This is a genomic window from Streptomyces roseifaciens (assembly GCF_001445655.1).
Classification (GTDB): Bacteria; Actinomycetota; Actinomycetes; order Streptomycetales; family Streptomycetaceae; genus Streptomyces; species Streptomyces aureoversilis.
In genome coordinates, this window is the sequence record NZ_LNBE01000003.1 from 1556831 (window position 1) to 1670418 (window position 113588).

The following is a 113588-nucleotide window of genomic DNA, read 5'->3' on the forward strand; positions in this document are numbered from 1 at the left end:
AGATGCCGCGCCCGGTGCAGTAGTCCCAGACCGTGTCGATCACGTGCTCCGCCCGGGCGGCCGTGGCGGAGGCGTGGATCTTCCAGCCCTGCCCGGGCAGCCGGGCCTCCGGCCGGTGGATGTTCACCCAGCCGCCGCGCTCGGCACGCTGCCAGCCCGGAGGCGGAGGGCCGGCCGCGCGGGCGAAGCGGTCGGCGGCGTCCTCGATGCGGTCGAGCGTCTCGACGAAGTAGGGGTCCGCGACGAGATGACCCTGAGCGAGCATGGTGACCTTCCCTTGCGGACTCCGGCGGGTCCCGGACTTCTGCGGGACCTTGTGACGACCTGCCGGCCGCGGGCAGCCCACGGCCGGCAGTCCTTACGGGCAACGACGCGTCAGGCGACGCCGCGAGCGCTCTCGTAGCTGTTGGCGCAGGGCCACGCGGAAGGGGTCTCCTCCTCCAGCTCCTGCAGTTCCAGGACCTCCGACATGTGCTTCACCTCCTCTCGGGGCGGTGCATCGTGTGGATCCGGCACACCCGTGCACGGGCTGTCAGCCCATGCCGAGGGTGCTGTGGGAGCTGTTGGCGCAGGGCCACTGGGAGGGGGTCTCCTCCTCCAGCTCCTGCAGGTCCAAGATCTCCGACATCCGAATCACCTCCGCTCTTCGGCTCGTCGGGCCGGCGGCCGCGGGTCGAGGTACGGCAGGGCGGGGCCGCTGCCCTCGAACGCGGATCCCAGAGCGAGCAGTACGCCTGCCGAACCGGTGGCGAGGTCCGCCGAAAGCCGCAGCATCCGGAAGCCCGGGAACGCGAGGTGCCCGCGGTAGGAGTGCGCGTACCAGGCCAGGCGGCGGATCTGGGTGAGGACCGCGGGCTCGTCCCCGGCCCCGCCCCTCCCTCCGCTCCCGGCCCTCTCCCCGCTCCCGGGAAGAGGGCCGTCCAGCGCCGCGAGCGTGGCGATCGCGCCCGCCCGTCCCCGCAGCAGCCCGGAGTTGCGCACGTAGAGGGCCCGGCAGGTGTGCCGGACGGCGGCGAGCGTCGCGGCCCTCTCACCCCCGGGCCGGTGCCTGAGCAGGCCCTGCAGGGGGAACGCGAGCCCGCTGCTCCCGCCGTGCAGGTACGGCAGGTGATGGGTGCCGTCGAAGAGGGTGAGGGCGCCGTCGCCCTGGACGGTGCACCGGTCGGCGTCGAGGCCCACCGCGCGGTCGGCGAGATCGAGGTGACGCGTCTTCCCGGTCTCCTCGTACAGGTGCAGGAAGAGCAGGGCGATGCCCGCCGCGCCGTGCAGGAGGCCGCAGGGCGGGGGGACGCCGCGCCGGGCTGCGAGCGGACCGGCCGTGACGAGCGCGGCCGGCTCCTCGGCGGTACGCAAGGCGCTTTCGTGCAACGCCGCGTCCCCGGTGGCCCGCGCGAACCGCAGCAGGTTCAGGGCGATGCCCGCCTTGCCGCCCGCCAGGTCGGGGCGGACCGCCTGCGCGTCGAGCGGGCGGCAGCGGGCGAGGACTTCGAGGGCCTGCTCGCGGTGGCCGAGCAGGTCGAGGGTCAGGGCGACGCCGTGCAGCCCGTCGTACAGGCCCGGCCGGGGTGCGGGGTCGCGCTCGGCGGCGGTCACGAGCCACGCGACGTACTCGGCCGGCACCTGCGCGCCCACCCGGTGCAGGGCGTAGAGGACCCCGGCCGCGCCGTAGTCGAACGCGTAGCCGCCCAGGGAGTCCGGGCCGGTCGGCGTGCAGGGGAAGAGCCGGTCCTCGCGCTCCGGCGTGGCCATGGCGTGGATGCCGGCGACCAGGGAGTCCCGGACGGCCGGCCAGTCGGGGCGCTCCGCGGCGAGCATCCCGGCGTGGTCCTCCGAGGCCGCGTCGTCCCCGCGTAACGGACCGGTGCCGCGTACCGGTCCGGCGCTGTGGGGCGGCAGGCCGGGCCGCAGCCCGGTCAGCAGTCCGTCCCCGAAACGCGCGGGCAGCGGGTACAGCTCGTCCACGGCCGCGGTGAGGACGCGCAGCGTCGCCGGGCTGCGGTACGGGACGGGCAGCAGGAGCCACAGCCGCAGGGCGTCGAGGAGGAAGGCCGTCGCGTCCGCGCCCCGCAGGCCGGGCGGCGCCGTGAACCCTTCCTCGCCCAGCGCCGACGGCCTGTCGTCGGCGAGGTCCGTGGCGGTCTCGAAGTCGACGAGGACGACGCGCCCGTCGGCGCGGAGCAGGATGTTCTTCGGGTTGAGCTCGCCGAGGCGCAGGCCCCGGGTGTGGAGGGCGCGCAGGGCTCCGCCGATCCCGTCCACGGTCTTCAAGGCCCAGGCGGCGTACCCGGGTGCCTCTTTGGCGGCCCGTTCGTCCGAGGTCAGAGGGAATCCGGCGGCCGCGGCTTCGGCCAGCGTGCGGCCCTCGACGTGCTCCACTGCGAGGAAGTGGTGCCCGGCGTGGACGTGGTGGCCGAGGGCGCGGGGCACGCAGTCCAGGCCTGCCAGCCGCGCGAGGACGGCGCGCTCGTGGGTGAGACGGGTGACGGCGTCGTCGCCGCGCAGGTCCAGTCCGGCGTGGGGCCGTGCCTCCCGCAGGACGACCGTGGCGCCGGTGACGCTGTCGGTCGCCAGGTACGTGCCGCCGCCGTTGGTGATGTTCAGGGCCTTCCGCACCCGGTAGGGGAAGGGGCCGTCGGGGGCGGTGTGCAGGGCCGCCAGGTCCGGGCCGAGGATCCCGGGCAGGGGAACCCAGTCCGGGCAGCGGAAGACCGGGCGGCGGTTCTCGGGGACGAGGCTCCCGTCGGGGCGCTGCAGCGCGGGGACCAAGGCGGGCTCGTCGCCGGGACCGTAGGCCCGGCCGTCGCCGAGGGCCTGGGGACATCGGCGGGCTCCGGAAGAGCCGTAGCGGACGTAGAGGGGGCCGGACCGGTGGCGCAGACCGCCCAGGACGTACGGGCCCGGCAGCGTCTCCAGCAAGGTGGTGAGCTCCGTGAGCGCAGCGGCGAGCGCGGCCTCGTCGGCGGGGTGGAGCGTCATCAGGTCGGCGCCGGTGAGGCGGTCCGCGTGTTCGTCGCCCAGCGCCCGGGCGGCGGGCACGCTGCGGACGACGTCGAAGGGCATGTCGTGGCGCAGGCAGAAGCCACGGACGATCTCCGCCGCCCGCGCGAGGCGGGGCAGCGTCACGGACACGTGGATCCGCCATCCCTGCGCGGGCGGTTCCACCGCCCGCGGCCGCAGGGTCACCCACCAGCCCGCGTCCGTACGCTCCCAGCCCTTCGGCGGTGTGCGGCGAGCGGCGGGCAGCCATTCCGCCGAGTCGTCGAGCCGCTCGGGTGATTCGAAGAAGTCCGGATCCGCCCGGTAGAAGCGGTCGTAGTCCTTGAGTTTCATCACGGCGGCCCCTCCGTTCGGTAGCGGTGAGGAATTCCATCGGGCGTGGAGGCGGAATCGGGGATACGCCGGGGCGAATCCCGTCCGGGGTATCTCGTACGCGCAGCTGTCAAACAACACCGGCTATTGCGCAACGGCGGTGAATTCCGGGGGATTCGTACGGACCGAGCGCCGGCGGATCCGCGCCAGGTCCTCCGGGGAACCGAAGCGGAGGTCCATCCGCCGGACGGCCTCCGCCCAGGTCTGCATGGAGTGCACCGAGGAGAGGGTCTCCACGACGAAGGGATCCTTCAGCCGGTCCAGCGTGCGCTCCCACAGCAGCGCCGCGGGCTCTTCGAGGAGGCTGCCGACCGTCCCTTCGTAGACCGGGATCCCGCGCACCCTGCCGTCCGGCTCCACCTGCATCACCGGGGTGTCGACGCGGCGCGCCACCCGCTCGGGGGTCATGGCGAGGTTGAAGTTGTCCGTGGTGAAGACCGACACCGAAGCGGGGGCGAGCTCGCGCAGCCGGGCCAGCTGTTCCGCGCTGGTCAGCCGGGCCACCTGGGCGTCGTCGAGGAGTTCGCGGCGGCAGAATTCCCGGCGGCTGGCGAGCCCTTCGGGGACGGCCGAATTGAAGGCCAGGGTGCGCAGCCGGGGGAACCGGTGGGCGATGTCGGCGGCGAAGTCCTCCAGCTGACCGAAATTGCTGCGGATCACCACGCAGTCGATGCCGAAGACCAGCCGTTTCCGCCCCGTCGCCAGGCGCTCCTCCGCCACCTCGTCCAGCAGCGCCAGCGCGGCCATGACGCGGTCGAAGGAGCCGGCCCGGCCCCGGATGCGGTCGTGGACCTCGGGCGTCGCTCCGTCGAGGCTGACGACGACCTCGTCGAAGTGGTCGGCGAGGCGCCCGGCGAGCGCCCGGTTCATCACCCAGCCGCTGGTGTTGACGGACATCCTCACGCCTGCGTCGCGCAGCCGCGCCGCCACCTCGAAGACGCCCTGGACGATGAGTGGTTCGCCGCCGGACAGGGCGACGACCCGCGGCCCGAGCGGGACGAGGGCGTCGGCGACCCGGAGCATGTCCGGCGGGCTCAGCTGCCGGGACGGGCGGCGGCCCGACTCCGAGTAGCAGTGCGAGCAGCGCAGGGGGCAGGCGTAGGTGGTGTCCCAGACGATCACTTCGGGACCGGACTCGGGGCCGGACTCAGGACCGGACTCGGTACCGGACTCGGAACCGGAGGAACGACTCATGGCAGCCACCCGTTCTCGAAGAACTCGAGGAACCCGAAGAAACCGAAGAAACCGAAAGGCCCGCGGCGGGCCGGCAGACCGGGCCCGGGCGCCCCGGAGGGCGCGCCGTCCCGGGTCCGGTCTCCCCCGTACCGCTTCCCTGATGCGATGCCCCGAGTCTGCCGGGCGCCGCCTTTCCGGGGCACCCGGGGGCCCTCCAAAGCGCATGGAGGTTAACCGCCATGCACGTCGGGGGATTTCTTCTCTGGACTGCCGTCGGGACGGCCCACGATAATGTCCTTCGTGGCAGCAGCCAGAAGCAGGGGGATGCGCGTCATCGCCGTATGCGGCGGACTGTGCATGCTCTGGGCAACGCTCGTCGGGACGACCCAGCTGCAGAACAGGTATACGCTGCCGTGGATCCTGGGTTCCGTTCTCCCGTGCTATTTCGCCGGCTTGTTCATTTGGTGGCACGCACCGTCAAGTCCGGTCGCAAGGCGCCTCTTGCTGATCGGTACCTGGCTTTCGGTGACCATTGCGATTCGTTACAGCACCACACTTCTGATCCGGGCCTTCGGCTGGAACCTCCGCCCGCGGCCCTACGCCCTCCTCCTGCCCGCGGACTACGGCCTCCAGGTCCTCAGCCAGACCTGCGACCTGACCGTCAGCATCCTCCTCGTCCGGCTGCTCGCCCTGCTGCCCGACGGCTCCTTCCTCTTCCCCTACGAGCGCCGGATCCTGCGCGCCCTGTGGGGTCTGCTGGCCCTGCCCCTCCTGCTGCCCCTGACCGGGATGTCGCAGCTCGCCGTCCACTACGTCGTCTTCTACTACCCCGAGGCCTGGATGCCGGGCCTGGGCGCCGTCCTCCTCGTCGTGCGCTGCCTGCGCGCCCACGGCGCCGGCCGCCCGGACGTCGCCGCCCTGCTGCCCTTCGCCGTGCCCGGCGCGGCACTCCTGCTGTTCCGGGCCGCTTCCCGGCTCTTCCGCTCCTGGCAGGGCGAGCAGGGCGTGCTCTACTTCGTCGGCGCCGTCCTCGGCGCGCTGCCCTACGTGTCCGTGTCCCTCGTCATCGTCTACGCCGCCTTCCGCCACCGCCTCCTCGGCGTCGACCTCGTGCTCCGCCGCTCGGCCGTCTACGGATCCCTGTGGCTCATCATCAACAGCTGGTACCTCGGCATGGCCCTCACCCTCGGGCTCACCGCGGGCCAGTACTTCCCCGTCGGCCTGTCCCTGCTCGTCGCCGTCGTCGCCACGGCCCTCTTCCAGCCCCTGCGCGCCCGCCTCAACGCCCTCGCCGAGCGCCGCGTCTTCGGCAAGCGCCTCAGCCGGTTCGAGCTCCTCGTCCAGTTCGGCACCACCCTGGAGCATGCCTACGACCTCGACCGGCTCGCACCGCAGCTCGCCAACGGCCTGCGCGAGGGCCTGAACCTGCAGTGGGTCGCCGTCCGGCTCGGCGGCGACGGACTGCCCGTGTCCGCGGCCGAGGCCGGGGAACGGCCCCCAGGCACCGCGCCCCTCGGGGAGTTCCCCCTCCTGTACGGCGAGGACGTCCTGGGCCTCATCGAATACGGCCCCAAGGCCGAAGGCCGCTGCACCCCCGAGGACCACGACATCGGCGAGACCCTCGCCCGCTCCGCCGCCCTGGCCGTGCACAACATGCGCCTCGCCGCCGAGCTGTGCGCCCGCGTCGAGGAGGTGCAGCGGCAGGCCGCCGAGCTCGACGCCTCACGCGCCCGCATCGTCCATGCCCAGGACACCGAGCGCCGCCGCATCGAACGCCGGCTCCACGACGGCATCCAGCAGGAACTCGTCGCCCTCGTCGCCAAACTGGCCCTCGCCCGCAACCGCCTGCACCGCGGCGGCGACATCGACGCCGCCCTGACCGAGGTGCAGGACGACGCCTACCGCGTCATCGACGGGCTGCGCGAACTCGCCCACGGCATCCACCCGCCGATCCTCACCGACCAGGGCCTCGTGGCCGCCGTGACCTCCTGCGCCCGCCGGATGCCCCTCCCCGTCACCGTCCACAGCGAGGAGTCGCTGGGCGGGGTGCGCTTCGCCCTCGACGTCGAGGAGTCCGCCTTCTACCTGGTCTCCGAGGCGCTCACCAACGTGCTCAAGCACGCCGGAGCCACCCACGTCACCATCCGCATCGCCCGCAGCGGCGGCCGGCTCCTGGTGGAGGTCCGCGACGACGGCGCCGGATTCCCCACCGAGACCACCCGCGGATCCGGGCTCACCGGCATGCGCGACCGCATCGAGGCCGTGGGCGGCGAGCTCACGATCACCAGCGGCACCGGTACGGGCACCACCATCCGTGCGCGGCTCGTGGAGCGAGTGAGGGAGGAGACCCGTGCCTGACCCCCTGCGCGTCGTCATCGCCGAGGACCACTACCTGGTGCGCGAAGGCACCCGGCGGCTGCTGGAGGACACCGGACAGGCCGACGTCGTCGCCGCGGTCGGCACGGCCGTCGAGCTCCTCGACGCCGTCGAGCGCTTCCGCCCCGACGTCGTCATCGCCGACATCCGCATGCCGCCCGGCCACCACACCGAGGGCATCACCGCCGCGCACGCCATCCGCGCGGGCCACCCCGGCATCGGCGTCGTCGTGCTCTCCCAGCACGCCAACGAGAACTACGCCTTCGACCTCTTCCGCTGCGGCACCGACGGCCTCGCCTACCTCCTCAAGGAGCGCATCGGCGAGGTCGACGAACTGCTGCGCGCCCTGCGCGAGGTGGTCGCCGGGCGCTCCGTGGTCGACCCCCGCATCGTGGAGGTGCTGATGGGCAGCCACGCCCGCACCGCCGACGCACCGCTGTCGAGGCTCACCCGCAGGGAGCTCGACGTCCTGCGGCACATGGCGGAGGGCAAGACCAACCGGGCGATCGCCGAGTCGCTGCGGCTGTCGGAGTCGACCATCGAGAAGCACGTCAACTCCACCTTCGCCAAGCTGGGCCTCGCCGAAATACCGCAACTGCACCGGCGCGTCAGCGCCGTCCTGGCCTATCTCCGGCACGCGCCGCACGGGCCGCACGGATCGCATGGATCGCACGCGCCGCACAACTGACATTCGTTGTCGGGATCCTGACAAGAAGCGGCATGCGGTGGCACGCTCGTTCCTGCCCCACGGTTCCCCCGCAGGCACAGCCCCTCACCGCCGCTGCCCGAAGAAGGTGCCGCCATGCCCCTCGGAAAGTCCCTCGGAAAGTCCCTCGGAAAGTCCCTCGGAAGGACCTGCAGAAAGCCCCTCGCTCGCGCTCTGGCTCTCCCGGCCGCCGCCGTCCTCCTCGTGTCCGGACTGCAGGCCGGCTCCGCGAGCGCCCGCTCCGCCGGCGACCCGGCCACCGGCACCGGCTGCAGCAGCTACGGCACCGTCACGCTCGACACCACCCGCAACACCACCACGGGCCTGTACGAGCTCGACGACCCCAGGCGCGGCAACCACAGGACGTACGACATGAAGGGCGCGACCAGCGGCAACGGCACGCTGTTCACCGACGCCGACAACGTCTGGTGCGAGGGCGGCCGCCAGTCCGCCGGCGTCGACGCCCACTATGTCCAGGCCGTCGTCTGGGACTACTACCTGGGCACGCACGGCCGCAAGGGCGTCCACGGCGACGGCCGCGGCACCTGCAGCCGCGTCCACTACGGGAACAACTACGCCAACGCCTTCTGGGACTCCGGCAGCGGCTGCATGACGTACGGCGACGGCGCCGGGAACGGGCGGACCGTCATCACCATCGAGACCGGCGCGCACGAGATGACCCACGGCGTCACGGCGGCGACCGCCAACCTGACCTACAGCGGCGAGTCCGGCGGCCTCAACGAGGCGACCAGCACCATCTTCGCCGCGGCCGCCGAGTTCTTCGCGAACAACCCGGCGGACCCGGGCGACTACCTCACCGGCGAGCGCACCGACGTCTCCGGGACCACCGCGACCGGCTGGATGGACAAGCCCTCGAAGGACGGCCGGTCCAAGGACTACTGGTACCCGGGCATCGGTGGCATCGACGTCCACTACTCCAGCGGCCCCGCCAACCACTTCTTCTACCTGCTCGCCGAGGGCAGCGGGCCCAAGGTCGTCAACGGCGTCCCCTACGACAGCCCCACCTACGACGGCAAGCCCGTGAAGGGCATCGGCCGGTCCGCCGCCGAGAGGATCTGGTACCGCGCGCTCACCACCCGCATGACCTCGAACACCGACTACGCGGCGGCCCGCGGCGCGACCCTGCGCGCCGCAGCCGATCTCCACGGCGCGAGCAGCAACGAGTACGCGACGGTCGCCGCCGCCTGGGCGGCGGTCAACGTCAAGTAGAAGAACGTCGAGCAAGGGGCCGCTCCGCGTCAAGCAAGAGCCCTCCACGACCACTCCGTTGCGTTATAAGATCATTACTTTACGTCCGGGGCGGTCGGGGAGGGGCGGAGCACTCATGGGCGCGGGGGGATCGGCGTGGAAGCGGGCGCAGGAGGCCCGGCGGTACGAACGCGAGCTGCGCGAGCAACTCAGGGCGGCCCAGTGGGAGGTCCGCAACTGGGAAGCCGCGAGCGAGGGTGAACGCAAGGTCGCCGCGAAGCTGCAGGTCCTCACCCGGCGCGGGTGGCGCCTGCTGCTCGACCGGCGCTGGCCCGGCACCCGCTCGGCCAACGTCGACATGCTGCTCGTCGGCCCCGGGGGCGTCTTCGTCATCGACGTCAAGAACTGGCGACACGCCCCCGAGGCGGCCGACGGACACCTGACGGCCGGCGGGCGCACGTACGACCGCGAGGTCGAGAAGCTGCTCAAGGTGACCCGGCTGGCGGAGAACGCCGTCTCCGCGCGGAACCTGTCACCCGTGGCCGTCCAGCCGCTGATGGTCTTCGCCGGCCGGTCCGTGAACGCCCGGCTCGGCACCGTACGGCTGCTGGGGGAGCGGGACGTGACACCGGCGCTCGTCGCCGAACGGCTGCGGCTGCGCCCGTCCGAGGTGAAGACCGTCGCCGACCACCTGGAGCAGGTGTTCCGCGACTACGAGGACACCTCGGCCCGCACCGGGCCCGCAGCGCCGGCGGTGTCGGCAGCGCCCTCCGCGGCCGGGCCCGGCGACGCGCCCTTCGACGACGCGCTCTTCGACGCGGAGGGGATACGGAACGCGGCCGTGGAAGCCGCCCGCAGCGCCCCGATCGAACAGTGGATGACGTTCCTCCACCCCGACCAGCTCGCCCTCGTCCGCCGCAACTGGTCCGGCCCCGCGCGCGTCAGCGGCCCGGCCGGCACCGGCAAGACCGTCGTCGCCCTGCACCGCGCCGCGTACGTCGCCCGGCGCACGACCGGCCGCGTCCTCTACGTGACCTTCGCCAACAACCTGCCCCGCGTGCAGAGCACCTTCCTCAGGACGATGGCCCCGGCCGTCGCCGACCGGGTCGACTTCAGCAGCCTGCACGCGTGGGCCGGGCAGTTCCTCCGCGACAGGGACGTCGCCGGCCGGCTCGACCCCGACAAGGCCGTGGACGCCTTCAGCCGGGCCTGGCGGAGCCACGGCCGCGGCACCGTCCTCGAAACCCTCGACCCGGTACCCCGGTACTGGCAGGAGGAGATCGACTACGTCATCAAGGGCCGGGGGATCACGGCCTTCGAGCAGTACGCGACGCTGCGGCGCGTACGCCGCCGCACCAACCTGCGCCGGACCCACCGCGAGGCCGTGTGGGCGCTGTACGAGGCGTACGAGCGCAACCGCACCGCCAAGGGCGTGCACGACTTCAACGACATCCTCGCCCTCGCGCTCGACGAGGCCCTCGCGCACCCCGGCGCCACCCCGTACACCTCGGTCATCGTCGACGAGGTGCAGGACCTCACCCTCGTCGGCGTACGCCTCCTGCACGCGCTCGTCGGTGACGCGGCCAACGGCCTGCTGCTCGTCGGGGACGGGCAGCAGGCCGTCTACCCGGGCGGGTTCCGCCTCTCCGACGCGGGCATCGACGTGCGCGGCGACCGCGGGCAGGTGCTGCGCAAGAACTACCGCAACGCCAAGGAGATCCTCGACGCCGCGCTCGCCGTCGTCGCCGACGACTCCTTCGACGACATCGACGGCACCCCCACGGCCGGGCGCCGCGACGTCGACCTGGCCTACGGCGACGGCCGGGTCACCAGGTGCACCGCGGCGACCCGGGCCGAGCTCGACGAGGCCCTCCTCGCCGCCCTGCACGCCCTCGGCCCCGGGGCCTGGCCCGACTCGGCGGTGCTCTGCCGCACCGGAACCGAGCGGGAGCACTACCGGCGGCTGCTCACCCGGGCCGGCATACCTGCGATCACCCTGGAGCAGTACGACGGCCGCCCGGTGCCCGGCGTGAAGCTGGGCAGCTACCACCGGGCCAAGGGGCTGGAGTTCAAGCACGTGCACCTGCCCGACCACGACGCCCCGGCCACGGCCGGGGCGGGCGACGGCACCGACGACGGCGTCGCCCGCGAGCGCCGCGAACTCCACCGCAGCCAGCTCTTCGTCGCGATGACGAGGGCGCGGGACACGCTGTGGCTGGGCTCGGTGACGCGGCCCTGAGGCGGCGGCCGGCGGGTCAGCGCCCCCAGCGCAGCCCGGGCGTCTGCACGGGCGCGTCCCACAGCCGCAGCAGCTCCTCGTCCACCTGGCAGAGCGTCACCGACGCCCCGGCCATGTCGAGCGAGGTGACGTAGTTGCCGACGAGCGTCCGCGCCACCGGCACGTCGCGCTCGCGCAGCACGCGGTGCACCTCGGCGGTGAAGCCGTACAGCTCCAGCAGCGGCGTTCCTCCGGCCCCGTTCACCAGCGCCAGCACCGGGCCGGTCGGCTGCAGGTCGGCCAGTACGGCGTCCACGGCGAAGTCCGCGATCTCGCCCGACGTCATCATCGCCCGCCGCTCCCGCCCCGGCTCGCCGTGGATCCCCACGCCGAGCTCCAGCTCACCGGCGGGCAGGTCGAAGGTGGGACTGCCCTTGGCGGGAGTGGTGCACGAGGCCAGGGCCACCCCGAAACTGCGCGACGCCTCGTTCACCCGCCGCGCGATCGCCTCCACCTGCTCCAGCGACGCACCCTCCTCGGCGGCCGCACCGGCGATCTTCTCCACGAAGAGCGTGGCACCGGTACCGCGCCGCCCGGCGGTGTACAGGCTGTCGGTGACGGCGACATCGTCGTTGACGAGCACGCTCGCCACCTGGATGCCCTCGTCCTCGGCCAGCTCCGCGGCCATGTTGAAGTTGAGGACGTCACCCGTGTAGTTCTTCACGATGAACAACACACCCTTGCCGCTGTCCACGGCAGCGGCGGCCCGCACCATCTGATCGGGCACCGGCGAGGTGAACACCTCCCCGGGACAAGCAGCATCCAGCATCCCGGCCCCCACGAACCCCCCGTGCAACGGCTCGTGCCCGGACCCGCCCCCGGACACGAGCGCCACCTTCCCGGCCACGGGCGCGTCCCGTCGCACGACGATGCGCCGCTCGACATCGACACTGAGCTCGGGATGCGCGGCGGCCATACCGCGGAGGGCATCGGGGACGACGGACTCGGGGACGTTGATCAACATTTTCACAGGAGGCTCCTTCAGCGATGGTGTCATGCTGACTTACTGACGGCATGTCATTGTGACGCTGCCGTCCCTCGGCCCGGTCGCATTGCGTTCATCAGGCGCAGGCGGCCCCCAGACGGGCGGCGGTCCGGAAGGCGTCGCCGCGCCAGCCGTTCCGGTACGGGTGGCTCGGACGGTCGTTGCGCGTCTCCCGGAAGGACGCCAGCACCTCCGCGGCCTCGTCGAGGGTGTGCTCCTCGCGGCCGAGGAGTTCACGGACGGCGACGAGCGCCTGGATGCAGTGCAGCGAGCGCGCGGCGAGCCACTCCTCGACGGCCGCCATGCCGCCCGCCTCGTGCTCGCCCCGGAGGATGTCCGTGGTGAGGTCGAAGGCCGCGGCCAGCTGCGCGTAGGTGCCGTCCTCCTCCGGGTGGAACCCCGGGGCGAGGGCGACGATCAGGCGCGTCAGCCAGCCCTCCCCGTCCTCGGCGAGGGCCGCGTGGTCCTTGGCGAACTCGTCCCAGTCGGCCTCGGTCGCGTGGTAGAGGATGTCGCCGAGGCCGGCGGGCTCGCCCGCCTCCGCCAGCACCCGCTCCAGGAGCGGGTACGGGACACGGACGTGCTCCGCGAGCAGCACGGCGTCGTAGAGGTCCTTGGCCTCGGGGTGCATGTCCGTCACCAGCCACAGGAGCTTCCATACGAGCGAGAGCTCCGGGCTCGCCGCCGGCATAGGCACCCCGGGGAGCACCTCGGTCCGTACGGGCGGGGCGGGCAGGGTCTCGTTGAAGACGAAGTCGAGCTGGACCGTGCCGGGCGGCACACCGTCCGCGACGGCCGTCCAGGGCAGGACGAGGCGGCGGCCCGGCACCCGGTCGTACGTCCAGATCTCGTCGCTCACCGCGCCCGCCGCGTCGATCCGCACCGGGCTCCCGGCCTCCCGCGAGCGCTCCTCGGCGGCCCGGGCGATCTCCTCCAGCATCGTGTCGGTGCGGGCGTCGCCGAGCTGCCAGGTGCCGGGCACGACGACGAAGTCCAGGTCTCCGGGCTCCCGGGCGGCGTCCCCGAACCACGCCTTGAGCAGCACGCTCCCGCGCAGCACCAGGTGCTCCGCCCACGAGGAGCCCGCGACCGCCGCGAGGGTGAGGTCGAGGGCGCGGCGCCGGGCGGTGTACCAGGCGCCGCCCGCTCCCGGGTCGGTGAACTCGGGCTCGCTCAGCCGCATGCCCAGGGCGTGGTGGTTGGCCGCCGGGTCGTACACCGGATGCTGGACCACCCCTTCGCCCGGGACCGGGCGGAGCGTCGGGGGAAGGTCCCGCTCCGCCCGGGTCCCCTCGTCCGGCGGCAGCTGGGGGACGACCACTTCGGCGTCCCACGGTCCGTACCGGAAACGCTCCCACGGTGTCGTCGTCATGCGCCCGTCCCCTGTCCGTCGTTGTCGGTGCCGCCGGTGCCGTCCGTCTCGTCGATCCAGCCCGCGTCGAGCGACTCGTCGCTGTCGTGGACGACGAACTCCCGCTCCTCGGAGACGAGGGTGTGCCCGCCGGCCCGCACGGCCGCCACCAGGGCGTCCAGCCGGGCCCCGGCCGTCCGGCGGCCGACCGCGCGGCAGCGCTGGGTGACGAACCGCTCGGCGCGGCCGTCGGCGCGCACCCGGCGGGCGTTGCGAGACAAGTGCGCGCGGTGGGCGGCGGCGAGGCCGGCCAGCGCCACGAGGTCCGTACCGGGGGTGAGCAGCAGCTTGAGGTGGTGCTCGAAGTAGTAGCGCGCCCCGAGGGCCGCCGCCTCCGCGTCGGTCTCCGGGACCCCGTCGGCCCACGGGGCCGCCTCGATCTTCGTCCGTACGACCGTGAACCCGGCGCCGTCCAGCCCCCGGGCCGCGCCGTCCACCGTCCCCCGCACTTCCGGCAGCGCACCGGACTGGCGCAGGGTGAGCATCGGCTGGCTGGGGGTGCGGCCGCGGTCCAGCAGGATGTCGGTGAACTTCATCCCGTGGGCCGCCGCGTGCCGCTGGAGGGCCCGGTCGTCCCCGGCGGTCGCGGCGGGGCGGACGGTCAGATGGGCCTCGAAGTCACCGGCGAAGGCCGGTATCGGGGCGGGTGCGGGTGCGGTGGTGCTCGGTATCACCGGCACATGATCGCAGGTCGGCGGGGGCGGGCTCCCGGAATTTCACCGCCGCCCGCCCACGCGAGCGGCGGACCCGGCGCCCGCCACCTCTCAGGACCGGTCCGGCCCGGTCAGCCGGCGCATGACGGCGAGGGGCAACGCCGGGTTGCGGGCGGCTCCGGCCGCGGTCCCGCTGTCCTCCAGCATCCGGGCCGGCGCCCGTGCGGGCAGCCTCGGGCACCGGACAGCCGCCCGCCACACGGCCTCGAGGTCGTCCCTCCCGGGCTTGTTCCGGTGCATCGCTGGCGCTTCGATCCGTCGGCCGACACGGAGCGCCCGCAAGGAGACGATCCGGGAAGCGAGCTTGAGAAGCTGCTCTACGGAATGGTGTGCCGCCTTCGCTGAGTCGGGCCCCGTCGTCCGGGTCAGGCCCCGTCGTCCTGCGAGCGGTCGGCGGCCGTCGGCCTGCTGGTCGTCAGCCAGGACTGTGCGGGTCCGGCGGGATGCGTGGTGTCCACGGTGAGGTGGAGCCGGGTGCCGCCTTCGCGGCCGGCCGGGTAGCTGCGTTGCTCGGTGGAGTCGAAGCAGTGCCGGAGGACTTCCGCGACACGGCGGGCGGTCTCGGGGGACGCGGCGACGACGCGAACGTCGGCGCACCCCACCGGCGGCACCGGATTCGCCGGTGTGGGGGTGGGTGTGGGTGCCGGGCGTGCGGACGTCATCGTCACCGCCCCCGGCCGGAGAAGAACCGGGGTCGCCGGCGCTCCCCGTGCGGTTGCTCGCGGCGGATGCGGGCGAGGAGAGGTCCGGCGGGGTCGACCGGCGACCGGGGGCGGTTGCGGCTGCTGCCGTCGCGCCACGGCAGGACGCCGCTGTAGCGGAAGCTCGCGATCCTTTCGTCGTGCTGGGCGTTGAGCCGGTGGATCAGGCGGGCTCCGACGGCGATCACGATGAGGATCACGGCCAGGGTGACGGCAGCCTCCACGGTTCTCACATCCCTCGGGCGGAGAGGGAGGCTCCGACCGGGCTTCCGGCCGGTGACGGCGCGGTCCCGCCGTCCGTCTCCCACCTCTCTACGCTGTCCTGTGCATCCACCGCGTCGTCCACCGCTGGTGCGGGGAGTTCGCGGGAGAGGCCGCGCGAGCGGGGCCACCAGGCGCCGTCCAGCAGGACCGGCGTCGTTCCCGGTGTCGGGGACAGGCGGGCGGGTGGCGAAGGGGCACGCTCGTCAGCGGCCGTACGGTCGATGGTCACGGTCATGATGCCGACCTGCCCCCGGGCTCGTCGTCGACTGCCCGGCACGATGGCTCGCCGGGAACGACACCTGCTTGGAAGCCGGTGTACGAAGTGCTCCCGGTCTTCCCACCCTACTCCGGTCGGCGCTTCCGAGAGCATCTGCGACCAGGCGTTTCTCCGGGGAGTGCGGGCGTGTACCCGGCCCGGTCGGCGAGCCTGCCGCCGGGCCCGCGGAGTACGGTGGGGATATCGCGAGCGCTTCGCCCGGTCACTGCGACGCACCCCGGACGACGAATGGATGCGCCGAATTCCCGGAGACAGGCGAGCACACCATGGCCGATCCCGACACCCCACGCCTTCACAGGCTGCTGCCGGACGCAATTCACCAAGCCGTGAAACCCGGGACGGCGCTCCTGCGCCTGGAGACCACGCAGGAGCGCGGAGGAATCCTGGACGGCGCGTGGTGGCCGCGCTCCCGCGACATCGGCGCCGAGCTTCCCGGCCTGATCACCGCCCTCACCGAGCACCTCGGCCCCATCACGCGCGTCGGTCTGGACACGAGCGCCTGGGAGGAGCTCCCCGCACGGCTGACCGTCGACGACCAGGTCGTCCACCTCGATTCCTTTCCCGTCGGTGACGACACGGTCCTCATCACCCGGGGCGACAACGATCACTTCGCCCTGCTGGTGGTCCCGCCCGAAGCGACACCCGACGCGGCACAGGCCGCCATGGCCAGAGCCGTACGGGCCGACAACGTCACCCAAGCCGAGCAGATCCTCATCGACACCGGCAGCACCCCGCAGACCTGAAAGTCAGGGCAGCGCGTGGCGCGGGGTCCGAAGTGCCCCCGCCGCCCGGCACGGCTCAAGGGCCGTTCCGTGCAGCCCTGTTCGTGACGTGCGGGCAGGACTAGGCTGCGCGGTGAGGCCCCAGCCCTCGGCAGCATCGAGATGTGATCCGCTCCGAGGAGGCACGTGGTGCCCGTAGAGCGCACGACCGTCCCCGCCCCCGCAGAAGTTCCCCGAGGGGCAGGCGGGCGAGTGTCCGCTTCGCACTGGCACTCCCCGCCCTCCGGCGGCCCACGGGACCGCGTGCTCGTGGTCCGTGGAAGGCTGGACCTCTCCGGGGTCCCGAGGCTGCGCGAGCGCCTCCTGCACGTGTCCCACAGGCCCGGAAGCCGGCTGGTCCTCGACCTGTCCGGCGTCACCTCCTGTGATGCCCTGGGCCTCGGGCTGCTCGTCGCCACCGCCCGCTGCGCCCGGTACTCCGGCGGCGACCTCTGCCTCGTCGCACCGTGCCCCGCCGTCGCCCGGGCGCTGAAGGCCAGCGGGCTGAGCAGGATCCTCCCGGTCTTTCCCGGCTTCGACGGGCAGCCCGGCGCCGGGACGGACGGCCGCCCCGACCTGCGCCTGGGCGGTCACGGGCAGGAGAGCGGCCGCATCAGCGGCGTTCGCGCCACCAGGCCACCGTCGCCTTGATCTGCTCGTCGAGCGGTGTGGCCCGTACCGTGAATCCGGCTTCGTACGCGCTCGAGTCCACCACGAACGGGCGGTCGAACTGGTAGCGGATCTCTTTCAGTTCGCGGAGGAGCGGGGAGAAGAGGGACGCGACGCCCAGCACCGCCGGTGAGAGCCCGCGCACCACGACCGGGCCCGATCCCGCCTGGGCGGCCAGGCGGGCGGTCATCTCGCGGGTGGACAGGGCGGGTTCCGTCGGGGCGTGCCAGGCCTTTCCCCAGGCCCGTTCCTCGCTCGCGACCTCGGCCAGGGCCCGGGCCACATCGGGCAGATAGGTCCAGCTGTGCGGGGCGTCCGGGTCCCCGAGGACGGAGACCGGCTTGCCGCGCAGCAGGCGGGGCACGACCCGCGCGGCCAGGTGCCCGCCGTCGGTCACGCCGGGGCCGAAGAAGTCCGAGGCCCGCACCTCGACCGCCTTGATGCGGCCCTGCTCGTGCAGGGTCCGGGCCTGCTCCCAGACGGCGGCGCGCGCCTTCCCCTTGGGGCCGGTCGCGGCGAGCGGCAGCTGCTCGGTCAGGGGACCCGCCACCGGGCCGTAGCCGTAGAGGTTGCCCAGCAGGACCAGGACCGCCCCGGTGGCCTCGGCCGCCGCGCAGAGCGACGAGGCCAGCGGTGGCCAGTCGCCCGCCCAGCGGTGGTACGGCGGCGCGGCACAGCCGAAGACGGCGCTCGCGCCCTGCGCCGCCTCGGCCAGCCGCTCGCCGTCCGTGGCGTCGAGCGCGACGTGCTCGATGCCGGGTTCCGGGCTCCGCCCCGACTTGGTGACGACCCGTACCGCATGGCCCTGCCCGGCCAGCAGCCGGGCTGTGGCCGCCCCGGCGGGCCCGAATCCCACGACTACATAAAGACTCACATGCGCACACTAGCGCGAGTGCATGCGTCTACCGGTTGGTGAACTCCGGCGGGCGCTTGTCCACGAAGGCGGCCATGCCCTCCTTCTGGTCCGCGGTCGCGAAGACCGCGTGGAACAGCCGGCGTTCGAAGCGGACGCCCTCGGCGAGCGTGGTCTCGAAGGCCCGGTTGACGGCTTCCTTGGCCATCATCGCGACGGGAGCCGACATGCCCGCCACGGTCTCGGCGACCGCCAGCGCTTCGGAGAGGAGCTCGCCGGCGGGCACGACCCTCGACACGAGGCCGGCGCGCTCGGCCTCGTCGGCGTCCATGGTGCGGCCGGTCAGGCACAGCTCCATGGCCTTGGCCTTGCCGACGGCGCGGGTCAGCCGCTGCGAGCCGCCGATGCCCGGGATGACGCCGAGCTTGATCTCCGGCTGGCCGAAGACCGCGGTGTCGGCGGCGAGCAGGATGTCGCACAGCATCGCCAGCTCGCAGCCGCCGCCGAGGGCGTAGCCGGAGACGGCTGCAACGGTGGGGGTACGGAGCTGTGCGAGCCGGTCCCAGGCGGTGAACCAGTCGCTGAGGTACATGTCCATGTAGCTCTGCGGGCGCATCTCCTTGATGTCGGCGCCCGCGGCGAAGGCCTTCTCGGAGCCGGTGAGGACGATGCAGCCCACGTCCGGGTCGCGGTCGAGGGCCTCGGTCGCGGCCACGACCTCGTTCATCACCTGCAGATTGAGGGCGTTGAGGGCCTTCGGGCGGTTGAGGGTGAGGAGGGCGGTGCGGCCTTTGCGTTCGACCAGGACGGTCTCGTAGGAGTGGTCGGTGGTGTTGGTCATTCCGGGGTTCCGTTCTGCGTCATGGACGGTTCCGAGCGGCGGCGTATCGCTCGCACGATTCCGGAGAAGTCCTGGCCCTCTCCCTCGCCCTCCGCGAATTCCGCGTACGTCCGTGCTGCCCGCAGGCCCAGCTCCGCGTCGACGCCGCCCGCGCGGGCCGCGTTCGCCGCGAGCCCGAGGTCCTTCGCCATCAGCGGGGCGGCGAACCCGGGCGCGTAGTCGCGATTGGCAGGGCTGCCCGGGACCGGGCCCGGCACGGGGCAGTTCACCGTCAGCGCCCAGCACTGGCCGGACGCGGTGGAGGCCACGTCGAACAGGGCCCGATGGCTCAGGCCCAGGCTCTCGCCCAGGACGAACGCCTCGCTCACCGCGATCATCGAGATGCCCAGGATCATGTTGTTGCAGATCTTGGCGGCCTGCCCCGCACCCGCGCCTCCGCAGTGCACGGCCTTCTTCCCCATCGCCAGCAGCAGTGGTTCCGCGCGGGCGAAGTCGGCCGCCTCCCCGCCGGCCATGAAGGTGAGGGTGCCGGCCTCGGCGCCCACGACGCCCCCGGAGACCGGGGCGTCCAGCGGCCGGTGACCGGCGGCGAGCACGGCCTCGTGCGCGGCCCGGGCGTCGGCGACGTCGATGGTGGAGCAGTCGGCGAACAGCGTGCCGGGCCTCGCCGCGGCGAGGAGCCCCTCGCTCCCGTAGAGGGCGAGGACGTGACGGCCGGCGGGCAGCATGGTGATCACCACGTCAGCGCCCGCGGCGGCCTCCGCGGCCGACGCGGCGGTCTCGACGCCCGCGTCCGCCGCCGCGGCACGCAGGCCGGGCACCAGGTCGTAGCCGATGACGCGGTGACCGGCCTTGACGAGGTTGGCGGCCATGGGCCCGCCCATGTGACCGAGTCCGATGAAACCGACGACGCTGCTGCTCACCAGGGCACCTCCTGCGGGGAGTCACCGGCGGCGAGGCGGAGCTCCCGCCCGCCGAGCGGTGCGAAGAACCGGGCCACGTCCGCTGCGCTCACCTCGGCGAGCGTGGCGGGGGACCACCGGGGGCTGCGGTCCTTGTCGATCACCTGGGCCCGGATGCCCTCGACGAGGTCCGGCGAGACCAGCGCGGCGCAGGAGACGCGGTACTCCTGCTCCAGGACCCGCTCCAGGGGCCCGAGCTCCCGTGCACGGCGCAGGGCGGCCAGGGTGACCTTCAGGGCGGTGGGCGACTTGGCGGCGAGCGTGCCGGCGGCTTCCCGGGCTTCGGGGACGCCGCTGCCCTGCAGCCGGTCCACGATCTCCTCCACCGTGTCGGCCGCGTAGCAGCGGTCGATCCACTGCCTCTGGGCGTCCAGCACGCCGGGCGGCGCCTGACGGACGTGCGCGGCGAGGACGTCGTGCACGGGGGCCTGAGCCAGGCCTGCGACCAGTTCGGGCAGCAGCTCCGACGGGACGTAGTGGTCCGCAAGCCCGCACAACAAGGCGTCCGCCGCACCCACCACCGCACCGGTCAGGGCCAGATGGGTGCCCAGCTCGCCGGGGGCCAGCCCGAGCAGGTACGTGCCGCCGACGTCGGGGACGAAGCCGATGCCCGTCTCGGGCATGGCCACGCGCGAGCGCTCGGTGACGATCCGCACGCTGCCGTGCGCGGAGACGCCGACCCCGCCGCCCATGACGATGCCGTCCATGACGGCCACGTACGGCTTGGGGTAGCGGGCGATCAGGGCGTTGAGCCGGTACTCGTCCCGCCAGAAGTCCGCCGACGCCGACCCTCCGGTACGCGCGTCCTCGTGGATGGACCGGATGTCGCCGCCCGCGCACAGCCCCCGCTCGCCCGCCCCGGTGACGACCACCGTCTCGACGGCGGGGTCCTTCTCCCATTCGGCCAGGGCCTCGTCGATGCAGCGCACCATGGAGTGGGTGAGGGCGTTGAGGGCCTTCGGGCGGTTGAGGGTGACGTACGCCGCGCGCCCCTCGGTGCGCAGCAGGACGCTGTCGGTGCCGTCCGCCGTCATCGCACGGCCTCCGTGAGTCCGCGGGCCACGATCAGGCGCATGATCTCGTTCGTTCCTTCCAGGATCCGGTGCACCCTGAGATCGCGGACGATCTTCTCGATGCCGTATTCGCTGAGGTAGCCGTAGCCGCCGTGCAGCTGGAGGGCGCTGTCGGCCACCGCGTAGCCGGTGTCGGTGGCGAACCGCTTGGCCATCGCGCACAGCTGTGCGGCCTGCGGGAGGCCCTGGTCCAGGGCGTCCGCCGCCTGGCGGACGAGCGCCCTGGCGGCCGCCAGCTCGGTCGCCATGTCGGCGAGCCTGAACTGCAGGGCCTGCGCGTCGAGCAGCGGGGCCCCGAACGCCTCGCGGTCCGCGAGGTACGCCAGGCTGCGGTGGAGCGCGCTCTGCGCCCCGCCGAGGGAGCAGGCGGCGATGCCGAGCCGGCCGCCGTTGAGCCCGTGCATGGCGATGCGGAAGCCGTCGCCCTCGGCGCCGAGCCGGCGGCCGGCCGGGATGCGCACGCCGTCGAGGACCACCTGGCGGGTGGGCTGGGCGTTCCAGCCCATCTTCTTCTCGTCGGGGCCGAAGGACAGCCCGGGGTCGTCGCGTTCGACGACGAAGGCCGTGACGCCCCGGGGCCCGGGCTCGCCGGTGCGGGCCATGACGATGTAGACCTGCGAGGTGCCGGCGCCGGAGATGAACTGCTTGACGCCCGTGAGGACGTAGTGGTCGCCGTCGCGCCGGGCGCGCGTGCGCAGTGCGGCCGCGTCGGATCCGGCGCCCGGTTCGGTGAGGCAGTAGCTGCCCAGGAAGTCCATGGAGCACAACGCCGGGAGCAGGCGGGCGCGCTGGGCCTCGTCGCCGTAGCGGTCGATCATCCAGGCGACCATGTTGTGGATGGAGAGGTAGCCGGCGATCGAGGGGCAGCCGGTGGCCAGGGTCTCGAAGACGACGACGCCGTCGGAGCGGGTCAGTCCGGAGCCCCCGGAGGACTCGCGGACGTAGACGCCGCCGAGCCCCAGGTCCGCGCCCTTGCGCAGGACGTCGACGGGGAAGTGCTTGCCCTGGTCCCAGGCGACGGCGTGCGGGGCGAGGTGTTCCTCGGCGAAGTCGAGCGTCGTCTCGGCGATCGCGAGCTGCTCGCCGGAGAGCATGGTGCCGGTCATCGCCGTCATCGCATCGTGGGGATGGTGAAGCTCGCGCCCTCCTTGACCCCGGAGGGCCAGCGCGAGGTGACGGTCTTGGTACGGGTGTAGAAGCGGATCGCGTCCGGCCCGTGCTGGTTGAGGTCGCCGAAGCCGGAGCGCTTCCAGCCGCCGAAGGTGTGGTACGCCACCGGTACGGGGATGGGCACGTTGACGCCGACCATGCCGGTGTTCACCCGCCGGGTGAAGTCCCGGGCGGTGTCCCCGTCCCGGGTGAAGATCGCCACGCCGTTGCCGTACGGGTGCTCGCTGGGCAGCCGCAGGGCCTCCTCGTAGCCGGCGGCGCGGACGACGCAGAGCACCGGTCCGAAGATCTCCTCCCGGTAGATCCGCATGCCGGTGGAGACGCGGTCGAAGAGCGTGGCCCCGGCGAAGAAGCCGTTCTCGTGGCCGGGCAGGACGAAGCCGCGCCCGTCGACGACCAGTTCGGCGCCCTCCGTGGTGCCGATGTCCACGTAGCGGCGCACGCGGTCGAGGGCGTCCCGGCTCACCAGCGGGCCGAAGTCGGCGTCCGGGTCGTCGGAGCGGCCGATGCGCAGCGCGCCGATGCGCTCCTTGAGCTTGGCGACCAGGGCGTCGGCGGTCTCCTCGCCGACGGGGACGGCCACGGAGATCGCCATGCAGCGCTCGCCCGCCGACCCGTACCCGGCGCCGATCAGGGCGTCCGCGGCCTGGTCGAGGTCGGCGTCCGGCATCACGATCATGTGGTTCTTGGCACCGCCGAAGCACTGGGCGCGCTTGCCGCGGGCGGCCGCGGTGGCGTAGATGTGCGCCGCGATCGGCGTGGATCCGACGAAGCCGACGGCCTGGACCCTGGGGTCCTCCAGCAGGGTCTCGACGGCCTCCTTGCCGCCGTTGACCACGTTGAACACGCCCGGGGGCAGGCCCGCTTCGAGGAAGAGCTCCGCGAGCCGCAGCGGTACGGACGGGTCGCGCTCGGAGGGCTTGAGGACGAAGGCGTTCCCGCAGGCGATCGCGGGCGCGGCCTTCCACAGCGGGATCATCGCGGGGAAGTTGAAGGGGGTGATGCCGGCGGTGACGCCGAGGGGGCCGCGCAGCGAGTGGACGTCGATGCCCGTGCCCGCGTTGTCCGTGAACTCGCCCTTGAGCAGGTGCGGGATTCCGGCGGCGAACTCGACGACCTCCAGGCCGCGCTGGATGTCGCCGTGGGCGTCGGCGATCGTCTTGCCGTGCTCGGCCGACAACAGGCGGGCGAGGGTCTCCCGTTCGCCCTCGACCAGCTGCAGGAACCTCAGCAGGACGCGGGCCCGGCGCTGCGGGTTCCACTCGCCCCACTCCGGCTGCGAGGCCGCCGCGTCGGCGATCGCGGCCGCGGTGTCCTCGCGCCCGGCCAGGGGCACCCGGGCCTGCACGGCGCCGGTGTTGGGGTCGTACACGTCGGCGAAGAGCCCCGACGTTCCGGGGGTGTGCTTGCCGCCGATGAAATGTGTCAGTTCACGGACCATGGAAGCCTGCTCTCGTCAGGTCAGGTGAGATCCGGGGATGGGCATGGGGCTTCGCGGCTCCGCCGGGAGCTACGGGTGCGCGGACAGGTGTGCGCGCTCCGCCGGATCACCAGGGTCGTGAGTACGGACCGGTGCCATGCGTGTCTGCTCCATCCTCGTGGACAACACGGAACACCCCGCGGCCGGTATCCTGACTCCCGGATCACCGCGCGCCGCCAGCCTTCCCGACGAATGACGCATCTCGTCAGTGGCGTGCTGTCGACGGCACACTCCCCGGTCACAGTGGCGGGACCGTGCCGGAATCACACCGGCTTCCCTGCACCGCGGGCCTTGGTCACGAACATATAGTTGGACGTCCTAGTAAGTCCACCCCCGGCGTGATCACTTGTCCGCCACCGGGTACGGCACGAACGTGCTGCTGTTCTCGTCGATCGCCAGGGGGCGGCCGAGCGGGGGTACGGCCCGCTGCGGGCAGTCGAGGCGTTCGCAGATGCGGCAGCCCATGCCGATGGGCGTGGCGGCGGAGGCGTTGCCGAGGTCGAGGCCGTCGGAGTAGACGAGCCGGGAGGCGTGCCGGATCTCGCAGCCGAGCCCGATGGCGAAGGTCTTGCCGGGCTCGCCCCAGCCGCCGCGCTGGCGGGTGACGGTGCGGGCGGTCCACAAGTAGCGCTGCCCGTCCGGCATGGCGGCGATCTGCACGTGGATGCGGCCCGGGGCGGCGAAGGCCTCGTAGACGTTCCACAGCGGGCAGGTGCCGCCCGCGCGGGAGAAGTGGAAGCCGGTCGCGGACTGGCGCTTGGACATGTTGCCGGCGCGGTCGACCCGGACGAACGAGAAGGGCACGCCCCGCAGCCGCGGCCGCTGGAGCGTGCTGAGCCGGTGGCAGACGGTCTCGTAGCCGACGCCGAAGTGGTCGGTGAGCCGTTCGACGTCGTAGCGCAGCTCCTCGGCCGTCGCGTGGAAGGTGCCGTACGGCAGGATCAGCGCGGCGGCCACGTAGTTGGCGATGCCGATCCGCGCGAGCGACCACGTGGTGGAGCCCTCGTCGTAGTCCTGCGAGGCGAGCGCGGACAGCTCCCCGGCGAACTCCAGCAGGGCCAGCTGCGTGGCCATCCGGAAGGCCCGCTGGCCGGGGCGGAGCCGGCCGGAGAGGTGCAGGGTCCGGCGCTGCGGATCGTAGTGGTGCAGGCGGCCGGAGTCCGCGACGAGCTGTACGGCGTGCCGCTGCGTGAGGCGCGCGGTCAGGGCCGGGAGCACTCCGCCGGGGCGGACGCCGAGGCCGGCGGCCAGCTCCTCGGCGGCGATGTCGAGGTCGTGGAGGTAGTTCTGGCGGCGGTAGAAGAACTCCCGGATCTCCTCGTGGGGGGAGCGGGGTGAGGCCGGGCCGGTGCCGCCGCTCCCGCCCCGGCCGTCCGCGGCCTCCGCCAGGCGCTCGGTCAGGGCCTGGTTGCGGCGGCCGAGATCGATCAGGACGGCGGCGACCGCGGGCAGGCGGGAGGCGAGTTCGGACAGGTCCGACGGGGAGACCCGGGCGCCGGCGATCTCGTCGGCGAGTGCTTCCCGCAGGTCGGCGAGGACGCGGGTGGTGCCGGTCTCGGAGAAGAAGGCGGGGTCGATGCCGAACGCCTCGGTCAGGCGCAGCAGGACGGGGACGGTCAGCGGCCGGGAGTCGTGCTCCATCTGGTTCAGGTAGCTCGGGGATATGGCCAGGACGCGGGCGAACTCGGCCTGGCTGAGCCGCCGTTCCTCGCGCAGCCTGCGCAGCCGGGCTCCCGCATACGTCTTGCTCACCGTCGACTCCTGTCCGCGTTCCGATGGGATGCGATGGGAATTGAACCTTGGGAATTGAACCTTCGCAGACTTGGCGGAACGTGCGGAGAAGATTCGCAACACTTGGCAGAAGGCCACGCTTGATGGCACGCAGTGCCACTGCCAGAGTCGTGATGCGGCCCGACGGAACCCAGCCGGAGCCAAGGCGGAACTCAGCCGGAACCACGGCGGGCAAGCCTTTGCGCACCCGGGCGAGGCACGGCGGGCCATGACGTTCCAGGGGGAGCGGCTTCCCTTCGCAGGATTGACAGAACTTCGCAGTATCGACAGAACTTCGACGCGGTCCAGGACACGGTCCGGAGCGCGACACCGGGAGACGATCATGGCGCAGGCACAGACGGCGGCGGAAGCACTCGCACAGCGGTGGGCAACGGACCCCCGCTGGAAGGGCATCGAGCGCACCTACAGCGCGGAGGACGTCGTCCAGCTGTCCGGCAGCGTCCGCGAGGAGCACACGCTGGCCCGCCGCGGCGCCGAGCGCCTGTGGCGGCAGCTGCACGAGCGCGACTACATCCACGCGCTCGGCGCCCTCACGGGCGGCCAGGCCGTGCAGATGGTGCGGGCCGGCCTGCAGGCGATCTACCTGTCCGGCTGGCAGGTCGCCGCCGACGCCAACCAGGCCGGGCACACCTACCCCGACCAGAGCCTCTACCCCGCCAACTCGGTGCCGCAGGTGGTGCGGCGCATCAACAACGCCCTGCTGCGCGCCGACCAGATAGCCACCGCCGAGGGCACCGACACGGCCGTCGACTGGCTCGCGCCGGTCGTCGCCGACGCCGAGGCCGGCTTCGGCGGCCCCCTGAACGCCTTCGAGCTCACCAAGGCGATGATCGCGGCCGGTGCGGCCGGCATCCACTACGAGGACCAGCTCGCCTCCGAGAAGAAGTGCGGCCACCTCGGCGGCAAGGTCCTCGTCCCCACCGCCCAGCACATCCGCACCCTCAACGCGGCCCGCCTCGCCGCCGACATCGCCGACGTCCCCACCCTGATCGTGGCCCGCACCGACGCCCTCGCCGCCACCCTCCTCACCAGCGACGTCGACGAGCTCGACGCACGGTTCTGCACGGGCGAGCGCACGGCGGAGGGCTTCCACCGGGTCGAGAACGGCATGGCGCCCGTGATCGCCCGCGGCCTGGCCTACGCCCCCTACGCCGACCTCATCTGGGTCGAGACCGGCACCCCGGACCTGGCCCAGGCCCGCGAGTTCGCCGAGGCCCTCCACGCCCGCTTCCCCGGCAAGATGCTGGCCTACAACTGCTCGCCCTCGTTCAACTGGAAGGCGGCCCTGGACGACGACCAGATCGCCAAGTTCCAGCGCGAGCTCGGGGCGATGGGCTACCGCTTCCAGTTCATCACCCTGGCCGGCTTCCACTCCCTCAACCACGGCATGTTCGACCTCGCCCGCGGCTACGCGGAGCACGGCATGACCGCCTACGTCGACCTGCAGGAGCGCGAGTTCGCGGCCCAGGCCGACGGCTTCACCGCGGTCAGGCACCAGCGCGAGGTCGGCACCGGCTACTTCGACCTGGTCTCGACCGCCGTCAACCCCGCCTCCTCCACCACCGCGCTGACCGGCTCCACCGAGGAGGAGCAGTTCCACTAGGAGCGCCCCGGCCCGCCCCGTGCCGGGTGCGGGCCGGCCCCACCCGGCCCGGTCCCGGGCCGGACCACGGCGTCACGCGCGTGCGCACGCCGGTTCACGTCCAGGCGGGGGCCGGACGACCGTCCTCGCCCGGCCCCCGCCGCTCCGCCGATGGAGACCCCGCATGCCCACCACCGAACTGACCGCCCGCGTCGAGGTCCTCGGCCCGCCCGGCCACCGCCACGACGAGATCCTCACGCCCGAGGCGCTGGACTTCACCGGCCGCCTCGTCACGGCCTTCGCCGGCCGGCGCACCGAACTGCTCCGGGAGCGCCGCCGCCGCGCCCTGCTCCTCGCCTCCGGCGCGGCCCTCGACTTCCCCCTCGTCACCTCCGCCGTCCGCACCGACCCGGTCTGGCGCGTCGCACCGCCCGCGCCGGGCCTGACCGACCGCCGGGTGGAGATCACCGGACCGCCCGAGCGGCGCATGACCGTCAACGCGCTCAACTCCGGCGCTCAGGTGTGGATGGCCGACTTCGAGGACGCCACCTCGCCCACCTGGGACAACGTCGTCACCGGCCAGCTGAACCTGCTCGACGCCGTCGAGCGGCGCATCGACTTCACCGCGCCCGGGGGCAAGCGGTACGAGCTGGGCGACCGGCTCGCGACCATCATGGTGCGCCCGCGCGGCTGGCACCTCACGGAGGAGCACCTCACCGTCGGCGGCCGCCCCGCCCCCGCCGCGCTCGTGGACTTCGGCCTGTACTTCTTCCACTGCGCACAGCGGCAGATCGACGCCGGGGGCGGGCCCTACTTCTACCTGCCCAAGCTCGAGAACCGCTACGAAGCCCGCCTGTGGAACGACGTGTTCGTCCTCGCCCAGGACCTGCTGGGCATCCCGCGAGGCACGGTCCGCGCGACCGTCCTCATCGAGACGATCACCGCGGCCTTCGAGATGGAGGAGATCCTCCACGAGCTGCGCGAGCACAGCGCCGGGCTCAACGCGGGCCGCTGGGACTACCTCTTCAGCGTCATCAAGAACTTCGCGCACCGCCCCGACTTCGTCCTCCCCGACCGGGCCAAGGTCACCATGACGGCCCCCTTCCTGCGCGCCTACACCGAGCTGCTGGTGCGCACCTGCCACCGGCGGGGCGCCCACGCGATCGGCGGGATGGCCGCGCACGTGCCGAGCCGGGACAAGGAGGCCGACGCGGCGGCGCTCGCCAAGGTGCGGCTGGACAAGGAGCGCGAGGCCGAGGACGGCTTCGACGGCTCCTGGGTCGCCCACCCCGGCCTCGTCCCCGTCTGCCGCGACGTCTTCGGCGCCGTCCTGGCCGGCCGGCCGCACCAGATCGACCGCACCCGCGACGACGTCGACGTCAGCGCCGCCGACCTGCTCGCCGTCCGCCGCATCAGCGGCCCGCCGACGGGGGAGGGTGTCCGCGCGAACGTCGCCGTCGCCCTGCGGTACTTCGACGCCTGGCTGCGCGGCAGCGGAGCCGTCGCGCTCCACGGGCTGATGGAGGACGCCGCCACCGCCGAGATCGCCCGCTGCCAGATATGGCAGTGGATACGCCACGGCGCCGTCGACCGCGCCACGGTGCTCGCCCACCTCGACGCGGAGACCGCGGCCCTGGCCGGGGAGCTGCCGCACGCACGCGCCGCGCAGGCCCGCGATGTCTTCGAACGCACCGCACTGGCGAAGGAACTGCCGGCGTTCTTCACCGCCGACGCCTACAGCCGCCACCTCGTCCGGCACGTCGCCCCTCGGCCGGAGGTGCGGTCGTGAACGCATCCCTCCGACGGGTCGGCGTGGTCGGCGGCGGCCAGATGGGCGCCGGCATCGCCGAGGTATGCGCCCGCGCCGGGCTCGACACCGTGGTCTGCGAGGCGGACGCGACCGCCGCACACGCCGCACGCGACCGCGTCACGGCGTCCCTCGCCCGCGCCGTGGAGAAGGGCAAGCTGGACCGGGCCGCCGCCGAGGACGCCCTGGCCCGCCTCGTCTTCACCGGCAGTCTCGACGACCTGGCCGACCGCCACCTCGTCATCGAGGCCGTGGTCGAGAACCCGGACGTGAAGACCGAGGTCTTCGCCGCCCTGGACAAGATCGTCGAGGACCCCGGGGCGATCCTCGCCACCAACACCTCCTCCATCCCCGTCATGCGCCTCGGCATGGCGACCCGGCGCGCCGACCGCGTCGTAGGCCTGCACTTCTTCAACCCCGTGCCCGTTCTCCCCCTGGTGGAGGTGGTCGCGTCCCTGCACACCGCGCCGGAGGCCGTCACCGCCGTCGAGGACTTCGCCGCAGCCCTGGGCAAGTCGGTCGTCCGCTCGCAGGACCGGGCGGGCTTCGTCGTCAACGCGCTGCTCATCCCGTACCTCCTCTCGGCCGTCCGCATGGCCGAATCGGGGTTCGCCACCGCCGCCGACGTGGACGCCGGCATGGAGCTGGGCTGCGCCCACCCGATGGGCCCGCTCAAGCTCGCCGACCTCATCGGCCTGGACACCGTCGCCTCCATCGCGGAATCCCTCTACGAGGAGTTCAAGGAGCCCCTGTACGCACCGCCGCCGCTGCTGCAGCGGATGGTCCAGGCGGGCCTCCTCGGCCGCAAGACCGGCAGGGGGTTCCACGTGTACGGCAAGGGCTGAGGATCCCGGGCGGCCGGCGCCGGGCCCGAGGGGGCCCGGCGCCGCTTGCACGTGCCCCGAGAACTGCCGCGTCCGGTCAGCCGCCGGCCGGGACCGGCCGCCCTCTCGGCCCGCCGCGCCCGTTGTCAGTGGTCCCGTGCATGATCGCCCCATGACACAGAACACCACCGGCGCCCTGCACGCGGTCGCCCGCGAACACCTGCCCGCCGAGATCGCCGAGCGGTGGATCGGCCTGCTGCGGCCGGCCCTGGGCCTGGTGAAGGCCGCGGACGAGGGGGCCGGTCCGGGGGCGGACGCGGGGACGGACGTCGTCGTCGGCCGGCTCGGCGGGCTGCCGGAGCTCCCCGAGAACGAGGAGTGGCCCGTATGGGAGGGGCACGGCCCCCTCACCTTCATAGCCTCCCTCGACTGCGCCGCGCTCCCCTCCGAGGCCCTCGACATCGACCTGCCGGAGGACGGCACCCTGTCCTTCTTCTACTTCGACGGGCAGCTGGACGACGGCCGTGCGTGGGTATCGCCCGATGAGCCCGGCACCTGGGCGGGAGCGCGCGTGCTGTACGTACCGGCGGGCGTCCCCCTCGTCGAGCGTCCGGCACCCGAGGGAATCCGGCCCTACGCCGAGGTACGGCTGACGGCGCGCGTGGAGGTGACCGCTCCCTATTCCTGGCATCCGGTGGTCTACCGGGAGTTCGCGCCGATGCCCGACGAGCACCCGCTGTGGGACGAGGAGTTCCAGGAGGCCCTGTGGGACGTCCCGGGTGCGGGACACCTCGTCGGAGGCCACGCCGACCCGGTGCAGGACGACGTGGAGTCCGAGGTCGCCCGCGCCGCCCTGGGCAACCCGCCGAACGACGACCCCCGCATCGACGAGGAGGCGCTGCGCTGGACGCTGCTCGCCCAGATCGACTCGGACGACGTCGCCGGGATGATGTGGGGCGACTGCGGCGCCCTGTACTGGCTCATACGCCCCGAGGACCTGGCCGCCCGCCGCTTCGACCGCGCCGTGTTCACCTGGCAGTGCAGCTGACGGACGGGGTGCAGGGGTCGTGGCGCAGGGCCCCGGTCCTGCGCCACGACCGGCTATTGACCGGCCGGTGCCGGGACGAGCCCGTCCGCGATCAGGCCCGCGAGCACCGCCTGGCCGAGGGCATGGACGGCGGACTGAGGCCGGACCATGACCGTGAACTCCTTGATCCGACCGTCATCGCCGAAGTGCAGCAGGTCGATGCCGTGGATCTCCTTGCCGCCCGCCGTCGCGCGGAACAGCAGGACCGCCGACGGAGCGGGGGCGCCGTCGCTGCTGGTCTGCGCGGTGCCCGTGTAGTCGCCTGTGTAGCGGAAGTCCTCGAATGTGCGCAGGAGGACCCCGAAGAGGCCCAGCACCTCCGGCTTGCCCTCGAACGGCGTGAACTTCACCGGGCTGTAGAGGCGGACGTCCTCGGTGAACAGGTCGTCGAGAGCCGCGAGGTCACGGTTGTCGACGGCGGCGCGGAAGCGGTCTGCGGTGGTCATGGCCATCCCCTCAGGTGGTAGTCATGAATATGACTAGTCATATTCATGACTACCACGAGGTGTGCGTCCGACGACAGGGCCTGGAGGCGGGGTTCCCGGACGCGGTCGCCGCGCGCGCAACTCTTCGGCGATGTACGTTGAGCACGGTCGCCAACGTCTTCAACACTCGTACGAGTTACCGAAGGTATTGACGTTTACCGTTCACAAAATTATGGTCGCGGGACTCTCGCAGGAGATCAAAACGACGGAGCACAATGACGTACTCTCCCGGCGCGCGGCCGCGTCCCGTCCGCCTGTCCGCACTGCTGCTCGCAGGCGCGCTCGTCGCCTCGGCGGCGCCCGCGGCCGCCGCCCCGGCGGCACAGCCCCCCACCGACCGTCCCCCCACCTCCGTCTCCCCGTCCTCCGGCAACTGCCGGACGGACGACGGCTGGACCCTCGAGAACACCCGCCTCGACCCCGACGACACCCACCACGCCTACGTGGGCAACGGCTACCTGGGCCAGCGCGTCGCGCCCAACGGGGCCGGCTACACCGACAGCAGCGCCAAGACCGGCTGGCCGCTCTTCACCCCGAGCTACGACGGCTCCTTCGTCTCCGGTCTCTACGCGCACAACAAGCAGACCGCCGGGGACCGGCAGGCCGCAGCAGCCCTGCCCACCTGGACCACGCTCAGCGTCGGAACCGGCGGCGAACACGGCGACACCTTCAACTCTTCGACGAATCCGGGTCGTATCTCCGGATACCGGCAGACCCTCTTCCTGCACTGCGGCATCGTCCGGACGTCCCTGACGTGGACCGCCGCCGACGGACGGAAGACCGACCTGGTCTACGAAGTGCTTGCCGACCGCAACGACCCGCACGCGGGCGCCGTACGGCTGAGCATGACGCCGCGCTGGAGCGGCGAGGCCACCGTGACCGACCGGATCGACGGGCGCGGCGCCCGGCGCATCCGGCAGACCGGCGGCGGCGACCGGACCGCGGGGTCCGGCCGCGGCGACCAGGGCGACCGGAACGGCCGGACCATGGACGTCGCCTTCCGCACCGACGGAACGGACACCGACGGCGCGGTCGCCTCCACCCTGCGCGCCGGCCACGGCGTGCGCCCGGCGAAGGCCCGGCAGGCGGACGCCGCCGAGGACCTGAGCGCACAGCAGTCCCTCACCTTCCCCGTCCGCAAGGGCCGGGCGTACGAACTCACCAAGTACGTGGGCGTCGACACCGCCCTGACCTCGCGCGCGCCCCGCCAGGACGCCACGAACGCCTCGCAGCGCGCCGCCCGGCGCGGATGGGACGGTCTGGCGCGCGCCCACACCGCCGCCTGGGCCCGGCTGTGGCGTTCCGACATCGAGGTGCCCGGCCGGCGCGACCTGCAGGCATGGGTGCGCTCCGCACGCTACGGGCTGCTGTCCAGCACCCGGGAGGGCGCCGCCAACAGCATCGCCCCGGCCGGGCTGACCAGCGACAACTACGCTGGCCTGGTGTTCTGGGACGCCGAGACCTGGATGTACCCGGCCCTGCTCGCCACCTCGCCCGAACTGGCCAGGACCGTCGTCGAGTACCGCTACCGGACCCTGCCCGGAGCGCGCGAGAACGCCCGCAAGCTCGGCTACCAGGGGCTCTTCTACCCCTGGAACAGCGGCAGCAAGGGCGATCTGGCCCGGGAGTGCCACAGTGTGGACCCGCCGCACTGCCGCACCCAGATCCACCTCCAGTCCGACATCTCCCTCGCCACCTGGCAGTACTACCTCGCCACCGGCGACACCGCCTGGCTGCGCGAGCGCGGCTGGCCGGTGATGAAGGGCATCGCCGAGTTCTGGGCCGGGAGGGTGCACCGCAACGCGGACGGCAGCTACTCCATCAAGGACACCGCCGGCCCCGACGAGTACAGCAACGGCGTCGACGACGCGGTCTTCACCAACGCCGGAGCCGTCACCGCGCTGCGCAACGCCGCCCGCGCCGCCCAGCTGCTCGGCGAGCGCGCGCCGGGGGAGTGGAAGACGATCGCCGACCGCATCCGGATCCCCTACGACGCGCAGCGCAAGGTCTTCCAGCAGTACGACGGCTACCAGGGCAGCAAGATCAAACAGGCCGACACGGTGCTGCTGATGTACCCCCTGGAGTGGCCGATGCCCGAGGGCGCCGCGACGAGCACCCTCGACTACTACGCACAGCGGACCGACCCCGACGGCCCCGCCATGACGGACTCGGTCCACGCCATCGCCGCCGCCGGAACGGGCGAACCGGGCTGCTCGGCGTACACCTACCTGCAGCGCTCCATCAGGCCGTTCGTCCGCGGCCCCTTCGCCCAATTCTCCGAGGCGCGCGGCGCCAAGGCGGGCGCCGAGGACCCGCTGGCCGGCTCGCCCGCGCACGACTTCCTCACCGGCAAGGGCGGCTTCCTGCAGACGTTCACCAACGGCCTGACCGGCATGCGCATGCGCGAGGACCGGCTCCGCCTCGACCCGATGCTGCCCCCGCAGCTCGGCCGCGGAGTCACGCTGCGCGGTCTGCACTGGCAGGGACGCACGTACGACATCGAGCTCGGCGCCCACGACACCACCGTGCGGCTCACCGACGGTGCGCCCATGACCCTGGACACCCCGCAGGGCGAACAGGTCCTCACCGAGGCCGCCCCGGCCGTCCTCAAGACGCGCCGCCCCGACCTCGTCCCGACCGGCAACCTGGCCCGCTGCACCGCGGTCACCGCCTCCTCCGAGGAGCCCGGCATGTACGCGGCCGCCGCCGTCGACGGCAACGCGGCCACGGCATGGGTCCCGGACGGGCCGTCCGGCACCCTCACCACCGACCTCGGCAAGCCCGTACGCGTCACCAAGGTCACCCCCGCCTGGAACGGCCCGGCACCGGCCTCGTACGACGTCCAGCTGTCCGCCGACGGGCGGCAGTGGCGCACCGTCGCCACCGGTGGCGGGGCGGCATCCGCGCGGTACGTACGGGTGGTGGTACGCAGTGATGCCAAGGCCGAGTCCCGAACGGGCATTGCGGAGCTGACGGTCTCGTAGGGCCGTCAGGGCAGGCTCGGCTCCAGAGACTCCAGAGGCTCCTGAGGCATTCCCGGTCCGTCCGCCGTGGGCGCGGGCCGGGAAAGCACGGCGGGCGGACCGCTCGGCGGCTCGCTCAGCCGACGACGATCTCCAGCTCCCCGGCCTCGTCGACCCGGGCGGACACGGCGGTCAGATCGGCGACCGTGGCGTCCGCGTCGAGTTCGTCCGGGCGGTGCGTCGTCGTCAAGGCGATCGTCGCCATGCCGGCCGCCCGCCCGGCGGCCAGGCCGGCGGGCGCGTCCTCGACGACGATGCACCGGGACGGGTCGACACCGAGCCGCTCGGCCGCCAGGAGGAAGGGCTCCGGGTGGGGCTTGTAGTGGGTGAGGTCGTCGTCCGAGGTGATGAGGAACTTGGGGTGGATCCCCACCTGGCCGAGGCGGGTCTCGGCCACGCGCCGGCTGCTGGACGTCACCACGGCCCAGCGGTCCTGGGGCAGCGAGGCCAGCAGCGCGACGGCACCGGGCACGGGCACCACGCCACCGGCGAGCGCGTCGGCCACCTCTGCGTCGGCCAGGCGCCGGAGCCCTTCGGCGACCTGACCGGCGGGCAGGAGGGCGGCGGCGATCTCGGCGGCCGGCCGGCCGTGCACCTCGACGCGGGCCATGGCCTCCTCCAGCGTCATGCCGTACGACTCGACCCAGCTGCTCCAGACGCGCTTGACCGACTGCAGGGAGGAGACCAGCGTTTCATCGCTGTCGAAGAGGAGGGCACTCGCCGAAAATCGCATGGCTGGGAGCGTACATGGCGTGTCCATGCATCCGTTCCGGGCGGGTGGTGGGGCCTACGGTGCGGAGTCCGCCGTCATGCGGCGACGGTCAGGACGATCTTTCCCGTGGTGCGGCCGTTGTCGCCGATCCCGTTGCCTTGGCGGCCCGTTCGAGGGCAGCACCGTGTCGATCAGCGGGCGCAGCCGGCCGGCGCCGGCCGGCGCCGCGATCTCCTGCCTGCCCGGAGACGTCTCCCGCCCGAAGCGGTGCCCCGCCGATCAGGAGGCGGGAAGCGCCGGTCGGCCGACGCGCGAGCCGGCCACCTGTCCGGGACCGCCGCCGTCCGCCGCGCGGCAGGGCGCCAGCCCGGCGAGGGAGCGCCGGACGTCCTGCTCGCGCGGATCCGCCAGCGCTTCGTAGACCGCCCACGCCCGCAGCCAGGCCCGCCGCGCCTGCTGCGCCCGGCCCTGCAGGCTCAGGCAGATGCCGAGCTGGTGCAGGGCCTGCGCGGTGCCGGCGAGCATTCCGGTGCGGCCGTGGAGCTCCAGCGCCGCGCGGTAGCAGTCCTCCGCGCTCGTGTGCTCGCCCAGGTCCCGGTAGGCGGTCCCGGTGAGCGTCCAGGACGACGCCTGCAGCCACAGCGAGCCGTGCGTGCGGTGCAGCTCGCGCGCCCGGGACAGCGGTGCGAGCGCCGCCCGCGGCCGGCCCTGGGCCAGCAGGGCCTCGCCCAGTGCGAAGAGCGCCATCGCCGTGCCCCAGGCGCTGCCGGCCGCCGTGAACAGCTCCAGGGCCCGCTCGACATGCCCGTTCGCCTCGGCGACGCGGCCCTGCCGCATGCAGGACAGGGCGTAGCCGAGGAGCACGCCCCCTTCGCCGGTGTGATCCCCCGCCGCGGCGAACCGCTCGATCGCCCGGCGGTAGTGCCCGTCCGCCGTCGCGTGCCGGCGAAGGCCCGCGCAAGCGCTGGCCAGGACCAGCTCCGCACATGCCTCGGCCAGTGCCGCCCCCGGGGCGGCGGCGCCGCGGGCGATGCGCCCGGCCTCCAGCTGGTCGTGATGGTGGTGGCGCAGGAACGAGAAGCTCCAGAGCGCGTGGGGCAGCTGCCAGGCCACCGTGCTGCCCGCCGCGCGGGCGGCCCGCGCGCAGGCCAGCAGGTTCACGCGCTCGTGCTCGTACCATTCCAGCGCCTCGGTGACGGACGCGAAGCGCCGCGGGCGGCACCCCTCGGGAAGCGGATCGAGCGGCACGCGGTGGCGCCCGAGCCCGAGCAACTGGTCGGCAGCGGCCTCGGCGGTGTGCAGGTACCAGCCGAGCACCCGCCCGGTGGAGGCCGCCAGCGCCTCCGGGGACTCCTCGGCCTCGGCGCGTTCCCCCGCGTACTCCCGCAGCAGGTCGTGCATCCGGTACCGGCCCGGCGCGACCTCCGCCACCAGATGGGCGGCGTGCAATTCGCCGAGCAGGCGTAAGGCGACGGCGGGCGGCTCGCCCAGGAGGGCCGCCACGGCATCCACCCCCGCCACGACGCCCGGGTGACGTGCCAGCAGCCGGAACGCCCGCGCCTGTTTCTCCGGCAGCGTCCGGTACGAGCAGGCGAACACCGGCCGCACCGCCGTCTCGGCCTCTCCCGGCACCGCCAGGGCGTCCAGCCGCGAACTCGCCCCGCCCAGCTCCTCGGCCAGCGCGGCGGCGAAGACCGGGCCCCGTTCGGCCACCCGCTCGGCGGCTATGCGCAGCGCCAGCGGAAGGTACGCGCAGCGGTGCGCGATGGCGGCCAGCACGACGTCGCCGGCGGGGGAGCCGGCCGGAACGGCCTCATGAGGCACCGGTTCCGGAAGCGCTGCCGCCGGGGACACCGCGCGCCGGTCGAGCGCTCGCCGCAGCAGCAGCACGGCCTCGTCGGCGGACATCGGCTCCAGGCTCAGGCGCATCGCGTCGTGCCGGACGCTCAGGCCCGTCAGCCGCCGTCTGCTGGTGACCAGGACGAGGCTGTGGCCGGTGCCGGGCAGCAGCGGCGCGACCTGCGAGGCCGAGTCCGCGTCGTCGAGGACCATGACCACCCGGCGCTCCGCCAGGACGCTGCGCAGCAGTGCCGCACGCTCGGCCGGCTCGACGGCGATGTCCTCCGGCGCCGCTCCGAGAGCGCGCAGCAGCCCCGCGGCCACGTCGCCCGGCACCGCGGGGCTGCCGTCCGGGCCGTGGGCCCGCAGGTCGGTGAAGAGCGCCCCGTCTGGGTACGACGGGCCCAGGCGCCGGGCCAGCGAGACGGCGAACGTGGTCTTGCCCGCGCCGCCCATCCCGTCCACCACGAGCACCGACGGTCCGGGGTGCCGCGCGAGGAGCGCCTCCGCACGGGCCAGTTCGCCGTCCCGGCCCCACATCTCCCCGGCGGCGGGCAACTGCGCGGGGAGGGGACGCCTGCGGCCCTCCGCCGCCCGGGCCTCCTCGGTACGGGCCCCCGCCGTCCGGGCCTCCGCCGTCCGTGCCTCCGGCTCGCGGCAGCCCAGCGCGGGCGGGCCCGCCGCCGTGACCAGCCGCGTCAACTCGCCGTCCGCGTCCATCACGCGGTCGCACAGCCGGGCGAGTTCGGGGGAGACCGCACGGGTGCCGTTCTCGACCCGGCTCAGATAGCTCTTGCTGTAGTTGACGAGCTGCGACAGCTGCGACAGCGACCACCCGCGCTCCATGCGCAGGGCCCGGATCCGCTCCCCGATCAGCACCTGTTTCCCCCCGGCACTCCTGTCGGCCGCCCTGCCGTGCGCGCCGCCCCGTTTCTCACCCTACGTCAGCTCAGCCGACGGTGTCCGTGCAGGTGAGAGGCGTGTTGCGGCCCGGAGTGCCCCATCCGGCGCGGCCGTTGTCAGCCGTTGCCCAATCGCTCGGACAACAGGCAACGCCTTGAACACCGGTGGCATCGCGCCACAGGCTGGCCGCAGGAAAGGACGGAACCCGCTTCCACGGTTCCTTCCGAACCCCCCTTTCCGAACCCCCCTTTCCACCCCCCGAATTCCCCCCTTTCCACGCTCCTTTCCCCATTCGTTTTCACGGCGCGAAAGACAGGATCACAGTGCTGTCAGCGGAGAAGAACCGGACCTTGACGGAAGTGGGTCCCGGCACGCCCATGGGTGAACTACTGCGCCGGTATTGGCACCCGGTCGCTCCGGCCATGGAGCTGCGCGAACGGCGGGTCAAGCCGGTCAGGCTGCTGGGCGAGGACCTCCTGTTGTTCCGCAAGCAGGACGGCGGCCACGGCCTGATCTCCCGCCACTGTCCCCACCGGCGTGCCGATCTCGCCCTCGGCTGGGTCGACGGCGACGACATGCGGTGCGCCTACCACGGGTGGGCGTTCGACGCGAGCGGCCGCTGTGTCAGCCAGCCGTTCGAGGAGGCGGGCCCGGCCGGAGGGTTCCGCGACAAGGTCCGCGTGGCCTCGTACCCCACCGCGACGCTCGGCGGTCTCGTCTGGGCCTACCTGGGCCCGGACCCCGCGCCGCTGCTGCCGGACTTCGAACCCTTCAGCTGGAGCCACGGCTTCGTCGAAGTCATCATGACGGAACTCCCCTGCAACTGGTTCCAGTGCCACGAGAACGGCGTCGACCCGGTCCATTTCGAATGGCTGCATTCGAACGGAAACGTGGTGCGCGGCAACCCCGACGCCCGCGACTACGTCGCGACCCACCTGGACATCGAATTCCTGGAGTTCGAGTACGGATTCGTCAACGGCCGGGTCGTCGACACGGTCGATGCCCCGAAGGGCGAGTACGCGCGCACCAGCAACGTGGCCGACGGAGGAATCCTCTGCCTGTGGCCGTACACCCTGGTCTCCGGCAGCACGATCGAGTTCCGCGTGCCGATGGACGACCGGCGCACCCTCAACATCACCTGGCAGTACTCCGTGCTCCCGGAGGACGTGTCCACCGGCGAGCAGGACTCCGACACCGTCCCGTACTGGTACGGCCCGTACACCGACCCCGAGACCGGCGACGTCATCATGTCGCACACCCTGAACCAGGACTTCGCGACCTGGGCGGGCCAGGGAGCCGTCACGGACCGGACCAGTGAGCAGCTGGGGCGCAGCGACGCGGGCATCACCATGCTGCGCCGCCGGTACTTCGAGGCGATCCAGCAGGTCGCCAGGGGCGAGGACCCGCCGGGAACGGTGCGCGATCCCGGGGCCAACGTGAGGATCCAGCTGCCGATCCACAGCAAGTCCTACTACACCGAAGGAATGCCTCGCGCCGTCTTCGAGGAGAAGCTCGCCGCCCGCAAGCGCAGCGGGCTGTTCGGGATCGGCGGATTCCACGCCGTCCAGGCCGGCCGCCCGGAGCACCTCCAGGCGAGGTACGAAGAGATCGCAGGTATCGCGGAGTGATACGGAATTCTGTCGTCAAAAGCGTCCTGATCGTCGGGGGCATGCGTACGGAGGTGCTGGAGGCGGCCCGGAACGCGGGCCTGCACATCACCTACCTGGGCCCCGAGTCCTCGGTGACCGGGCGCCACCACGACCTCGCCGATTCCCTGACCGCGCTGCCCGGGCTCACGCCGGAGCAGGCCGTCCGTACCGCGATCGCGCTGCACCGGGAGGCGCCGTTCGACCTGGCCCTGACGGCGGGGGACACGTACCTCCAGGCCGTCGCGCAGATCAACCACGAACTCGGGCTCGGCGCGAACCCCCTCCGGACGACCTCGGCCGTCAACGACAAGGCGCTCATGCGGGACGTCCTGCGGGGCACGGCAGTGCGCCAGGTGGCCGCCGCGAAGGTGCGGAACCGGGACGACCTGCGGGAATTCGCCGCAGCCCACGGATTCCCGGTGATCCTCAAGCCGGCCCGGGGGACCGGGAGCACGGGCATCCACGTCGTCACCGGCCTGCCGGAGCTCGAAAGCGCGGCGGAGGAGCTGGACTCCAGCGGTGCCGGCGACGGGGAAGGCGCGGCGCCGTGGGTGGTCGAAGAGTTCCTCGTGGGACGGGAATTCAGCGTCGAGACCCACAGCACCGCCGGCGAGCACCACCTCCTGGCCGTCACCGAGAAGTTCACGAACGACAACCGCGTCGAGATCGGCCACGTGGTGCCCGCGCGCATCACGCCCTCGGAGCGTGCCGCGCTCGCCGACGAGACGAAGGCGGTGCTGACCGCCCTCGGCGTGCAGGAGGGCCCGGGGCACACCGAGATGATCCTCACCGGACGGGGGCCCCGTCTCATCGAGACGCACACCCGCCCGGGAGGCGACGCGATCGTCGAGCTGGTCCGGCTCGCCACGGGCTTCGACATCCACCAGCTCACGTTCTCGTGGCTGTCGGGGGAGCCGGTGGACATGGTGCGGGAGCCGTTCGCCGGTGCTGCCGCCATCTGGTTCTGCACGCCTCCGGAGGGCCGGGTGACGGCCGTCGGCGGCGTGGCGGAGGCCCTGGCCCGCGAGGGGGTGGAGGACGCCGTCCTCACGGCGGCCGTGGGCGACGTGATCCCTCCGGTCCGGAACTCGGAGGACCGGGCGGGCTTCGCCTTCGCCACCGGAGCGGACGCGGACACCGCCCTGGCCCGCGCGAAGGAGTCCGTCGCGCAATTCGTCGTGGAGCTCGCCGACGCCGCGGACGCGACACCCGCCGCGGACGTCATGCCTGCCGCGGAGGTCATGCCTGCCGTGGACGTCACGCCTGCCGTGGCCGCCGCCGAAAGGCCGCTGCTGCTGCTGATCGGCAGCGGCGGGCAGGTCTGGCGCGAATACATGCTCCGGTCCATGGCGACCGAATACCGGGTGCACCTGTTCTGCCCGGAGCCTCCGACCTGGGAGCTTCCCCACATCGAGGGCCACAGCGTGGTGGACACGCTGGACGTCGAAGCGATGACGGCTCTCGCCCGGGCCACGGCGGAGCGGTTCTCCGGTGTGCTGACCTACGAGGAGACGCGGGTGGAGGCCACCGCCGGGCTGGCCACCGCGCTGGGCCTGCGCACCAGCCCGCCCGGGGCGGTCCGCGCCTGCCGAGACAAGTACACGGGGCGCGAGGCGCTGAGGCGCGCCGGGGTGCCGCAGGCCGCGTCGATCGCCGTCGCCGGCCTCGAGGAGGCCCGGGAGGCCGCCGACCGGATCGGCTACCCGGTGGTCGTCAAACCACGTGCCCTCTCGGCCAGCTGCGGCGTGACCCTGGCGGCCGGTCCGGAGCAGCTGGAGCAGGCCTTCGAGGAGGCCGGCCGGATCTGGTTCGACGAGGTCGCCCCGTACGAGCGCCCGATCCTGGTCGAGGAGTTCCTCGACGGGCCGGAGATCAGCGTGGAGGCCGTGTGCCGCGACGGACGCGTCACCGCGCTGTTCGTGGCCCACAAGTCGCTCGGATACGCCCCCGGCTTCGAGGAGACCGGCCACCTGGTCATGGCCGGAGACCCGCTGCTGGACGACCCGCGCCTGCTGAAGGTCCTCCAGGACGCGCACACCGCGGTCGGGCTCACCGACACCGTCACCCACACGGAACTGCGGCTGACCGGCGACGGACCGCGGGTCGTGGAGATCAACGCCCGGGTCGGCGGAGACCGCATCCCCTACCTGGGCGGGCTCGCCACCGGCGTGGACATCGGCCTGATCGCGGCAGACCTGGCCGTCGGCGCGGAGCCCGGCACCGAGCCCACACGGTCGGCCGTCGCGGCCATCCGCTTCCTCTACCCCGATCAGGACCTGACGACCGCCTCCGTCGAGGTGGACCGCGACCGGCTCCCGGACGGGACCCACGAGGTCCGGATCCTGGCGGGCCCGGGCAAGGAGCTCCGGCTGCCGCCCAAGGACCCCGTCCGCTCCCGGTACGCCTTCGTCATCGCGGTGGCCGGGACGGAGAAGAGCTGCACGGCGGCGCTGGACGAGGCGGCCGCGGCCGTGACCGTCCACGGCACCCCGCTCGCCTGACGACCCCGTCGCCCGGCCCACCCGCCGGCCCAGCCCGGCTCACCCATCAGCAAGGACGCTCATGTCGAAGATCATCGCCATCGTCTCCGGGGGCATGGACTCCGTGACCATGGCCCACCGGCTCAAGGAGCAGGGGAACGACGTACACCTGCTGTCGGTCGACTACGGCCAGCGGCACCGCAAGGAACACGACTTCGCGGCCGCCGCGGCCGAGCGGCTCGGCGCCGTTCACCAGGTCGCCGACCTGCGCGCCGTCGGCGCCATGTTCCGCGGCTCCTCCCTCACCGACCCCTCGGTCGACGTGCCCGAACAGACCTGGAGCGGTTACGGGGAGAGCCCGAACATCGTCCCGAACCGCAATGCCCTGCTGCTCGCCGTCGCCTTCGCGATCGCCGTCGTGGAGAAGGCCGAGGCCGTCGCCATCGGCGTCATAGCGGGCGACGTCACCTCGGTTCCCGACAGCACCCCCGCGTTCCTCGAATCCTTCATCGCCATGGAGAGGATCGCGACCCGGGGATACGCACACCCGGACCTCGGCCTGCTGGCGCCCCTGTCCGGGATGGAGAAGAGCGGCGTCGTCCTGCTGGGCGAGGAGCTCGGCGTGCCGTGGACCCGGACGTGGACCTGCTTCCGCGGCGAGGAGACCCACTGCGGCCGCTGCGCACCCTGCTGGGAGCGGCAGGAAGCCTTCCGCGACGCCGGAGTACAAGACCCGACGACTTATCAGAACGGTTGATCATGACCCTGCGCATCACCAAGCAGTTCGCCTTCTCGGCGAGCCACCAGCTGGACGGACTGCCCGAAGGCCACCAGTGCGGCCGCCTGCACGGCCACAACTACGTGGTCGAGGTCGAGCTGAGCGCCGGACGCGACCGGCTCACCGCCCCCGGCTTCGTCCGGGACTACGGGGAGCTCTCCGGGTTCAAGAAGTGGATCGACGAGCTGCTCGACCACCGGCACCTGAACGACGTGGTCGAGGAGCAGAACCCCTCGGCCGAGAACCTCGCGGTGTGGATCTACGAACAGTGGTCCACGGTCTACCCGGAGCTGACGGCCGTGCGCGTGTCCGAGACGCCGAAGACCTGGGCCGAGTACCGGCCCTGACCCTTCCTCCACCGAAGAGCCCGCGTGAAACCCCGACATGAAAAGGAGGTGGTGCCCTGTGGAACCGGAACTCGTCGTCAATGAGATCTTCGGCCCCACCTAGCGGCCTTCCAGGGCGAAGGCCGGTCCATCGGCCGCCGGTGCGCGTTCCTGCGGCTGGGAGGCTGCAATCTCTCGTGCCACTGGTGCGACACCCCGTACACCTGGGACTGGGCGGGGAAGAGCGACGCGGCGACCGCGTTCGATCCCAAGGCCGAGCTCCATCCGATGCCCGTCGGCGCGGTCGCGGAAAAGCTGCTCGCCCTCGACGTCGGCATGGTGGTGATCTCGGGCGGAGAGCCCCTGAACCAGCAGAAGCGGCTGGTGCCGCTCGTCGGCGAACTGACCGGCCGCGGCGTCGAGATCGAGATCGAGACGAACGGCACCAGGGTGCCCGACGAGGACCTGATCGCGGCCGGCGTGCGCTTCAACGTATCGCCCAAGCTCTCCCACGCGGGAGACCCGGTCGGGCGGCGCATCGTGCCGGCCGCCCTGCACAGGCTGGCGGGGCTGCCCTCCAGCACCTTCAAGTTCGTCTGCCGGGAGACGAACGATCTCGACGAGGTCGCCGGCCTCGTCGAGGAGTACGGCATCCGGTCGGTCTGGATCATGCCCGAGGGGCAGAGCAGCGAGGCGATCGGCAAGCACACGGACGTGCTCGTCGCCGACGTCATCGACCGCGGCTGGAACATCACGACCAGGCTGCACACCCTGGTCTGGGGACACAAGAGAGGTGTCTGAGCGATGCTCAACACAGAGATGGACGCCGAGCTGCGGGGCATCGTCGGCGAGGCCGACACCGATCCCCTGGAGCGCCTCGCGCGCCGGCTCCTCCTGGAGATCGGCGAGGATCCGACGCGGGACGGCCTGAAGGACACCCCTGCGCGCTACGCCCGCTGGTGGCGGGAGTTCACCAACTACGATCCGGGCACCATCGAGACCCTCTTCGAGACGACCTCCTCGGGTCAGATGGTGCTGGTCTCGGGGATCGAGGTGTGGTCGCTGTGCGAGCACCACCTGCTCCCCTTCAACTGCTCCCTCACCATCGCCTACCGCTCCGCCGAGCAGCTGCTCGGGCTGTCGAAGTTCGCCCGGATCGCCCACCAGCACGCCCACAAGCTGCAGGTCCAGGAGCGCCTCGTCTCGGACGTCGCGCACGACATCACGCGCATCACCGGAGCGCAGGACGTCGCCGTCATCGGCCAGGGCGAGCACCTGTGCATGACGATGCGCGGCATCAGGACCAGTGCCCGGATGACCTCGACCTCCTTCCACGGAGCCTTCGCGGAGGACAGCACCGCACGCTCCGAACTGCTGACCTTCGTCCGGGGCTCCGCCTGAGCGGAAGGCGGGAGCACACGGAGACAGCCCCACCCACCGACGAAGGACACGCCTTGTCAGAGATCTTCCCCGTGCTCGACCTGCGTGACGCCGAACGCAGCACGGAATCCCGCGCCGCATTCCTGGACGCCCTGCGGGCGGCCGTCCACGACATCGGCTTCTTCCAGCTCGTGGGCCACGGCGTCGAGGGCGCCGACGCCCTGCTCGGACTCGCCCGCGAGTTCTTCGCCCTGCCCGAACACGAGCGGGACGAGCTCAGCATCCTCAAGTCGCCCTACTTCCGCGGGTACTCGGAGCTCGGCCGCGAACGGACCCGGGGCGTGCCGGACCAGCGCCGGCAACTGGACGTGGGACCGGAGTGCCCGGCCCTGCGCCCCGGCCCGGGCGACCCCTCCTACCTGTGGCTCGCCGGGCCCAACCAGTGGCCGTCCGCGCTGCCGGGCCTGCGCCCCGCGGTGCTGGACTGGATGGACCGGCTCACCGGCGTCTCCCACCGGCTGCTCCGGCTCGTCCTGGAGGCGCTGGACACGCCCGCGGACTTCCTCGACGACGTCGTGGCCCCGAGCCCGCACGTGCACTTCAAGCTCCTGCACTACCCGGGGCCGGCGGCCCCGGCAGCGGGCGAGGAGGAGCAGGGCGTGGGCATCCACAAGGACTACGGCCTGCTCACCCTGCTGCTCCAGGACGACAAGGGAGGCCTGCAGGTCGACGTCGGCGACGGCCGGTTCGTGGACGTCCCCGTGCTCCCGGGAGCGTTCGTTGTGAACCTCGGCGAGCTCCTGGAGGTCGCCACCCGCGGCTACCTGCGGGCCACCACCCACCGCGTGCGCCGGCCGGCCCCCGGCGTCGACCGCTACTCCGCGCCGTTCTTCTACAACCCGCAGCTGCACGCGGCCATGCGGCCGCTGCCGAGCCCCTACGTCGATGCGGCCGGCGGAGTCGAGCACGACCCCGCCAACCCGCTGTTCGCCGGCTACGGCGAGAACGTCATGAAGGGAATGCTGCGGGCCTTTCCCGAGGTCGTGGCGGCCCACCACCCCGGCATGCGGGCACCGGCCGCATGACGCGCCCGCCCGCGAGCCCTGCCGAGACGACTCCCGTGAGAGGGACACCTTGAACGAGTGCAAACCCGCCGTCCTCCTGGTCGACCCGCTCAAGAGCGGGGAGGGCTACAAGAAGGCGGCCGCGGACATGGGGCTGGCCGTCGTCGCCCTGTACACCCTGGGGGTCCGCGAACTGAACGCCCGCTGGCCGGACCACACCGACGGCGACGACGTGTCCCTCTACGCCTCGGACGCCTCCGAAGCGCTGGCCGCCCTCGGCGGCCTCGACCACGAGATCAGGGCCGTCGTCCCCGCCTTCGAGTCCGCGGTCCACATCGCCGACGTCGTCGCGGACGCCCTCGGGCTGCCGGGCAACGACGTCTCCCTGGCGGTGGCCCGGCGCAACAAGGCCGCGATGCGCGCCCACGCGGCCGAGGCGGGGGTCCGCATCCCGGCCTTCCGCCTGGTGCGAGAGCTCTCCGAGGTCCCGGCGGCGGCCGCCGCGATCGGCTACCCGGTCATCGTCAAGCCCACCATGGACGCCGGCGCGAACGGCGTCACGCTGGTCAGGGACGCGCAGGCCGCCGAGAACCTGAGGATCGAGGACGAGAACGGCCTCTTCAGCTGGCCGGACGAGTGGCTGGTCGAGGAGTACATCCGGGGCCGGGAGTTCGCGGTCAACTGCTACAGCAGCGACGGCGACCACCGCGTCGTGGACATGTGGGAGTACCGGCAGCCCGACTCCCGCGACTACGACTTCCCCCTCTGGGACAACGTCCAGGCCGTCCCCGAGGACCCCGACTGGGACCGGGTCGCGGAACACGTCACGCACCTGCTCACCGCCTTCGGCGTGCACCGCGGACCCAGCCACACCGAGGTCAAGGTCAACTCCCGGGGAGTCCACCTGATCGAGCTGGGGGCCAGGCTCCCCGGCGGCCCCGCCACGGACCAGTGGGCGCAGTACACGGACATCCGGCCCTTCCACGACGCCCTCGAGTGCTACCTGGGCTGCCGCCCGGAGATCATGGACAAGCCGCTCAACAGCCGCGCGCTCTTCGGGGCCATCGCCGTCCGCAACGACGACGCCCCAGGCACGCTCGTCGCCGTGCACGGGCTGGAGCAGGTCCGCAGCCATCCGTGCGTCGACAAGGTGCTGGTCTCCTACGAGCCGGGCGACCACGTCCCCGTCACCCACGAGGTCAAGACCATCCCCGTCGGCGCCTGGGTGTCGGGCCCCGATCAGCAGACGGTCGAGCGCGTGCTCGCCGAGATCAGGGCGACCGTCAGGCTGGAGATCACCCCGGATCCGCACTGATGTCCGCCGAGCCCGCCGCGGCGACCGACCCCGCACCGCACCGGCCGCTCGCCGGCTACCGCGAACTGCTGGGAGCCCCCGGCTTCCGGCGGATCGCGGCGGCCGCCCTGGCGGCGAAGCTCCCGGCCGGCATGGTCCCCCTGAGCCTCCTGCTGCTCATCGGCCGGGAGTACTCCTACGGCGTCGCGGGCCTGGCCGTGAGCAGCCTGGCGGTGGGGGAGGGGCTGACCGCCCCCCTGCGCGGCCGGCTCGCCGACCGCCGTTCGCCCCGCGTGGTGCTGCCCGTCTGCCTCGCCGGATACCTGACGGCCGGCGCCCTGCTGCTCCTGGCCGTGGCCCGCGGGGCGTCCGCCGTCGCGGTCTGTTCCCTCACGGCGGTCGTGGGAGCCGCCGTCCCCCCGGTCGGCATCATGATGCGCTCGGTCTGGTTCTCCACCGCCGGCGCCCGGACGCTGCCCACCGCGATGGCCCTGGACACCACCCTGACGAACGCCGCCCTGATCACCGGCCCGGTGCTGACCGGCTGGCTGAGCCTGTCGGTCTCGGGATTCGCGCCGTTCGCCGTCATCGCGGCCCTCATGGCCGGGGCGGTCGGCGTGCTGACCGGCTTTCCGTTCGCACCGCGCCCGGCCCGGCCCGGGCACCGGGCCGGGCCCCTGGCCTCGGGACCACTGCGCCGCCTGATGGCCGCGCACGGCCTCTTCGTCGTCGCGATCACCGTCGTGGACGTCGTGCTGCCCCTCCACGCCCAGGCCTCCGGCGCGGCCGCGTACGCGGGCCTGTACCTGGGGGCCATGTCCGTCGGCAGCATCCTGGGCAGCCTCGCCCTGGGCGCCGCCCCCGCCCTGCTGTCGCGCGGCCCGCGGATCTCCGTACTGCTCTGCGCGTTCGCGGCGGGAGCCGGCCTGCTGGCACTGGCCATGCGCCTGTCCCCGCTGACGGTCCTCCTGGTCTGCCCGGTGGCCGGAGCGGTCGTGGGCACCGCCTTCGGCACCCTGTACACCCTCGCCGGGGACCTCGCACCCGAGGGGAGGGTCACCGAGACCATGGCCTGGCTCAGCAGCCTCAACCAGGCCGGCGGGGCGCTGGGGGCGGCGGCGGGTGCGCACGTCGCCGCCACGGAGGGCGGCGGCACGGCGCTCCTGCTGGTACCGGCCGTGGCCCTCCTGGCCGCGGCGTTCGGCCGGCAAACGAAACCCGACTCATCAGCAAAGGAGAAGAACGCGCCATGAACGCACGCGCCATGAACGCACGCGAGATCGACGTACACGAGATCGACGAGACGCTCGAGAAATTCCTGGCCGAGAACTACACGCCGGAGCGGGTGCAGCAGCTGGCGGACCGCTTCCAGCGCACCGGCTTCGTGAAGTTCGACTCGCACATGCGGATCGTCCCCGAAGAGCTGATAACCGCCGTGCGCGCCGAGGCCGACCGGCTCGTCCGGGAGCACAAGGAGCGCCGCGACCTCGTGCTCGGCACCACCGGGGGCACACCGCGCAACCTGAGCGTGGTGAAGAGCCAGGACGTCGAGCAGAGCGACCTGATCCGCGCCGTCACCCGCTCGGAGGTCCTGCTGACCTTCCTGGCGGGCATCACCCGCGAGCGGATCATCCCGGAAGTGTCGGACGACGAGCGCTATCTGATCACGCACCAGGAGTTCGCGTCGGACACCCACGGCTGGCACTGGGACGACTACAGCTTCGCGTTCAACTGGGCGCTGCGCATGCCCCCGATCGCGAGCGGCGGCATGGTCCAGGCCGTGCCGCACACGCACTGGGACAAGAACGCTCCCCGGATCAACGAGACCCTCTGCGAGCGGCAGATCGACACCTACGGGCTCGTCTCGGGCGACCTCTACCTGCTGCGCAGCGACACCACGATGCACCGGACGGTGCCGCTGACGGAGGACGGGGCGGTGCGCACCATGCTCGTCGTGTCCTGGTCCGCCGAGCGCGACCTCGGCAAGGTGCTGACCGGGAACGACCGCTGGTGGGAGAACCCCGAGGCCGGTGCCGCACAGCCGGTGCACCGGGCCGGCTGACCCCGGTCAGGGGCGGGTGTCGCTGTGGCCGCACACCCAGGCCAGGGTGTCGAGCACTCCGTGGACGTAGTCCCTGGGCACCGTCCGCTGCGTGAAGTCCTCCAGTTGCGCTTGTGCGGCGTCCGCTTCGGCCGTCAGGGCCGCCAGGTCCGGGGCCCCGTCGGAGCGGCCGCCGGTGACCGGTGACACCTGTCCCCGGCCCAGGGCCCAGAGGTACGCGGTCAGGGCGCCGCGCGTGTACTGGGTCTGCCGGACCGGCCCGGCCGCCTTCCGGTCGAGCCGGCGGTGGGCCTGCTGGACCTCGGCGACGGGCCGGACACCGGCCCTCGGCCCTTCGGGATCGATGAGGTGAGAAGTAGTCATATCGATACGCGTAGCCCCATCGAACGGTTCTACGCCTCGCGTATCGGCGCCCGGCTCCGGGGGTAGGCAGGGAGAGCGCGTCCCGGCACTCCGGAGAAGGGAAGCATCATGGCGGACCACAGCGCGGAAGAGGTGCCCGGCGGCACGAGCGACGACATGGCCAATCCGGCGGTCGAGCGCGGCACGCTCTCCCTGACGCAGTCGGAGGACGGCGTTCCGACGCTGACGGTGAGCGGAGGGAACGCCATCGCCAAGGGAATCCGCGTGGTGGACGACTCGGGCAAGGTGATCGCGGCCTACGTGGGGTTCTGCGTCGACGACCTCAGCGTGGCCAAGTCGATGCAGAGCGCGGTGTCCGGAGCCGTGGCGCACTCCCTCGACGGCATATCCGAGAAGCAGGCCGCGAAGGCCGAGGCGCCGTCGGGCGTCATCACCGGGCACGCCGGCCCCGACACCCCGGTGAAGCTGACCCCGGACGAGTTCCGCGAACAGGTCGTGACCACCTTGGCGACCGAGCTGATCGATCTCTCCCGCGACCTGCGCCGCTGATCTCCTCCGCGGCCGGTATGCGGCCCGGCCGGCCCGGATGCAGGGTCCTCACCGGAGGGGCACGATCGGCCCATGGGGCCATCGGCCCACCGGCCCCGGGAGGAGACGCCCATGCCCGGCACGGAACCCCTCGCCGCACTGGACGAGCGTTACAGCAGTGCGCAGGCGACGGCAGCGGACTGGAGCGACGCCGTCGCCTCGCTGGCCCGGGCGGAGGTGTACTGGCTGACGACCGTACGCCCCGACGGGCGCCCGCACGTCACTCCCCTGATCGGCGTATGGGAGGACGGTGCGCTGCACTTCTGCACCGGCGCGGAGGAGCGCAAGGCGAAGAACCTGCGGAGCAACCCGCACGTCGCCCTCACGACCGGCTGCAACACCCTCCGGGAGGGATGCGACCTGGTCGTCGAGGGGGAGGCCGTGCGGGTGAGCGAGGAGCAGCGGCTGCTGCGGCTCGCCGGCGCGTGGGAGGCCAAGTACGGCACGGAGTGGCACTTCGACGTGGCGAACGGCGTGTTCGTCCACGGCGCCGGCGAGGCCCTGGTCTTCGCGGTGGCCCCCCGCACGGCCTTCGGCTTCGGCAAGGGCGAGCCCTACAGCCAGACCCGCTGGCGGTTCACCGGCAGCGGGTGACCAAGGTCACGGAGGGGGCAGGGGCGGGTCAGGCGCGCGGGTCGTCGTCCTGGCCGTCGCGCGCCGCGTTCTTCTCCTTGATGCGCGCCGCCTCCTTGCGGACCTCGGCCTGGGTGGCGCGCTCGCGCTGCAGCCACTCGGGCTGCTCGTTCTTCAGCGCGTCGATCTGCTCCGTCGTGAGGGCCTCGGTGACCCCGCCGCGGGCCAGGCCGGCGATGGAGACGCCGAGCTTCGCCGCCACCACGGGACGGGGGTGCGGGCCGTTGCGGCGCAGGTCCTGCAGCCACTGGGGCGGATCGGCCTGCAGTGCGTTGAGCTCGCTGCGCGAGACGACACCCTCCTGGAACTCGGCGGGGGTGGCCTGGAGGTACACACCCAGCTTCTTCGCCGCGGTCGCGGGCTTCATGGTCTGGGCGGTCTTGTGCGACGTCATGCTGTCAAGGGTATCGAGCATGTGAGCTACCTCTGACCACGACCGGTAACCTGGCGGGGTGACAGGCTCGGAAGATTCCCCTTCGTTCCGGCTCGCGTATGTCCCTGGAGTGACACCCACCAAGTGGGTGCGGATCTGGAACGAGCGGCTGCCCGAAGTCCCACTGACGCTCGTGGCGGTGCCCGCCGCCGAAGCGTGCGAAGCGCTGCGGCGCGGCGACGCCGACGCGGGCTTCGTACGGCTGCCGGTGGACCGGCAGGACCTCAGCGCGATCCCCCTCTACACCGAGGCGACCGTGGTCGTGATCCCGAAGGACCACGTCGTGGCGGCGGTCGACGAGGTCTCCCCGGCGGACCTGGCGGACGAGATCGTGCTGCATCCCCTCGACGACGTCCTCGGCTGGGAGACGCTGCCCGGGAAGCCCGCGATCGAGCGTCCCGCCACGACGGCGGACGCCATCGAGCTGGTGGCGGCGGGCGTGGGCGTGCTGGTCGTGCCGCAGTCGCTCGCCCGCCTGCACCACCGCAAGGACCTCACCTACCGGCCGCTCTCGGACGCCCCGGAGTCCCGCGTCGCCCTGTCGTGGCCGCAGGAGGAGACCACCGACCTGGTGGAGCACTTCATCGGGATCGTCCGCGGGCGGACGGTCAACAGCTCGCGGGGCCGGCCCCTGCCCCAGGCGGCGCAGCCCCAGGACAAGGCCAAGGCCGGAGCCAAGGCGCAGGCCAAGCAGAAGCGCCCCGGTACGGGCGGCGCACAGCGCAAGCCCGCGGCCGGCAAGTCGGGCGGCAAGGCCCCCCGGGGCGGCGCGGCCGGCTCCAAGGGCGCCAAGCGCGGAAAGCCCCGCCGCAAGTCCTGACCCGGGCGACCTCCTACGGGAGGTCGGCCGGGGGGCGCGGCCCAGCAGCGCCTGGTCGAAGAGCGCGCCGCCGCTGCTGCGCAGGCTCCCCGCGCCGTCCCAGACCGCGAGCCCGAGGTCGCCGGACGTGGCGACCCACGACCCGTCCGGCGCCACCGCGAAGTTGTTCAGCCCCGTGTTGCACGTCGAAGCCCTGCACGGCGAACCCGCCCGCCACGGCCGTGGGGGCGAAGCCGAAGAAGTGCCCGGCCTTCTGCCGCCGGCTCGTCCGGCCGGTGGCCAGGTCGATGCCGTACAGGTTGTGGTCCCAGTTGAACGCGGTGAGCGCGGTGAGCGCGGTGAGCGCGGTGAGCGCGGCGGTCCGGCCGTCGGACGACACCGCGATGTCGCGCACGTGCGGGCCGAAGGACTCCTCGGGCGCGGACGGCAGCGGCCCGTGCACCAGCGGCACGACGGTGCACAGACGCGCGGGCACGCTGCGCAGGTCCGCGGTGAACTCGCCGCCGAGCCGCCCGAGGCCGTGCACCGCCACCACGCCACGGGGATTCAGCCGGAGCACCCGCAGCTTGTACCGGTCGATGCCGTAGAAGTCCCCGGACTCGCCCGCCTCGACCGCCGAAGGAGCGGCATAGCCGTCCGCGTCGTGGCCCAGGGGCGCGAACCCGGCGTCCCAGAAGGCGATGCGGTGCGCAAAGTGCGCCTCCGCGGTGGTGATCACGCCTGCCGCATTGGCCGTGACGGCCGGCACCGCGTACCCGACCCGGCCCGCGCGCGGCGCCGAGCCGTCCCGGGCGGTGCGCAACGCGCACCCGTTGCCACATCGAACTTCGGGTCGTATCGGGAGATGGTTTGCTCCAGAATCCTCACGATTGGCACCTTCTTTTCCAAAAAGGCCCGATGTGGCGCTCTCAGGCTCCCGGCAGGGGAGCGGCCGGCGCAATGGTCGGTGCGATGACAGGCGTGCGGTGCGATGAGAGGCATGCGATGCGACGACAGGCATGCGGTGTGATTGCGGCAAGGTTCGGCCGGACCGTGCACCCCTCTTGTCGCCGGACCCCGCCGGGTGTTCGCTGGAACGAGGTAACCGCGCGTCGAAGGAGGACAGCCGGCCATGACCCTTCACGAGCCCGCCCCGGCGAACAGTGCCGACTGCACATGCGGACCGGGCTGCTCATGCTCATGTGCCTGCCACGGATGAGGTAGGCCGCCGGATGCGGAGGTAGCGCGCATCCGGATGACACAGGGGCCGGCCGGCGGATGCCGACCGGCCCTTCGGCATGGGCAGGCCCGCCGATCGTCAGGGGTCCGCGGCCCAGTCAATTGGTAATGGGATCCATTTTCATATAGCGTCGGTTCCGCACCGACCGGAGAGGATTCCGAAACCCATGGCCGTACCCAAGCGGAAGATGTCCCGCAGCAACACCCGCCACCGCCGCGCCCAGTGGAAGGCGGCCGCGCCGCACCTCGTGCCGGTCACCGTCGACGGCGTCGCCCACCTGGTGCCGCAGCGCCTGGTCAAGGCCTACGAGCGCGGCCTGCTGCGCCCCGAAGGCTGACGGGCGTGCGCGGCCGGCTGCCGGTCACCGTCCTGTCCGGCTTCCTCGGGGCGGGCAAGACCACCCTGCTCAACCACGTGCTGAGCAACCGCGAGGGCCTGCGCGTCGCGGTCATCGTCAACGACATGAGCGAGGTCAACATCGACGCCGCGCTCGTGCGCGGCGGCGAGGCCGCCCTGTCGCGCACCGAGGAACGGCTGGTCGAGATGACCAACGGGTGCATCTGCTGCACCCTGCGCGACGACCTGCTGGAGGAGGTCGGCCGGCTCGCCCGCGAGGACCGCTTCGACCACCTCCTCATCGAGTCCAGCGGCATCTCCGAACCGATGCCCGTGGCGGCGACCTTCGCCTTCCCCCGCGACGACGGCGCCACGCTGGGCGACCTGGCGCGCCTCGACACCATGGTCACCGTCGTCGACGCGGCCAACTTCCTGCCGGAGCTGGAAGGAGGGGACGGGCTCGCCGAGCGCGGCCTCGACCAGTACGAGGACGACGAGCGCACCGTCAGCGACCTGCTGATGGACCAGATCGAATTCGCCGACGTCATCGTGCTCAACAAGCTCGACCTCGTCGACGCGGAGAGCGCCGAACGGCTGCGGGCCGCCCTCGCCCGGCTCAACCCGCCCGCCCGGATCGTGACCGCCACCCGCGGGCGCGTGGCCCTCGGCGACGTGCTCGGGACCGGGCTGTTCGACCTGGAGCGGGCGCAGCAGGCCCCGGGCTGGGTCATGGAGCTCAACGGGGACCACGTCCCGGAGACGGAGGAGTACGGCATCTCCAGCACGGTCTTCCGCTCGGACGCCGCGTTCCACCCCGGCCGCCTGTGGGAGTTCGTCACCGAAGGCCTCGACAGCGGGGCCTACGGCCGGATCCTGCGCTCCAAGGGCTTCTTCCGGCTGGCGAGCCGTCCCCGGGCGACCGGCCTGTGGTCCCAGGCCGGCTCCGTCGCCCGCTTCGAGCCCTCCGGGGTGCGGGACGCGGACAGCGCACAGGGCCAGGAGCTGGTCTTCATCGGCACCGGCCTGCGCAGCGAGGAGCTCCGGGCCGCCCTGGCCGGCTGCCTCGTGCAGGCCGGCGAAGGGCCCCCGGCCACCGACCCGTTCCCCGCGTGGGACACCTACGGGATCGACGACGCCTGCGAGCACGAGCAGGAGCACGAGCGCTCCGCACTCGTACCGCAGGGCTGAGGCCTCCGGGCCGGGCAGTGGTCGCAGCCACGGCACTGCCCGGCCCGGTACGTTCCGCCCGGCCGCGCTCCGGGTCCGCAGCCTGCGGCCGTCCACAGCCTGCGGCCGTCCATGGGATGATCATGCTCATGTGGAACCGCAGGGGCGCGTGCAGGCGCTGTGGAAGGGACGGCCGCTTCCGGCGGCGTACGTGCCAGCCTTGCCGGCGTTCGGACCGGGCCGAGATGGCCGTCGACGCCGCGGACACCGCGATCGAGATCGGTGCCCTGGGCTGGGTGTGGCGCGGCATACGGATCGTGGTGCGGGCCCTGACCGACTGAGGGCGGAAGCGGGGCGGAGGCTCTCCGCACGCCGAGCCGGGCGTGAGCCGCCCAGGTCGTCCGGCGAGGGTCCGGCGCCGGAACCCCGTCCCCGTCAGGCGCCCCCGGCCCGGCGGACCGTCACGTCGCCGACCGACGTGGTGGCGTACACCTCCGCCGTCTCCTCGGACCGTCCGGGTCCGTCGGAGGCCGTCAGGAGGTTGTGCACGTTGCCGAACTTCGTCCGGACGTCGAGCCGCGCGGCCGTGCCGGGGCGGATGCCGATCTCGATCTGACCGCTCGACGTGGCGAGCACGGTCGAGCCGCGCACGACCTCGCCGACGCGGATGTCCCCGTGAGCGGTCTTGGCCTCCAGGGCCGCGTGCGCCGTGCCGACGGAGACGCTGCCGCTGGCCGACCGCACCCGCAGGTCCCCTGCCGCCTCGCCGACCCGGCTGTCGCCGTTGGAGTTCTTGATCACTGCCGGCCCCGCCAGTTCGCCGGCCCGGACCGCGCCGGTCCCGGTCGTGATCGCGGCGGCGCCGTGCACCCGGTCCGCCGTGACGTCGCCCAGGGAGGTGGTGGCGGTGAGCGGGCCGGTCTCCTGGACCCGGATGTCGCCCGCCGACGTCTTGATCCGGCACTCGCCCAGTCGTCCGCTGCAGCGGAAGGCGGTCATCTGCCCCGTGCCCTCGACCGCCGAGCCCGACGGCAGGCCGATCGTCACGTCGACGGATCCGGTCTTGCCGAAGAAGGCGCGCGACCTCGGGCCCTTGACGAGCAGCCGGCCCGCCTCGTACTCGACGCGGGTGTCCTCGGCGGCCTTCGCGTCCGCCGTGCTGCCCGGATCGCTCGGGCGCACCTCGACGACCGTGTCGGTGCGCTCGTCCGCCTGGAGGCGGACGTCCCCGACCTGGAGGTCGACGGAGACGGAGATGGGCTGCGGCGTCTCGAAAACAGGCATGGTGTTGTCCCCGCTGGTCGGAAGGGTGGCGATGCTCCGGTACCGGCCGGGGTCAGGTCACCCAGCCCGTGTAGTGCTGACCACCCCGCGGCGCGCGCCGTTCGGGGCGCCGGGCCTGCTCGTCGAAGTCGAGCATCGCGGACACGGCCCGGACCAGCCAGGCGTTGACCGACAGGCCCTCGCGCCCGGCGGCCTCCTCGATCCGCGCCTTCAGGTGCTCGGGCGGCCGGAAGTTGATGCGGGACGTGGCGCCGTCCTCCCCGCCCGACGGCACCGGCAGCGGGGCGGGCAGCGAGGGCACCGCACCGGCGTGCGGGTGCTCGAAGCCGCCCTCGGCCTCACCGGGGCCGTGGTCGGCGGGGGGAAGGGTGACGACGAAGCTCGGGTCGAGCCCGCGCAGCCGGACCTCGACCGAGCCCGGCGCCAGATCGCTGGTGATCTCGTCCGCGGCGGCGGACAGGGCGTCGAGCAGCACGAGCCGGACGGCGGAGGAGAGCGGCGCGACGAGGCGCTCGGCGACCTCGCGGGTCTCCGTGTCGCCCGCCTCGGCTGCGACCAGGAGTTCCTGGCGCAGATTGTCGACATACCGCATGAGTTCCATGGCGCCATCCTCACACCGCCGTGGCGCCATGTGCAAGCCGCCCGGCCTGCGGCCCGGGCCCGGTCGGGGCCGGTCGAATCGACTGTGACGCCAGGCCCGTGCCGTCATGGTGCGGGAGCCCCGGGGCCGGCAGTCCTGTATTCGGAACGGGACTCCCGAATTCACATCCGGCTCGAATAACGGATTCCGCGCCGAAAACCGCTGATCCGGTCCGTGGTCAGACCCCCCAACTGGACACTTTTATGCGGGAGTTCGTGGGTATTGACAGCCAACTCACCCTGGATGATAGTCGGGTACCAGCGAACAAGCGAGCGACTGGGTGAGCCTTGCGATCTGGTGCAAGGGCGAGATGAGAAATTCTCCGCAGGTACCCTCCCTCAGCCTCCGCTGGGGGTGCTCCCGCACGACGTCCCTTTCCGGTCCCTCATGCAGTCGACGCAGCCGGAGCAGCCGAAAAACAAGGGAATCGCTCAATGACCATAGATTTCGTGCCCACGGTGACCGCGGGCGCCATCACCAGGGAAGCCGTCCAGCAGCTCCTCGAGGAGTACCGGTCGGCATATGACCGCAGCGACCAGGGGTACTTCGACCTGTTCGCCCCCGACGCCACCTTCTTCATTCTGTCGTCGCCCACCCGCATCGACAGCCGTGAGGAATTCCAGCGGGTGTTCACCCTCGCCGCCGGCACGGCCCGGCGCAGCCAGCTGCTCTCGCCCGAGATCAGGATCCTCGGCGACACGGCCCTCGTCAGCCTGCACTGCCGGGTGGCCCTCGGCGAGGAACAGCAGTACCTGCGCGAGACCCTCGTGGTGACCCGCGGGGCGCGCGGCGACCTGCGCATCGCCCACCTGCACGTCTCGCCCCAGGACATGCCGTCCGTACCCGACTCGCCCGAGCGCGCCGTCGAGGAGATCTCCGTCATCGAAGAGCGCACGGCCACCACGGCCAGCACCGTCGGTACCCCCAAGTAGCAGCGGGGAACCGGAGCACCCGACGACCGCCGGGGCTCTCGTGCTCACCGGCGAGGGCCCCGGCGGTTCACGTCCGTCCCGCACGCGTCCCGCGCGCGAGGGAGACGGACGACGACGGAGACGATGGAGGGGTACGTTGCTGCAGCACGTGTCGTCCTGCACGCCCGAATACGCCCGGCGGCTGCCGCCGAGGACACGGCCGGTCATCCGGTACCGCCGGGAGGACTTCGGCTGGCTGGCCGCATTCCCGGACGGTTCGGTGGCCATGTACGACGAGGGCGCCGAAGCCCTGCTGCGCGCGGGCGAACCACCCGAACGATGCACGGCCCACCTCGTCGAAAGACTCTCCGTGGAGACGGATTTCCATTTCCGTGCGCCCGCCATGGTGTGGCTGGAGATCACCCGCTCCTGCAATCTGCGCTGCCCGCACTGCTTCGTCGAGGGCGGCCGGGCGCGCAGCTCCGAATTGCCCACCGAGCTCATCATGCGGCTGCTCGACGAATGGGCGGCCATGGGCGTCTTCTCGCTGATCGTGACCGGCGGCGAACCCACCATGCACCCCGATTTCTGCGAGATCGTGCAGCGCGCGTACGACCTGGGATTCGTCATCGGCATCGCCACGAACGGCACGACGCTCAGCGAACGCATCCTCTCCCGCATACCGCAGGACGACGTCATCATCAGCATGAGCATCGACGGCCTGCACGGACAGGGGAAATACCGCAACGAAGGCGAGTTCGCCTACGTCACCCGCCGGCTCGCCGAACTCCGGGACCGCGGATTCAACACCAGCATCATGACCACCACGACCCATGAGAACGTCGACGACCTCCCCGTCATCATCGACTGGGCGAAGGAGAACGACGTCAGCCTGCGCAGCGTGCCGTTCATCCCGATGGGCCGCGGCGCCCTCCACAAGGACCTCGCCAGTTCGATGCACGACGTCGAGCGCACCGCCCGGTTCTGGATCGACGAGGAGGAGTGGGGCCGGGAGAAGGACCGCACCCTCGGCCTGTGCGCGGGCAAGGTGCTCGACTTCCTCTACACCATGGTCTTCGCCACGCGCCGTTGCATGAGCGGACGCGGCGTCTGCTACGTGAACTCCGCCGGGGACGTCTTCCCCTGCAGCACCTGCGCCGGGAACAAGGTGCTGTGCGGCGGGAACGTCCAGCTCACCCCGTTCGCCGGCATCTGGGGGAGCGAGGACTGGCTCGTCCGGAAGATCACCTGGGACAACTACCGCGACACCTGCGAAGGCTGCCCCATCAACGACGACAAGTACTTCTGCACCGGGCGCTGCCCGAGCCAGTCCAGCATCCTCAACGGCACCTTCGACGGCTGCGGCACCAGCGACTTCCAGCTGCAGAGCATCCTGCGCCGGGAAGAGCTCTTCCGCGAACGCATCATGGCCGAGCCGCGCGTCGAACTGCGCCGCGGCGAAGGGGCCGGGCCCGGCGCCCGGGACGCGGCCCCGGCCCAGGCCCGCAGCACCGTGCCCGGGGAGCGCTCATGATGAAGGTCGCGCTCGCCACGAGCCCGCACCTCAACCACGGCGGGATGTCCCTGCGGACCCGGCCCGGCGACCCGCCGCCCATGCAGAACTTCGTCCCCGTCGGCCTGCTGTCCCTCAAGGCCGCCGCCGACTCCGCCGGAGCGCCCGCCGCGATCGAGGTCGTCGAGACCAACCAGCTGCTGCTCGACGGCGCCGTCCCCAACGACGACGCCCTCTACGACAGCCTCGCCCAGTCCGTGCTCGCGGCCGGCGACTCCCTGGTCGGCCTGATGACCGACGCGGACTCGCTCGTCCACACCGTCCTGCTCGGGCAGGCCCTGCGCAGGCGCTCCCCGGACACCCGGATCTGCCTCGGCGGCCCGGCCGTCACCCCCATCAGCGCCGAGTTCCTCCAGCGCTTCCCCTGGGCCGACTTCATCGTGCGGGGCGAGGGCGAGGCGACCTTCAACGAGCTCCTGGAGACGCTGCACGCGGGCGAGGACCCCTCGGGGATCCGCGGCCTCACCCACCGCAAGGGCGGCGAGGCCGTCGTCAACGCCGAACGGCCGCTGTTCCAGGACCTCGCCGACCTGCCCTGGCCCGCCTACTACGCCTACGACATGTCCAAGGGCGCCCGGCTGTACCTGGACGTCGGCCGCGGCTGCCCCTTCCGCTGCTCCTTCTGCGCCACCGCACCCTTCTGGGAGCGCAAGTTCCGCATGCGGCCCATCGACGACATCATCCGGCAGCTGGAGTACGTCCGCGACGTGTTCGGCCGCACCAGCGTGAACTTCTCGCACGACATCTTCACCTGCGACCGCCCCTGGGCCCACAAGTTCTGCGACGCCCTGATCGACCGCGACCTCGGGGTCACCTGGGGCTGCAGCACCAGGACCGACCTCATCGACGCCGAACTCCTCGACAAGATGGGCGCGGCGGGCTGCGAGGAGATCTACTACGGCATCGAGAGCGGCTCGCCGAAGATGCAGCGCTGGATCAAGAAGAACCTCGACCTCGAACGGTCCCTGGAGGTCGTCAGGGCGACGAAGGCCGCGGGCATCCGCCCCGTGACCGGCTTCATCGTCGGCTACCCGACCGAGACCCGCGAGACCATGTCCGAGACCCTCACCCGCTTCTTCCAGTTCCTGGAGGAGGGCCAGGGCCGCAGCCAGCTGTTCACGCTCGTCCCGCTGCACCAGTCGCCCATGTACAAGCAGTACGCGCCCACCCTCAACCGCCCCGCCGAGTACTACGACATCCCCGTCACCGACCGGCTCATGGGACGCATCCAGCAGTACCGGCGCGAGCACAAGGACATGTTCTGCACCGACTACCGCTTCGCGTGCCCCGACGTGGGCGACGCGCTGATCGACGCGGCCGAGGAGCTCTCCGGCCACGTCGTCGTCCTCGCGTCCCTGTGGCCGCGGCTCCTGCCGTACTACGACTCGCCCATGGACTGGTACGAGCGCTGGGTGGCCTGGATAGAGGAGTACAACGCCGAGCACTCGCCGGGGACCCGCTTCCGCCACCAGAGCGAGGCACGGGACCTGCTGGTCTTCGCCCAGGAGGAGACCGTCCGGCTCGGCATCGAGGACTCGCCGGCCGCGTCCCTCGTGCGCTACGAGATGATGCGGCTGGCCGCGGCCGACCTGCCCGAGCCGCCCCCGCGCCCCGCCGCACCCAACGTCGGCCCCGAATCCGCCCTCCGCGCCGGGGACTTCCTCAGCGCCGAGTTCCCGCACGACCTGCACCGGATGCTGCGCGGCCCGGCGGACGCACCCGCGGCCCAGGAGGGTACGGGCGCCAACGGCAGCAGCTACGTGGTCACCCGCAAGAGCGCCCACGACCGGATCGAGACCATCCAGCTGGGCCGCAGCGCGCGCGACCTGCTGGAGCGCGCCGACGGCCGGCGTACCGCGCGGCAGCTCGTCGCCGAGGTCTTCCCCGAGGACTCCGGCGACCCGGACACCACGCTCCGCCGCGGCCTGGAGCTGGTCCGCTCGCTGGCCGGGATGGGCCTGCTGCTGGAGGCGCCGGTCAACGGCGGCACCGATGCCCGCTGACGCCCCGGCGGGGGAGGCCGTCGCCTGCGAAGCGGCCGTCGGCGGCGTGGTGACGGCCGGCCCCCGCGGGACGTCGGCCCACCTCCTGGCCACCCGCATGGGCCGCCACGACCGGGGCCCGGGCCGCGGCACGTGCATCTTCTCCGGCGATCCGCCCGGCCCGTGGCGCATCGACCTCCCCGAGCCGGAGCCGCCGGAGGACCACGGCGAGGTCCTGGCCGCCCTCACCGCCCTCCGCGACCGCTTCGGGGGCCGCGCCGCCCTGCAGTTCTCGCAGGTCTCCTCGGTCCGGGTCGTCGCGGGGACGGCCCACGGCACCGGCGCCCCCCAGGCGCGCCGCGTCTGGTCGCTGACCGGCGACCTGATCACACCCGGCGGGCACGAGGTCCCCGTCGGGCGCAGCGGCCGCGGCCCGGCGCTGCCCCGGCTCACCGACCCGGCGTGGTGCGAGTCCGCCGCCGGGCTGCTGGCCGCCGTCGACGCGGCCCGCGACGCGGAGCCGGGGGAGTGCGCGGCGGTGCTCATGCCCCAGGCCGCGGGCGTCCTGCTGCACGAGGCGGCGGGCCACTTCGCCGAGGCGTCCCCCGGCGGCACGCCCGCCCTCGCCCACCGGCTCGGCTGCCGCGTGGCCGGCGAGCTGATCACCCTGGACGACGACCCCCTCGCCGAGGGCGGGCCGGCCCACTACGACACCGACGACGAAGGCGTCGTCTGCCTCGGCCGGCAGCGGATCGTGCACGAGGGCAGGCTCGTGCGCCAGCTGCACAGTCTCTCCAGCGCCGCCGCCGAGGCGGCGATGCCCACCGCCAACAGCCGCGCCGCGTCGGTGCTGCACCGGCCGCTGCCCCGCATGTCGAACGTCGTCTGCCGGCCCGGCGACGCCGGGACCGACGCGCTCGTCGAGAACGCCGGCCACGGGCTCCTCGTCCACCGCCTCGCGGACGGCATCCGCACCGGCGCCACCCTCGAAGCCCGTCTGGTGCTCGGCGAGCGGATCCGCTCCGGCCGCCGCACGGGCGAGTACGTCCGCGGCCGCCTGCGCGAGCGCGCCGACGTCCTCACCCGCGTCGTGGAGACGGGCGCGCACACCGAGTTCGGCGACAACGCCCTGTGCGGGAAGGACGGCCAGCTGCTGTTCGACGTCGGCATGTGCGCGCCGGCCCTCCGGCTCTCCCGCCTGCGGTGCACGCCGTGAGCCCCGCCGTCACCATCGCCCGCGGCCACGACATCGTGCGCCTGGACGCCGACGCGGGCGAGACCCGCACCCGGCTGGCCATGACCGCCGTCTCCGACGAGCCCGGCACCTGGCGGCTGTCGTCGACCGGGGCGGCCCGCACCGGCGAGGAGCCGGGCCGCCGCGCCCGGGCCGTCCACCGCGCGCTCCGCGACCGCGCCGCACCCGCGCTCGGCGAGGACGGCCTGCTCGTGGAGACCGGCCGCATCACCACCGACGTCATGTGCGACGGCAGCCGCGTGGCCCTGTCCACGCGTACGTACCTCCTCGTCCGCGACCGCGACCGCGTGCTCCACCTCAAGGACGGGACGGGCCCGCCCCGATCCCTGCCCTGGACGTCCGCCGCGGGCCCCGGCGACATCCGCCCCGGCGACCCCGTCGTCCTCGGCCCCGCCGCGCTGCTGGCGCTGACCGCCGCCGCACAGGAGGAGGACGGCACGGCCGGCGGGCCCGGCAGCGGATGCTCCTCGCCCTACCCGCCGCACGACTTCCCCCTCCGCGGGCTCGTCACCGCGACCGGCCGACGGCAGGCCGACCTCTGCCGGGCGTGCGAGCTGCTGGCAGAGCCGGACCGCTGGCTGGTGCCGCACGGCACCTTCGGCACCGGCACCCGCCCCCCGGCCGCACCGGGCGGACGCCTTCCCCGTACGGCTTTCCCCGGACGCGCCCTCGTCCTCGACTCCCTCACCTCCTGCGGCCGCTCCGCCGACGGCCGTCCCGAATGGCTCGCGGCGTACTGCCTGGTGGACGGCGCGGAGGAGGCCCGGGGGAGGGGGCTCCTGTGGGTGAGGGGCGCGCCCGCCGCGCTCCTGGAGGAGGCCGGGGGCGCCTGTTCCCCGGCCCGCCCGGCACTCGCCCGCGACCCGATCGGCCGGGAGTCCTACGCGCAGGCCCCCTGCATGACCACGGCACTGACGGCCGGCCGGCTGATCGTCCCTGCGCATCCGTAGCCCGCGGAGCGCCCGCACCCCTTGCAGAAGGAGGAACAGCCATGTCCCGCACGGCTCCCCACGAAGGGGAACAGCTCAACCTCGACGGCTCCCACGACGTGGCCCTGGCGCCGGTCCGCGGCGCCGACACCCGGCGCGGCCTGCCGATGTCGTACTTCGAACGCCGCCCGCGGCGCTTCATGGCCAAGATCGCCGTCGCCTTCGCCGTGATCGTGGTCTGCTGGACGGCCCTGCTCGAATTCCGCAACCCCGTCACCTGCGTCGCCGCCGTCCTCGTCCTCGGCGTGACGTACGCCTACCTGGTGGAGCTCCAGCACGAGTGCCTCCACGAGCACGCCTTCCACGCCCGGTGGGCGAACCGGACCTGGGGCTTCGTCTGCGGGGTGTTCATGTTCAGCTCGTACTCCCACTACAAGTACGAGCACCTCCGCCACCACGCCTTCCTCGGCACCCCCCGCAACCAGGAGTTCTTCAACTACCGCTTCCACGGCCTCGACAGCGTGCACGGCTTCGCCCTCGCCGCCTTCCACCCCGGCCGCTACGCCGACGTCCTGCGCAACCTGGGCCGCGGTGCCGCCCGGCGCCCCATCCCCGGCGTCGAGCGGCCGCGCGCCGGACGGGCCGTCCAGAACGAGTACGCCCTGCTGCTCGTCCTGCTGGCCGGTGCGGTCGCGGCCGGCGTGCTGACCCGCGACTGGTTCGTCGTCCTGGCATGGTTCGCCCCCGCCCTCCTCGTGAGCGAGGCGGCACACTTCCTGATCGAGATGCCCGAGCACTTCGGTCTGAACACCCAGACCGACGACAACGTCCTGAGCAACACCCGGACCATCCACGCCTCGCGCTTCGTCCGCTGGCTCACCAACTACAACAACCTGCACACCGCGCACCACTACCACCAGGGCGTCCCCATGGTGAACGTGCCGCAGCTGCACGCCGCCATGCAGGAGAAGATCCTCGTCACCGAAACCTCGTACTGGAGCTTCTACCGCAAGGTCCTCAAGGGGGAGATCGCCTACCAGGGCGGCCGCGAGAGCGACGAGAACTGCATGACCCGCTAGGCCCGCCCTCGTCGTCCCGCCGCTCCTCACGGAAGGAAGCCCCTCATGCCCGTGGTCTCCTCGCACAACGAATGGGACCCGCTGGAGGAAGTCGTCGTCGGCAGGGTCGACGGCGCGATGACGTCGTCGTGGGAGGTGCTCGACCGTATCTCCGTACCGCCCGCCGCACAGGAGCACCTCGGCGTCTCCGCCGGCACCCGGATGCCCCAGGAGGTGGTGGAGGAAGCCGAGCGCGGCCTGGAGGAGCTCATCGGCATCCTCCACGACGCCCACGTCACCGTGCGCCGCCCCGACCCGCCCGACACCTCCGGCCCGTTCGCCACCCCCGCCTGGGCGGTCGCCAACGGCATCTCCGCCGCGAACCCGCGCGACCTCCTGCTCGTCGTCGGGGACGAGATCATCGAAGTGCCGATGGCCGACCGCAACCGGTACTTCGAGACCTGGCCCTACCGCGGCCTGCTCACCGAGTACTTCGAGCGCGGCGCCCGCTGGACCGCCGCCCCCAAGCCACGCCTCCTCGACGCGCAGTACCGCCCCGGCTACGAGATCCCGCCCCCGGACCAGGAGATGACGTACCTGGTCACCGAGGCCGAACCGGTCTTCGACGCGGCCGACGTGATGCGCTGCGGGCGGGACCTGTTCATGGAGCGCAGCCACGTCACCAACGCCCTCGGCCTGGAGTGGCTCCGCCGGCACCTCGGGCCGGGGTACCGCGTCCACGAGGTCGTCTCGCGCTACCCGCGGGCCATGCACATCGACACCTCCCTGCTGCCCCTGGCCCCCGGAAAGGTCCTGGTCAACCCCGAGTTCATCGACCCGGAAGGGCTTCCTTCCGTCTTCCGGTCCTGGGACGTGCTCATCCCCCCGGAGCCGGTCGTCACCCCCGTCATGCAGCGGGGGCTGATGAGCGCGTGGAGCAGCCTGAACGTGCTCATGCTCGACCCGGACCACGTGGTCGTCGAACGGTCCCAGACACCACTCATCAAGGCCTTCGAGCAGTGGGGGTTCGACCCCGTCCCCTGCACGTTCGAGCACTACACGGCCTTCGGCGGCGCCTTCCACTGCGCCACCCTGGACATCCGGCGCACCGGCCCCCTGGAGACGTACTTCTGATGGCCGCCACGCAGCCCGCCCCGGCCGTCCCCTGGCCCGCCCAGCAGTGGTCGCCGGGCACCGGCGCCCGCCCTGCCCTGCCCTCCTCGGCCCTGCCCGGCCCCGTCGTCCAGCGGCTGCGCCGGCTCGCGAAGGAGGCCGGGCCGGAGCCGCTGTGCGCGTACGTGCACGACCCGGCCGCGGCGGACCGCAGGGCGGCGCTGCTGCGCGCCCGGCTCCCGGACTGGGCGGAGGTCTTCTACGCCGTGAAGGCCAACTCCTTCCCGGCCGTGCTCGAAGCGCTCGCCCCCGGCGTCGACGGATTCGACGTCTCCTCCGAGGGCGAGGCCGGGGCGGCCCGCGCAGCCTCCGCGCGGGCCCTGATCGCCACCGGCCCCGGCAAGACCGACGCCATGCTGATGGCCCTCGCCCGGACGGGCGTGGACTTCGTCAGCGCCGAGAGCACCCTCGAACTCCACCGGATCGCCGCCGCGGCGGACCGGGCCGGCCGCCGCATCCCGGTCGTGCTCCGCGTCAACGCGGCCACCGGACCGCTGCAGGGCGCGCTGTGCATGGACGGCCACGCCACCCAGTTCGGCATCGGCGAGGACGCACTGCCGGAGGCGGCCGCCGTCGCCCGCGCCCTGCCCGGACTCGACCTCGTCGGCTACCACTTCCACGTGGTGTCCAACAACCTCGACGCCGACGCCCACGCCGCCCACGTGCAGGCACGGCTGCACTGGGCCGTACGGGCCGCCCGCGAGCACGGCTTCGCCCTGCGCGTGCTCGACGCGGGCGGCGGCCTCGGCGTCGCTCCGCGCGGCGGGGCACCCTTCGACCTCGGCAGGTTCGCCGCCCGGCTGCGCGCCGCCCCGCCCCCGCCCGGCGTCCGCGTGGTCCTCGAACCCGGGCGCTGGCTCGTGGCGGACAGCGGCTACTACGCGGCCCAGGTGACGGACGTGAAGGAGGTGGCCGGCAGCCGGTTCGCCGTCCTCGCCGGCGGCATCAACCACTTCATGCTGCCCGCCCTCCTGGAAGTCGCCCTCGACGCCGCCGTCGTGGACGTCGACCGCTGGCCGTACGCGTGCCCCCGCCCCGCCCTGACGGACACCACCATCTCCCTCGCCGGACCCCTGTGCACGCCCGAGGACATCCTCGCCCGCGGCATCCGGGTCGGCCGGCTGCGCGCCGGGGACCTCGTGGTCTTCCCCCTGGCGGGTGCCTACGGCTGGGAGTTCGCCCTGCGCGGCTTCCTGGGGCGCCGGCCGCCGGTGCACACGGTGGTGCGCGCGACGTCTCAGCCGGTGTCGGCCCGCTCCGGCACCGGCTCGGCGGCCGCGGCGGGCGCGGAGCCGTCGCCGGTGAAGGACAACAGCAGGTAGAGGCCCGGCAGCCCGGCGCAGCAGGCCATCGTCACGGCCGCGGCGGTGAGGTTGCCGCCGGACAGCAGCGGGGCGGCGATCACCGCGCCGAGCGGCGCCGTGCCCGTCATCAGCGTGCGCAGCCCGGCGAAGGCCCGCCCGTGCAGCTCCGGGGGGATGCGCCGCATCCGCAGCGACTGCGCCCATACGGTCATGGGCGCAGTCAGCAGGCCCACCGCGAAGAAGCCGGCGCCGACCACGAGTTCCAGCGGTGCGCCGAGCACGGCGAGGAAGGCGAGCGCGGCCCCCGTCTGGGCCAGCCCGATCAGCCGCACCGACGCGGGCCCGAGGCGGCCCCCGCCGGCCACCGCCGCGCCGAGGACCTCCCCGGCCGCCAGGGCCGCCGTCAGCGCGCCCAGGACCGGGGCGCCGCCGTGCAGCTCGTTCTTCGCCAGCCACGGCCCGACGACCAGGATCAGCATCCCGTCGGCGATGTTGAAGAGCATGAAGGCGACCGTCGTGGAGATGATCACCCGGTCGCGCGCGACGCCCTTCAGCGACGCCTTCGGCGCCTGCTTCCCCGCCTGCCGCCCCGCCCGCGAGGGCGGCGACAGTGGCCGGCGCACCGTCGCCACCAGCGCCGCGAAGACCAGATAGGACGCCGCGTCGAGGAGCAGCACCTGGGGGGCGCCGATCGCCCCCACCAGGACGCCGGCCGCCGCCGGGCCGACGACGGTCGCCACGCTGAAGCTCAGCGATTCGAGGGCGTTCGCGGTGTCGAGGTCGCGGTCCCCGACCAGCTGCGGGATCGCGGCGGGGAACCCGGCGAGCGGCACCATCTTGAGCAGGCCGTAGACCACCGCCACCAGGAACGGCAGCCACACCGGCACCCCGCCGGCGGCCGCCGCGAGGGGAACCGACGCCACGCACGCCGCCCGGAACACACTGTCCGCGATCAGCAGCGTCCGCTTGTCGAACCGGTCGAGCAGCGGCCCCACGAGCAGGCCGCCCACGACGACCGGCGCCGTGAAGCAGACCCCCAGCAGCCCCAGCCGTCCGGTGCCGCCCTCGTCGAGCACCAGCCACGCCAGCGCGAGGAACGTCATCCCGTCGCCGAGCAGCGACACGGACGCGCCCAGCCACAGCCGCCCGAAGTCCCCCGACCTCAGCACCCGCCAGTACGCGTTCACCGGCTGCCCGCACCCCTCTCGTGATCGAGCAGCCACCGCTTGACCGCGAGGCCGTAGTAATAGCCCCCGAGCGTGCCGTCCGAGCGGCGGACGCGGTGGCAGGGGACGACCAGCGGTACCAGGTTGTACGCGCACGCGGCGCCCGCGGCCCGCGCCGCACCCGGCTTCCCCGCGGACGCCGCCAGCTCCTGGTAGCTGACCGTCGTACCGGGCCGGACCCGGCGCATCTCCCGCCAGGCCGCCGTCCGGAAGCCGCTGCCGCTCTGCACGACGGGCAGCGCGTCGATCGCCTCGACCTCGCCGCCGAAGTAGGCGGCGAGCGCGGACGCGTACGGCTCGGGCACGTCCGCCGACACCGGCTCGCGGTCGCGCCACGGAGCGGGCAGCTCGGCCAGCAGGCCGTTCGGTTCAGCCGTGAACCCCGCGGCCAGGATTCCGCCCCCGACGGTCAGCAGGCTGAAGGGGCCGAGCGGTGTGGGCAGCGTCGAACTGCGCATGCCGTGAGCTTCCATCGATCTCCTCGGGGCTCCGCCGGATGTACGAATCGGTGTGCGATCAGTTGGCTGCGGGCCGTCCGTGGCTGGTCGCGCCCGCGGCGGAGCCGCAGATCGACACCGCCTCGCGCCCCTCACAGGGCGCGTTGCCGTACGGGCGCCGCCCCTCGCAGGTGCAGCGCGGCGTACGAGCGCCACGGCTGCCAGGCCCGGGCGTGCTCCGCCAGCCGGCCGGCGTCGCGGGCCCCGGCCAGGCCGAGGGCCTTCGCGGCGGCCCGCACCTGCGGGTCCTGCGGGGCGAACGCGTCGGGGTCGCCCAGGGCATGCATCGCGATGCGCTGCACGGCCCACCCGCTCACACCGGGCAGCTCGCGCAGCCGCGCCGCGGTCTCCTCCCGGTCGGCGTCCCGTTCGAGGGACAGCTTCTCCTCGGCCACCGCACCGGCCAGGGCCCGTACGGCGGCCGCAGGTCTCCCGGCGAGGCCGAACGCGTCCGGGTCGGCGTCAGCCAGCGCCTGGGCGGAGGGGAAGAGCCGGCAGGGACGGCCCTCACCGGCCGCCGCGACCGGCTCGCCGCAGTGCGCGGCCATCCGCGTGCAGACCGCGCGCACCTCCGCCAGGGAGGCGAACTGTTCGAGGACCACCCGCAGGGCTGGCTCGAAGCCGTGCGTGCACCCGGGCATCCGCAGCCCCGGCGCGGCCCGCACCAGCGGCCCGATCCACGGGTCGGGGCGCAGGGCCTCCCCGATCGCCGCGGGGTCGGCGTCGAGGTCGAGCAGGTCGCGGCAGCGCCGTACGGCGGCCGTCACGTCGCGCAGGTCGGCGAGCGTGAGCCGCAGCGTCACGTGCTGCTGCCCGGTCCGGCCGCGCGCGGCCGCCGCGACCGTGAGGTCGAGTTCGGCGGTGCCGCTGCCCCGCGGCAGGCGCAGCGTACGGCGGTAGCGGTTGCCCTCGGTCTCCTCGACTCCGGGCACGGCCCGCTCGCGCAGCCACGCCAGGATGCCCTCCCCGTCGAAGGGCGGCCGGTAGCGCAGGCGCAGCACCAGCGGCCCGGACCGGCCGGGGGCCCGCTCTCCCGCCCGCTGGTCCGCCCGGGCCCCGCAGGCCCTGCGCAGCTCCGTGGGCGAGCAGCCGAAGGCCGCGCGCATTCCGTCGTTGAACTGCCGGACGCTGGAGTAGCCCGCGGCGAGGGCCACTTCCGACAGCAGCAGCGCACTGGACTCGATCAGCAGCCGGGCCACCTGGGTCCGGCGGTTCAGCGCCAGGGCGAGGGGGCCGACCCCGACCTCCGCGACCAGCTGCCGGTGCAGGTGGCGCTCGCTCACCGCCAGCTGGCGGGCCACCCCGGCCACCCCGACCTCGTCGACCGCGCCGCCCGCGATGAGCCGCAGCGCCCGGGCCACCAGGTCGCCGCGCACGTTCCACTCGGGGGAGGAGGGCGCCGCCTCGGGCCGGCACCGGCGGCACGCCCGGAACCCCGCGGCCTCGGCCGCCGCGGCGATCCGGAAGAAGCGCACGTTCTCCGGCTTCGGCGTCCGCGAACCGCACACCGGGCGGCAGTACACGCCGGTGGTGGTCACCGCGACGTAGAAGGACCCGTCGAACCGTGCGTCGCGGCTGGCCATGGCCCGGTAGTAGCTGTCGAAGTCGAGCACGTGGTCATTGTTCCCACGCCGGGCCCGCCTGTCTGGCGGTCATCGGACATGGTGGTGGGGCGGCCCGGAGGCCCTTTCCGCAGACTCCTTGGCCGCCGCGGAGCGGCCGCATACGATGTCCCGGCGCGCATGTCCGAAGGTCTTTTCCCGGCCGTCCGGGCCGGAGCCGGCCGCGGCCGGCGCAAGGTGGGGGCTCGATGACGACCGATCAGCGAAACGGGCGGCACCCGCGGGCCGTGGTGGACCAGGGGGAAGCAGAACGTTTCGTCCGGCAGTTCCACGACGAGTCCGGCCTGGACGACACCGCCCTCCACACCCGGCTGATCGCGATACGCCGGCAGATCGCGGAGACCGGCACCTACCGCCACACCCCCGAAGAGCTCGTCTTCGGCGCCAAGGTCGCCTGGCGCAACTCCGCCCGCTGCATCGGCAGGCTCTACTGGCAGAGCCTGCGCGTGCGCGACCGCCGGCACGTCACGAACGCCGCGGACGTCGCCGCCGAGTGCCTCGCCCACTTGCGGACGGCCACCAACGCCGGGCGGATCAGACCGGTCGTCACCGTCTTCCCGCAGGACGACGCCGAGGGCCCGCCCGTCCTCATATGGAACGAGCAGCTCGTCCGCTACGCCGGCTACCTGCGCTTCGAGGGCGGCTACACCGGCGACCCCAGCGGTTTCGGGCTGACCGAGCTGGCGACCCGGCTGGGCTGGGAGGGCGCGGGCGGCCGCTTCGACGTGCTGCCCCTGATCATCCAGACCAGGGGGAACGCCTTACAGGTGTTCGAACTCCCCCCGGAAGACGTGCTCGAGGTCCCGCTGACCCACCCCGCCCTGCCCTGGTTCGCGGAGCTCGGCCTGCGCTGGCACGCCGTCCCCGCCATCTCCCACATGCGGCTGCGCATCGGCGGGATCTCCTACTCCGCGGCCCCCTTCAACGGCTGGTACATGGGCACCGAGATCGGCGTCCGCAACCTCTGCGACACCGGCCGGTACGACATCCTGCCGGAGGTCGGCCGCAGGCTCGGCCTGGACACCTCCAGCACCCGCACCCTCTGGCGCGACCAGGCGCTCGTCGAGGTCAACCGCGCGGTCCTGCACTCCTTCGACGCCGCCGGGGTGACCATCGCCGACCACCACACCGAATCCGCCCGCTTCCTGCGCCACCTGGCCAGGGAGGAGCTCGCCGGCCGCAGCTGCCCGGCGGACTGGTCGTGGATCGTCCCGCCCATGTCGGGGGCGCTCACCCCCGTCTTCCACCGCTACTACGACGAGAGCCGGCCCCGCCCCGACTTCCACCTCGACGACGGCGCCCGGCTGCGCGCCCGGGGCGTCCCCGCCCCGCCGTACCGGCGCTGCACCGGCACCGGCCCCGCCCGGTGCGACGCGACGCAGGCCCGCGGCAGCGGCCGGATCAGCCCCTGACCCCGCCCGGCAGCTGCCGCACGACGGCCGGGCCGGACAGGAAGGGAGCGGTGTACGGCTCGACGTCCACCTGCGAGCCGCTCACCAGGAACGCCCGCAGCCCGCGCCCAGCCTGGCCGTCCTCGTGGCCGCCCGCCCCGCCGTTCCCGCCGTCCGCGTAGCCGAGCATGAGCACCGGGTCCGTCAGCGCGTCCAGCGACAGCACCAGATCGGCCTCGTCGAAGCCCGCCGGATCCGCGAAGTCCTGCGACGGGACCGCCTCGAAGGCCATGCTCGCCTTGAAGGTGAACAGCCCCGGGCGGGGGATGTGGCCGTAGAGGTTGGGGTCGTCGCCCATCGTGGCCCACGCGTAGCCCTTCTCGCGGGCCACCCGCATCGTCGCGCAGTAGAGGGCTCGCGGGAGGCTCGCCCGCCGCGCCGCCTCGGTGACGGCGGACCAGCGCAGCCTGACCGCGCTCTCGTCCGGCGACTCCAGCGCGAGCGTGCCGCCCTCCAGCGCCTCCCCGCGGTACAGGAACACGGCGAAGTACTTCTCCGGGCCGTACAGGATGGTCTCCCGGTGCCTGCGGGCGAACGCCACGCCGTACGGCATCCGCGCCACCCGGTCCTCGTAGAGGTCGAGGAAGAGGTCGAGGCCCTCGGGCGATATCCGGTCCTCGACGACCTCCCGCAGGCCGTCCCGCGCGATCATCCGGCGCGCCTGGTGGATGCGCTGCCGGGACTTGCGGGGAAGGCGCCGCAGGAACTCCTCCTCGCCGGTGCCGAGGGCCGCCCGCCACGTCACGGTCGACGGCTTGCGCACGAAGCCGCGGCGGGCCAGTTCACCGTGGAGCTCCGGCGGGGGGTCGGTCATCCGGACGACGGCCACGGACTTCGGGTCGGCCCGGGTCCAGGGGGCGCCGGCGAGCTCACCGGCGCCGATCATGGCGACCGGAAGACCGAAATCGTCGATGATCTCCATCATCCAACTCCCGCATCCCCGGCGTTCGTTCAGGTATCCGGGGTCTATCAGCCCCCACTGGGCGGGGTCAAGGAACGCGGGGCCCGCACGCGGCTTTCAGACCGGGGGAACCAGGGTGGCGTAGCGGTCCAGGACCTCCCGGTCGCCCCGCACCGCGAGCCGGTCGGCGGGGATCCGTCCCCAGAGGAAGAGCATCAGCTCCGAAGCCGTACCGGACACTTCGACGTCACAGGCCTCCTGCTCGCCGGCGCCGGAGCGGACGTCGTCCCCGTCGAAGCGCACCGTCCACACCCCGGCGCCGTCCGTCCGCCGGAAGCGGTACCGCTCCCCGGAGCCGGGCGGGGCGGCGGCGCGGGTGCGGCTCCACGGCACCATCACCTCGAACGAGTGGTCCACGGCCTCCGCCGCGAGCGCGGCGTCGACCGGCCCGGGCGTCCCCAGGGCGTTCTCCGCGTCCCAGCGGTGCACGGCCGCCTCGATGGTCTGGACGCGCAGCCAGAATCCGGTGGTCTGCTCCCGCGACCACGTCCACGCGGGCTCCTCCGGGGCGCGGCTGCGGAACAGCGCCTCCAGCGCGGCCGCCCCCTCCGCGAACCAGTCGGCCAGGCTCTGCGGCAGCGGCCCGCGGTTGGGCGCGTGCTCCGGCCGCGGCCAGCCCGTGGTGTCCTCGGGGAGCCCGGCGGAGAAGGCCGGGTCGGAGGCGTCCGGCGGGCCCGTGAGCCGGTCCCCGACGATGTGCGCGACGCCCCGGTGCACGCTGCCCAGGTGCACGACCAGATCGGACACCGACCAGCCGGGGCAGGAGGGGACCGCGGGCGCCCCGCCGGCACCGGACGCCCGGCGGGCCGCGGCCTCGAACGCCCGTACCTCGCGGTGGAAATGGGGAAGGAGGTCCACGCGCCCATTCTGCCACCGGGACGTCCTCCGCCTGGGATGATCCGTCCGGAGCGAGGGGGAGCGGAACATGAGGCGCGCGACGCTGCGGGAACGGCTGCGGTACTGGTTCGACGCCACCATGGACCGCGGGACCCCCGCCCTCATCGGCTGGCTCGCCCTGGCCTCGCTGCTGCTGGTCGCCTCGACCACCGTCCTGGTGGTGCTGTGCACCGACGAGGACACCGAGGCCAACGGCGGCTGGGCCGGCGTGGCCTGGATGAGCATGCTGCGCACCCTCGACCCGGGCACGATGGGCGGCGACACCGGGGGCCCGGCGTTCCTGGTCCTGATGCTGCTGGTGACCATCGGCGGCATCTTCATCGTCAGCGCGCTCATCGGCGTCCTGACCACCGGCCTGGACATCCGGCTCCAGCAGCTGCGCAAGGGCCGCTCGCGGCTCGTCGAGCGCGGGCACACCATCATCCTGGGCTGGTCGGAACAGGTCTTCACGGTGGTCGCCGAGCTGGTCGAGGCCAACCAGAGCAAGCGCCGCTCGTGCGTGGTGATCCTCGCCGACCGCGACAAGGTCGCCATGGAGGACCGGATCCGCACCCGCGTCCCCGACACCGGCCGCACGCACGTCATCTGCCGCTCAGGCAACCCCCTCAAGCGGGCCGACCTCGAGCTCGTGAGCCCCGACACCGCCCGGTCGATCATGGTGCTGCCACCCGGCGGGGACGACAGCGACACCAGCGTCATCAAGGTGCTGCTGTTGCTGAACAACCGCACCTGGCGCGGCTCCCGGCCCCACGTCGTCGCGGCCGTGCAGGACTCGGACAACCTCTCCGTGGCGCGCCTCGCGGCGGGGGACACCGGCCTGGTCGTCGACGCCGAGGACTTCGCCGTCCGGCTCGTCGTCCAGTCCCACCGGCAGGCGGGGCTCTCCGCGGTCTGCGACGAGCTGCTCAGCTTTGTCGGCAACGAGATCTACCTGCAGCCCGAACCGGCGCTGACCGGCACGACCTACGGCGAGGCGCTGCACGCCTACGAGCTCGGCATCCCCATCGGCCTGCGCAGGCCCGGCGGCGAGGTGCTGGTCAACCCCCCGATGGACACCGTGATCCAGGACGGGGACAGCGTGGCCGTCGTCGCCGAGGACGACCTGCTCATCCGCCTGGCCGACACCTGTGCCCCCGTCGTCCGCACGGCCATCTCCTGCCTGCCGGGCCCTCCGCCCGCCCCCGACCGGACCCTGCTCATCGGCTGGAACTCCCGCGCCCCGAAGATCGTCAGCCTGCTGGACCAGTTCGTCCGGCCCGGCTCCGTCCTCGACATCGCCGCACCCCGGTGGCCCGTGGAGGCCCTCGGCACCCCACGGGAGAACCTCACGGTCCGTCACCGCCCCTGCGACCCCACCAGCAGGAGGTCGCTGGAGTCCCTCGGGCCGGGCGGCTACCAGCACGTCGTCGTCCTCTCGGACGAGAGCGTCCCGCCCGACCTCGCCGACGACCGCACCCTGGTCACCCTGCTCCACCTGCGCGACATCGAGGTCCGCCTGGGCGACCCGTACTCGATCGTCACGGAGATGAACGACGACGGCAACCGCGAGGTGGCCCAGGTCACCAAGGCCGACGACTTCATCGTCAGCACCAAGCTCGTCTGCCTGCTGCTGACCCAACTGGCCGAGAACCCCGGCCTCCACGACGTGCTCGCCGATCTCTTCGACCCCGTCGGCTCCGAGATCTACCTCAAGCCCGCGTCCCGCTACCTGCGCCCGGGTGCGCAGGCGAACTTCACGACGGTCATCGAGGCGGCCCGGCAGTGCGGGGAGACCGCCATCGGCTACCGGCTCCGCGCGCTGAGCGACCGGCCGCCCTTCTACGGGGTCTTCCTCAACCCGCCCAAGGCCGCCGCCCTCACCCTCGGCGAAGAGGACCACGTGGTCGTGCTCGCCGAGGGGTGAGCGTGGGCAGGATGGACGGCATGGAGCCTCAGAACCCCTCCGGGGACACGTGTGCGAGCGGCCTTCCGCGGGACCTGGCGCACCTGGAGGTGCTGGAGTCGGAGGCGGTGCACGTCTTCCGTGAGGTGGCGGGGGAGTTCGAGCGGCCGGTGCTGCTGTTCTCGGGCGGCAAGGACTCCATCGTCATGCTGCACCTGGCTTTGAAGGCCTTCGCGCCGGCGCCGCTGCCGTTCGCGCTGCTGCACGTCGACACCGGCCACAACTTCCCCGAGGTCCTCGCCTACCGCGACCGCACCGTCGCCGGGCACGGGCTGCGCCTGCACGTCGCCTCGGTCCAGGAGGCCATCGACACCGGGCGGGTGCGTGAGCGCCCCTCCAACTTCACCGAACTCGACGTGTGGCAGTACATCGCCCGCGAGAAGATCGAGCTGCCCGCGATCTACTTCGCCCACCGGCGCGAGGTCTTCGCCCGGGGCGGCATGTGACTCGCCCCCGGCGCCTGGGGCGGCCCCCGCGACGGCGAGGACACCCGGATACGCACCGTGCGCTACCGCACCGTCGGCAAACGCGAGGGCTACTTCTAGAACAAGCCGGTGAACATGCTGGCCACCACGGCGCTCCTGAGGGATCTTGTACTGACAGATCGTTCACTGACAGGACGGCCCGGCGCGCGACCGCGCCGTGGACGCGTCGCGGCAAGAGAGGACCTCAGAACTGTGAGCTCGCGAACCACGGGGGACCCGAGCGCCGGCACCGAGGGGTACAAACGCACCCTGGGCTCCCGGCAGATGCAGATGATCGCCATCGGCGGCACCATCGGCACCGGCCTCTTCCTCGGCGCCGGCACCGCGATATCGCAGGCCGGCCCCAGCCTCATCATCTGGTACGCCGCCGCCGGCATCGTGCTCTTCCTCGTCATGCGGGCCCTGGGCGAGCTGCTCACCCACAACCCGGTCTCCGGCAGCTTCGCCGACTACGCCCACCGCTTCCTCGGCCCGTTCTGGGGGTACGCCACCGCCTGGACGTACTGGATCATGTGGGTCACCACCGGCATGGCCGAGATCACCGCGGCCGGGCAGTACGTCAACTACTGGGCGCCCGGCTTCGCCCAGTGGAAGACGGCGCTGATCTCCCTCGTGGTGCTCGCCTGCGCCAACCTGATCTCGGTGAAGATCTTCGGCGAACTGGAGTTCTGGTTCGCGATCATCAAGGTCACGGCCATCATCGGCATGATCCTCATCAGCCTCGGCGTGCTCATCATCGGCTTCGGCGACGCCGGTGACACCGCGTCGGTCAGCCATCTGTGGGCGGACGGCGGAGTCGCCCCGCACGGCGTGTGGAACTCCCTGATGACCCTGCAGATCGTCCTCTTCGCCTACCTCGGCGTCGAGCTCGTCGGCGTGACCGCGGGCGAGACCAAGGACCCGGAGAAGAACATCCCGCGCGCCATCAACAGCCTGCCGCTGCGCTTCGGCCTGTTCTACCTCGGCGCGCTGTTCGTCATCCTGTCGGTCGTGAGCTGGCAGGAGTTCCAGCCCGGGACGAGCCCGTTCGTCGCCGCCTTCACCAAGATCGGCATCCCGGCCGCGGCCGGCATCGTCAACTTCGTCGTCCTCACCTCGGCGCTGTCCTCGTGCAACGCCGGCGGGCTGTACGCCACGGCGCGCATGCTGCGCACCGCAGGGCTCAACGGCCACGGCCCCGCGGCCCTCGGCCGGCTGAGCAAGCGCGGTGTGCCCGCCACGGCGGTCGTCATCTCGGCGCTGGTCATGGCCCTGGGCGTGCTCGTCAACGCCATCGACCCGGAGCACGCGTTCGCCTACATCACGGCGGTCTCCACCGGCGGCGCCATCACGGTGTGGAGCATCATCCTCGTGACGCACCTGCGCTACCGCCGGGCCGTGGCGGAGGGCCGGGCGGTCGCCTCCTCCTACCGCATGCCGGGCGCCCCGTACACGAACTGGCTCGCGCTCGCGGCCTTCGCCTTCGTGACGGTCCTGGTCGCCTGGGACTCCGGCACCCGAGTGGCCCTCTACGTCATCGCCGTCTGGTTCGTCCTGCTGGGCCTGGGCTATCCGCTCGCCCGCCGGCGCCGGGCCGCCGAGGCCCCCGCGGCCGCGGTCGAGGACACCGTGAAGACCAGCGCACGGAGCTGACGGTCCGGCGCCCCCGCCCGGGGGCGCCGACCGCCGGTCCCCTCCACCGGCCGCCGCTCCACCAGTTGCGGCCGAACGCTCCCGCGAACCGCACCCGCGTGGCAGCATTTTCAGCACGGTCGGCGGTGACACCCGCCGGCTCGAGGGGGGCTGATGACGTGCCGGAGCCTGTGAGACGGCCCTTGGGGATCGAGGGCATCGAGGCGCTCTACCAGGAATGCCGCACCATGGTCCAGGACGGCCGTGCGGGGCGGGGCGGGCGCGGACTGCCCGTGCTGGTGCTCGTCGGCACCCGCGGCAGCGGGCGCACCGCGGCGCTGGCCTGGCTCGGCTACCTCGGCTCCCACCGGCCCCACGCCTTCTACGACTTCGCCTCCGCCGGGCCGCGGCGGCCGCACGAGGTCGCGGGCCGCCTCGCCTACGGGCTCTCGCACCGCTTCGCCCGCCAGCCCGCCCTGCTCTTCCCCCGCCTCACCCTGGGCCTGCTCGTCGTCGACCCCGGGCTCTCGCTGGACGCCAACGACTCCCGGCGGGCCGGCCACCAGCTGCGCCGCGCCCTGCACGACGCCCGCGAGGACACCGGCGCGGCCGACCGGGCCGCCGACGTCGCCGGCCTCCTGCAGGACCTCAACCTCCTGCAGATCCCCGGCATCGGCCTGCTGGCCGGGCTGATCCGCCGCCCGCCGCGGCTCCCGCTCAGCGTCGCCCGGCGCACCGGCTTCTCCTGGTACGCGGGCCCGCACGCCCCGGTGGACGAACTCGTCGCCCTCAACCAGCTGAGCAAGAGCGGGACCGACGTGGACCGGGCCGCCGTGGACCGGCGGCTGTGCGAGGCGTTCCTCGCCGACCTGCGTGGCGAGTACGCACGCCGCCGCCGCGACCGCAACTGCGCGGTCCTCCTGGACAACGTCGACGCCGAGGGCGGCCGGGACTTCCTCGACCTGCTCGTGCGGCTGCGCGACGAGAGCGGCGCCCCCGACCCGCTGCTGGCCGTCGCCACCGCCTCCGACACCGGACGGATCCCCGGCCCCTTCGCCCGCGGGCCGGCCGGGGTGTGGATCCGCTCGCCCGAGCAGGCCTCCTACGCCGACTGGGAGCGCTCCGTCCCCGACCCGCCGCCCGACGCCTCCTGGCACTGGTACTGCGTCCAGCTGCGCGACCTGACCGCGGCCGAGGTCTCCCAGCTCGGGGCCGGGATCGCCGACCGCCTGCCCGAGGCCCCGCCGCTGGCCCACCGGCTGACGCGCGGTCACGCATGGAGCGCCGGCCGGCTGCTGGAGACGGCGGCGCGCATACCCGGCCGCGGCGACAGCGAGGCCCTGCTGCGCGGGATCCTCGCCACCCCCGTCCCCTCCGCCGACGACCAGTCCGAGGCCGAGCCGCTCGACCGCGTCATCCTGCGCGACCTCCTGGACGGCATGAACGAGGAGCAGCGCGCCGCGCTCGTCGTGTGCTCCGCAGCCCGCGAGTTCGACGCCGCCTGGGACGCCGACCTCCTCGAGTCCTTCACCCTCCGCACGCGCAACAGCCTCGCCCGCGAGACGGGCACCCGGCTGTGGCTCGTCGACCCCGTCCCCCAGGACGCAGGCGCACGCGGCGGCCGCGGCTCCGGCTACCTGGAGAACTCCCACCCGCGCCCGCTGTCCGGCCGGCCGGTCCTGCACCCGTGGCTGCGCCTGCTGCTCCTGCAGGAGCTGGCCCGCAGCCGCTCGCGCTGGGACGAGACCCACGAACAGCTGCAGGTCTGGCACATGCTCTACGGTCACCCGCTGGACGTGCGCTACCACGCGCTCGCCCTCGGCCAGCTCGACGACGTCGTCGACCACCTCGCCCGCAGCCTGACGGAACTGCCCGACACCGACGCCTGGCTCTACGAGCTGTACGCGGTCACGGCCGCACCGCTGCGCACGCCGGTCCTGCCCGAGCGGACGGCCACGCTGCGGGTGGACCGGGTCGCCGAGGAGCTGGCCCCCCGCTCCTTCGCCGAGCGCCGGGCCCTGACCATGCTGGTGGCCGCCCTGTGGTTGGCGGGCGACGCGCGCAACCGGCTGCCCGCCGCGCGCCCCGAACTCAACGACACCATCGGCTCGATGTTCCAGAGCCTGGCCATGCACTCCGATCCCCGCCGGGTGGGGCTCAGGCACGAGGCCGCGAAGTACATCTGAGCGCGCCCTGGCAGCGCGTGACCACCGCCGTCCGCAAGGAGCCCGCATCATGCCCGTGACCCCTGGACGACTCGACGCGCTGCCTCCCTGGTGGAAGGGGTGGCCGGGGCTCGCCGCACTGGTCCTCGTCCTGGCCCTCCTGGCCGGCGGCGCCTTCTGGCTGCTGGGCACGGACGAGGGGGAGGACCGCTGCGCCGGTGACCAGCCGGGCCTGGTGTGGGCCGGCTCCGGCAGGGACCGCGAGTGCGTCGGCGTCGTCGACGAGACGGCCTACGCCTTCGCCCCCGAGCTCAAGGAGGTCACCGAGAGGATCGCGGCGGAGAACCGGCGCGTGCGCGACCAGTGGGAGAAGCCCGGCGCAGGCAAGACCCCCGTCCCCTACGTCAGGATCGGCCTGCTGACCCCGATGACCGCGAGCGACAGCAGCGTGCTGCCCATCGAGGAGATCAAGAGCAGCCTCGAAGGCGCCTACACCGCGCAGTGCCGGGCCAACGCCTGCCCGTCCCTGTCCGCCGTGAACGCGACCGGCGTCCACGGGCGGACCCCGCAGATCCAGCTGGTCCTCGCCAGCGAGGGCAGGAACCAGCTCCACTGGCGGCCCGTCGTCGAACGGCTGGCGGACATGACCGGCGGGGACCACCCGCTGGTGGCCGTCGCCGGCATGGGCGTCAGCGTGCCCGAGACGCAGAGAGCGGCCGACGAGCTCGCCAAGCGGAAGATCCCGGCGATCGGCGCCGTGCTGACCGCGACCAACGTCAACTCGGAGCGCCTGTTCAAGGTCTCGCCGTCCAACACCGACTACGCCAAGGCGCTGCGGCAGCGCCTGGACCGGCTGCCCGCCGAACAGCGCCGCGGCTACCTGGTCTTCGACAGCCGGGACGACAACTACGTACGGACCATGCGCAAGGCGTACGACGAGGTCTTCGCCGACTACATCGACAAGCGCCGCGTCTCCTTCGTGGGCACCACCGGCCCCCGCACCGACGGCGTGCCCAGCCTCTTCTTCAACGCCTTCAACAACATCTGCCTGACCAAGTCCGAGCTGGTCTTCTACGCGGGGCGCGGCCGCGACCTCTCCGACCTGGTGCGGTCGCTGTCCTCGCGCAGCCAGTGCGGGCACGACAAGCCCATCACGATCCTCGCGGGCTCGCAGGGAGCCGTGCAGCAGGCGAACGACGTGATGGGGCTGCTGAAGGACAGCAGGATCACCATCCTGCAGGCCTCGGCGACCAGCACGGAGCAGTGGATCAAGGGGGTCGAGGCGCCGAGCGGCTTCAAGTCCTTCCACCAGAGCTTCCGCGACCTGAAGTTCCCCGACAAGGAGCTCACCGACGGCTACGCCGTCATGCACCACGACTCCGTGCTGACGGCCGTGTGGGCGCTGCGCATGGTCACCGGCCAGACCGGCCGGGAGACGCCGACCGTGCAGGACGTCTTCAACCAGCTGACCAACCTCCACGACGCCGCCGTGGTCCCCGCCGCGAGCGGGGACCTCAGCTTCGACGACGCCTCCGACGGCTGGCCGCACAACAAGCCGGTGCCCATCATCCAGGCCCCCGGCGGCTCCCCGGGACCCGGGCCGCTGTACAAGACCCCGTAGGGCGGCGCCCCGCGGGCTCCCGGCCGCCGGGGACTAGCGCCCCAGCTTCCGCTTGAGCTCGGCCTTGTTCATGTTCGACCGGCCCTGGACGTTGCGGCGCCGGGCCTCGGCGTAGAGCTGGTCGTAGGTGGGTCCCTCGGCGCCGCTGTGGGAGCGCTGCCCGCCCCGCTTGGAGGAGGACATGTCCTGGGTCGAGGACCTGCTCGCCGTCTTCGACTCCCCGGACCGGGCCCGCTCCTTGTTGACGGTGCGCGCGGCGATCTCCTCGGCGCGCTTGGTGCTCTCCCCGCGCTGCTCGGCGCTCTCCTTGATGTGCTCGTACTGCCGCTCACGCTTGGGGCTCGAACCTCGGGGCATGATGTCCATCCTTGCCATGTCGTGTACTGATTTCCCACCCTGCCCGCGGCCCCGGGCACCTGCAACCGGTCGGCCCGGGCAGGGCGCCGGCTCACCACAGGGCCAGCAGCGAGACCAGCCCGATGCCGGCCACCGTCCAGGCCACGTAGTCGCCGACGTGCCCGGAGTGCAGTCGCCGCAGCGGTGCGCTCCAGGGCACGGCCCGCGAGGACAGGCCCACGGACCGGGCGGCGAGGGCGACGGCGAGCGCGGCCGACAGCAGGCCCAGGCCCGCACCGGTCCACGTCCACCAGTCGTACGGGCCCTCCGGCCGCCCGGCGGGGCCGCCGTCGAGCACCGCCGCCGCGTAGCCGGCGTGGTCCGTGAAGGCCTCCGCCGCAGCCGTGACGGCGCCGGTGAGCGCGGGCACCGTGCCGACGGCGAGCGACGCGGCCAGCAGCAGCGCCGCCACCGTCACCATGGGCACGGGAGGGCGGCGCACGCGGCGACCGGTCTCGGGCTCCTCCTCCCCGCCGGCGGTCTCCGGCCCCTCGTCGTCCTCACGTCCCGCCTGCCCCGCCCCGAGGAAGACACGCGCGCCGACCCGCAGCACCGCCCCGCCGGTCACCGCCGAGACGAGTACGAACAGGGCGGGCAGCCAGGGGGACTGCTCCTCCACGAGCGCCTTGCCCAGGCCCGTGCCGAACGGCGGCAGCCCGGCGAGCGCGAGCCCGCCGGCGGCGAAGAGCAGGCCGGTGAAGGGCGTGTCGCGGCCCTTGCCGTGCAGTTCGCACTCGTCGACGCTGCCGTGGCGGTCGAGCAGGATGCCGGTGCACGCGAACAGCGCGGCCTTCGCCCCGGCGTGCCCGAGGACGTAGAGCGCGGTGCCGGCGACCCCGTGCGGGGTCAGCAGGGCGATGCCGGTCAGGAACAGCCCGGTGTGTGCCACCGTGGAGAAGGCCAGCAGCCGCTTGACGTGCCGCTGCTGCCAGCACATCAGCGCACCGACGAGGGCGCTCGCCACCCCCAGGACCAGGAGGGTGCGCCGGGCCCCGGCCGCCGGGACGCCGCCGGGCCCGGCGAAGACGGTCGTCCAGACGCGTGCGGCGCCGTAGCCGCCCATCTCCACCATGACGCCGGACAGCAGCATGCACACCGGCGTCGGTGCGACGGCGTGGGTGTCCGGCAGCCAGAAGTGGAACGGCACGGCCGCGGCCTTGACCAGCAGTCCCGTCAGCACCAGCACGAACGCGGCGACGACCAGGGCGTCCGCGCCGTGCCCGGCCGCGCCGGCCGCTTCGTCCAGTTCCCGGCCGACCTGTGCCATGCCCAGCTCGCCCGTGCGCGCGTACAGCAGGCCGATGCCGAGCAGGGTCGCGTACCCGCCGAGGGAGTTGACGAAGCCGAAGACCAGCGCCCCCTGCACGGGGCGGGCCTCCTCGACGCGGTAGCCGGTCAGGGCGTACCCGACGACGCCCATCAGCTCGAAGAAGACGAAGGCGTCGAAGAGGTCCCCGGTCAGCGCGAAGCCGCACATGCCGGCCTGGAAGAGCAGCACCAGGGCGGGGAAGGCGCCGCCGTGGCCGTGCGGCGGCTCGTCGAAGTAGCGCCAGGAGTAGGCGAGCACGGCGACGACGAGCAGCGAGGTGAGTGCGGCGAGGCCCAGCCCGATGCGGTCGCCGACCAGCACGATCCCGACGCTGTGGCCGCCCTGCGGCCGCCAGGCGCCGACCCAGGAGACCCCCGGGGGGCCGGCGAGCGCGGCGACGGCGAGCCCGGCGGAGGCCGCGGCGGCCAGGCCCGCGACCGCTTCCGCCACCGGCCGGGGCGCGTGGCGCCCCGCCGCCACCAGCACGGCCGCTCCCAGCAGCGGCACCACGACGATCAGCGGGAGCAGCCGGTCCACCGCGGCTCAGCCCTTCAGCTCGGACAGCTCGTCCGGGTCGACGGTGCCGTGCCGCTTGGCGGTCTGGACGACGAGGGCGAGCAGCAGGGCGGTCACGGTCGCCCCCACGACGACGTCGGTGAGCGCGAGGGCCTGGACGACCGGGTCGACGACGGGCGCGTCGGTCGGCAGGTCGGAGAAGACGGGTGCCGTGGCGCCCTTGCGGTAGCCGACGGCCAGCAGCAGTACGTAGGTGGAGGACTGGGTGACGGCCAGGCACCCGACGGCATGGACCAGATTGCGGCTGGTGGCGATGCCGTGGACGCCGACGAGGAAGATCCAGCCGGCGGTCAGGTAGGGGAGCAGGCTCATGCTGTCCGTCCTCCGTCCTTCGCGTCGCCGTCCTCGCCTTCGATCTCCAGTGCCTGGCCGAGGAAGTGCGCCAGCAGCACGACGACGGCCGAGGTGACCTCCACCCCGACCGCGGCGTTCAGCAGCGGCACCGTGCCGCCCGAGGAGAGGGTGTTGAAGGTGCCCAGCGGCAGGGTGTTGGCGAGGTAGGCCGAGCCGGCGATCAGACCGGCCGCGCCCAGCAGGACGTAGGCGGCCTCCCCGGTGCCGTCGGCCAGCTCGAACAGCCCCAGCGGCCGGACGCGCTCCAGCGCCTTGTAGTCGACGGCGATGTACAGCAGGTGCAGGGACGTGGCGACGACCACGCCGCCCTGGAAGCCGCCCCCGGGGCTGAGCTGCCCGTGCGCGATGACGTAGAGGCCGATGAGCAGGGTGACGGGCAGCACGAGGAGGCCGTAGCGGCGCAGCGCGGCCGGCACGCCGGCGGGCTCGGGCGGGACGCGCTTCTCGCCGCGGGTCTGCCGCAGCAGGACGACGGTGCCGAGGACGCAGGCGAACAGGACCGTCTCCTCGCCGAGCGTGTCGAAGGCGCGCTGGTCGAAGTTGACGGAGGAGACGGCGTTCGCGGTGTGCTGCTGCAGTGCGGTGCGCACCGCCCGGTCGCCGTAGGGGTGCCGGGAGCCGCCGAAGCCGGGCAGGCCCGTGCAGGCGGCGGCGTACAGCGCGGCCGTGGCGAGCAGGCCGGCGTTCAGCACCCACAGACGCAGGCGGCGTGTCACTCCCGCCGCCCGTTGCACCGGATCTTGCGGACCGTCAGCAGGATCATCAGCGGGGTGACGGCCGAGCCCACGGCGAGCTGTGCGAGACCGACGTCGGGGGCCTGCAGGACGGTGAACAGCGCGGCGAGCGCGACACCGAGCAGGGAGAGCACGACGGCCTGCCGGGCCGGGTCGCGCTGCAGCACCGCGACCGTGGCCGCGGCCGCGACGAGCAGCAGCACGACGGCGGTCAGCGCGTCAGCCATGGCGCACCGCCGCCGAGGTGACGGCCCCTCCGGCGATCAGCAGCACGCCGATGAGCACCAGCTTCCCCAGGGCGCGGCCGGGGCCGGTCGCGATGCACAGGGGGACGACGGTCGCCGGGGTGGCGACCAGGACGGCGGGGGCGAGCAGGCGCAGTCCGGGCGGCCGCTCGCCGATCTCGTCGCCGAGCAGGCGGGTGAAGACCAGCGTCCCGGCGGGTCCCAGGACGGCCACGACCAGGGCGAGGTCCACGTAGGAGGGCCGCCCGTACCCCTGGGCCAGCAGCAGGAAGACGAGGCACAGCAGGAGCGTCGCCATGTTCTGTGCGACGACGCGCTGCCCGGCCGAGCCGCGCGCCGACCCCCACAGGCAGGGGCCCAGGCCGCCGGCGACGAGCGCGCAGGCGGCCGCCAGCCACCAGTTCACCGCTCCGCGGCCCGGCGGGCGCCGCGTGCGGCCCACGCCGACACCAGGGCCGCAGCGGCCCCGACGGCGATCTCCAGCGTGTCGGCCCGGCTGATGAGGAGGGTCCACACCGCCGTGAGGCCGGCCCACCACGCGAGGATCTCCGCCGCGGCCCGGACGATGCCGTTCAGCATCCGCTCACCTCCGCTTTCCGCGGGAATGCCCCAGTATCGGCCTGTGGGCCCCGCGATCCGCGGGACGTCGGCGGGGGCGTGTCGCACCGCGTGTACCGGCGCACCCGCGAGGTATGGCGACGGGCGCATGCCCGGTGCGCGCCGGGGGTACTCCGGGGCCCGGGACGATGCGGAAGGACGGCATGGCAGCGAGCGGACCGCAGGATCACGGCGCCGGAGGGCCCGGGCCCTCCGGGGCTCCGCCCGGCCCCGGAGGGCGCCACGAGACGCCCGAGGAGCGCGCGGACCGGCGCTGGGCCGAGCTCCTGCAGGAGGTGCGCGTCACCCAGACGGGCGTGCAGATCCTCTTCGGTTTCCTGCTCACGGTGGTCTTCACCCCGCGGTTCACCACCCTCGGCGACACCGACCGGACGATCTACGTGATCACGGTGCTGCTCGGCGCCGCCACCACCGGCGCCCTCGTCGGCCCGGTCTCCCTCCACCGCATCGTCAGCGGCCGCCGCATCAAGCCGCAGACGGTCGTCTGGGCCGCCCGGCTGACGATGACGGGAATCGTGCTGCTGTTGTGCACGGTCACCTCGGCACTGACGCTGATCCTGCGGATCGCCCTGCACAGCAGCGCGGTCCCCTGGCTGGTGGCGGCGGTCGTGGCCTGGCTGGTGCTGTGCTGGTTCGGGCTGCCCAGCTGGGTGCTGCGCCACTACAGATCGAAGGAGTGACCCGCGCAGAAGGAGTGACCCCACGCATCCGTACGAGGGATTCGCCCCGCGCCGATCGCGCGTCCCGGGTGAAGTCGCTCTTCTTCGCGGAGCCCTCGACGGTCGGGAAACTCCGCTGACGGCGCGCCCCAAAGAAAGGGAGCCCCATGAGCCAGACCGTCGTCATCACCGGTGCCAGCGCCGGGATCGGCCGCGCGACGGCCCGCATGTTCGCCCGCCGGGGCGCACGGGTGGCGCTGCTGGCCCGGGGCGACGGCGGGCTGGCGGCCGCCGCGGCCGAGGTCGCCGAGCTGGGCGGAAAGGCCCTGGTGCTGCCCACCGACGTGGCCGACCACGCCCAGGTGGAGGCCGCGGCGGCTGCTACGGAGGAGGCGTTCGGCCCGATCGACGTGTGGGTCAACGCGGCCTTCGTCTCCGTCTTCGCCCCGTTCACCCGCATCGAGCCGGACGAGTACGAGCGCGTCACCGCCGTCACCTACCTCGGCTGCGTCCACGGCACCCGGGCCGCGCTGCGCCGGATGCTGCCGCGCGACGCGGGCACGATCGTCCAGGTCGGCTCGGCGCTCGGCCACCGCTCCGTGCCCCTGCAGTCCGCCTACTGCGGCGCCAAGCACGCCGTCAACGGCTTCACCTCGGCCGTACGGACCGAGCTGCTCGCCCGGCACAGCCACGTGCGCGTGACGGTCGTGCAGATGCCCGCGGTCAACACGCCCCAGTTCTCCTGGGTCCTGTCCCGGCTGCCGAACCACCCCCGGCCCGTGGCGCCCGTCTACCAGCCCGAGGTCGCCGCCCGCGCCGTCCTCCACGCGGCCGGGCACCCGCGGCGCAAGCAGTACTACGTCGGCGCCCCGACCGTCGCGACGATCCTCGCCGACAAGGTGGCCCCCGCCCTCCTGGACCGCTACCTCGCCCGTACCGGCATCGACGCGCAGCAGACCGACGAGCAGGTGCGGGCGGACCGGCCGCACAACCTGTGGGAGCCGGTGGACGACACCGGAGGGGGCGACTACGGCGCGCACGGCGTCTTCGACGCCGAGTCCCACGCGCGCTCCCCGCAGGCCGCCCTCGCCCGCCACCCCCTCCTGCTCCCGGCCGCCGCGCTGCTCGGCACGGCCGCCGCCGTCCGCACGGTCCTGCGGCGGCGCCGGGACTGAGACCCGGGTGTTTCCCCGCCGCCCGTTGTGGTTACCCAGGGGTCCGAAGCCCCGCCCTCCAGGAGGACACCCCCGATGACGGAATACGGCTACTTCCTGTCCACCGAGGAACACGGCCCCGCCGACCTGGTCGAACAGGCGCGCATGGCCGAGCAGGCCGGCTTCACCTCCCTGTGGATCTCCGACCACTTCCACCCGTGGAACCCGGCCCAGGGCCAGAGCCCCTTCGTCTGGTCGGTGATCGGCGCGCTCTCGCAGGCCACCTCCCTGCCCGTCCGGACGGCCGTCACCTGCCCGATCATGCGCCTGCACCCGGCCGTCACGGCCCAGGCGGCGGCCACGGCCGCCGTCCAGCTCGGCGGGGGCTTCCGGCTCGGCGTGGGCAGCGGGGAGGCGCTCAACGAACACATCCTCGGCGGCGCCTGGCCGCAGGCGGCGATCCGGCTGGAGATGCTGCAGGAGGCCGTCCAGGTGATGCGGCTCCTCTTCGAGGGCGGCGAGGTCAGCCACCACGGCAAGCACTACACCGTGGAGAACGCCCGGCTGTACACCGTGCCCGACGAACCCGTGCCCATCGACGTCTCGGCGTTCGGGCCGACCGCGACCGAGCTGGCCGGGCGCATCGGCGACGGCTTCATCACGATGGCCCCCGACGCGGAGGCGGTCGACCGCTTCCGGCGCAGCGGGGGCGGCGCCAAGCCCGTGTTCGGCGGGCTGAAGGTGTGCTGGGGAACCGACCGCGAGGAGGCCGTGCGCACCGCGCACCGCCTGTGGGCCAACGAACAGCTCCCCGGGGAGCTGCCCCAGATCCTGCCGACGCCCCGGCACTTCGAACAGGCGAATGAGCTGGTTCCGGTGGAGCGCGTCGCCGACGCGGTCACCTGCGGGGGCGACGTGGACGCGCACCTGGCCGCGATCACGGCGTACGCCGGCGCCGGGTTCGACACCGTCTTCGTCAACCAGATCGGGCCCGACCAGCGCGGCTTCTTCGACTTCTACCGCAGCAAGGTGCTGCCGCAGCTGCCGGACTGAACGGACCGGACCGGCGGGCAGACGGGCAGACGGGCAGACGGAAAGGACGCTCCATGACCATGCGGATCGCATTCCTGGCGGCACCGGAGGGTGTCGAACAGGTCGAGCTGACGGACCCCTGGCGGGCCGTGCTGGAGGCCTCCGGCGCGCCGCGGCTGGTGTCGACGAAGACCGGCCGCATCCAGGCCTACCACCACCTCGACAAGGCCGACACCTTCGCCGTCGACGAGGACGTGGCCACGGCGCGGGCCGGGGACTTCGACGGGCTCGTCCTGCCGGGCGGCGTCGCCAACCCCGACTTCCTGCGCACGGACGAGCGCGCCGTCTCCTTCGTCAAGGACTTCTTCGACGCGGGCAAGCCGGTCGCGGCGATCTGCCACGCCCCGTGGACCCTGGTCGAGGCCGGCGTCGTGCGCGGCCGCACCCTCACGTCCTGGCCGAGCCTGCGCACCGACATCCGCAACGCGGGCGGCACCTGGGTGGACGAGGAGGTCAAGGTCTGCACCTGCGCCCCCGCCACCCTGATCACCAGCCGCAAGCCGGCCGACCTCAAGGCGTTCTGCGCGGCCTTCATGACCGAGTTCCGCAAGGCGTCCGGCGACTGATGCCCGCTCCGGAGGACTACGACGCGGGGCCCTTCGTACCCGGCGGAGCAGACCTGCAGGGCCTGCGGGACGCCGCGGCCGGCTGCCGGGGCTGCCCGCTGTTCCGCGAGGCCACCCGGACGGTCTTCGGCTCGGGCGACGCCTCCGCCCGGGTGGTGCTCGTCGGCGAGCAGCCGGGCGACCAGGAGGACCGCAAGGGCGAGCCCTTCGTCGGTCCGGCCGGAGGCGTGCTGACCCGGGCGCTCGCGGAGGCCGGCATCGACCCGGCGGAGGCGTACGTCACCAACGCCGTCAAGCACTTCAAGTTCGAGCGGCAGGCGCGGGGCAAGCGCCGCATCCACAAGGCGCCCAACCTCCACGAGATCAGCGCCTGCCGCCCCTGGCTCGCCTCCGAACTGCGGCTGGTCGGACCGGAGGTGGTCGTCGCCCTCGGCGCGACCGCGGGCAAGTCCCTGCTCGGCTCTTCCTTCCGGGTGACGCAGCAGCGCGGCGTCCCCCTGCCGCTGCCGTCACTCGACGGTGACGGCGAAGGGGAGGGCGAGGGCACGCTCGTGGCGACCATCCACCCGTCGGCCGTGCTGCGCGCGGACGACCGCGCCCGCGCCGACGCGTACGCGGGCCTGGTATCGGACCTCGGCGTGGCGGCCCGGCTGCTGCACGGCGGGAGCGGGTGAGCGGCCTGCCCCGCCGGCCCGGTACCGGCCTGGCACGCGGCCCGTACCCGGACGGCCCGTACCGGGAAAGCACACGGCGGGAAAGGCATTTTCCTGCGCGGGGGCGGCCTTGCGCGACATGCTGAGTGCATGTCCGATCACAGCGAGCGAGTGCCGGGGTACCGGCAGATCAGGATGGCTGCGCCCGACGCCCCGGTCGCCGCCCTGGCGGACGAGGAGGCGTGGCGGGCACGCGAGGCGTACCCCGAGATCCTCGGGGGCGGCGGCCCGGTCTTCGGCGTCGTGCGCGAGCGGGAGGAGGGCGGCTGGCAGGTGCTGACCCACATCGGCGACCGCGCGCCCCAGGACTCCCGGGACACCATGGCCGCCCTCTTCCGCCGGGCCGCCCGCGACGCGGAGGAGTCCGGCGACGGCGCCGTGGCGCAGGAGTACTGCGCGGCCGCCGAACGGCTGGACTGGGAGGCCGTCGACGAGATGACGGTGCTCGGCGGCCGCCACCGGGTCGTGCGCGCGGAGCAGTTCGTCCGGACCGGCCCCGACGGGCCCGAGCCCCCGCGCCCCTCCGACCCCGACCCGGCCGCGCCCGGCAGGTCCCACGAGGTGCCCGATCCCGTAGAGGGCATGGTCCTCGACACCCTCACGGCCACGGGCATGTCCGAGGGCATTCTCAAGGCCGAACTGCTGTCGCTGGTCCAGGGCCCCGGCACCGTGCCCCCCGACGTGCGTGCCGACTCCCTGCGGGCCGCCGGCACGCACCCGGGCGGCGTGCTGCTGCCCGCCGCGTACATGATCGCGGAGTGGTCCGGCGGGCAGTGGGAGCCCGTGACCACCGGCTGTCCCACGCCCCAGGCCGCCCGCGACGCCCTCGCGATGGACCTGCGGGTCATGGCCCCGGTGCTGTTGCGGCTGGACGAGAAGGAGCGCGAGGAGTACGCCCGGGCGGCGGACCGGCTCGACGCCGAGTGCGGCCCGGAGGCGGAGGCGGCCGGCCGGCGCTTCCGCGTGGTGCGCATCGAGCGCCTGGTGCGCGTCGGGCCGGACGGTCCGGAGGGACCGCGCCCCTCCGACCACGACCCCCAGCCGCCCGTCAAGGTGCACGACCGGCAGCTGCGCGAGCAGGGGCTGGTCCACGACGACGAGGACGACGAGGACTTCGAGCCTTCCGAAGAGGCGAAGGAGATGATGGCGCTCGCGCGCAAGGAACAGGAGCGCAGACGACGGCTCGACGAAGCGGGACGGGGCGGGGCGCCGCAGGGCCCGGAGGCGCAGGACCAGGCCCGTCGTGCCTAAACTGGTGCCGTGCAGAGGGGGGTTGGCAGACGATGAGTGAAGAGAGGGACGGTCCGGGCCGGCGCCGGCTGACGGTGGCGCAGAAGCTCGATCACCTGCTCAAGATGCGTGCCGGGCCCAGCGAGAACGGGAAGCCGTCCTACAAGAAGCTGGCGGCGGAGATAGCCGCTCAGTCCGGCGAGACCTTCTCCAGCGTATATCTGTGGCAGCTGCACCGCGGGGAGCGCACGAATCCGACGCTGCGGCACCTGCGCGCGCTGGCCACGTACTTCGACGTGCCCGTCTCCTACTTCACCGAGGACGACGTGGCCCGCCGGATGATCGACGAGGAGGTGCTGGCCGGCCGCGAGCTGGACCAGGCCATGGCCGAGGCCGGGGTGAGCGCGGTCTATCTGCGCGGCGACCTCGCGGCGCTCTCCCCGGAGGGGAAGCGGATGGCCGCTGACATGATCCGCCAGCTCCGCGAGCTGGAGCAGGGCACCAGGCGCGCGTAGCGCCTGCCGGGCCCCGCCCCCGACCCCCCACGAGAGCCGTGCTCTGCCGAGCCACGGGCGTCGCGTACCGCGCGGCGTCCGTGGCTTCGGCATGCGGTTGAAATGCCCCAACTCTCAAGTTAGGGTCACTTCTTGTGTCGCCATAAGCTACGGTGAACCAACTATTGGTCAACTTGTTCATACGAGTTAACGTCTTCATTGACTTCACGGTCCGGCCTCCTGAGACACATCACTACCCACGGCATCACGGCAGCAAAGACCGGGCCGTCACACGGGGGACCCGGGGGAGTGGCATGCAGCTCCGGGACGGCCCCGCCGCCTTACGGGGAGGGCACGCGCGTGCACGACATCCTGAAAGCCGCCGGCGACGGCCGGGGCCAGAGCATCCTCATCGAAGGCACGGCCGGCATGGGGCGCACCAGGCTCCTGCGCCACGCCATGGACCAGGCCGGCGAGCACGGCCTCCACCTGCTCTCCGCACGGGCCCGCGCCTCCGAGCAGGACGTCGAGTACAGCATCGCCCAGCAGCTCATGGCCGGGGCCCGGAGCATCCTGGACAGCGCGGGCGTGGGTCAGGAGGGCCCGGGGGGCCGGGCCGTCCCCTGGGAGGCGCATACGAACTGCCCCGCCCCGTACGCCCCGCACGCCGCGCCCGGCTCCGAGGCCGTTCACCCGCTCGCCCGGCTGCTGTCCACGGGCACCCCGCTGATGCTGGCCATCGACGACCTCCAGTGGGCCGACACGGCATCCCTGCGCTGCCTCGGCTACCTGATGGCCCGGCTGGAGAACACCCCGGTCGCCCTCGTCGCCACCGTCGCCCTCGGCGAGACGCCCGGTGACGCGGTGCTGGCGGAGGTGCTCTCCTCGTTCCGCCACCGGGTCCTCTTACGGGACCTCACCACCGAGGACACCGCCCGGATCGCCGCCGACACCTTCACCGTCCCGGACGCCGCCGACGCCGCGCCCGACCCCCGCTTCGTGGCCGCGTGCCGCACCGCCACCGGCGGCAGCCCCTACCTGCTCGAAGCCCTCTTCCGCGTCATGCGCCTGCACGGCCTGCGGCCCGACGCCGACGCCGCGCGCCGCATCGGGGAGCTCGCCCCCGTGGAGGTCGCCGACACCCTGCTGCCGCGCTACGACCGCGCCTACCCCGGCGCCGCCGCCGTGCTCCAGGCCACCGCGGTCCTCGACGGCTCCGCCACCACCCCCATGATCGCCCGGCTGCTCGGGCTGGACGCCCTGGGCGCGGCCGACGTCGTCGACGCCCTCGTCCGTGCCGGCGCCCTCACCGGGCAGGACACCGTCGTCGGCTTCGCCCGCCCGGTCCTGCGCGCCGCGGTCCTGGCCCGCATCCCGCCCAGCCGCCGCGACGCCCTGCACGCCCGCGCCGCCCAGCTCCTCCACGAGTCGGGCGCCCCCGCCGAGCGCGTGGCCACCCAGCTCCTGCGCGTCCGCAGCACCCTCGGCCTGCACTGGACCTGCTCCGTGCTGTGCACGGCGGCCGGAGAGGTGATCCAGCGCGGCGAACCGGACCGGGCCCGGGCCTATCTCCACCGCGGACTGGAGGAGTGCGAGGGTCTGTGCCGGGCCAAGCTGCTGCGCGCCCTCGGCGAGATCGAGCTCGCCGCCGACCCGGCCGCCGCGGTCGAACACCTGCGGCGCGCGCTCGTCCTCCAGCCCGACGCCGCCGGGCGCGCCGACATCCGGCTGTGCATCGCCCACGCCCTGCAGCTCCTGGGCCGTCCCGAGGAGGCCGAGCGCGTCCTCCTGGAAGGCGTGGCGGAGGCCCGCAGCGCGGAAGAGTCCTCCGCGGCCGTCCTGCGGGCCGAGCGCTGCCTGCTGCGCGAGCTGAACCACGCCGTCGACGCGGCCGTCGAGGCGGACTGCGCCGGGGTGGGAGACCTGCTCCCGCTGGAGGCCGGCGCCACCCCGGGCGAGCGCCACACCCGGCTGAGCCTGGCCGCACTGCGCTCCTCGCGCCGCGGCGAGGAGCGCGACCGGGCCGTCCACCAGGCCCGGCAGGCCCTGCAGGAGGAGCACACCAGCCTCGACTGGCGCATCGCGACCCGCACGGTGCCCCTGCAGGTGCTCGCCCGCGCCGACGAGCTCGACCTCGCCCTGTCCGAGTGCCAGGCGCTGCTGGACCGCGCGCGGGCCGAAGGCTCGCGCACCCTGCTCACCATCGCCCACAGCATGCGCGCCGAAGTGCGCTACCGCACCGGTGACATACCCGGCTGCCTGGAGGACGCCCGCAGCGCCCTGGAGCCCGCCGGGACCTCGCCCTCCGGGCACTGGAGCCGCACCGGCCAGGCGGTGGCGGCGGTCGTCGCCTCGCTGCTGGAGACCGGCGAGCTGCGCGAGGCCAACCGGGCCCTGAGCGACTTCGCCCTGGACGGCGACGTTCCCGAGGGCGCCGGGTTCGCGGCCCTGCTCTTCCACCGCGGCCGGCTCCGCGTGGCCTGCGGCCACCCGCAGGCGGGCCTGGCCGACCTGCTGGAGTGCGGCCGCCGGCTGGCCGCCGCCGGCCAGCTCAACCCCGCGGTGCTGTCCTGGCGTTCCGAGGCGGCCCTCGTGCACGCGGCGCTCGGCGAGCGCGACACCGCGCTCGTCCTCGTCGACGAGGAGCTCGCCCGCGCCCGCCAGTGGGGCGGCCGCCGGGCGACCGGCCGCGCCCTGCGGGCGACCGGGCTGCTGGCCAAGGGCCTGGGCGGCGAGGAGGCGCTGCGGGAGGCCGTCGAGGTGCTGGAGGAGTCCTCCGCCCGGCTGGACCTGGCGCGGGTGCTCACCGACCTCGGCATCCTGATGCGCAAGTCCAGCCGGCTCGGCGAAGCGCGCGAGCACCTGCGGCGCGCGCAGTCGCTGGCCGAGCAGTGCGGGGCCGCCGTGCTGGCCCAGACGGCCCGTCAGGAGCTGCTGGTGGCCGGGGCCCGGCCGCGGCGGCCGACCGAGGTGGGCATCGACGCCCTCACCCCGACCGAGCGCCGCGTCGCGCTCATGGCGGTCGCCAAGTTCACCAACCGCGAGATCGCGGGGAAGCTCTTCGTCACCCAGCGCACCGTCGAGCTGCACCTCAGCCGCGTCTACCGCAAGCTGGCGGTGACGGGCCGTTCCGGCCTGGCGGAGTATTTCGCGGAGCTCCCGGAGAGCGGTTCGGCAGGCTCCGAGCACCCCGCGGAGCGGGCCTGGACGGACGTCCGGGGCGGTGCGCGCGACAAGGCGGCCGTCTGAGGCGGCCGGTGAGGCCGCGCGCCGCCGGCCGGGTGCGGTGGCTCACGCGCCGCGCCGGCCTGCGAAGTCCAGCCGCTCCTCGACGGCGATGCCGTACCAGCTCAGCTGCCGCACCTTGTCGGGGTTGCTGGTCAGCAGCCTGACCCGGGAGACCCCCAGGGCCCGGAGCATCTGGGCGGCCGCGTGGTAGTCGCGGGCGTCGTCCGCAAGGCGCAGGCCGTGGCCCGCTCCGGCGCGGCCGGTGCCGCGGTCCTGGACGCTGTACGCGTCGAGCTTGTCGTAGAGGCTGAGGTCCGTGCCGCCCGTGCTCTCCTGGCGCAGGTAGATCAGGATGCCGCCGTCCGCCGCCACCCGCTGCAGCGACTCGTCCAGCTGCGGACCGCAGTCGCAGCGGCCCGAGCCGAGGACGTCGCCGGTCAGGCACTCCGAGTGGACGCGGACCAGCGGGACTCCGGGGTCGCGGCTGTAGGACACCGCGATGTGCTCCAGGCCGTCGGAGAGCCCGTCGAAGGTGATGACGTGCGCGGTCTGCCAGGAGCCGTCGGCCAGGTGGAGCGGGATCTCGACCCGGGAACGGACGCGGGCCCCGCCCCGGTGTCCCGCCGGGGCCGCGGACGGGTCCCACGTCTCGTCGTTCAGCACATCGCAGTTCAGCACTTCGGGCACGGCTGCCTCCCACGGAGATGCACGACCGGCGCGTCGTTCGCCCCGGTCACTCCAGCATCACGGCCGGGGCGGCCCCGCACAGCACGGACCGGCCCGGTACAGCGACCGAAGCTTTTCCGCGCCGCGTACCGAACCGGGTCCCTGCCGGGGAGGAATCAGGCCGTTCGCTCCGATTCCTGCAGCGGTGCGGCGGCCGCGGGCGCCTCTTCCCCGTCCCCGCCGTCGCCGGCGAACTTGCGGACGGCGGTGCGCAGTCCGGCGGCGATGCCGAGGAACGCGCACACCGCGGCGATGACGTAGATGATGCCGAGTCCGCGGCTGTCGTTCCAGTCGTGCGAGGAGCCGTACGCGGTGATGGCCGTGCCGAGGCCGGTCATCACGGCCACGGACAGGGTCTCGCACAGCTGCAGGCTGGAGCTCGCCGAGCCCTCCTTGCCCTTGGGGGCCAGCGACAGGACGATCGTGGTGACGGCGGGGTAGACGAAGCCCATGCCGAGACCGGCGACGGCCCAGCCGACGATCGCGAGCGGGACGCTCTTGAGGTCGGTGCCGACCGCCAGGGCGATCAGCGCGTCACCGGCCACCAGGAGGACGAAGCCGAGGACGACGCGGGCGTGCCGGCCCTTGCCGCCGCTGCGGGTGTCCAGCTTGGCCTGGAGCCAGGCGCCGCTGACCCAGGTGAGGGCGCCCGCGGACAGCGCGAGGCCGGAGCCGAGCGTGCTGAGGCCGAGGACGCGGGTCATGCTGAGCGGGAAGAAGGACTCGCCGCCGTAGTAGGCGGCGCTGACCAGACCGCGCACGATCATGCCGGCGGGCATGCCGCGGCGGACGGTGAGCGTGCCCGCCGGGAGCAGCTTGTTCAGCACGGGCAGGGTGATCGCGACGCCGACCACGACCAGCGGCACCAGCACGGCGATGTTGCGGTTCTCCAGGCCGGCCAGCAGTGCGCCGACGCCGAGCACCAGCAGCACCGTCAGCGGCAGCCGGTTCTCGCCCGGCGTGCCGTCGCCGGTGGGCTTGAGCTTGCGCATCGCCGGCAGGGTGAGCATTGCGGCGATGGGCACCAGCGGCACCAGGATGAGGAAGACCACCCGCCAGTTGGACGCACTGGCGATCGCACCCGCGATGGCCGGGCCGAGCAGGGCGGGCAGGGTCCACGCCGAGGCCACGAGTGCGAGCATCCGGGCGCGCAGTGCGTCGGGGTAGGCGAGGCCGACGATCAGGTAGGCCAGGGCCAGCACGCCGCCGACGCCCAGGCCCTGCAGGATGCGGCCCGCCAGCAGGATCCACCAGTTGGTGGCGACCGCGGCGACCACGCAGCCGATGACGAAGACGATGAAGGCCTGCACGTACGGGCGGGTGGGCCCGGCCTTGTCGGCGCCCTGTCCGGCGGCGATGGTGCCGAAGAGGTTGGCGAGCATGAAGGCGGTGAAGGCCCAGCCGAAGAGGTGGACCCCGTCCAGGTCCTCGGCGGCCTCGGGCAGGACGGTCGCGACACCCAGCCAGAGGAAGGCCACCAGGGTGACGGACGTGATGAGCCCTAAGGACAGCGCGCGGTATTGCGGCGAGAGGACGCCGCCCTCGGCGGGGTCGGCGGCGGGCGCCTCGGTCTTGTCGGTCATCGGACCTCCGAACCAGCGGTACATAGGCAATTTACTATTTAGGAGATCCACTATATAGGCGCTGTTTGATAGCCTGTCAAACGTGAGAGACACTGCGGAGGACAAGACGGACGTCGCCATGCTCCGGGCGCTCGGACACCCCGTGCGGCTCGGCATCATGCGCGCGCTGGCGGCCGAACCCGAGACGTGCGCCTGTGACTTCACCGAGCTCTTCGAGGTCACCCAGCCGACCATCAGCCAGCACCTGAAGGTGCTGCGCGAGGCCGGCCTCGTGGTCACCCGCCGCCGCGGCACCCAGATCTGCTACTCGGTCCGCCCCGACGGGCTCGACCGGCTCCACGAGCTCCTGACGGCCATTCAGCCGCCCCGGCTGGCCGCCGCCGGCTGACCCGCCCGCCCCGCCCCGGTGCCCGCCGCGGACACCGGGGCCACCGGTGCGCCCTCAGCGGACCGCCTCGAACATGACGATGGGCGGATTGGCCAGGAACCCCTCCCAGTACGCGGCCCCGAAGCGCTCGAGCACCGCCTGCGGCACGTGCAGCGGCACCCACGACACCTTCGTGAACCCCGCCGCCGCGAACGCCGCCTCGTACACCTCCGGCCGGATCAGGCACGTCTCGAAGGTGATCGGCGGCTCCAGCGCCGCGGTCACCCGGATCCGGGTGCCGAAGGCCGAGGTCTCCAGGGGGGCGAAGGCGAAGCCGTACGGGTCGGGCAGCGGCCCCTCGAAGGAGAAGTGCGGGTTCTGCGTCACGCCGATGAACCGCCCGCCCTGCGGCAGCCGTTCGAACGCGCCGCGGCACATGGCGGTGAGCGTCGCCTCCTCCCGCGCGTAGTTGAGGAGGTAGGCCGCGGTCACCACGTCGAAGCTGCCGAGGTCCGGCAGGTCCGCGGCGTCCGCGGCCACGTAACGGGTGCCCAGCGGCGCCCGCTCCTCGACCGCCCGCGCGGCCGCGACCATCTCCTCCGAGACGTCCGCGCCCACCACCCGCTGCGCGCCCAGCATCTTCGCCTGGCGGGTGTAGAAGCCGTCGCCGCACGCCAGGTCGAGGACGTCCAGCCCGGTCACGTCGCCGAGCAGGGCCAGGAAGCTCGCGCGCTCCGGGTGGACCGTGGGCAGCGACCGCGCGTCCTCCCAGCGGGCTCCGATCACGTCGTACTGCTCAGCGGTGCGCTCTTGGGTCATGAGGGGTCTCCTCCGGTGGGCGGGGCCCCGGCCGTGACCGGCTCGGGGAGGGCGGTGGGGGCGTCCGGGGGCGCGGGCGGGCCGGAGGGGCGGTGGATCGGGCCGTGCGCGTCCCGCAGCGGCAGGCCCGTCCCGCCGTGCCGGACCGCGATCAGCTCGGCGGCGATGGACACGGCGGCCTCCTCGGGCGTGGACCCGCCGAGGTCCAGCCCGATCGGGGAGCGCAGCCGGGCCAGTTCCTCCTCCCCGGCGCCCGCCTCCCGCAGCCGCCGCAGCCGGTCCTCGTGCGTGCGCCGCGAACCCATCGCGCCGACGTAGGCGACCGGCAGCCGCAGCGCGGCCCGCAGCAGCGGGACGTCGAAGCGCTCCTCGTGGGTCAGGACGCAGATGACCGTGCGCCCGTCCCAGGCCGCCCCGGCGAGATAGCGGTGCGGCCACTCCCGCACCACCTCGTCGGCGTCGGGGAACCGCTCGGGGGTGGTGAAGGCCGGCCGGGCGTCGCACACGGTCACGTGGTAGCCGAGGAACCTGCCCATCCGGGCGAGGGCGCGGGCGAACTCCACCGCACCGAAGACCAGCATCCGGGGCCGGGAGAGGAAGGAGTGCACGAACACGCGCGCTGCGGCGGAGCCCGCCCGCACCTGCACCTGCCCGGTGCGGCCGCGGTCCAGCATCCGCGAGGCCTCCGCGGCCGCCGCCCGGTCGAGCGCAGCGTCGCCCAGCGAGCCGGAGACCCCTGCGGACCCCACGGCCAGCCAGGCGCCGGGCTCCGCCGTGCCGCTCACACAGGTCACGTGGGCGAGCGGCCCGCCCGCTGCGCCGGGCGCCTCCAGGGCCGCCAGGACCGCGTCCCACTGCGGCTCCCGCTCCGGCACCACCCGGCGGACCAGCACCTGCAGCGTGCCGCCGCACGTCAGCCCGGCGGCGAACGCGTCCTCGTCCTCGACGCCGTACTCCGTCAGGAACGGACCGTCCCCCAGGGCGGCCCGGCGCGCCAGTTCGTACACCTCCGCCTCGACGCAGCCTCCCGACACGCTGCCCGCCACCCGGCCGCCGGGGCCGACGGCGAGCGCGGCGCCCGGCTGCCGGGGCGCGCTGCCGCGCACCCCGACCACCGTCGCCAGCCCGAAGGGGGCGCCCGCCGCGTACCAGCGGCGCAGCACCGGAGCGATGCCCAGCACCGTGCTCACCGCCCCCCGGCGTCGTCCGCGGCCGTCAGCCCCGCCACGTCCTCCGGACGCAGCGGGATGCGCGGGAGGGCCAGGCCGGTGGCGTCCCGCACGGCCGCCGCCACGGCGGCGGGGCTGGAGATGTTCGGCGGCTCGCCCACGCCGCGCACGCCGTAGGGGGCGTGCGGGTCGGCCAGTTCGAGCACGTCCACGTGCATCGGCGGCACGTCGTGGACGGTCGGGATGAGGTAGTCGGTGAACGAGGGGTTCTGCATCAGGCCGCCCTCGACCCGGATCTCCTCCATCAGCGCGAGCCCCAGGCCCTGCACCGTGCCGCCGTGGATCTGGCCCAGCAGGGCCTGCGGGTTGACGGCCTTGCCGACGTCCTGCGCGGTGGCGATCTCGACCGTCCGCACGAGGCCGAGCTCGACGTCCACGTCCACCACCGCCCGGTGGGCGGCGAAGGCGAACTGGAAGACCGAGTCGCCCTGTCCCGTGTGCGGGTCCAGGGGGAACGTCGGCCGGTGGTGCCACTCCACGGTCTCCTCGACGGCCCCGTCGCCCAGCACGTCGGCCAGCTTGCACAGCACCTCGCCGCCGGCGCCGGTCACGGCTTCGCCGGACAGGCCCGTGGCGGTGCCGGCCCGGCCGAGCAGCCGGTCCGCGCGCTCCAGGACGCGGGCCCGCACCGCCTCGGCCGCCGCCTTGACCGCGCCGCCGGTGACGTACGTCTGGCGGGAGGACGACGAGGGGCCGGCCGAGCCGAAGGCGCTGTCCCCGAACTCCACCGCCACCTGCTCGACGCCGAGTTCGGTGCGGGCGATCTGGGCCTGCACGGTCACCACGCCCTGGCCGACCTCGGCCGCCGCGCTGGTGACCACCGCCCGCACCTGCCCGCCGCCGGCCTCCAGCCGGACCCGGGCCGTGGAGTAGTCGTCGAAGCCCTCCACGAAGCCGACGTTCTTGAAGCCGACGGCGTAGCCCACGCCGCGCACGACCGACTCGCCCCGCGAGGTGGTGCCGGTCAGGTGGCCGCCCTCCGGCAGCGACGGCCCGGGCATCGGCCGCTCCCGCACCCGGCGCAGGAGCTCGGCGACCGGCGCCGGGTGGTCCAGGACCTGGCCGTTGGCCACCGCCGAGCCCTCGGCGACCGCATTGCGGATCCGCAGCTCCACCGGGTCCATGCCCAGTTCACGGGCGAGCCGGTCCATCTGCGACTCGTAGCCGAAGCAGGTCTGCACGGCGCCGAAGCCCCGCATCGCCCCGCACGGCGGGTTGTTGGTGTACACGACGCGCACGTCCACCTCGGCGTCCGGCACCTCGTACGGGCCGAGGGAGCAGGTGGCGACGGTGCCGGCCACGGCGGGGGAGCTGGAGGAGTACGCGCCGCCGTCGAGGACGATCGACGCCTTGACGTAGACGAGCCTGCCGTCGCGCGTGGCGCCGTGCTCGTAGGCCATCCTCGCCGGGTGGCGGTGCACGTGGCCGACGAAGGACTCGCCGCGCGTGTAGCACATCTTCACCGGGCGGCCGGTGCGCAGCGCCAGCAGGCAGGCGTGCGCGTGCATCGACAGGTCCTCGCGCGCGCCGAACGCCCCGCCCACGCCCGCCAGGTACAGCCGCACCTTCTCGCGCGGCAGGCCCAGGGCCTCGACGACCTGGTCGTGGTCGACGTGCAGCCACTGCGTGGCGACGTGCAGGGACACCCCGCCGTCCGGGTCGGGCACGGCCAGGCCGGACTCGGGCCCCAGGAACGCCTGGTCCTGCATGCCGACCTCGTAGACGCCGCGCACCACCACGTCGGCGGTGAGCGGCTCGCCGCGCGCGGCGCGGCCGCGGCGCAGGGGGACGTGCCGCAGGAGGTTGCCGGCCGGGTGCACGGCGGGGGAGTCCGGGGCGAGGGCCGCCTCGGCGTCGGTGACCGGAGGCAGCACCTCGTAGGCGACGTGCACCAGTTCCGCGGCGCGGCGGGCCGTCTCCGGGTCCTCCGCGGCCACGACGGCGACCGGCTCGCCCTCGTAGCGCACGGTGTCCACGGCGAGCACCGGCTGGTCGACGACCATCGAGCCGTGCAGGTTGCGGCCGGGCACGTCGCGGTGGGTCAGCACCGCGCGGACGCCGGGCAGGGCCAGCGCGGCGGAGGTGTCGACGGACAGGATCCGGGCGTGCGGGTGGGGGCTGCGCAGCGTCGTGCCCCACAGCATGCCCTCCGCCTCCAGGTCGGAGGAGTACGCGAAGGCGCCCCGGACCTTCAGCGGCCCGTCGGGGCGCGGCGCGCTGTCGCCGACCGTCCCCGCAACGCGGCGGGCGTGCGTGGCGTACGGGGTCACGGGCGGGGCTCCAGGGCTCGCGTGCGGGCGGCGGCCAGGCGGACGGCCTCGAGGATGTGCCGGTAGCCGGTGCAGCGGCACAGGTTCCCCGCGAGGGCGTCCTTGATCTCCGCCTCGCCGGGGTCGGGGCAGCGGCGCAGCAGGTCCTCGGTGGCCTTGAGCATGCCGGGCGTGCAGAAGCCGCACTGCACGGCGCCGCAGGCGAGGAAGGCCTCCTGCACCGGGTGCGGCCCGTCCCCGCCGGCCAGGCCCTCGACCGTCTCCACGCTCCGCCCGTGGGCCTGGGGCGCGGGCACCAGGCACGCGCACACCAGCACCCCGTCCAGATGGACCGAGCACGAGCCGCACTGGCCCTGCTCGCAGGCGTTCTTCGCGCCGTGCAGGCCGAGGCGCTGCCGCAGGACGTACAGCAGGCTCTCCGTCCCGGCCACGCCCTCGATGTCGCGCTGCTCGCCGTTCACCGTCAAGGTCAGGCGCATGACTCCCTCTCCGTCCTCGGGCCCGTGCGGTGGTCGTCCCACACCCAGCCGAGGGCCCGGCGCGCCAGCACGGCCACCGCGTGCCGGCGGTAGGCGGACGAGCCGCGTACGTCGTCGGCCGGTGCGGTCGCCGCCGCGGCCAGTTCCCCGAAGCGCTTGAGCACACCCTCCGGGAGCGGCCCCCGCGTCCGCCACAACCTCCGTTCGGCGAGCTCCCCGGCGATGAACCGCTCGGCCTCCAGGGCCGGCAGGGGCACCGGCGCCGCAGAGCCGATGCCGGTGCCCACCCACGCGCGGGAGGGCCACAGCGTCACCGCGAACGAGCAGGTCGCCATCACCACGGCGCCGCGGCGCCCGGCCTTCGCGTAGGCCTGTGGGCCCTCCGCCTCCGGTATCCGTACCGCGCGGATCAGCTCGTCCGGCGCACGGACCGTGCGGCCCGGGCCGGTGTAGAAGTCCCGTACCGGCACCCGGCGGGCGCCGCGCACGGACACCAGCTCCACCTCCGCACCGCACGCCAGCAGCATGGGGTGGACGTCGCCCGTGGGGGAGGCGGTGCCGAGGGCGCCGCCCACGGTGCCGCGGTTGCGGATCTGGCGGGAGCCCACGGTGCGGGCAGCCGCCGCCAGTCCGGGCAGCGGCGCGGCCAGTTCCTCGGCGATCCGGGTGTACGGCACCGCAGCGCCCAGCCGGACCTCGCCGGCCGACCGCTCCCAGCGGGCCAGCGCGGCGATGCGGGTGAGGTCGACGGCGGCCGCGGGGCGCTCGCGCCCCGTGCTCAGCCGCACCATCACGTCGGTGCCGCCCGCCACGGGGACCGTGCCCGCGCGGGCGGCCATGGCCTCCAGCGCCTCGTCCAGGCGCTCGGGCAGCAGGAAGTCCATGGGAGGCCGCGCCCTGGTCTCCGTGCTCACCCGCGGCTGTCCCCGGCGCCCTTGACGCAGCGGAAGAGCACCCACGGCGGGTTGGCCGTGAAGTCGTCCCAGTACTCCGGCCCGAACTCCAGGACGCCTTCGGTGGCCAGCCGCACCGGGCTCCACGTGCAGTCACGGAACCCGGCGGCCGTGAAGGCCTCCTCGTACACCCGCCCCGACGGCAGGTAGGCGGTGAAGCTGACCGGGGGCTGCGTGTGCGCCGTGACCCGGATCCGGCCGTCGTGCGCCGGGTCCTCCGCCTGCTCGAAGGAGAAGCCGTACTTCTGCGGCAGCGGCCGGCCGAAGTCGTGGTCCGGGTGCGCGACGAGGGCCCGCAGCTCGCCGCCCTCGCGCAGGTTGCGCGCGCACGACCGGGCCATGAGCCCCATCGTCCCCGGGGAGTCGGCGTAGTTGAACAGGTACGCCGCCAGCAGCACGTCGAAGTCGCCCAGGCGCGGCAGCTCGGTGCCGTCGCCGACCGCGTACTCGACGCCCAGCGGCTCGCGCTCCTCCGCGGCCCGGCCGACCTCGACCATCTTGGGGGAGATGTCCACGCCCAGCACGCGCCGCGCGCCCAGCCGGCGGGCGTGCCGGCTGTAGACGCCGGTGCCGCAGGCGAGGTCGAGGACGCTCTTGTCCCGCACGTCGGCCAGCAGGCCCAGCACGCTGGGCCGTTCCACGAACCGGGTCAGCGGGAGCAGCTTGGAGAGCTCGTAGTCCCCGCCGATCCGGTCGTACTGCAGATCGTCGTGGGCGGGGTGCGCTGCGCGGCCGTCGGCGGCGTCGGTCATGGGGGCGCGTCTCCTTCATCCGGACGTTCAGGACTCCACGATTCCGTTCGCCGGGCGGCAGATGGATCACGGAGCGCCCCGTAACACGCCCCGGAGCATTTGGGTGCCGGTACCGAGACAACAGGCCGGGCCGCGCGAGACTGGCGCCGTACCCGCGAAGCCGGGGGAGAGAGGCGGTGCCCATGGAGACCCGGGTCACGGAGATCGCGCCGGACGTCTACCGGCTGTCGACGTACGTCCAGGAAGCGGACTTCACGTTCAACCAGTTCCTCGTCGACGCCGAGGAGCCGCTGCTGTTCCACTGCGGGCTGCGGTCGCTCTTCCCGCTCGTGTCGCAGGCCGTGGCCCGGGTGACGCCGGTGGAGAACCTCCGCTGGATCACCTTCGGGCACGTCGAGGCCGACGAGTGCGGCTCGCTCAACTCCTGGCTCGCCGCCGCGCCGCAGGCCCGCGCGGCGCACGGGGCCATGGGCTGCCTGGTCTCCGTGAACGACCTGGCCGACCGCCCGCCGGTGCCGCTGAGCGACGGCGAGGTGATCGACCTCGGCGGGAAGCGGGTCCGGCGGCTGGAGACCCCGCACGTGCCGCACGGCTGGGACGCCGGGCTGCTCTTCGAGGAGACCACGCGGACCCTGTTCTGCGGCGACCTCTTCACCCGCATCGGCGATGCGCCCGCCCTCACGGAGCAGGAGATCGTCGGACCGGCCGTCGCCGCCGAGGACGTCTTCGGGGCGACCTGTCTGACGGCCGCCACCGCCCCGGCCATGCGCCGGCTCGCCGAGCTGGAGCCGGTGACGCTGGGCCTGATGCACGGCCCCTCCTACAACGGCGACTGCCCGCAGGCGCTGCGGGACCTGGCCGGGGCCTACGACGAGCGGTTCACCGCCTCGGTGGAGCGCGAGGGCGGCCTGCGCTGAGGCCCGGCGGCCACGTCAGCGGGCCGTACGCCGCGCGGGGCAGGAGAGGTCGGCGCGCGGCAGCGTGCCCCGGGTCAGCCAGGCCGTCGCCGCGTCGCCGGCGCACGGGTCGGCCGTGAACCCGTAGACGCCGTGCCCTCCCTGGGCGGCGTCCACCATGACCGCGCGCCGGCCCAGGGCCTTGCGCACGGCCCGCGCCCCCGCGTACGGCGTGGCGGGGTCGCGGCGGTTCTGCAGCATGAGGATGTTGCGCGGGCCCCGGCCGCCGATGCGCACGGGAGGCTCCTCGGGGCGGTACGGCCAGAAGGCGCACGGCCAGATGTTCCCGGTCATGGCCCCGGCGACGGGATGGCGCCACGCGTCGTGCTGCTGCGCCCGCCGGTAGGTGTCCACCGAGCGCGGCCACGGGGTGTCCTGGCACAGGACGGCCAGCATGGTCGGCAGGACCAGCTGCTGGGTCCGCGGCTCCAGGGGGACGGCCGCCTGCAGTGGGACCAGGGCCTTCTCCGCCCCGGCCTCGTCGGGTGCACCGGGCGCGCGGGCCAGGTAGCGCCACACGTCCGCCAGTTGCGGGAAGAAGGCGTCCGAGAACAGGGCCTGCAGGGTGATCTGGCGCAGGACGTTGTCGTCCACGGCGTAGTGACCGACGTCCTTCGGATGCGCGGCGGTCTCCGCGAGCAGCCGGGCGTACGTCTCGGACACCTCGTCGGCCGTCGCGCCCAGGTGATAGGCGGCGTTCCGCTCGGCCACGTACGCGGTGAGGTCGGGGAAGCGCTGCTGGCTTCCCGGCCCGAAGGCGCGCAGGGCCTTCCACCAGCCGGCCCGGGCGTCGGGCGCGCTGTCCAGGATCACCCGGTCGGTGCGGCGGGGGAAGGCGGTGGCGTACACGGCGCCGAGGTGGGCGCCGTAGGACACGCCGTAGTACGAGATGCGCTCCTCGCCGAGCGCGCGCCGGATGCGGTCCATGTCCCGGGCGGTGTTGGCCGTGTACATGGTCGGCAGCAGGTCCCCGGCGTGCCGGGCGCACGACTGCGCGATGCTGCGGTGCAGCTCGGCGGTGGCGGCGAAGGGCCGGTGGGGGAGGGGCATGGACACGGGCGCGTGCCGCAGTTGCGCGGCGCTCAGCCTGCAGGAGACCGGGGTGCTGGTGAACAGGCCGCGCGTGTCGAAGCCGATGAGGTCGTAACCGGCCCGTACGGAGGCGGGCACGTGCGCCGCGAACCACAGCGGCATGGGCGTCCCGGGTCCGCCGGGGCCGCCCGGGTTGAGCAGCAGCACCCCGCGCCGGGGTCCGGGTCCGGTGGCCGCGAGCCGGGAGACGCCGATCGTGATGCTGCGGCCTTCCGGTGCCGCGTGGTCCAGGGGCACCCGGACCGTGGCGCACTGCAGACCGCTGCGGGCGGGCGCCGCGACCTCCGCCGGGCACGGCCCCCACCGCAGGCGGTGCGGGGCGGGCGCGGCCGGACTCCCGCCGGTCAGCAGCACCAGAGCGACCGCCACTCCTGCGGCCCGGCGGCACGCCCGGCGACATCTCACGAAGGACCCTCTCCACTGGATCTGACGGAGGGTTATGTTCCGGTTGGTGCCCGCTTCAAACGGGTCGGGGGCGGGGTGCATCCGGTCGGCGTATCCAGAACGGATGTGCCGACCCCGCAGGGGCTCCCCGGCGCGGTCGATCCCCTCTAGCGTCTGGCGGATGAGGAATGTGATGCGTGCTCTTCTCGCGCCGGTGGTGGCTGCGGCCGCCGTCCTGCTTCCCGTCTCCACGGCCCGTGCGGCCGACGGGTACGACCGGTGCCCCAGCGGCTATTACTGCATGTTCTCGGGCCTCGACGGCACCGGCGACATGATCACAATCGGGGCGAACGCGCCGGATCTCGCGGCGCTCGGCATGGACGACCGGGCCAAGTCGGACTGGAACCGGACCGCTTCGACCGTCCACCTCTGGTCCGACAAGCACTACGGCGGCTGTACGGCCGCCACCTCCGCCGGTCCGACCGGCAAGGGCAACTTCTTCCCCGCCTACCGGGACTTCTTCAGCTCGGTGCAGGTCGGCGGGCCGGGCGGCCCGAGCTGCGGCACGCCGCCCGGCGAAGGCCGCTGAGCCGGGAGGGGGCCGCCGTCCACCGCGGCGCCGGCGGCCCCCCGTTTAATCCTGGACATTAGATATCCTGGTTATGTAGTGTCCAGGTTGTGAAGATGAGCGGTGGCGTCGAGTGGGCCTTGCACTGTTGCCTCAACCTGGCCTGGACCGGCGGGGAGCAGGCGGTGCCGGCCGCCCGCCTGGCGGCCTTCCACGACCTGCCCACGGCGTACCTCAACAAGCAGATGCAGGCCCTGGCGCGCGAGGGCATCGTCTCCTCCGTGCCCGGCCCCCGCGGCGGCTTCCGGCTGGCCCGGGCGCCCGAGGACATCACCCTGATGGACGTGGTGACGGCGATCGAGGGGCCCGAACCGGCCTTCCGCTGCACCGAGATCCGCGAGCAGGGCCCGCTGGGCGAGCCGGCCGCCGACGGCAGCCGGTGCCTGATCGACCGAGCCATGCGCCGGGCCGAGCTCGCCTGGCGCAGGGAGCTCGCCGCGCAGACCCTCGCCGACGTCATGAAGAACGTGGAACGGGACGTCCCCGAGGTGCCCGAGCGCACCCGCCGCTGGTTCGCGGACGCACGCGCCTGACCACCGGCTCCACCGCAGACCCGTACACGGACCCGCACGAGTGCACCGAGGAAGAGCGACCATGTCCCACACCATCGTCAACCCCGCCGCCCTGCACGACCCCACGGGCTTCGGCTACAGCCACGTCGTCGACGCGCCGTCGCCGGACCTCGTGTTCGTCGCCGGGCAGTACGCCTCCGACGCCGACGGCCACGTGACCTCCGAGGACTTCGCCGAGCAGGTCGAGCTCTCCTTCGCCCACCTGGGCACCGCCCTGGCCGCCGCGGGCCTCGACCACGGCCACGTCGTCCGCCTCGGCACCTACATCGTCGGCAACGACCAGGCCAAGCTGGAGGCCCTGGTCGCGGTCATAGGCCGGATCTGGGGCGACAAGCCCCCGGCCCAGACCCTGCTCGGCGTCGCCGGGCTCGCCCTGCCGGGCATGCTCTTCGAGGTCGACGCGGTCGCCGTACGCCCCTGACCGGCCGGCGGCGGCCCGCCCCTTCCGACCGGGGAAGCCGGGGCGGAGCGACGGGCCGCCGCCGTCACGCGCAGGACTCCGCCGCCTCGTGCTGCGGGTGCGGACCGGAGGGCGACGGCGGCCGCTGATCGCCCGTCACCAGCCGCAGGGCACGGCGGTCGGAGATCGACAGCTTCCGGTAGACGCGGCTCAGGTGCATCTCCACCGTGCGCCGGGTCACGTACAGCCGCCCGGCTATCTCCTTGTTGGTGAGCCCCTCCGCCGCGAGCAGGGCGGTCCGGCGCTCGGCGGGGGTCAGCGACGCGGGGCCGATCTCGGTGTCGCGGCGAGGGCGCGCCCCCGCCTCGACCATGTCCTGGCGCAGCTCCTGCACCAGGACGTTCGCCGCGCACTTCTCGGCCAGCGCGGCCGCGGCCCGCAGGTGCTCCCGGGCCTGGCGCGCCTTGCGGGTGCGCATCAGCTCGCGCCCGAGGTCGCGCAGCGCCCGCGCCTCGTCGAGCGCCGCACCCGCCTCCCGCAACTGCTGGACGGACTCGGTGAGCAGCGCCGCCCGCTCCTCGCCGGGAGCCAGCAGCCCGGCCGCGCGCAGGGCGACACCCACCGCGTGGGGCGCGCCGAAGGCCCGCGCGAGGGCCAGTTCCTCGCCGGCGAGCTGCCGGGCCGCCTCCTCGTTGCCCAGCCGGGCGTGCGCCAGGGCCGCCTCGGAACGCCAGGGCCACAGCGCCGGACCGGTCCAGCCCCGGTGCAGCAGCAGCCGCCCGCACTCCTCCAGGTCCGCCAGCCCGGGACCGACCCGCCCCAGCGCTACCTGCAGCCGCCCGCGGTGGAACAGCAGGCCCGGCAGCGTGACCGCCGGCACCGTGCCCTCCAGGCCGGGCTCCAGCAGGACCCGCTGCGCCTGGTCCAGGTCCCCGGACTCGTAGAGGGCGCTGCCCAGCCAGCCGCGGGCCATGGCGGAGCCCAGCCACTCGTGCTCGGCGGGCTCCGGGCCCCGCTCCAGCACCTCGTGCGCCGCGTCCAGGCACTCCGTCAGCCGGCCCGCGCGGTAGGTGCATTCGGCGAGCACGGCCCGGGCGAGCGCCGCCACGGTGCGCGACCCCTCCGCGGTCGCGGCGCTCAGCAGGGCCGTGCAGTTCTCCAGGGCCTCCTCCTCGGCACCCGAACGGGCCAGGACGAGGACGAGGCCCAGCCGCATCAGGGCGTGGTCGTTGACGGTGGCGGCCGGCTCGCTGAGCGCCAGGCGGGCCTGCTGGAGCGCCTCGGCCCGCTGCGTGCCGCTCCACTGGGCGCTCACGGCGGCCAGCGCGGCCTCGGCCCGGCGCACCCACGGGCTCCGGGCGACTTCGCTGAGCTGCGCGGGGGAGGACGTCGAGGGCGGTGCCTGGTGCATCCCGCGGCCTTCGAGGAGCTCCAGCAGGCCGCGTACGGCGCGGAAGCCCGCCCGCAGTTCCTTCGGGGCGCCCGCGCGGTCGAGTTCGGCCGCCTCCTGTTCCACGATCCGCAGTGCTTCCGGCACGTCGCCAGTCAGGGCGGCGGCCTGGGCCAGGTCGAGCAGGGCCATGGCCCGGTGCCCGGTGTCGCCCCGGATCAGGTCGACCGTGCGGCGCAGCCGGGCGACCGCGGGCTCGGGGCCGTCGGCCAGCTCGATGTGGCCGAGCCTGCGCAGCAGCCCCGGCTCCTCCTCCGGCCCGCACTCGGCGAGGCCGCGCTCCAGGCAGACCCGGGCCTCGGCGAGGGCGCCGCCCGCGAGGGCCGCGTCGGCCGCGTCCACGAGCAGCCGCAGCGCCCAGCGCTCGCCCACGGGGGCGCCGGGCAGCAGGTGCGCGGTGATGCGCTCGCGGGGGGCGCTGCCGGCGTAGAGGGCCTTGGCCGCCTCGGCGTGCAGGCGTGCCCGTTCGCTGGGCGGCATCCGGGCCCGGAAGGAGGCCATGACCACGGGCTGGGCGAAGCCGATGCCGTCGTGCCCCTCCGTCAGGATGCCCCGGCGCACCAGCCGGTAGAGGGCGTCGGCCGCCTCGCCCGCACCGATGCCGACGAGCCGGGAGACGAGCGGGGCGCTCGCACCGGGCGCGACGATCGAGACGGCATCGAGCACGGCGCCGACCTCGGGGGAGCAGCCGCCGAGCCGGGTCAGCAGGGTCTCGGCGACCTCCACCGGCGCCAGCCGGGCCACGCCGTCGGCGGAGAGGTCCCCGGGCGCGAGGCCGGTGCGGCGCAGTTCGCGCAGCAGGGCCTGGAGCAGCAGCGGATTGCCGCCGGTGGCCGTGCGGCAGGCGCGGGCGAGGGCGTCGTCCGCGGGCTCGCCGAGGAAGGAGGTCAGCAGATAGCCGACGCTGTCGGCGTTGAGACCCTGCAGCACCACGCGGCGGTGGAAGAAGGAGGCGACGCCGGCCGCGGTTTCGGAGCCCTGCCGGCCCGCGCCTTCGCCGGTCAGGTCGGGGCGGTCCGTGCCCAGGGTGGCCAGCAGGACGATGGGCAGGCCTTCCAGACGGGCCGTCAGGTAGCCGAGCCAGTGCAGCGACGGGGCGTCCGTCCACTGCAGGTCGTCGATCGCGACCAGCAGGGGGGCGCCGGTCGTGGCGGCCGTGATCATCCGGTGCACCGCGGCGGCCTCCTCGGCCCCGTCCGCGCCGTCCGCCGCCCGCGGGCCCCCGGGTTCTCCGGCGGCACCGGGCAGGCCGGTCAGCTGGTCGCGGATCTGGTGCAGGACGCCGTGGGCGCGGTCGCGCTCGCCGGGTCTGGCGCGCGCGGAGACCGTTCCGAAGCCCTTGCTGCGGGCGGTCCTCAGCGCGGCGCGCACCAGGTGCGACTTGCCGGCGCCGATGCCGCCCTCCAGCAGCAGGCTGGCCCCCATGCCCGCCTCCGCGGCGGACAAGGCCCCGTCCAGGGCCGTCATTTCGCTGTCGCGGCTGAGCAACAGTCTCTCCCTCCCCTCGTACCTGCCGGGCCGTCACGGCGCCCGGCCTCCGCTGCCCCCGTGCGTCAGAAGCCGTCGAAGACCCCGTGGCTGTGGCGTCCGCGCCAGGCTTCGGTGGCGACGCCCTTGAGCACGACCTCGACCACGTCCTCCGCGAGCGTCGCGGTCACCGGAAGGTGCCCGAAGAGCACCCGGTAGTACGTGGTGGAGGCCAGCATGTCGAGCAGCAGGTCGATGTCGGCGTCGGGGCGGAGGTCCCCGCGCCGGATGCCGCGGCGCAGCGCCTCGGCCGTCGAGGCCCGGCGCGTGTGGAAGAAGCGCTCCAGGAACAGGCTCTCCAGTTCGGGGTGGTCGGCGAGGTCGGCCACGAGGGCGGGCAGGACGCGCCGCCCCAGCGTCGTGCCGAAGGCCTGGCTGAGCGTGCCGATGCCGGCGATCAGGTCGCAGTGGGTGCAGCCGGTGTCGGGGGTCGGGGTGGCGCCCACCGTGGTGACCAGCGCGTCCACGACGAGGTGCTGGCGGGACTGCCAGCGCCGGCGCAGGGCCGGCTTGCTCGTCCCCGCACGGGCGGCCACCGCTTCGAGCGTCAGGTTCCCGTAGCCCGACTCGTTGAGGATCTCCATCACCGCGGCGGGCACGGCTGCGTCGATGCGGCCGTCCCGTGGCCTTCCTGTGCGCTGCTGACCGGCTTCGCGCGTCTCCCGCGCTTCGGCCACCGCGCCGTTCGGGGTGTTCACCATGCGGCCAGTATAGGTAAGCTGCAATTGGTTCCGTCCCGGAACGTAACGAAACTTTGTGCTGGAGGTCGTCGTGTCGCAGGAGGTGAACCAGGTGGTGGAGGGGTCCGGCGGCCCGCTCGCACCGCCCGGTGCGGACGGCTCCCCGCCGTCGGCGACGGCGGGGGAGGGTCCGGCGGAGAGCGTCTTCTCCGGGGCCCGCCGCGCGCTGACCCTCGGCGTCGTCCTGTCCGTGAGCATGGTCGCGTTCGAATCCCTGGGCGTGGCCACGGTCCTGCCCGGCATCGCCGACGACCTGCACGGACTCGGCGCCTACGGCTGGGGCCTGTCGGCCCTGATGCTCGCCAACATCGTCGGCACGGTCGTCGCCGGACGCGCGGCCGACCGGAGCGGGCCCGCGCGTTCCATGGCCGCCGGGATGCTGGTCTTCGCCGTCGGCTGCGCGGTGGCGGGCGCGGCGGTCTCCTGGCCGCTGTTCCTGCTCGGCCGCGCGCTCCAGGGCCTCGGTGTCGGGGCTGTCATGAGCATGGCCTACACCGTGATCGGGCTCGCCTACCCCGAACACCTCAGGGCGCGCATGTTCGCCCTCCTCTCCTCGGCCTGGACCGTCCCCTCGCTCATCGGCCCCGTCGTCGCCGGCACCCTCTCCGACCTCGCCGGCTGGCGCGGCGTGTTCCTGCTCATGCTGCCGCTGATCGCCTTCGCCGCCGCCCTCACCCTCCCCGGGGTGCGCAGGCTCGGCCACCCCTCGGCCGCCCCCGCCGCCGCCCCCGCCGGCCCCTGGTGGCAGAGCCCCCTCGCCGCGAGCATCCTCCTCACCGCGGGCACCGCACTCTTCCTCCAGGCGCTGCTCCTCGAGAACCTCGCCCTGCTGATCCCGCTCGCCCTCGCCGGCCCGGCCGTCGCCGTGCCCGCCCTGCGCCGGGTCACCCCCGCCGGAACCCTCGGCCTGCGGGCCGGAGTCGGCGCCGGCATCGGCATCCGCTTCCTGCTGTGCGGCGTCTACTTCGGCAGCGAGGCCTTCCTCCCGCTCGGCCTGCAGGAACTGCGCGGCGTGAACGCCTCCCTGGCCGGTCTCGGCCTGTCCGCCGGTGCCATCACCTGGGTCGCCGGCTCCGCCTGGCAGGCCCGCCGCGACGGCCGGGCGCAGGGCCGCACCGGCAGCGTCACCCTAGGCTTCGCCGTCCTGCTCGCCGGCCTCGCCGTCATGGCCGCCGCCGTCCTCGCCGAGGCCGTGCCCCCGCTGGTCGCCGTCGCGGGCTGGGCCGTGGGCGGCGCCGGCATGGGCATCGCCTTCAACGCCGCCACGACCGACACCCTCGAACAGGCCCCCGCTGCACAACAGGGCCTCGTCAGCAGCTCCCTGCAGCTCGCCCAGACCCTCGCCACCGGCCTGGTCTCCGGCATCGGCGGCGCCGCGGTCGCCACGGCCCACCGGCACGGCGCGACCACCCGGGCCGGGCTCGTGTTCACCTTCGCGCTCACCGCGGCGCTCGCCCTGGCAGGCGTGCTGGTCTCCAGACGCCTGCGCCCCGCCCCGGCCGGCTGACCGGCCGGCCCCGCAACCTCACTCCCGCACCTCCGGGGCCCTTCCCCCAGGGCCCCCGTCCCCAAGGCCTGCGCACCCCAAGGCCCCCATACGTCAAGGAAGGAGTCCGACCGTGGAGAACGTACTGCTGCTGGGGCTGAGCGCCCCGGCCGACGACGACCCCTACGGCGACCCGCTGCTCCGCGCGCTCTCGGCCCCCGGCGCCTCCGGCACCCGGCTCGTCGTCAGCACGGCGCCGTCCGTACTGGCCCGGGCGGGCAGCGAGATCATCGCCCCCTCGCACCCCGTCGCCGACGCCCTGCGCCAGATGGCCTCGCTCGCCGACGGCATCGTCATCACGACCCCCGAGACGGACGCCGCGCCACCCACCTCCCTGCGCACGCTCCTCAACTGGCTGACGTGGCCCACCGAAGGCTCCCCGCTCGTCGGCAAGCCCGTCGCGGTCATCACCACCTCCACCGCCCCCGCGGCCGAGCCCGCGCCGTACTGCGAGGTCGAGCGGATGCTCTTCTCCGCCGGCGCCACCATCATCGGCCCGCGCACCGTCGTCCCCCGCATCGACCGGGCCCTGCGCGAGGAGCCCGACGGGCAGGTCGCCTTCGGCGACCCCGGCGCGGCCGTCCGGCTGCTGTTCCACGTCCACCGCACCGCCGCGGCCGCCCGGGAGACCTCCGGCCTGCCGCCCGCGGACGACTTCCGGCCGTGGCTGCTCTGAGCGCGCACGAAGGACGGCCCCGGCGGCGGACGATCGCCGCCGGGGCCGTCAGGGCCGTCGGAGCCGTAGGAGCAGTGCGTCGCCGCGCCGCAGGCCCGGCCGCCGTCAGCCGGCCGTGCAGCGCAGCATCGCCAGCGGCGGGTTGGCGAGGAAGCCCTCCCAGAACTCCGCGCCGTACATGCTGATGCCGTCCTCGGGCACCTCCAGCGGCACCCACGTGACGTCCCGGAAGCCGGCCGCCCACAGCGCGCCCTCGCACACCTCGCGCCGCGGGTAGTTGGTCACGAACTCGACGGGGGAGTCGAGGAGCGCCGTGATCCGTACCCGCGGCCCCACCTCGCCCTCGCCCACCGGCTCGTAACGGAAGCCGTACTTCTCCGTGGGCGGCCCGTCGAAGCGGAAATCCGGCGCCTGGGTGAGGACGAAGAACTCCCCGCCCGGCCGCAGGCTGCGGTGCACGCCCCGGCACATCCACTCCATCGTGGCCGCGTCGTCGGCGTAGTTGAGGAGGTAGACGGCCGTCGCCACGTCGAAGTGCCGGTCGAACAGGGGCAGGTCGGCGCCG

101 protein-coding genes, 2 pseudogenes and 1 riboswitch (2 of these 104 running past the window's edge) are annotated in these 113588 nt (G+C 73.5%); of the genes and pseudogenes, 55 read left to right on the forward strand and 48 right to left on the reverse strand.

The features are described from left to right. The 3 genes from lanKC (AS857_RS12485) to AS857_RS12495 all read right to left on the reverse strand — a co-directional run. Window positions 1-265, reverse strand: the 5' end (the start) of a protein-coding gene (lanKC, locus tag AS857_RS12485) for a class III lanthionine synthetase LanKC (RefSeq protein ID WP_058043176.1). The gene continues 2363 nt to the left of window position 1, outside the view; the window shows 265 of its 2628 coding nt (coding positions 1-265); its start codon is at window positions 263-265; its stop codon lies beyond the left edge, outside the window. Window positions 266-633: 368 nt separating this feature from the next. Further along, entirely contained in the window at window positions 634-3330 is a 2697-nt protein-coding gene (gene lanKC, locus AS857_RS12490) for a class III lanthionine synthetase LanKC (RefSeq protein ID WP_058043177.1), read from the reverse strand. 123 nt (window positions 3331-3453) lie between these two features. Next, entirely contained in the window at window positions 3454-4563 is a 1110-nt protein-coding gene (locus tag AS857_RS12495) for a radical SAM protein (RefSeq protein WP_079110274.1), read from the reverse strand. 507 nt (window positions 4564-5070) lie between these two features. On the opposite strand from AS857_RS12495, the gene AS857_RS12500 reads away from it, so the two are divergent. The 4 genes and pseudogenes from AS857_RS12500 (at window position 5071) to AS857_RS12515 (ending at window position 11075) form a co-directional block, all read left to right on the forward strand. Next, window positions 5071-6903, forward strand: coding sequence for a sensor histidine kinase (locus AS857_RS12500; protein ID WP_144440794.1), 1833 nt, complete (start codon window positions 5071-5073; stop codon window positions 6901-6903). After that, a complete protein-coding gene (locus AS857_RS12505; protein ID WP_245699796.1) occupies window positions 6896-7609 on the forward strand; it encodes a response regulator in 714 nt (237 codons plus the stop codon). Before AS857_RS12500 ends, AS857_RS12505 begins: the two co-directional genes overlap by 8 nt. Before the next feature lie 276 nt (window positions 7610-7885). Next, a pseudogene (locus AS857_RS12510) lies at window positions 7886-8857 on the forward strand (M4 family metallopeptidase); the annotation flags it as partial. Between the two features lie 115 nt (window positions 8858-8972). Next, window positions 8973-11075 (forward strand): nuclease-related domain-containing DEAD/DEAH box helicase, encoded by a 2103-nt coding sequence (locus tag AS857_RS12515; protein WP_058043181.1) that lies wholly within the window; start codon window positions 8973-8975, stop codon window positions 11073-11075. Between the two features lie 16 nt (window positions 11076-11091). Here AS857_RS12515 and dhaK read toward each other — a convergent pair whose 3' ends face one another. The 6 genes from dhaK to AS857_RS42070 all read right to left on the reverse strand — a co-directional run bounded on the left by dhaK (window position 11092) and on the right by AS857_RS42070 (window position 15558). Next, entirely contained in the window at window positions 11092-12084 is a 993-nt protein-coding gene (gene dhaK, locus AS857_RS12520) for a dihydroxyacetone kinase subunit DhaK (protein WP_058043182.1), read from the reverse strand. Between the two features lie 91 nt (window positions 12085-12175). Continuing rightward, window positions 12176-13471, reverse strand: a complete 1296-nt coding sequence (locus tag AS857_RS12525) for a nucleotidyl transferase AbiEii/AbiGii toxin family protein (protein WP_058043183.1) — start codon at window positions 13469-13471, stop codon at window positions 12176-12178. Further along, window positions 13468-14184 (reverse strand): hypothetical protein, encoded by a 717-nt coding sequence (locus tag AS857_RS12530; protein WP_245699797.1) that lies wholly within the window; start codon window positions 14182-14184, stop codon window positions 13468-13470. The genes AS857_RS12525 and AS857_RS12530 overlap by 4 nt, the downstream gene beginning before the upstream one ends. Window positions 14185-14588: 404 nt before the next feature. Beyond that, on the reverse strand, window positions 14589-14885 hold the full coding sequence (locus AS857_RS12540; protein WP_058043186.1) for a hypothetical protein: 297 nt from the start codon (window positions 14883-14885) through the stop codon (window positions 14589-14591). 2 nt (window positions 14886-14887) lie between these two features. Next, on the reverse strand, window positions 14888-15148 hold the full coding sequence (locus AS857_RS12545; RefSeq protein ID WP_058043187.1) for a hypothetical protein: 261 nt from the start codon (window positions 15146-15148) through the stop codon (window positions 14888-14890). Between the two features lie 5 nt (window positions 15149-15153). Next, the gene (locus tag AS857_RS42070; protein WP_338058253.1) at window positions 15154-15558 is read right to left on the reverse strand and encodes a DUF5994 family protein; all 405 of its coding nucleotides are present in this window, start codon (window positions 15556-15558) and stop codon (window positions 15154-15156) included. Between the two features lie 173 nt (window positions 15559-15731). On the opposite strand from AS857_RS42070, the gene AS857_RS12550 reads away from it, so the two are divergent. Beyond that, window positions 15732-16208, forward strand: a complete 477-nt coding sequence (locus tag AS857_RS12550; RefSeq protein ID WP_058043188.1) for a DUF5994 family protein — start codon at window positions 15732-15734, stop codon at window positions 16206-16208. A 231-nt stretch (window positions 16209-16439) separates the two neighbouring features. Beyond that, entirely contained in the window at window positions 16440-16877 is a 438-nt protein-coding gene (locus AS857_RS12555) for an STAS domain-containing protein (protein ID WP_160330219.1), read from the forward strand. Here AS857_RS12555 and AS857_RS12560 read toward each other — a convergent pair. The 7 genes from AS857_RS12560 to AS857_RS12590 all read right to left on the reverse strand — a co-directional run bounded on the left by AS857_RS12560 (window position 16840) and on the right by AS857_RS12590 (window position 25026). Then, window positions 16840-17769, reverse strand: coding sequence for an NAD-dependent epimerase/dehydratase family protein (locus AS857_RS12560; protein WP_058043190.1), 930 nt, complete (start codon window positions 17767-17769; stop codon window positions 16840-16842). The genes AS857_RS12555 and AS857_RS12560 overlap by 38 nt on opposite strands. 28 nt (window positions 17770-17797) lie before the next feature. Further along, window positions 17798-18589: an enoyl-CoA hydratase gene (locus tag AS857_RS12565; RefSeq protein WP_058043191.1), complete on the reverse strand. Its 792-nt coding sequence runs from the start codon at window positions 18587-18589 to the stop codon at window positions 17798-17800. Then, window positions 18586-19515: a 3-hydroxyisobutyrate dehydrogenase gene (gene mmsB, locus AS857_RS12570; RefSeq protein ID WP_079110277.1), complete on the reverse strand. Its 930-nt coding sequence runs from the start codon at window positions 19513-19515 to the stop codon at window positions 18586-18588. The genes AS857_RS12565 and mmsB overlap by 4 nt, the downstream gene beginning before the upstream one ends. After that, window positions 19509-20585: an enoyl-CoA hydratase/isomerase family protein gene (locus tag AS857_RS12575; RefSeq protein WP_058043192.1), complete on the reverse strand. Its 1077-nt coding sequence runs from the start codon at window positions 20583-20585 to the stop codon at window positions 19509-19511. The genes mmsB and AS857_RS12575 overlap by 7 nt, the downstream gene beginning before the upstream one ends. Next, window positions 20582-21730, reverse strand: a complete 1149-nt coding sequence (locus AS857_RS12580) for an acyl-CoA dehydrogenase family protein (protein ID WP_058044102.1) — start codon at window positions 21728-21730, stop codon at window positions 20582-20584. The genes AS857_RS12575 and AS857_RS12580 overlap by 4 nt, the downstream gene beginning before the upstream one ends. Window positions 21731-21735: 5 nt before the next feature. Then, window positions 21736-23235 carry a CoA-acylating methylmalonate-semialdehyde dehydrogenase gene (locus tag AS857_RS12585; protein ID WP_058043193.1) on the reverse strand — a complete coding sequence of 500 codons (1500 nt, stop codon included), beginning with the start codon at window positions 23233-23235 and terminating at the stop codon, window positions 21736-21738. A 163-nt stretch (window positions 23236-23398) separates the two neighbouring features. Beyond that, window positions 23399-23576, reverse strand: a riboswitch (cobalamin riboswitch). Between the two features lie 40 nt (window positions 23577-23616). Then, window positions 23617-25026: a short-chain fatty acyl-CoA regulator family protein gene (locus tag AS857_RS12590; protein ID WP_058043194.1), complete on the reverse strand. Its 1410-nt coding sequence runs from the start codon at window positions 25024-25026 to the stop codon at window positions 23617-23619. Between the two features lie 361 nt (window positions 25027-25387). Between AS857_RS12590 and aceA the strand changes: the two genes are divergently transcribed. The 4 genes from aceA to AS857_RS12610 all read left to right on the forward strand — a co-directional run bounded on the left by aceA (window position 25388) and on the right by AS857_RS12610 (window position 30326). Further along, window positions 25388-26668, forward strand: a complete 1281-nt coding sequence (gene aceA, locus AS857_RS12595; RefSeq protein ID WP_058043195.1) for an isocitrate lyase — start codon at window positions 25388-25390, stop codon at window positions 26666-26668. Window positions 26669-26831: 163 nt separating this feature from the next. After that, window positions 26832-28436, forward strand: coding sequence for a malate synthase A (gene aceB / locus AS857_RS12600; RefSeq protein ID WP_058043196.1), 1605 nt, complete (start codon window positions 26832-26834; stop codon window positions 28434-28436). Beyond that, the gene (locus AS857_RS12605; protein ID WP_058043197.1) at window positions 28433-29299 is read left to right on the forward strand and encodes a 3-hydroxybutyryl-CoA dehydrogenase; all 867 of its coding nucleotides are present in this window, start codon (window positions 28433-28435) and stop codon (window positions 29297-29299) included. The genes aceB and AS857_RS12605 overlap by 4 nt, the downstream gene beginning before the upstream one ends. Window positions 29300-29450: 151 nt before the next feature. Beyond that, entirely contained in the window at window positions 29451-30326 is an 876-nt protein-coding gene (locus AS857_RS12610) for a YwqG family protein (protein WP_058043198.1), read from the forward strand. Between the two features lie 53 nt (window positions 30327-30379). On the opposite strand, the gene AS857_RS12615 is transcribed toward AS857_RS12610, so the two are convergent. Further along, window positions 30380-30811 carry a nuclear transport factor 2 family protein gene (locus tag AS857_RS12615; protein ID WP_058044103.1) on the reverse strand — a complete coding sequence of 144 codons (432 nt, stop codon included), beginning with the start codon at window positions 30809-30811 and terminating at the stop codon, window positions 30380-30382. Between the two features lie 254 nt (window positions 30812-31065). Between AS857_RS12615 and AS857_RS12620 the strand changes: the two genes are divergently transcribed. After that, on the forward strand, window positions 31066-33834 hold the full coding sequence (locus tag AS857_RS12620) for a discoidin domain-containing protein (protein ID WP_058043199.1): 2769 nt from the start codon (window positions 31066-31068) through the stop codon (window positions 33832-33834). 115 nt (window positions 33835-33949) lie between these two features. Here AS857_RS12620 and AS857_RS12625 read toward each other — a convergent pair whose 3' ends face one another. Beyond that, the gene (locus tag AS857_RS12625) at window positions 33950-34606 is read right to left on the reverse strand and encodes an HAD-IA family hydrolase (RefSeq protein WP_058043200.1); all 657 of its coding nucleotides are present in this window, start codon (window positions 34604-34606) and stop codon (window positions 33950-33952) included. Window positions 34607-34864: 258 nt separating this feature from the next. Beyond that, window positions 34865-37303, reverse strand: a complete 2439-nt coding sequence (locus AS857_RS12630; protein WP_058043201.1) for a tetratricopeptide repeat protein — start codon at window positions 37301-37303, stop codon at window positions 34865-34867. Window positions 37304-37686: 383 nt separating this feature from the next. Between AS857_RS12630 and AS857_RS12635 the strand changes: the two genes are divergently transcribed. The 10 genes from AS857_RS12635 (at window position 37687) to AS857_RS12680 (ending at window position 48360) form a co-directional block, all read left to right on the forward strand. Continuing rightward, on the forward strand, window positions 37687-38955 hold the full coding sequence (locus AS857_RS12635) for a Rieske 2Fe-2S domain-containing protein (RefSeq protein WP_245700101.1): 1269 nt from the start codon (window positions 37687-37689) through the stop codon (window positions 38953-38955). Window positions 38956-38996: 41 nt separating this feature from the next. Next, window positions 38997-41477 (forward strand): ATP-grasp domain-containing protein, encoded by a 2481-nt coding sequence (locus tag AS857_RS38825; protein ID WP_107105566.1) that lies wholly within the window; start codon window positions 38997-38999, stop codon window positions 41475-41477. A gap of 61 nt (window positions 41478-41538) precedes the next feature. Beyond that, window positions 41539-42213 (forward strand): 7-cyano-7-deazaguanine synthase, encoded by a 675-nt coding sequence (locus tag AS857_RS12645; protein ID WP_058043203.1) that lies wholly within the window; start codon window positions 41539-41541, stop codon window positions 42211-42213. A 2-nt stretch (window positions 42214-42215) separates the two neighbouring features. Then, complete coding sequence (locus AS857_RS12650; RefSeq protein WP_058043204.1) at window positions 42216-42581, forward strand: 6-pyruvoyl trahydropterin synthase family protein; 366 nt, start codon at window positions 42216-42218, stop codon at window positions 42579-42581. Window positions 42582-42737: 156 nt separating this feature from the next. Beyond that, window positions 42738-43361 carry a 7-carboxy-7-deazaguanine synthase QueE gene (locus AS857_RS12655; protein ID WP_338058265.1) on the forward strand — a complete coding sequence of 208 codons (624 nt, stop codon included), beginning with the start codon at window positions 42738-42740 and terminating at the stop codon, window positions 43359-43361. Between the two features lie 3 nt (window positions 43362-43364). After that, window positions 43365-43961 carry a GTP cyclohydrolase I gene (gene folE, locus AS857_RS12660; protein WP_245699799.1) on the forward strand — a complete coding sequence of 199 codons (597 nt, stop codon included), beginning with the start codon at window positions 43365-43367 and terminating at the stop codon, window positions 43959-43961. Between the two features lie 53 nt (window positions 43962-44014). Beyond that, window positions 44015-45025, forward strand: a complete 1011-nt coding sequence (locus AS857_RS12665; protein ID WP_058043205.1) for an isopenicillin N synthase family dioxygenase — start codon at window positions 44015-44017, stop codon at window positions 45023-45025. 49 nt (window positions 45026-45074) lie between these two features. Then, window positions 45075-46319: an ATP-grasp domain-containing protein gene (locus AS857_RS12670; RefSeq protein WP_058043206.1), complete on the forward strand. Its 1245-nt coding sequence runs from the start codon at window positions 45075-45077 to the stop codon at window positions 46317-46319. Continuing rightward, a complete protein-coding gene (locus tag AS857_RS12675; RefSeq protein ID WP_245699800.1) occupies window positions 46319-47551 on the forward strand; it encodes an MFS transporter in 1233 nt (410 codons plus the stop codon). The genes AS857_RS12670 and AS857_RS12675 overlap by 1 nt, the downstream gene beginning before the upstream one ends. Beyond that, window positions 47548-48360: a HalD/BesD family halogenase gene (locus AS857_RS12680; RefSeq protein WP_058043207.1), complete on the forward strand. Its 813-nt coding sequence runs from the start codon at window positions 47548-47550 to the stop codon at window positions 48358-48360. The genes AS857_RS12675 and AS857_RS12680 overlap by 4 nt, the downstream gene beginning before the upstream one ends. A gap of 6 nt (window positions 48361-48366) precedes the next feature. On the opposite strand, the gene AS857_RS12685 is transcribed toward AS857_RS12680, so the two are convergent. Further along, complete coding sequence (locus AS857_RS12685) at window positions 48367-48723, reverse strand: hypothetical protein (RefSeq protein WP_058043208.1); 357 nt, start codon at window positions 48721-48723, stop codon at window positions 48367-48369. A 108-nt stretch (window positions 48724-48831) separates the two neighbouring features. Between AS857_RS12685 and AS857_RS12690 the strand changes: the two genes are divergently transcribed. Together AS857_RS12690 and AS857_RS12695 are read left to right on the forward strand one after the other, a co-directional pair. After that, on the forward strand, window positions 48832-49272 hold the full coding sequence (locus tag AS857_RS12690) for a hypothetical protein (RefSeq protein WP_058043209.1): 441 nt from the start codon (window positions 48832-48834) through the stop codon (window positions 49270-49272). A 111-nt stretch (window positions 49273-49383) separates the two neighbouring features. After that, window positions 49384-49905, forward strand: a complete 522-nt coding sequence (locus AS857_RS12695; RefSeq protein ID WP_058043210.1) for a pyridoxamine 5'-phosphate oxidase family protein — start codon at window positions 49384-49386, stop codon at window positions 49903-49905. Between the two features lie 28 nt (window positions 49906-49933). On the opposite strand, the gene AS857_RS12700 is transcribed toward AS857_RS12695, so the two are convergent. Further along, window positions 49934-50338 (reverse strand): DUF5997 family protein, encoded by a 405-nt coding sequence (locus AS857_RS12700; protein ID WP_063278422.1) that lies wholly within the window; start codon window positions 50336-50338, stop codon window positions 49934-49936. Between the two features lie 58 nt (window positions 50339-50396). Here AS857_RS12700 and AS857_RS12705 point away from each other — a divergent pair, with 58 nt between their 5' ends. Continuing rightward, window positions 50397-51197, forward strand: coding sequence for a LysR family substrate-binding domain-containing protein (locus tag AS857_RS12705; RefSeq protein WP_079110279.1), 801 nt, complete (start codon window positions 50397-50399; stop codon window positions 51195-51197). 13 nt (window positions 51198-51210) lie between these two features. On the opposite strand, the gene AS857_RS12710 is transcribed toward AS857_RS12705, so the two are convergent. Then, entirely contained in the window at window positions 51211-51999 is a 789-nt protein-coding gene (locus AS857_RS12710; protein ID WP_058043213.1) for a hypothetical protein, read from the reverse strand. Between the two features lie 583 nt (window positions 52000-52582). Here AS857_RS12710 and rpmF point away from each other — a divergent pair. Together rpmF and AS857_RS12720 are read left to right on the forward strand one after the other, a co-directional pair. Continuing rightward, window positions 52583-52753: a 50S ribosomal protein L32 gene (gene rpmF, locus AS857_RS12715; protein WP_058043214.1), complete on the forward strand. Its 171-nt coding sequence runs from the start codon at window positions 52583-52585 to the stop codon at window positions 52751-52753. Between the two features lie 5 nt (window positions 52754-52758). Further along, a complete protein-coding gene (locus tag AS857_RS12720; protein WP_107105567.1) occupies window positions 52759-53940 on the forward strand; it encodes a GTP-binding protein in 1182 nt (393 codons plus the stop codon). Window positions 53941-54354: 414 nt separating this feature from the next. On the opposite strand, the gene AS857_RS12725 is transcribed toward AS857_RS12720, so the two are convergent. Both AS857_RS12725 and AS857_RS12730 read right to left on the reverse strand, forming a co-directional pair. Beyond that, a complete protein-coding gene (locus AS857_RS12725; RefSeq protein WP_058043215.1) occupies window positions 54355-55203 on the reverse strand; it encodes a DUF4097 family beta strand repeat-containing protein in 849 nt (282 codons plus the stop codon). Between the two features lie 52 nt (window positions 55204-55255). Continuing rightward, complete coding sequence (locus tag AS857_RS12730; RefSeq protein WP_058043216.1) at window positions 55256-55804, reverse strand: hypothetical protein; 549 nt, start codon at window positions 55802-55804, stop codon at window positions 55256-55258. A 473-nt stretch (window positions 55805-56277) separates the two neighbouring features. On the opposite strand from AS857_RS12730, the gene AS857_RS12735 reads away from it, so the two are divergent. The 8 genes from AS857_RS12735 (at window position 56278) to AS857_RS12770 (ending at window position 66046) form a co-directional block, all read left to right on the forward strand. Next, entirely contained in the window at window positions 56278-56775 is a 498-nt protein-coding gene (locus AS857_RS12735) for a YybH family protein (protein WP_058043217.1), read from the forward strand. Between the two features lie 136 nt (window positions 56776-56911). Then, window positions 56912-58288: a radical SAM protein gene (locus AS857_RS12740; RefSeq protein WP_058043218.1), complete on the forward strand. Its 1377-nt coding sequence runs from the start codon at window positions 56912-56914 to the stop codon at window positions 58286-58288. Then, window positions 58285-60330, forward strand: coding sequence for a B12-binding domain-containing radical SAM protein (locus tag AS857_RS12745; protein ID WP_079110280.1), 2046 nt, complete (start codon window positions 58285-58287; stop codon window positions 60328-60330). Before AS857_RS12740 ends, AS857_RS12745 begins: the two co-directional genes overlap by 4 nt. Further along, the gene (locus AS857_RS12750; protein WP_058043220.1) at window positions 60320-61525 is read left to right on the forward strand and encodes a metallopeptidase TldD-related protein; all 1206 of its coding nucleotides are present in this window, start codon (window positions 60320-60322) and stop codon (window positions 61523-61525) included. Before AS857_RS12745 ends, AS857_RS12750 begins: the two co-directional genes overlap by 11 nt. After that, window positions 61522-62514 carry a hypothetical protein gene (locus tag AS857_RS12755; RefSeq protein WP_144440796.1) on the forward strand — a complete coding sequence of 331 codons (993 nt, stop codon included), beginning with the start codon at window positions 61522-61524 and terminating at the stop codon, window positions 62512-62514. Before AS857_RS12750 ends, AS857_RS12755 begins: the two co-directional genes overlap by 4 nt. 41 nt (window positions 62515-62555) lie before the next feature. Further along, entirely contained in the window at window positions 62556-63572 is a 1017-nt protein-coding gene (locus AS857_RS38830) for a fatty acid desaturase family protein (protein WP_058043222.1), read from the forward strand. A gap of 45 nt (window positions 63573-63617) precedes the next feature. After that, the gene (locus tag AS857_RS38835; protein WP_058043223.1) at window positions 63618-64685 is read left to right on the forward strand and encodes an amidinotransferase; all 1068 of its coding nucleotides are present in this window, start codon (window positions 63618-63620) and stop codon (window positions 64683-64685) included. Beyond that, complete coding sequence (locus tag AS857_RS12770) at window positions 64685-66046, forward strand: alanine racemase (protein ID WP_058043224.1); 1362 nt, start codon at window positions 64685-64687, stop codon at window positions 66044-66046. Before AS857_RS38835 ends, AS857_RS12770 begins: the two co-directional genes overlap by 1 nt. Here the strand turns inward: AS857_RS12770 and AS857_RS12775 are convergent. The 3 genes from AS857_RS12775 to AS857_RS12785 all read right to left on the reverse strand — a co-directional run bounded on the left by AS857_RS12775 (window position 65962) and on the right by AS857_RS12785 (window position 69364). Then, window positions 65962-67215, reverse strand: a complete 1254-nt coding sequence (locus tag AS857_RS12775) for an MFS transporter (protein ID WP_058043225.1) — start codon at window positions 67213-67215, stop codon at window positions 65962-65964. The genes AS857_RS12770 and AS857_RS12775 overlap by 85 nt on opposite strands. Further along, complete coding sequence (locus AS857_RS12780) at window positions 67212-67712, reverse strand: methylated-DNA--[protein]-cysteine S-methyltransferase (RefSeq protein WP_058044108.1); 501 nt, start codon at window positions 67710-67712, stop codon at window positions 67212-67214. The genes AS857_RS12775 and AS857_RS12780 overlap by 4 nt, the downstream gene beginning before the upstream one ends. A 131-nt stretch (window positions 67713-67843) precedes the next feature. Then, complete coding sequence (locus AS857_RS12785; RefSeq protein ID WP_058043226.1) at window positions 67844-69364, reverse strand: bifunctional transcriptional activator/DNA repair enzyme AdaA; 1521 nt, start codon at window positions 69362-69364, stop codon at window positions 67844-67846. 197 nt (window positions 69365-69561) lie between these two features. On the opposite strand from AS857_RS12785, the gene AS857_RS12790 reads away from it, so the two are divergent. Continuing rightward, a complete protein-coding gene (locus AS857_RS12790) occupies window positions 69562-70785 on the forward strand; it encodes a nitric oxide synthase oxygenase (protein WP_063804239.1) in 1224 nt (407 codons plus the stop codon). Here the strand turns inward: AS857_RS12790 and AS857_RS12795 are convergent. Then, the gene (locus AS857_RS12795; protein ID WP_144440797.1) at window positions 70775-71749 is read right to left on the reverse strand and encodes a hypothetical protein; all 975 of its coding nucleotides are present in this window, start codon (window positions 71747-71749) and stop codon (window positions 70775-70777) included. The two genes, AS857_RS12790 and AS857_RS12795, sit on opposite strands and share 11 nt — an antisense overlap. A 93-nt stretch (window positions 71750-71842) precedes the next feature. Beyond that, window positions 71843-72643 carry a maleylpyruvate isomerase family mycothiol-dependent enzyme gene (locus AS857_RS12800; protein ID WP_058043228.1) on the reverse strand — a complete coding sequence of 267 codons (801 nt, stop codon included), beginning with the start codon at window positions 72641-72643 and terminating at the stop codon, window positions 71843-71845. A gap of 67 nt (window positions 72644-72710) precedes the next feature. Between AS857_RS12800 and AS857_RS12805 the strand changes: the two genes are divergently transcribed. The 5 genes and pseudogenes from AS857_RS12805 (at window position 72711) to AS857_RS12825 (ending at window position 80506) form a co-directional block, all read left to right on the forward strand. Further along, complete coding sequence (locus AS857_RS12805) at window positions 72711-74585, forward strand: CASTOR/POLLUX-related putative ion channel (RefSeq protein ID WP_058043229.1); 1875 nt, start codon at window positions 72711-72713, stop codon at window positions 74583-74585. A gap of 20 nt (window positions 74586-74605) precedes the next feature. Continuing rightward, a pseudogene (locus AS857_RS12810) lies at window positions 74606-75148 on the forward strand (phosphoadenosine phosphosulfate reductase domain-containing protein); the annotation flags it as partial. Between the two features lie 225 nt (window positions 75149-75373). Next, window positions 75374-76741: an amino acid permease gene (locus tag AS857_RS12815; protein ID WP_107105620.1), complete on the forward strand. Its 1368-nt coding sequence runs from the start codon at window positions 75374-75376 to the stop codon at window positions 76739-76741. A 158-nt stretch (window positions 76742-76899) separates the two neighbouring features. Further along, on the forward strand, window positions 76900-78906 hold the full coding sequence (locus AS857_RS12820) for a hypothetical protein (protein ID WP_063804240.1): 2007 nt from the start codon (window positions 76900-76902) through the stop codon (window positions 78904-78906). A gap of 49 nt (window positions 78907-78955) precedes the next feature. Then, window positions 78956-80506, forward strand: coding sequence for an ABC transporter substrate-binding protein (locus AS857_RS12825; RefSeq protein ID WP_058043233.1), 1551 nt, complete (start codon window positions 78956-78958; stop codon window positions 80504-80506). 33 nt (window positions 80507-80539) lie between these two features. Here the strand turns inward: AS857_RS12825 and AS857_RS12830 are convergent, their stop codons facing one another. The 7 genes from AS857_RS12830 to AS857_RS40350 all read right to left on the reverse strand — a co-directional run bounded on the left by AS857_RS12830 (window position 80540) and on the right by AS857_RS40350 (window position 84699). Continuing rightward, window positions 80540-80863 carry a hypothetical protein gene (locus AS857_RS12830; protein WP_058044109.1) on the reverse strand — a complete coding sequence of 108 codons (324 nt, stop codon included), beginning with the start codon at window positions 80861-80863 and terminating at the stop codon, window positions 80540-80542. Between the two features lie 91 nt (window positions 80864-80954). After that, window positions 80955-82748: a complex I subunit 5 family protein gene (locus AS857_RS12835; RefSeq protein WP_058043234.1), complete on the reverse strand. Its 1794-nt coding sequence runs from the start codon at window positions 82746-82748 to the stop codon at window positions 80955-80957. Window positions 82749-82754: 6 nt separating this feature from the next. Then, window positions 82755-83099 (reverse strand): sodium:proton antiporter, encoded by a 345-nt coding sequence (locus tag AS857_RS12840; protein WP_058043235.1) that lies wholly within the window; start codon window positions 83097-83099, stop codon window positions 82755-82757. Then, on the reverse strand, window positions 83096-83857 hold the full coding sequence (locus tag AS857_RS12845; RefSeq protein ID WP_058043236.1) for an MnhB domain-containing protein: 762 nt from the start codon (window positions 83855-83857) through the stop codon (window positions 83096-83098). Before AS857_RS12845 ends, AS857_RS12840 begins: the two co-directional genes overlap by 4 nt. Beyond that, window positions 83854-84102: a Na(+)/H(+) antiporter subunit B gene (locus AS857_RS12850; RefSeq protein WP_058043237.1), complete on the reverse strand. Its 249-nt coding sequence runs from the start codon at window positions 84100-84102 to the stop codon at window positions 83854-83856. Before AS857_RS12850 ends, AS857_RS12845 begins: the two co-directional genes overlap by 4 nt. Next, window positions 84095-84526 carry an MrpF/PhaF family protein gene (locus AS857_RS12855; RefSeq protein WP_058043238.1) on the reverse strand — a complete coding sequence of 144 codons (432 nt, stop codon included), beginning with the start codon at window positions 84524-84526 and terminating at the stop codon, window positions 84095-84097. Before AS857_RS12855 ends, AS857_RS12850 begins: the two co-directional genes overlap by 8 nt. Further along, entirely contained in the window at window positions 84523-84699 is a 177-nt protein-coding gene (locus AS857_RS40350) for a hypothetical protein (protein ID WP_173864747.1), read from the reverse strand. Before AS857_RS40350 ends, AS857_RS12855 begins: the two co-directional genes overlap by 4 nt. Before the next feature lie 182 nt (window positions 84700-84881). Here AS857_RS40350 and AS857_RS12860 point away from each other — a divergent pair, with 182 nt between their 5' ends. From AS857_RS12860 to AS857_RS12895, 8 genes are all read left to right on the forward strand, one after another. Further along, a complete protein-coding gene (locus AS857_RS12860; protein ID WP_058043239.1) occupies window positions 84882-85418 on the forward strand; it encodes a DUF6328 family protein in 537 nt (178 codons plus the stop codon). 146 nt (window positions 85419-85564) lie between these two features. Then, window positions 85565-86572 carry an SDR family oxidoreductase gene (locus AS857_RS12865; protein ID WP_058043240.1) on the forward strand — a complete coding sequence of 336 codons (1008 nt, stop codon included), beginning with the start codon at window positions 85565-85567 and terminating at the stop codon, window positions 86570-86572. 75 nt (window positions 86573-86647) lie between these two features. Further along, window positions 86648-87604 (forward strand): TIGR03557 family F420-dependent LLM class oxidoreductase, encoded by a 957-nt coding sequence (locus AS857_RS12870; RefSeq protein WP_058043241.1) that lies wholly within the window; start codon window positions 86648-86650, stop codon window positions 87602-87604. 59 nt (window positions 87605-87663) lie between these two features. Beyond that, window positions 87664-88209, forward strand: a complete 546-nt coding sequence (locus tag AS857_RS12875; protein WP_058044110.1) for a type 1 glutamine amidotransferase domain-containing protein — start codon at window positions 87664-87666, stop codon at window positions 88207-88209. Next, a complete protein-coding gene (locus tag AS857_RS12880) occupies window positions 88209-88883 on the forward strand; it encodes a UdgX family uracil-DNA binding protein (RefSeq protein ID WP_058043242.1) in 675 nt (224 codons plus the stop codon). Before AS857_RS12875 ends, AS857_RS12880 begins: the two co-directional genes overlap by 1 nt. A gap of 129 nt (window positions 88884-89012) precedes the next feature. Beyond that, window positions 89013-90173: a DUF5954 family protein gene (locus AS857_RS12885; protein WP_058043243.1), complete on the forward strand. Its 1161-nt coding sequence runs from the start codon at window positions 89013-89015 to the stop codon at window positions 90171-90173. A 32-nt stretch (window positions 90174-90205) separates the two neighbouring features. Next, window positions 90206-90667, forward strand: a complete 462-nt coding sequence (locus AS857_RS12890) for a hypothetical protein (protein WP_058043244.1) — start codon at window positions 90206-90208, stop codon at window positions 90665-90667. Between the two features lie 339 nt (window positions 90668-91006). Beyond that, window positions 91007-93895, forward strand: a complete 2889-nt coding sequence (locus AS857_RS12895; RefSeq protein WP_058043245.1) for a helix-turn-helix transcriptional regulator — start codon at window positions 91007-91009, stop codon at window positions 93893-93895. 42 nt (window positions 93896-93937) lie between these two features. Here AS857_RS12895 and ribA read toward each other — a convergent pair whose 3' ends face one another. Together ribA and AS857_RS12905 are read right to left on the reverse strand one after the other, a co-directional pair. Further along, window positions 93938-94561, reverse strand: coding sequence for a GTP cyclohydrolase II RibA (ribA, locus tag AS857_RS12900; protein WP_058043246.1), 624 nt, complete (start codon window positions 94559-94561; stop codon window positions 93938-93940). A 155-nt stretch (window positions 94562-94716) separates the two neighbouring features. Further along, a complete protein-coding gene (locus AS857_RS12905; protein WP_058044111.1) occupies window positions 94717-96183 on the reverse strand; it encodes an MFS transporter in 1467 nt (488 codons plus the stop codon). 82 nt (window positions 96184-96265) lie between these two features. On the opposite strand from AS857_RS12905, the gene AS857_RS12910 reads away from it, so the two are divergent. Continuing rightward, window positions 96266-96571, forward strand: a complete 306-nt coding sequence (locus AS857_RS12910) for an ArsR/SmtB family transcription factor (RefSeq protein WP_229899435.1) — start codon at window positions 96266-96268, stop codon at window positions 96569-96571. A 54-nt stretch (window positions 96572-96625) separates the two neighbouring features. On the opposite strand, the gene AS857_RS12915 is transcribed toward AS857_RS12910, so the two are convergent. Genes AS857_RS12915 through AS857_RS12940 form a run of 6 tightly spaced genes read right to left on the reverse strand, consistent with a single transcriptional unit; the run spans window position 96626 to window position 103052 of the window. Next, entirely contained in the window at window positions 96626-97369 is a 744-nt protein-coding gene (locus AS857_RS12915; protein ID WP_058043248.1) for a class I SAM-dependent methyltransferase, read from the reverse strand. Next, window positions 97366-98550 (reverse strand): XdhC family protein, encoded by a 1185-nt coding sequence (locus tag AS857_RS12920; protein WP_058044112.1) that lies wholly within the window; start codon window positions 98548-98550, stop codon window positions 97366-97368. The genes AS857_RS12915 and AS857_RS12920 overlap by 4 nt, the downstream gene beginning before the upstream one ends. Before the next feature lie 5 nt (window positions 98551-98555). Further along, window positions 98556-100868 carry a xanthine dehydrogenase subunit D gene (gene pucD / locus AS857_RS12925; RefSeq protein ID WP_058043249.1) on the reverse strand — a complete coding sequence of 771 codons (2313 nt, stop codon included), beginning with the start codon at window positions 100866-100868 and terminating at the stop codon, window positions 98556-98558. Then, on the reverse strand, window positions 100865-101347 hold the full coding sequence (locus AS857_RS12930; protein ID WP_058043250.1) for a (2Fe-2S)-binding protein: 483 nt from the start codon (window positions 101345-101347) through the stop codon (window positions 100865-100867). The genes pucD and AS857_RS12930 overlap by 4 nt, the downstream gene beginning before the upstream one ends. Next, complete coding sequence (locus tag AS857_RS12935) at window positions 101338-102231, reverse strand: FAD binding domain-containing protein (protein ID WP_058043251.1); 894 nt, start codon at window positions 102229-102231, stop codon at window positions 101338-101340. The genes AS857_RS12930 and AS857_RS12935 overlap by 10 nt, the downstream gene beginning before the upstream one ends. Window positions 102232-102257: 26 nt before the next feature. After that, window positions 102258-103052, reverse strand: a complete 795-nt coding sequence (locus AS857_RS12940; protein WP_058043252.1) for a class I SAM-dependent methyltransferase — start codon at window positions 103050-103052, stop codon at window positions 102258-102260. 182 nt (window positions 103053-103234) lie between these two features. Between AS857_RS12940 and AS857_RS12945 the strand changes: the two genes are divergently transcribed. Further along, window positions 103235-103969, forward strand: a complete 735-nt coding sequence (locus AS857_RS12945; RefSeq protein WP_058043253.1) for an oxygen-binding di-iron domain-containing protein — start codon at window positions 103235-103237, stop codon at window positions 103967-103969. 15 nt (window positions 103970-103984) lie between these two features. Here the strand turns inward: AS857_RS12945 and AS857_RS12950 are convergent, their stop codons facing one another. After that, complete coding sequence (locus AS857_RS12950; protein WP_160330220.1) at window positions 103985-105505, reverse strand: alpha/beta hydrolase; 1521 nt, start codon at window positions 105503-105505, stop codon at window positions 103985-103987. A 172-nt stretch (window positions 105506-105677) separates the two neighbouring features. Here AS857_RS12950 and AS857_RS12955 point away from each other — a divergent pair, with 172 nt between their 5' ends. The 3 genes from AS857_RS12955 to AS857_RS12965 all read left to right on the forward strand — a co-directional run bounded on the left by AS857_RS12955 (window position 105678) and on the right by AS857_RS12965 (window position 107105). Beyond that, the gene (locus AS857_RS12955; protein ID WP_245699802.1) at window positions 105678-106073 is read left to right on the forward strand and encodes a peptidase inhibitor family I36 protein; all 396 of its coding nucleotides are present in this window, start codon (window positions 105678-105680) and stop codon (window positions 106071-106073) included. A gap of 95 nt (window positions 106074-106168) precedes the next feature. Then, window positions 106169-106645, forward strand: coding sequence for an RrF2 family transcriptional regulator (locus AS857_RS12960; protein WP_058044114.1), 477 nt, complete (start codon window positions 106169-106171; stop codon window positions 106643-106645). Window positions 106646-106706: 61 nt separating this feature from the next. Continuing rightward, complete coding sequence (locus AS857_RS12965) at window positions 106707-107105, forward strand: RidA family protein (RefSeq protein WP_058043255.1); 399 nt, start codon at window positions 106707-106709, stop codon at window positions 107103-107105. Window positions 107106-107169: 64 nt separating this feature from the next. Here the strand turns inward: AS857_RS12965 and AS857_RS12970 are convergent, their stop codons facing one another. Together AS857_RS12970 and AS857_RS12975 are read right to left on the reverse strand one after the other, a co-directional pair. Next, entirely contained in the window at window positions 107170-110022 is a 2853-nt protein-coding gene (locus AS857_RS12970; protein WP_144440798.1) for a helix-turn-helix transcriptional regulator, read from the reverse strand. Between the two features lie 65 nt (window positions 110023-110087). Further along, complete coding sequence (locus AS857_RS12975) at window positions 110088-110762, reverse strand: TetR/AcrR family transcriptional regulator (RefSeq protein ID WP_058043257.1); 675 nt, start codon at window positions 110760-110762, stop codon at window positions 110088-110090. 70 nt (window positions 110763-110832) lie between these two features. Between AS857_RS12975 and AS857_RS12980 the strand changes: the two genes are divergently transcribed. Both AS857_RS12980 and AS857_RS12985 read left to right on the forward strand, forming a co-directional pair. Beyond that, window positions 110833-112308 carry an MFS transporter gene (locus AS857_RS12980; RefSeq protein WP_079110443.1) on the forward strand — a complete coding sequence of 492 codons (1476 nt, stop codon included), beginning with the start codon at window positions 110833-110835 and terminating at the stop codon, window positions 112306-112308. 112 nt (window positions 112309-112420) lie between these two features. Continuing rightward, window positions 112421-113023, forward strand: a complete 603-nt coding sequence (locus AS857_RS12985; protein WP_058043258.1) for an NAD(P)H-dependent oxidoreductase — start codon at window positions 112421-112423, stop codon at window positions 113021-113023. Window positions 113024-113128: 105 nt separating this feature from the next. On the opposite strand, the gene AS857_RS12990 is transcribed toward AS857_RS12985, so the two are convergent. Beyond that, window positions 113129-113588, reverse strand: partial view of a class I SAM-dependent methyltransferase gene (locus AS857_RS12990; protein ID WP_058043259.1) — the 3' portion only. Its footprint extends 281 nt past the window's final position; only the last 460 of its 741 coding nucleotides appear in the window; the start codon falls outside the window, past its right edge — the gene reads right to left on this strand; its stop codon occupies window positions 113129-113131.

What these genes read in the sequence shown, in the direction of transcription:
- AS857_RS12935 (WP_058043251.1), bottom strand. Translation starts at nt 102,231, where the DNA reads ATGGACTTCCTGCTGCCCGAGCGCCTGGACGAGGCGCTGGAGGCCATG.
- AS857_RS12795 (WP_144440797.1), bottom strand. Translation starts at nt 71,749, where the DNA reads ATGATGGAGATCATCGACGATTTCGGTCTTCCGGTCGCCATGATCGGC.
- AS857_RS12680 (WP_058043207.1), top strand. Translation starts at nt 47,548, where the DNA reads ATGAACGCACGCGCCATGAACGCACGCGAGATCGACGTACACGAGATC.
- folE (WP_245699799.1), top strand. Translation starts at nt 43,365, where the DNA reads ATGCTCAACACAGAGATGGACGCCGAGCTGCGGGGCATCGTCGGCGAG.
- AS857_RS12620 (WP_058043199.1), top strand. Translation starts at nt 31,066, where the DNA reads ATGACGTACTCTCCCGGCGCGCGGCCGCGTCCCGTCCGCCTGTCCGCA.
- AS857_RS12885 (WP_058043243.1), top strand. Translation starts at nt 89,013, where the DNA reads ATGTCCGATCACAGCGAGCGAGTGCCGGGGTACCGGCAGATCAGGATG.
- rpmF (WP_058043214.1), top strand. Translation starts at nt 52,583, where the DNA reads ATGGCCGTACCCAAGCGGAAGATGTCCCGCAGCAACACCCGCCACCGC.
- AS857_RS12945 (WP_058043253.1), top strand. Translation starts at nt 103,235, where the DNA reads ATGGAGACCCGGGTCACGGAGATCGCGCCGGACGTCTACCGGCTGTCG.
- AS857_RS12585 (WP_058043193.1), bottom strand. Translation starts at nt 23,235, where the DNA reads ATGGTCCGTGAACTGACACATTTCATCGGCGGCAAGCACACCCCCGGA.
- AS857_RS12825 (WP_058043233.1), top strand. Translation starts at nt 78,956, where the DNA reads ATGCCCGTGACCCCTGGACGACTCGACGCGCTGCCTCCCTGGTGGAAG.
- AS857_RS12700 (WP_063278422.1), bottom strand. Translation starts at nt 50,338, where the DNA reads ATGACGTCGCACAAGACCGCCCAGACCATGAAGCCCGCGACCGCGGCG.
- AS857_RS12615 (WP_058044103.1), bottom strand. Translation starts at nt 30,811, where the DNA reads ATGACCACCGCAGACCGCTTCCGCGCCGCCGTCGACAACCGTGACCTC.
- AS857_RS12880 (WP_058043242.1), top strand. Translation starts at nt 88,209, where the DNA reads ATGCCCGCTCCGGAGGACTACGACGCGGGGCCCTTCGTACCCGGCGGA.
- AS857_RS12725 (WP_058043215.1), bottom strand. Translation starts at nt 55,203, where the DNA reads ATGCCTGTTTTCGAGACGCCGCAGCCCATCTCCGTCTCCGTCGACCTC.
- AS857_RS12730 (WP_058043216.1), bottom strand. Translation starts at nt 55,804, where the DNA reads ATGGAACTCATGCGGTATGTCGACAATCTGCGCCAGGAACTCCTGGTC.
- AS857_RS40350 (WP_173864747.1), bottom strand. Translation starts at nt 84,699, where the DNA reads ATGCTGAACGGCATCGTCCGGGCCGCGGCGGAGATCCTCGCGTGGTGG.
- AS857_RS12780 (WP_058044108.1), bottom strand. Translation starts at nt 67,712, where the DNA reads ATGCGCAGTTCGACGCTGCCCACACCGCTCGGCCCCTTCAGCCTGCTG.
- AS857_RS12770 (WP_058043224.1), top strand. Translation starts at nt 64,685, where the DNA reads ATGGCCGCCACGCAGCCCGCCCCGGCCGTCCCCTGGCCCGCCCAGCAG.
- AS857_RS12575 (WP_058043192.1), bottom strand. Translation starts at nt 20,585, where the DNA reads ATGACGGCGGACGGCACCGACAGCGTCCTGCTGCGCACCGAGGGGCGC.
- AS857_RS12850 (WP_058043237.1), bottom strand. Translation starts at nt 84,102, where the DNA reads ATGGCTGACGCGCTGACCGCCGTCGTGCTGCTGCTCGTCGCGGCCGCG.
- AS857_RS12525 (WP_058043183.1), bottom strand. Translation starts at nt 13,471, where the DNA reads ATGACGACGACACCGTGGGAGCGTTTCCGGTACGGACCGTGGGACGCC.
- aceA (WP_058043195.1), top strand. Translation starts at nt 25,388, where the DNA reads ATGGCGCAGGCACAGACGGCGGCGGAAGCACTCGCACAGCGGTGGGCA.
- AS857_RS12685 (WP_058043208.1), bottom strand. Translation starts at nt 48,723, where the DNA reads ATGACTACTTCTCACCTCATCGATCCCGAAGGGCCGAGGGCCGGTGTC.
- AS857_RS12645 (WP_058043203.1), top strand. Translation starts at nt 41,539, where the DNA reads ATGTCGAAGATCATCGCCATCGTCTCCGGGGGCATGGACTCCGTGACC.
- AS857_RS12540 (WP_058043186.1), bottom strand. Translation starts at nt 14,885, where the DNA reads ATGACGTCCGCACGCCCGGCACCCACACCCACCCCCACACCGGCGAAT.
- AS857_RS12840 (WP_058043235.1), bottom strand. Translation starts at nt 83,099, where the DNA reads ATGAGCCTGCTCCCCTACCTGACCGCCGGCTGGATCTTCCTCGTCGGC.
- AS857_RS12915 (WP_058043248.1), bottom strand. Translation starts at nt 97,369, where the DNA reads ATGACCCAAGAGCGCACCGCTGAGCAGTACGACGTGATCGGAGCCCGC.
- AS857_RS12650 (WP_058043204.1), top strand. Translation starts at nt 42,216, where the DNA reads ATGACCCTGCGCATCACCAAGCAGTTCGCCTTCTCGGCGAGCCACCAG.
- AS857_RS12750 (WP_058043220.1), top strand. Translation starts at nt 60,320, where the DNA reads ATGCCCGCTGACGCCCCGGCGGGGGAGGCCGTCGCCTGCGAAGCGGCC.
- AS857_RS12550 (WP_058043188.1), top strand. Translation starts at nt 15,732, where the DNA reads ATGGCCGATCCCGACACCCCACGCCTTCACAGGCTGCTGCCGGACGCA.
- lanKC (WP_058043177.1), bottom strand. Translation starts at nt 3,330, where the DNA reads ATGAAACTCAAGGACTACGACCGCTTCTACCGGGCGGATCCGGACTTC.
- AS857_RS38835 (WP_058043223.1), top strand. Translation starts at nt 63,618, where the DNA reads ATGCCCGTGGTCTCCTCGCACAACGAATGGGACCCGCTGGAGGAAGTC.
- AS857_RS12625 (WP_058043200.1), bottom strand. Translation starts at nt 34,606, where the DNA reads ATGCGATTTTCGGCGAGTGCCCTCCTCTTCGACAGCGATGAAACGCTG.
- AS857_RS12580 (WP_058044102.1), bottom strand. Translation starts at nt 21,730, where the DNA reads ATGACCGGCACCATGCTCTCCGGCGAGCAGCTCGCGATCGCCGAGACG.
- AS857_RS12695 (WP_058043210.1), top strand. Translation starts at nt 49,384, where the DNA reads ATGCCCGGCACGGAACCCCTCGCCGCACTGGACGAGCGTTACAGCAGT.
- AS857_RS12690 (WP_058043209.1), top strand. Translation starts at nt 48,832, where the DNA reads ATGGCGGACCACAGCGCGGAAGAGGTGCCCGGCGGCACGAGCGACGAC.
- AS857_RS12735 (WP_058043217.1), top strand. Translation starts at nt 56,278, where the DNA reads ATGACCATAGATTTCGTGCCCACGGTGACCGCGGGCGCCATCACCAGG.
- AS857_RS12790 (WP_063804239.1), top strand. Translation starts at nt 69,562, where the DNA reads ATGACGACCGATCAGCGAAACGGGCGGCACCCGCGGGCCGTGGTGGAC.
- AS857_RS12675 (WP_245699800.1), top strand. Translation starts at nt 46,319, where the DNA reads ATGTCCGCCGAGCCCGCCGCGGCGACCGACCCCGCACCGCACCGGCCG.
- AS857_RS12905 (WP_058044111.1), bottom strand. Translation starts at nt 96,183, where the DNA reads ATGACCGACAAGACCGAGGCGCCCGCCGCCGACCCCGCCGAGGGCGGC.
- AS857_RS38825 (WP_107105566.1), top strand. Translation starts at nt 38,997, where the DNA reads ATGCGTACGGAGGTGCTGGAGGCGGCCCGGAACGCGGGCCTGCACATC.
- AS857_RS12965 (WP_058043255.1), top strand. Translation starts at nt 106,707, where the DNA reads ATGTCCCACACCATCGTCAACCCCGCCGCCCTGCACGACCCCACGGGC.
- AS857_RS12975 (WP_058043257.1), bottom strand. Translation starts at nt 110,762, where the DNA reads ATGGTGAACACCCCGAACGGCGCGGTGGCCGAAGCGCGGGAGACGCGC.
- AS857_RS38830 (WP_058043222.1), top strand. Translation starts at nt 62,556, where the DNA reads ATGTCCCGCACGGCTCCCCACGAAGGGGAACAGCTCAACCTCGACGGC.
- aceB (WP_058043196.1), top strand. Translation starts at nt 26,832, where the DNA reads ATGCCCACCACCGAACTGACCGCCCGCGTCGAGGTCCTCGGCCCGCCC.
- AS857_RS12830 (WP_058044109.1), bottom strand. Translation starts at nt 80,863, where the DNA reads ATGCCCCGAGGTTCGAGCCCCAAGCGTGAGCGGCAGTACGAGCACATC.
- AS857_RS12960 (WP_058044114.1), top strand. Translation starts at nt 106,169, where the DNA reads ATGAGCGGTGGCGTCGAGTGGGCCTTGCACTGTTGCCTCAACCTGGCC.
- AS857_RS12515 (WP_058043181.1), top strand. Translation starts at nt 8,973, where the DNA reads ATGGGCGCGGGGGGATCGGCGTGGAAGCGGGCGCAGGAGGCCCGGCGG.
- AS857_RS12610 (WP_058043198.1), top strand. Translation starts at nt 29,451, where the DNA reads ATGACACAGAACACCACCGGCGCCCTGCACGCGGTCGCCCGCGAACAC.
- AS857_RS12890 (WP_058043244.1), top strand. Translation starts at nt 90,206, where the DNA reads ATGAGTGAAGAGAGGGACGGTCCGGGCCGGCGCCGGCTGACGGTGGCG.
- AS857_RS12875 (WP_058044110.1), top strand. Translation starts at nt 87,664, where the DNA reads ATGCGGATCGCATTCCTGGCGGCACCGGAGGGTGTCGAACAGGTCGAG.
- AS857_RS12815 (WP_107105620.1), top strand. Translation starts at nt 75,374, where the DNA reads ATGCAGATGATCGCCATCGGCGGCACCATCGGCACCGGCCTCTTCCTC.
- AS857_RS12805 (WP_058043229.1), top strand. Translation starts at nt 72,711, where the DNA reads ATGAGGCGCGCGACGCTGCGGGAACGGCTGCGGTACTGGTTCGACGCC.
- AS857_RS12940 (WP_058043252.1), bottom strand. Translation starts at nt 103,052, where the DNA reads ATGACCGACGCCGCCGACGGCCGCGCAGCGCACCCCGCCCACGACGAT.
- AS857_RS12860 (WP_058043239.1), top strand. Translation starts at nt 84,882, where the DNA reads ATGGCAGCGAGCGGACCGCAGGATCACGGCGCCGGAGGGCCCGGGCCC.
- AS857_RS12930 (WP_058043250.1), bottom strand. Translation starts at nt 101,347, where the DNA reads ATGCGCCTGACCTTGACGGTGAACGGCGAGCAGCGCGACATCGAGGGC.
- AS857_RS12745 (WP_079110280.1), top strand. Translation starts at nt 58,285, where the DNA reads ATGATGAAGGTCGCGCTCGCCACGAGCCCGCACCTCAACCACGGCGGG.
- AS857_RS12870 (WP_058043241.1), top strand. Translation starts at nt 86,648, where the DNA reads ATGACGGAATACGGCTACTTCCTGTCCACCGAGGAACACGGCCCCGCC.
- AS857_RS12495 (WP_079110274.1), bottom strand. Translation starts at nt 4,563, where the DNA reads ATGAGTCGTTCCTCCGGTTCCGAGTCCGGTACCGAGTCCGGTCCTGAG.
- AS857_RS42070 (WP_338058253.1), bottom strand. Translation starts at nt 15,558, where the DNA reads ATGCTCTCGGAAGCGCCGACCGGAGTAGGGTGGGAAGACCGGGAGCAC.
- AS857_RS12865 (WP_058043240.1), top strand. Translation starts at nt 85,565, where the DNA reads ATGAGCCAGACCGTCGTCATCACCGGTGCCAGCGCCGGGATCGGCCGC.
- AS857_RS12565 (WP_058043191.1), bottom strand. Translation starts at nt 18,589, where the DNA reads ATGACCAACACCACCGACCACTCCTACGAGACCGTCCTGGTCGAACGC.
- AS857_RS12955 (WP_245699802.1), top strand. Translation starts at nt 105,678, where the DNA reads ATGCGTGCTCTTCTCGCGCCGGTGGTGGCTGCGGCCGCCGTCCTGCTT.